This window comes from Mesorhizobium sp. P2_E10, from assembly GCF_056404235.1.
Genome location: NZ_JBFUEK010000002.1, coordinates 328834 through 443172, shown reverse-complemented (window position 1 = coordinate 443172; position 114339 = coordinate 328834). Strand labels below are relative to the sequence as shown.

At 62.4% G+C, this 114339-nt stretch carries 103 protein-coding genes and 1 pseudogene (1 of these 104 only partly in view); 46 read left to right on the top strand and 58 right to left on the bottom strand.

Features of this window, described 5'->3' with window-relative positions; translation table 11 throughout:
- A protein-coding gene (locus AC1D0N_RS06875) for a LacI family DNA-binding transcriptional regulator (RefSeq protein ID WP_477242680.1) crosses the window boundary here: on the bottom strand, window positions 1–1021 show its 5' portion. Its footprint begins 17 nt before the window's first position; only the first 1021 of its 1038 coding nucleotides appear in the window; its start codon is at window positions 1019–1021; its stop codon lies beyond the left edge, outside the window.
- Window positions 1022–1236: 215 nt separating this feature from the next.
- On the opposite strand from AC1D0N_RS06875, the gene AC1D0N_RS06870 reads away from it, so the two are divergent.
- The 6 genes from AC1D0N_RS06870 to AC1D0N_RS06845 all read left to right on the top strand — a co-directional run bounded on the left by AC1D0N_RS06870 (window position 1237) and on the right by AC1D0N_RS06845 (window position 15498).
- Window positions 1237–6420 carry an NACHT domain-containing protein gene (locus AC1D0N_RS06870; RefSeq protein ID WP_477242679.1) on the top strand — a complete coding sequence of 1728 codons (5184 nt, stop codon included), beginning with the start codon at window positions 1237–1239 and terminating at the stop codon, window positions 6418–6420.
- Window positions 6421–6827: 407 nt separating this feature from the next.
- Window positions 6828–10910 carry a Pls/PosA family non-ribosomal peptide synthetase gene (locus tag AC1D0N_RS06865; RefSeq protein WP_477242678.1) on the top strand — a complete coding sequence of 1361 codons (4083 nt, stop codon included), beginning with the start codon at window positions 6828–6830 and terminating at the stop codon, window positions 10908–10910.
- Window positions 10911–10957: 47 nt separating this feature from the next.
- Window positions 10958–11386, top strand: coding sequence for a GNAT family N-acetyltransferase (locus tag AC1D0N_RS06860; RefSeq protein ID WP_477242677.1), 429 nt, complete (start codon window positions 10958–10960; stop codon window positions 11384–11386).
- The gene (locus AC1D0N_RS06855) at window positions 11364–12065 is read left to right on the top strand and encodes a 4'-phosphopantetheinyl transferase family protein (protein ID WP_477242676.1); all 702 of its coding nucleotides are present in this window, start codon (window positions 11364–11366) and stop codon (window positions 12063–12065) included. Before AC1D0N_RS06860 ends, AC1D0N_RS06855 begins: the two co-directional genes overlap by 23 nt.
- Window positions 12066–12138: 73 nt before the next feature.
- Entirely contained in the window at window positions 12139–13179 is a 1041-nt protein-coding gene (locus tag AC1D0N_RS06850) for a class I SAM-dependent methyltransferase (protein ID WP_477242675.1), read from the top strand.
- 324 nt (window positions 13180–13503) lie between these two features.
- Window positions 13504–15498, top strand: a complete 1995-nt coding sequence (locus AC1D0N_RS06845; protein WP_477242674.1) for a putative bifunctional diguanylate cyclase/phosphodiesterase — start codon at window positions 13504–13506, stop codon at window positions 15496–15498.
- A gap of 44 nt (window positions 15499–15542) precedes the next feature.
- Here the strand turns inward: AC1D0N_RS06845 and AC1D0N_RS06840 are convergent, their stop codons facing one another.
- The 3 genes from AC1D0N_RS06840 to AC1D0N_RS06830 all read right to left on the bottom strand — a co-directional run bounded on the left by AC1D0N_RS06840 (window position 15543) and on the right by AC1D0N_RS06830 (window position 17305).
- On the bottom strand, window positions 15543–15803 hold the full coding sequence (locus AC1D0N_RS06840) for a hypothetical protein (protein ID WP_477242673.1): 261 nt from the start codon (window positions 15801–15803) through the stop codon (window positions 15543–15545).
- 73 nt (window positions 15804–15876) lie between these two features.
- A complete protein-coding gene (locus tag AC1D0N_RS06835) occupies window positions 15877–16659 on the bottom strand; it encodes a DUF899 domain-containing protein (protein WP_477242672.1) in 783 nt (260 codons plus the stop codon).
- A gap of 82 nt (window positions 16660–16741) precedes the next feature.
- Window positions 16742–17305 (bottom strand): autotransporter, encoded by a 564-nt coding sequence (locus AC1D0N_RS06830; RefSeq protein WP_477242671.1) that lies wholly within the window; start codon window positions 17303–17305, stop codon window positions 16742–16744.
- 101 nt (window positions 17306–17406) lie between these two features.
- Here AC1D0N_RS06830 and AC1D0N_RS06825 point away from each other — a divergent pair, with 101 nt between their 5' ends.
- On the top strand, window positions 17407–18117 hold the full coding sequence (locus tag AC1D0N_RS06825) for a GntR family transcriptional regulator (RefSeq protein ID WP_477242670.1): 711 nt from the start codon (window positions 17407–17409) through the stop codon (window positions 18115–18117).
- Between the two features lie 66 nt (window positions 18118–18183).
- Here AC1D0N_RS06825 and AC1D0N_RS06820 read toward each other — a convergent pair whose 3' ends face one another.
- The 6 genes from AC1D0N_RS06820 to AC1D0N_RS06795 form a co-directional block, all read right to left on the bottom strand.
- Window positions 18184–19602, bottom strand: a complete 1419-nt coding sequence (locus tag AC1D0N_RS06820) for a coiled-coil domain-containing protein (RefSeq protein ID WP_477242669.1) — start codon at window positions 19600–19602, stop codon at window positions 18184–18186.
- Window positions 19603–19849: 247 nt separating this feature from the next.
- The gene (locus AC1D0N_RS06815; RefSeq protein ID WP_477242668.1) at window positions 19850–20719 is read right to left on the bottom strand and encodes a patatin-like phospholipase family protein; all 870 of its coding nucleotides are present in this window, start codon (window positions 20717–20719) and stop codon (window positions 19850–19852) included.
- Window positions 20716–22068: a M16 family metallopeptidase gene (locus tag AC1D0N_RS06810; protein ID WP_477242667.1), complete on the bottom strand. Its 1353-nt coding sequence runs from the start codon at window positions 22066–22068 to the stop codon at window positions 20716–20718. The genes AC1D0N_RS06815 and AC1D0N_RS06810 overlap by 4 nt, the downstream gene beginning before the upstream one ends.
- Window positions 22069–22072: 4 nt before the next feature.
- Window positions 22073–23425, bottom strand: a complete 1353-nt coding sequence (locus tag AC1D0N_RS06805) for a M16 family metallopeptidase (protein WP_477242666.1) — start codon at window positions 23423–23425, stop codon at window positions 22073–22075.
- Window positions 23426–23559: 134 nt separating this feature from the next.
- Window positions 23560–24114 (bottom strand): 16S rRNA (guanine(966)-N(2))-methyltransferase RsmD, encoded by a 555-nt coding sequence (gene rsmD, locus AC1D0N_RS06800; RefSeq protein WP_477242665.1) that lies wholly within the window; start codon window positions 24112–24114, stop codon window positions 23560–23562.
- Window positions 24114–26192, bottom strand: coding sequence for a pseudouridine synthase (locus AC1D0N_RS06795; RefSeq protein ID WP_477242664.1), 2079 nt, complete (start codon window positions 26190–26192; stop codon window positions 24114–24116). The genes rsmD and AC1D0N_RS06795 overlap by 1 nt, the downstream gene beginning before the upstream one ends.
- Before the next feature lie 182 nt (window positions 26193–26374).
- On the opposite strand from AC1D0N_RS06795, the gene AC1D0N_RS06790 reads away from it, so the two are divergent.
- Window positions 26375–26827 (top strand): nucleoside deaminase, encoded by a 453-nt coding sequence (locus AC1D0N_RS06790; protein WP_477243108.1) that lies wholly within the window; start codon window positions 26375–26377, stop codon window positions 26825–26827.
- 67 nt (window positions 26828–26894) lie between these two features.
- Here AC1D0N_RS06790 and AC1D0N_RS06785 read toward each other — a convergent pair whose 3' ends face one another.
- The 3 genes from AC1D0N_RS06785 to AC1D0N_RS06775 all read right to left on the bottom strand — a co-directional run bounded on the left by AC1D0N_RS06785 (window position 26895) and on the right by AC1D0N_RS06775 (window position 31812).
- Entirely contained in the window at window positions 26895–27575 is a 681-nt protein-coding gene (locus AC1D0N_RS06785) for a hypothetical protein (protein WP_477242663.1), read from the bottom strand.
- A gap of 191 nt (window positions 27576–27766) precedes the next feature.
- Window positions 27767–30730: an isoleucine--tRNA ligase gene (gene ileS, locus AC1D0N_RS06780; RefSeq protein WP_477242662.1), complete on the bottom strand. Its 2964-nt coding sequence runs from the start codon at window positions 30728–30730 to the stop codon at window positions 27767–27769.
- Window positions 30731–31023: 293 nt separating this feature from the next.
- A complete protein-coding gene (locus tag AC1D0N_RS06775) occupies window positions 31024–31812 on the bottom strand; it encodes a MipA/OmpV family protein (RefSeq protein ID WP_477242661.1) in 789 nt (262 codons plus the stop codon).
- Between the two features lie 232 nt (window positions 31813–32044).
- Between AC1D0N_RS06775 and AC1D0N_RS06770 the strand changes: the two genes are divergently transcribed.
- Window positions 32045–32599, top strand: a complete 555-nt coding sequence (locus AC1D0N_RS06770) for an HdeD family acid-resistance protein (RefSeq protein ID WP_477242660.1) — start codon at window positions 32045–32047, stop codon at window positions 32597–32599.
- 12 nt (window positions 32600–32611) lie between these two features.
- On the opposite strand, the gene AC1D0N_RS06765 is transcribed toward AC1D0N_RS06770, so the two are convergent.
- Complete coding sequence (locus AC1D0N_RS06765; protein WP_477242659.1) at window positions 32612–33586, bottom strand: bifunctional riboflavin kinase/FAD synthetase; 975 nt, start codon at window positions 33584–33586, stop codon at window positions 32612–32614.
- Window positions 33587–33612: 26 nt separating this feature from the next.
- Window positions 33613–34473, bottom strand: a complete 861-nt coding sequence (locus tag AC1D0N_RS06760; RefSeq protein ID WP_477242658.1) for a TIGR01459 family HAD-type hydrolase — start codon at window positions 34471–34473, stop codon at window positions 33613–33615.
- 273 nt (window positions 34474–34746) lie between these two features.
- On the opposite strand from AC1D0N_RS06760, the gene AC1D0N_RS06755 reads away from it, so the two are divergent.
- The 3 genes from AC1D0N_RS06755 to AC1D0N_RS06745 all read left to right on the top strand — a co-directional run bounded on the left by AC1D0N_RS06755 (window position 34747) and on the right by AC1D0N_RS06745 (window position 39518).
- Window positions 34747–36627, top strand: a complete 1881-nt coding sequence (locus AC1D0N_RS06755) for a pilus assembly protein TadG-related protein (RefSeq protein WP_477242657.1) — start codon at window positions 34747–34749, stop codon at window positions 36625–36627.
- Between the two features lie 201 nt (window positions 36628–36828).
- Window positions 36829–38790: a TadE/TadG family type IV pilus assembly protein gene (locus tag AC1D0N_RS06750; protein ID WP_477242656.1), complete on the top strand. Its 1962-nt coding sequence runs from the start codon at window positions 36829–36831 to the stop codon at window positions 38788–38790.
- Between the two features lie 95 nt (window positions 38791–38885).
- Window positions 38886–39518 carry a LysE family translocator gene (locus AC1D0N_RS06745; RefSeq protein WP_477242655.1) on the top strand — a complete coding sequence of 211 codons (633 nt, stop codon included), beginning with the start codon at window positions 38886–38888 and terminating at the stop codon, window positions 39516–39518.
- A 44-nt stretch (window positions 39519–39562) separates the two neighbouring features.
- On the opposite strand, the gene AC1D0N_RS06740 is transcribed toward AC1D0N_RS06745, so the two are convergent.
- Window positions 39563–39961: a VOC family protein gene (locus tag AC1D0N_RS06740; protein WP_477242654.1), complete on the bottom strand. Its 399-nt coding sequence runs from the start codon at window positions 39959–39961 to the stop codon at window positions 39563–39565.
- 96 nt (window positions 39962–40057) lie between these two features.
- Between AC1D0N_RS06740 and AC1D0N_RS06735 the strand changes: the two genes are divergently transcribed.
- Complete coding sequence (locus tag AC1D0N_RS06735; RefSeq protein ID WP_477242653.1) at window positions 40058–40576, top strand: CAP domain-containing protein; 519 nt, start codon at window positions 40058–40060, stop codon at window positions 40574–40576.
- Window positions 40577–40648: 72 nt separating this feature from the next.
- Here AC1D0N_RS06735 and AC1D0N_RS06730 read toward each other — a convergent pair whose 3' ends face one another.
- From AC1D0N_RS06730 to AC1D0N_RS06715, 4 genes are all read right to left on the bottom strand, one after another.
- The gene (locus AC1D0N_RS06730; protein ID WP_477242652.1) at window positions 40649–43330 is read right to left on the bottom strand and encodes an EAL domain-containing protein; all 2682 of its coding nucleotides are present in this window, start codon (window positions 43328–43330) and stop codon (window positions 40649–40651) included.
- A gap of 297 nt (window positions 43331–43627) precedes the next feature.
- The gene (locus AC1D0N_RS06725) at window positions 43628–45163 is read right to left on the bottom strand and encodes a DHA2 family efflux MFS transporter permease subunit (RefSeq protein ID WP_477242651.1); all 1536 of its coding nucleotides are present in this window, start codon (window positions 45161–45163) and stop codon (window positions 43628–43630) included.
- A 372-nt stretch (window positions 45164–45535) separates the two neighbouring features.
- Window positions 45536–46738 carry an HlyD family secretion protein gene (locus AC1D0N_RS06720; protein ID WP_477242650.1) on the bottom strand — a complete coding sequence of 401 codons (1203 nt, stop codon included), beginning with the start codon at window positions 46736–46738 and terminating at the stop codon, window positions 45536–45538.
- On the bottom strand, window positions 46735–47214 hold the full coding sequence (locus AC1D0N_RS06715) for a MarR family winged helix-turn-helix transcriptional regulator (protein WP_477242649.1): 480 nt from the start codon (window positions 47212–47214) through the stop codon (window positions 46735–46737). Before AC1D0N_RS06715 ends, AC1D0N_RS06720 begins: the two co-directional genes overlap by 4 nt.
- A gap of 316 nt (window positions 47215–47530) precedes the next feature.
- Here AC1D0N_RS06715 and AC1D0N_RS06710 point away from each other — a divergent pair, with 316 nt between their 5' ends.
- Complete coding sequence (locus AC1D0N_RS06710) at window positions 47531–48412, top strand: hypothetical protein (RefSeq protein WP_477242648.1); 882 nt, start codon at window positions 47531–47533, stop codon at window positions 48410–48412.
- Window positions 48413–48447: 35 nt separating this feature from the next.
- Here the strand turns inward: AC1D0N_RS06710 and AC1D0N_RS06705 are convergent, their stop codons facing one another.
- A complete protein-coding gene (locus tag AC1D0N_RS06705) occupies window positions 48448–49062 on the bottom strand; it encodes a class I SAM-dependent methyltransferase (RefSeq protein ID WP_477242647.1) in 615 nt (204 codons plus the stop codon).
- Window positions 49063–49574: 512 nt separating this feature from the next.
- Between AC1D0N_RS06705 and AC1D0N_RS06700 the strand changes: the two genes are divergently transcribed.
- Window positions 49575–51752: a tetratricopeptide repeat protein gene (locus AC1D0N_RS06700; RefSeq protein ID WP_477242646.1), complete on the top strand. Its 2178-nt coding sequence runs from the start codon at window positions 49575–49577 to the stop codon at window positions 51750–51752.
- A 124-nt stretch (window positions 51753–51876) separates the two neighbouring features.
- Window positions 51877–54066, top strand: coding sequence for an adenylate/guanylate cyclase domain-containing protein (locus AC1D0N_RS06695; protein ID WP_477242645.1), 2190 nt, complete (start codon window positions 51877–51879; stop codon window positions 54064–54066).
- 12 nt (window positions 54067–54078) lie between these two features.
- Here the strand turns inward: AC1D0N_RS06695 and AC1D0N_RS06690 are convergent, their stop codons facing one another.
- Window positions 54079–54582, bottom strand: a complete 504-nt coding sequence (locus AC1D0N_RS06690) for a YHS domain-containing (seleno)protein (protein WP_477242644.1) — start codon at window positions 54580–54582, stop codon at window positions 54079–54081.
- Between the two features lie 12 nt (window positions 54583–54594).
- Entirely contained in the window at window positions 54595–55185 is a 591-nt protein-coding gene (locus tag AC1D0N_RS06685) for an ankyrin repeat domain-containing protein (protein WP_477242643.1), read from the bottom strand.
- 376 nt (window positions 55186–55561) lie between these two features.
- Here AC1D0N_RS06685 and AC1D0N_RS06680 point away from each other — a divergent pair, with 376 nt between their 5' ends.
- Window positions 55562–56629 carry an aminopeptidase gene (locus AC1D0N_RS06680; protein ID WP_477243107.1) on the top strand — a complete coding sequence of 356 codons (1068 nt, stop codon included), beginning with the start codon at window positions 55562–55564 and terminating at the stop codon, window positions 56627–56629.
- Window positions 56630–56789: 160 nt separating this feature from the next.
- On the opposite strand, the gene AC1D0N_RS06675 is transcribed toward AC1D0N_RS06680, so the two are convergent.
- A complete protein-coding gene (locus AC1D0N_RS06675) occupies window positions 56790–57680 on the bottom strand; it encodes a LysR family transcriptional regulator (protein ID WP_477242642.1) in 891 nt (296 codons plus the stop codon).
- Window positions 57681–57890: 210 nt separating this feature from the next.
- On the opposite strand from AC1D0N_RS06675, the pseudogene AC1D0N_RS06670 reads away from it, so the two are divergent.
- Both AC1D0N_RS06670 and AC1D0N_RS06665 read left to right on the top strand, forming a co-directional pair.
- Window positions 57891–58763, top strand: a pseudogene (locus AC1D0N_RS06670) (DMT family transporter); the annotation flags it as partial.
- 149 nt (window positions 58764–58912) lie between these two features.
- Window positions 58913–59668, top strand: a complete 756-nt coding sequence (locus tag AC1D0N_RS06665; protein WP_477242641.1) for a haloacid dehalogenase type II — start codon at window positions 58913–58915, stop codon at window positions 59666–59668.
- A gap of 340 nt (window positions 59669–60008) precedes the next feature.
- Here AC1D0N_RS06665 and AC1D0N_RS06660 read toward each other — a convergent pair whose 3' ends face one another.
- The 3 genes from AC1D0N_RS06660 to gloA2 form a co-directional block, all read right to left on the bottom strand.
- Window positions 60009–60296 (bottom strand): hypothetical protein, encoded by a 288-nt coding sequence (locus AC1D0N_RS06660; protein WP_477242640.1) that lies wholly within the window; start codon window positions 60294–60296, stop codon window positions 60009–60011.
- A 314-nt stretch (window positions 60297–60610) separates the two neighbouring features.
- A complete protein-coding gene (locus tag AC1D0N_RS06655) occupies window positions 60611–60844 on the bottom strand; it encodes a hypothetical protein (RefSeq protein WP_477242639.1) in 234 nt (77 codons plus the stop codon).
- A 272-nt stretch (window positions 60845–61116) separates the two neighbouring features.
- Window positions 61117–61500 (bottom strand): SMU1112c/YaeR family gloxylase I-like metalloprotein, encoded by a 384-nt coding sequence (gloA2, locus tag AC1D0N_RS06650; protein ID WP_477242638.1) that lies wholly within the window; start codon window positions 61498–61500, stop codon window positions 61117–61119.
- Window positions 61501–61893: 393 nt separating this feature from the next.
- Here gloA2 and AC1D0N_RS06645 point away from each other — a divergent pair, with 393 nt between their 5' ends.
- Both AC1D0N_RS06645 and AC1D0N_RS06640 read left to right on the top strand, forming a co-directional pair.
- Entirely contained in the window at window positions 61894–62433 is a 540-nt protein-coding gene (locus AC1D0N_RS06645) for a flavodoxin domain-containing protein (protein ID WP_477242637.1), read from the top strand.
- A 62-nt stretch (window positions 62434–62495) separates the two neighbouring features.
- A complete protein-coding gene (locus AC1D0N_RS06640) occupies window positions 62496–62945 on the top strand; it encodes a pyridoxamine 5'-phosphate oxidase family protein (RefSeq protein ID WP_477242635.1) in 450 nt (149 codons plus the stop codon).
- On the opposite strand, the gene AC1D0N_RS06635 is transcribed toward AC1D0N_RS06640, so the two are convergent.
- Window positions 62920–64227 carry a mechanosensitive ion channel family protein gene (locus AC1D0N_RS06635; protein ID WP_477242633.1) on the bottom strand — a complete coding sequence of 436 codons (1308 nt, stop codon included), beginning with the start codon at window positions 64225–64227 and terminating at the stop codon, window positions 62920–62922. The genes AC1D0N_RS06640 and AC1D0N_RS06635 overlap by 26 nt on opposite strands.
- Before the next feature lie 579 nt (window positions 64228–64806).
- On the opposite strand from AC1D0N_RS06635, the gene AC1D0N_RS06630 reads away from it, so the two are divergent.
- The 6 genes from AC1D0N_RS06630 to AC1D0N_RS06605 all read left to right on the top strand — a co-directional run bounded on the left by AC1D0N_RS06630 (window position 64807) and on the right by AC1D0N_RS06605 (window position 71227).
- Window positions 64807–66108: an ABC transporter substrate-binding protein gene (locus AC1D0N_RS06630; RefSeq protein WP_477242631.1), complete on the top strand. Its 1302-nt coding sequence runs from the start codon at window positions 64807–64809 to the stop codon at window positions 66106–66108.
- Window positions 66109–66264: 156 nt separating this feature from the next.
- A complete protein-coding gene (locus AC1D0N_RS06625; RefSeq protein WP_477242629.1) occupies window positions 66265–67191 on the top strand; it encodes a carbohydrate ABC transporter permease in 927 nt (308 codons plus the stop codon).
- A complete protein-coding gene (locus tag AC1D0N_RS06620) occupies window positions 67184–68050 on the top strand; it encodes a carbohydrate ABC transporter permease (RefSeq protein ID WP_477242627.1) in 867 nt (288 codons plus the stop codon). Before AC1D0N_RS06625 ends, AC1D0N_RS06620 begins: the two co-directional genes overlap by 8 nt.
- 34 nt (window positions 68051–68084) lie before the next feature.
- Complete coding sequence (locus AC1D0N_RS06615) at window positions 68085–69194, top strand: ABC transporter ATP-binding protein (RefSeq protein WP_477242625.1); 1110 nt, start codon at window positions 68085–68087, stop codon at window positions 69192–69194.
- 69 nt (window positions 69195–69263) lie between these two features.
- Window positions 69264–70283, top strand: coding sequence for a LacI family DNA-binding transcriptional regulator (locus AC1D0N_RS06610; RefSeq protein WP_477242623.1), 1020 nt, complete (start codon window positions 69264–69266; stop codon window positions 70281–70283).
- Window positions 70284–70393: 110 nt separating this feature from the next.
- Window positions 70394–71227, top strand: coding sequence for a GyrI-like domain-containing protein (locus AC1D0N_RS06605; RefSeq protein WP_477242621.1), 834 nt, complete (start codon window positions 70394–70396; stop codon window positions 71225–71227).
- Between the two features lie 90 nt (window positions 71228–71317).
- Here AC1D0N_RS06605 and AC1D0N_RS06600 read toward each other — a convergent pair whose 3' ends face one another.
- From AC1D0N_RS06600 to AC1D0N_RS06585, 4 genes are all read right to left on the bottom strand, one after another.
- A complete protein-coding gene (locus AC1D0N_RS06600; RefSeq protein ID WP_477242619.1) occupies window positions 71318–72253 on the bottom strand; it encodes a bifunctional helix-turn-helix transcriptional regulator/GNAT family N-acetyltransferase in 936 nt (311 codons plus the stop codon).
- Between the two features lie 69 nt (window positions 72254–72322).
- Window positions 72323–73462: an alanine racemase gene (locus tag AC1D0N_RS06595; RefSeq protein WP_477242617.1), complete on the bottom strand. Its 1140-nt coding sequence runs from the start codon at window positions 73460–73462 to the stop codon at window positions 72323–72325.
- Window positions 73459–74739: a D-arabinono-1,4-lactone oxidase gene (locus AC1D0N_RS06590; RefSeq protein ID WP_477242615.1), complete on the bottom strand. Its 1281-nt coding sequence runs from the start codon at window positions 74737–74739 to the stop codon at window positions 73459–73461. Before AC1D0N_RS06590 ends, AC1D0N_RS06595 begins: the two co-directional genes overlap by 4 nt.
- 13 nt (window positions 74740–74752) lie before the next feature.
- Window positions 74753–75934 (bottom strand): MFS transporter, encoded by a 1182-nt coding sequence (locus AC1D0N_RS06585; RefSeq protein WP_477242613.1) that lies wholly within the window; start codon window positions 75932–75934, stop codon window positions 74753–74755.
- Between the two features lie 127 nt (window positions 75935–76061).
- Between AC1D0N_RS06585 and AC1D0N_RS06580 the strand changes: the two genes are divergently transcribed.
- From AC1D0N_RS06580 to groL, 3 genes are all read left to right on the top strand, one after another.
- The gene (locus AC1D0N_RS06580) at window positions 76062–76688 is read left to right on the top strand and encodes a TetR/AcrR family transcriptional regulator (protein WP_477242611.1); all 627 of its coding nucleotides are present in this window, start codon (window positions 76062–76064) and stop codon (window positions 76686–76688) included.
- A 177-nt stretch (window positions 76689–76865) separates the two neighbouring features.
- Window positions 76866–77162 (top strand): co-chaperone GroES, encoded by a 297-nt coding sequence (gene groES / locus AC1D0N_RS06575; RefSeq protein WP_006203049.1) that lies wholly within the window; start codon window positions 76866–76868, stop codon window positions 77160–77162.
- A gap of 64 nt (window positions 77163–77226) precedes the next feature.
- Window positions 77227–78882, top strand: a complete 1656-nt coding sequence (groL, locus tag AC1D0N_RS06570) for a chaperonin GroEL (protein WP_477242609.1) — start codon at window positions 77227–77229, stop codon at window positions 78880–78882.
- Between the two features lie 76 nt (window positions 78883–78958).
- Here groL and AC1D0N_RS06565 read toward each other — a convergent pair whose 3' ends face one another.
- Window positions 78959–79570: a TetR/AcrR family transcriptional regulator gene (locus AC1D0N_RS06565; protein WP_477242607.1), complete on the bottom strand. Its 612-nt coding sequence runs from the start codon at window positions 79568–79570 to the stop codon at window positions 78959–78961.
- A 101-nt stretch (window positions 79571–79671) separates the two neighbouring features.
- Between AC1D0N_RS06565 and AC1D0N_RS06560 the strand changes: the two genes are divergently transcribed.
- Genes AC1D0N_RS06560 through AC1D0N_RS06550 form a run of 3 tightly spaced genes read left to right on the top strand, consistent with a single transcriptional unit; the run spans window position 79672 to window position 81568 of the window.
- Window positions 79672–80682 (top strand): zinc-dependent alcohol dehydrogenase family protein, encoded by a 1011-nt coding sequence (locus AC1D0N_RS06560; RefSeq protein ID WP_477242605.1) that lies wholly within the window; start codon window positions 79672–79674, stop codon window positions 80680–80682.
- Window positions 80683–80714: 32 nt separating this feature from the next.
- Window positions 80715–81164, top strand: coding sequence for an OsmC family protein (locus AC1D0N_RS06555; protein ID WP_477242603.1), 450 nt, complete (start codon window positions 80715–80717; stop codon window positions 81162–81164).
- 17 nt (window positions 81165–81181) lie between these two features.
- Entirely contained in the window at window positions 81182–81568 is a 387-nt protein-coding gene (locus AC1D0N_RS06550; RefSeq protein WP_477242601.1) for a nuclear transport factor 2 family protein, read from the top strand.
- 113 nt (window positions 81569–81681) lie between these two features.
- On the opposite strand, the gene AC1D0N_RS06545 is transcribed toward AC1D0N_RS06550, so the two are convergent.
- From AC1D0N_RS06545 to AC1D0N_RS06505, 9 genes are all read right to left on the bottom strand, one after another.
- Window positions 81682–82293 (bottom strand): LysE family translocator, encoded by a 612-nt coding sequence (locus tag AC1D0N_RS06545; protein ID WP_477242599.1) that lies wholly within the window; start codon window positions 82291–82293, stop codon window positions 81682–81684.
- Window positions 82294–82373: 80 nt separating this feature from the next.
- Window positions 82374–82694: a YkgJ family cysteine cluster protein gene (locus tag AC1D0N_RS06540; RefSeq protein WP_477243106.1), complete on the bottom strand. Its 321-nt coding sequence runs from the start codon at window positions 82692–82694 to the stop codon at window positions 82374–82376.
- A gap of 47 nt (window positions 82695–82741) precedes the next feature.
- Entirely contained in the window at window positions 82742–82906 is a 165-nt protein-coding gene (locus tag AC1D0N_RS06535; protein ID WP_477242597.1) for a hypothetical protein, read from the bottom strand.
- 1 nt (window position 82907) lies between these two features.
- Complete coding sequence (locus AC1D0N_RS06530; protein WP_477242595.1) at window positions 82908–83315, bottom strand: hypothetical protein; 408 nt, start codon at window positions 83313–83315, stop codon at window positions 82908–82910.
- The gene (locus tag AC1D0N_RS06525) at window positions 83315–83542 is read right to left on the bottom strand and encodes a hypothetical protein (RefSeq protein ID WP_477242593.1); all 228 of its coding nucleotides are present in this window, start codon (window positions 83540–83542) and stop codon (window positions 83315–83317) included. The genes AC1D0N_RS06530 and AC1D0N_RS06525 overlap by 1 nt, the downstream gene beginning before the upstream one ends.
- A 290-nt stretch (window positions 83543–83832) precedes the next feature.
- Window positions 83833–84042 carry a cold-shock protein gene (locus AC1D0N_RS06520; protein ID WP_010915421.1) on the bottom strand — a complete coding sequence of 70 codons (210 nt, stop codon included), beginning with the start codon at window positions 84040–84042 and terminating at the stop codon, window positions 83833–83835.
- 443 nt (window positions 84043–84485) lie between these two features.
- Entirely contained in the window at window positions 84486–84815 is a 330-nt protein-coding gene (locus tag AC1D0N_RS06515; protein WP_477242591.1) for a YciI family protein, read from the bottom strand.
- A gap of 8 nt (window positions 84816–84823) precedes the next feature.
- Complete coding sequence (locus AC1D0N_RS06510) at window positions 84824–85477, bottom strand: glutathione S-transferase family protein (protein WP_477242589.1); 654 nt, start codon at window positions 85475–85477, stop codon at window positions 84824–84826.
- Between the two features lie 96 nt (window positions 85478–85573).
- Window positions 85574–87013 (bottom strand): patatin-like phospholipase family protein, encoded by a 1440-nt coding sequence (locus AC1D0N_RS06505; RefSeq protein ID WP_477242587.1) that lies wholly within the window; start codon window positions 87011–87013, stop codon window positions 85574–85576.
- 170 nt (window positions 87014–87183) lie between these two features.
- Here AC1D0N_RS06505 and AC1D0N_RS06500 point away from each other — a divergent pair, with 170 nt between their 5' ends.
- Entirely contained in the window at window positions 87184–87363 is a 180-nt protein-coding gene (locus tag AC1D0N_RS06500; RefSeq protein ID WP_477242585.1) for a CsbD family protein, read from the top strand.
- Between the two features lie 57 nt (window positions 87364–87420).
- Here AC1D0N_RS06500 and AC1D0N_RS06495 read toward each other — a convergent pair whose 3' ends face one another.
- Window positions 87421–88554: a metallophosphoesterase gene (locus tag AC1D0N_RS06495; RefSeq protein ID WP_477242583.1), complete on the bottom strand. Its 1134-nt coding sequence runs from the start codon at window positions 88552–88554 to the stop codon at window positions 87421–87423.
- Between the two features lie 134 nt (window positions 88555–88688).
- On the opposite strand from AC1D0N_RS06495, the gene AC1D0N_RS06490 reads away from it, so the two are divergent.
- Window positions 88689–89282 carry a hypothetical protein gene (locus AC1D0N_RS06490; RefSeq protein WP_477242581.1) on the top strand — a complete coding sequence of 198 codons (594 nt, stop codon included), beginning with the start codon at window positions 88689–88691 and terminating at the stop codon, window positions 89280–89282.
- A gap of 78 nt (window positions 89283–89360) precedes the next feature.
- On the opposite strand, the gene AC1D0N_RS06485 is transcribed toward AC1D0N_RS06490, so the two are convergent.
- From AC1D0N_RS06485 to AC1D0N_RS06475, 3 genes are all read right to left on the bottom strand, one after another.
- On the bottom strand, window positions 89361–89726 hold the full coding sequence (locus tag AC1D0N_RS06485) for a DUF1048 domain-containing protein (RefSeq protein ID WP_477242579.1): 366 nt from the start codon (window positions 89724–89726) through the stop codon (window positions 89361–89363).
- 2 nt (window positions 89727–89728) lie between these two features.
- A complete protein-coding gene (locus AC1D0N_RS06480; RefSeq protein WP_477242577.1) occupies window positions 89729–90058 on the bottom strand; it encodes a PadR family transcriptional regulator in 330 nt (109 codons plus the stop codon).
- Window positions 90059–90250: 192 nt separating this feature from the next.
- On the bottom strand, window positions 90251–90946 hold the full coding sequence (locus AC1D0N_RS06475) for a TetR/AcrR family transcriptional regulator (protein WP_477242575.1): 696 nt from the start codon (window positions 90944–90946) through the stop codon (window positions 90251–90253).
- Window positions 90947–91029: 83 nt separating this feature from the next.
- Here AC1D0N_RS06475 and AC1D0N_RS06470 point away from each other — a divergent pair, with 83 nt between their 5' ends.
- Entirely contained in the window at window positions 91030–91830 is an 801-nt protein-coding gene (locus tag AC1D0N_RS06470) for an NIPSNAP family protein (protein ID WP_477242573.1), read from the top strand.
- Window positions 91831–91839: 9 nt separating this feature from the next.
- On the opposite strand, the gene AC1D0N_RS06465 is transcribed toward AC1D0N_RS06470, so the two are convergent.
- Window positions 91840–92667 (bottom strand): alpha/beta fold hydrolase, encoded by an 828-nt coding sequence (locus AC1D0N_RS06465; protein WP_477242571.1) that lies wholly within the window; start codon window positions 92665–92667, stop codon window positions 91840–91842.
- Entirely contained in the window at window positions 92664–93602 is a 939-nt protein-coding gene (gene choX, locus AC1D0N_RS06460) for a choline ABC transporter substrate-binding protein (protein WP_477242569.1), read from the bottom strand. The genes AC1D0N_RS06465 and choX overlap by 4 nt, the downstream gene beginning before the upstream one ends.
- An 82-nt stretch (window positions 93603–93684) precedes the next feature.
- Between choX and betI the strand changes: the two genes are divergently transcribed.
- Both betI and AC1D0N_RS06450 read left to right on the top strand, forming a co-directional pair.
- Window positions 93685–94371: a choline-binding transcriptional repressor BetI gene (gene betI, locus AC1D0N_RS06455; protein ID WP_477242567.1), complete on the top strand. Its 687-nt coding sequence runs from the start codon at window positions 93685–93687 to the stop codon at window positions 94369–94371.
- Window positions 94372–94448: 77 nt separating this feature from the next.
- A complete protein-coding gene (locus AC1D0N_RS06450) occupies window positions 94449–95210 on the top strand; it encodes an SDR family NAD(P)-dependent oxidoreductase (RefSeq protein WP_477242565.1) in 762 nt (253 codons plus the stop codon).
- 14 nt (window positions 95211–95224) lie between these two features.
- Here AC1D0N_RS06450 and AC1D0N_RS06445 read toward each other — a convergent pair whose 3' ends face one another.
- Window positions 95225–96175 (bottom strand): LysR family transcriptional regulator, encoded by a 951-nt coding sequence (locus AC1D0N_RS06445; RefSeq protein WP_477242563.1) that lies wholly within the window; start codon window positions 96173–96175, stop codon window positions 95225–95227.
- Window positions 96176–96291: 116 nt separating this feature from the next.
- Between AC1D0N_RS06445 and AC1D0N_RS06440 the strand changes: the two genes are divergently transcribed.
- The 4 genes from AC1D0N_RS06440 (at window position 96292) to AC1D0N_RS06425 (ending at window position 99546) form a co-directional block, all read left to right on the top strand.
- Window positions 96292–96765 (top strand): cupin domain-containing protein, encoded by a 474-nt coding sequence (locus AC1D0N_RS06440; RefSeq protein WP_477242561.1) that lies wholly within the window; start codon window positions 96292–96294, stop codon window positions 96763–96765.
- 264 nt (window positions 96766–97029) lie between these two features.
- The gene (fumC, locus tag AC1D0N_RS06435; protein ID WP_477242559.1) at window positions 97030–98427 is read left to right on the top strand and encodes a class II fumarate hydratase; all 1398 of its coding nucleotides are present in this window, start codon (window positions 97030–97032) and stop codon (window positions 98425–98427) included.
- A gap of 121 nt (window positions 98428–98548) precedes the next feature.
- Window positions 98549–98971 (top strand): DoxX family protein, encoded by a 423-nt coding sequence (locus AC1D0N_RS06430; RefSeq protein ID WP_477242557.1) that lies wholly within the window; start codon window positions 98549–98551, stop codon window positions 98969–98971.
- A 152-nt stretch (window positions 98972–99123) separates the two neighbouring features.
- Window positions 99124–99546 carry a DoxX family protein gene (locus AC1D0N_RS06425; protein WP_477242555.1) on the top strand — a complete coding sequence of 141 codons (423 nt, stop codon included), beginning with the start codon at window positions 99124–99126 and terminating at the stop codon, window positions 99544–99546.
- Here the strand turns inward: AC1D0N_RS06425 and ppx are convergent.
- Both ppx and AC1D0N_RS06415 read right to left on the bottom strand, forming a co-directional pair.
- Window positions 99539–101071, bottom strand: a complete 1533-nt coding sequence (gene ppx / locus AC1D0N_RS06420; protein WP_477242553.1) for an exopolyphosphatase — start codon at window positions 101069–101071, stop codon at window positions 99539–99541. The two genes, AC1D0N_RS06425 and ppx, sit on opposite strands and share 8 nt — an antisense overlap.
- Complete coding sequence (locus AC1D0N_RS06415) at window positions 101071–103272, bottom strand: RNA degradosome polyphosphate kinase (RefSeq protein WP_477242551.1); 2202 nt, start codon at window positions 103270–103272, stop codon at window positions 101071–101073. Before AC1D0N_RS06415 ends, ppx begins: the two co-directional genes overlap by 1 nt.
- A gap of 147 nt (window positions 103273–103419) precedes the next feature.
- Here AC1D0N_RS06415 and AC1D0N_RS06410 point away from each other — a divergent pair, with 147 nt between their 5' ends.
- Both AC1D0N_RS06410 and AC1D0N_RS06405 read left to right on the top strand, forming a co-directional pair.
- Entirely contained in the window at window positions 103420–103665 is a 246-nt protein-coding gene (locus AC1D0N_RS06410) for a zinc-finger domain-containing protein (RefSeq protein ID WP_477242549.1), read from the top strand.
- A 19-nt stretch (window positions 103666–103684) separates the two neighbouring features.
- Window positions 103685–104914: an FAD-dependent monooxygenase gene (locus tag AC1D0N_RS06405; protein ID WP_477242547.1), complete on the top strand. Its 1230-nt coding sequence runs from the start codon at window positions 103685–103687 to the stop codon at window positions 104912–104914.
- Here AC1D0N_RS06405 and AC1D0N_RS06400 read toward each other — a convergent pair whose 3' ends face one another.
- The 7 genes from AC1D0N_RS06400 to AC1D0N_RS06370 all read right to left on the bottom strand — a co-directional run bounded on the left by AC1D0N_RS06400 (window position 104915) and on the right by AC1D0N_RS06370 (window position 111853).
- Window positions 104915–105583, bottom strand: a complete 669-nt coding sequence (locus AC1D0N_RS06400; protein ID WP_477242545.1) for a TIGR02117 family protein — start codon at window positions 105581–105583, stop codon at window positions 104915–104917.
- A 112-nt stretch (window positions 105584–105695) separates the two neighbouring features.
- Window positions 105696–106499, bottom strand: coding sequence for an amino acid ABC transporter ATP-binding protein (locus tag AC1D0N_RS06395; RefSeq protein WP_477242543.1), 804 nt, complete (start codon window positions 106497–106499; stop codon window positions 105696–105698).
- Window positions 106500–106519: 20 nt separating this feature from the next.
- Window positions 106520–107683 carry an amino acid ABC transporter permease gene (locus AC1D0N_RS06390; protein WP_477242541.1) on the bottom strand — a complete coding sequence of 388 codons (1164 nt, stop codon included), beginning with the start codon at window positions 107681–107683 and terminating at the stop codon, window positions 106520–106522.
- Window positions 107684–107687: 4 nt separating this feature from the next.
- Complete coding sequence (locus AC1D0N_RS06385; protein WP_477242539.1) at window positions 107688–108875, bottom strand: amino acid ABC transporter permease; 1188 nt, start codon at window positions 108873–108875, stop codon at window positions 107688–107690.
- A gap of 63 nt (window positions 108876–108938) precedes the next feature.
- A complete protein-coding gene (locus AC1D0N_RS06380; RefSeq protein ID WP_477242537.1) occupies window positions 108939–109967 on the bottom strand; it encodes an amino acid ABC transporter substrate-binding protein in 1029 nt (342 codons plus the stop codon).
- Between the two features lie 380 nt (window positions 109968–110347).
- Window positions 110348–111208 carry a DUF2182 domain-containing protein gene (locus AC1D0N_RS06375; RefSeq protein WP_477242535.1) on the bottom strand — a complete coding sequence of 287 codons (861 nt, stop codon included), beginning with the start codon at window positions 111206–111208 and terminating at the stop codon, window positions 110348–110350.
- 9 nt (window positions 111209–111217) lie between these two features.
- Window positions 111218–111853 carry a DUF1326 domain-containing protein gene (locus tag AC1D0N_RS06370; RefSeq protein WP_477242533.1) on the bottom strand — a complete coding sequence of 212 codons (636 nt, stop codon included), beginning with the start codon at window positions 111851–111853 and terminating at the stop codon, window positions 111218–111220.
- Window positions 111854–112209: 356 nt separating this feature from the next.
- Here AC1D0N_RS06370 and AC1D0N_RS06365 point away from each other — a divergent pair, with 356 nt between their 5' ends.
- Both AC1D0N_RS06365 and AC1D0N_RS06360 read left to right on the top strand, forming a co-directional pair.
- A complete protein-coding gene (locus AC1D0N_RS06365) occupies window positions 112210–113379 on the top strand; it encodes a cystathionine beta-lyase (RefSeq protein ID WP_477242531.1) in 1170 nt (389 codons plus the stop codon).
- A gap of 258 nt (window positions 113380–113637) precedes the next feature.
- The gene (locus AC1D0N_RS06360; RefSeq protein WP_477242529.1) at window positions 113638–114309 is read left to right on the top strand and encodes an RNA polymerase sigma factor; all 672 of its coding nucleotides are present in this window, start codon (window positions 113638–113640) and stop codon (window positions 114307–114309) included.
- The last annotated feature ends 30 nt before the right edge of the window (window positions 114310–114339 follow it).

The window sequence follows — 114339 nt, the reverse complement described above, 5'->3', positions numbered from 1 at the left end:
GGCCGCATGACTGACGCACCACCAGCCGGCACGGCAGTTTTCGAATGCCCGGCGCGGCGGGTTGGCCGCCGACGAGCGAAAGCAGAGTCAGGCCGGCCTCGCGGCCGAGCGCTGCCAGGTTCATGTCGACCGAGGTCAGCGGCGGGCGGGTTGCCTCGGCCACGATCTCCCAATTGTCGAAGCCGATGACGCCGACATCGCCAGGCACGCCAAGGCCACGCTCGCGCAGCGCATCGATGACGCCGCGCGCGATCTGGTCGTTGCCGCAGAAGACGGCGTCGGGTTTCTCGCCCTTGCCGTCGAACAGTTTTCCAACGGCGTCATGCCCCCAGGCTTCCGACCACGAGCCGAGCAACGGCTCGGTCACTGGGAGACCGTGCTCGGTCAGTACGTCGCGAAAAGCCTGCGCCCGCTCATGCACCACGGCAAAACTCGCGGGACCGGTGACATGGGCAATGCGCCGCCGCCCGAGTTGGCAAAAATGCTCGACCGCCAGCCGCGCGCCGCCGGCATCGTCCGAGACAAAGGCGATGGCGCCGGGATCGGGCTGGCTGAAGGCGTAAATCACGGGAACGCCGAGATTGGCGAGGTCGACCGGCAGATGGCGGTCGATGCGCTTGCCGCTGGCGATGATGCCGTCGATGCGCTTGTCCAGCATCGCCTCGACATGCAGCTGCGCCAGCCGCGGATCGTCCTCGACATTGCACATGAACACCGAGACGCCGGCATCGACCAGCGCATCCGAAATGCCCGACATGACCGGCAGCGAAAAGCGGCCATAGGTGTCGTTGGTCAACAGGCCGACGGTAAAGGAGCGCCGCCGCAGCAGGCTCTGCGCCAGGCTGTTGGGGCGAAAGCCAAGCCGCTGCGCCGTCTCGCGAATGCGCTGCCGCGTCTCGGCCGTCATCCGCCCCTGCCCGTTCAGCGCCTTCGAGGCCGTGGCCACGCTGACGCCAGCCATCGCCGCGACTTCACGCAGGGTGACGGGTTGTTTGGCGGGTGTTGGCGTGTCGGAGGGCATGGTTGGTGGCGAATCTCTCAGTTGGGAAAAGGTTTTCTCTTACTGGGCTGTGGCGTGTCGAGGTGGGGGATCGATGGGTGCCGTAGATTTGGGAAAACGTTTTCTCAGGAGGAGACTAGGATGAGAATTTGGGAATGGCAAGGGGCGAATGGACTCTTCCACTTCGTCGAACACCATCCCCTTGCAAGCCGAACAGATCGGGAACACAATGAGTTGTGTCTGATGAAAAAACAGAGTCGCGAGTTGCTCCTCCTGCTGCCAGCGCCAACGCTGGCGGGCAATTTGAGGTGCGCGTGGGAGCCTATTTCACTTTGTGCATGTTGGCAGATGCTGAGCCGCGCGGCCTTGTCGGCGCGTCGATACAGTCTGTTGCCCTGCAGCAGAGAATCGCAGGACATCCGCTCGACGACATCGTGATACACGCAACGAATGCGGATGGTTCGCAGGCAACGCTGGAAATCCAGGCCAAGCGAACGCTGACGTTCACGGCGAGCGACAGCGAATTTGCAGACGTCGTTGGACAGCTGTGGCAAGTCGCACAGAAGCCCGAGTTCGAGACCCGACGCTATGAGACGGCGGTGGCCATCGCGCGCACGACGACGCGAATTGAGCAGGCGGTCCAGGAGGTCCTGCACTGGGCACGGCAACGGCCTGACGCCGCCTCGTTTATGGCCAATATCAGACGGAAGGGCTTCGCATCCGACCCGATGCGCAGCTTCGTCAAAGTCTTCACCGACAATCTCCAAGGACATGGCGCGCCAACTAACGATGAAACGGTGTGGCGTTTGCTGCGGCGGCTTCAGGTGCTCGTGTTCGATTTTGAGGCCGTCGGGTCTGACTATGAGCACAGGGCTCGGGAACGGTGCCGGTTCGTGCTGGCATCTGACCAGGCCAGCCGCGCAGGTGACCTTTGGTCCCGCCTGATCGTCAACGCAGAAGAGTCGGCCAGGGGAAGCGGTTCCCAAACGCGAACCGACGTCATCAACGAACTGTCAGCCGAAGAAGGCTTCAGGTTTGGCGAGGCTGCCGATTTAAAGGGGACGATGGCCCTGTTGGCCGATAGCGCCCAGTTGGCGCTAGGCGAAATCGGCAATGAGGTCGGCGGCGTGCGGCTCGCCCGGGCGGCACTGATCGAAGAAGCCTGTGAGGCGCTGGGACGGACGCGCGTTCTGAACATTGTAGGTGCTCCCGGCGCCGGTAAGTCGTCTGTTTTGAAGCACTTGGCCGAGCTTCTGATCCCAGAGGGACGCATCATCGTCCTGCGCAACGGCCGCATCGTACCGGGTGGTTGGCCCCGTATGGCCCACGAAATCGGCTGTACCGTTCCTTCTGACCAATTTTTCAATGAACTTGCAGCGGGTGGTGGCACCACCCTGTTCATCGACAATATCGACCAGGTCGACGACGGGAAGGACCGGTCGACCGTCACCGACCTGCTGGCGGCCGTCGCGAAATACCCAGGCTGGCACGCGGTTGTAACCAGCAATGAAGCCGGTTCGGATTGGAAAACATGGCTTCCGCCGGGGCTGCTGCCGGATATGGCGGTACTTAAAGTCCCGGATATCTCGGACGACGAGGCCGAGCAACTGTCCGAGCAGAACGCGGCCCTCGCGGTGCTCTTGGAGAAGGACCATCCGGCCAAGAGCATTGCCAGAAACCTGTTCTACCTCTCGCGAATGGTTGCGTTGACCACAGGACAGCAAGCCGAAGTTTCTTCTGAAATTGATCTGGCCCGTCTCTGGTGGGATTACGGCGGCGGTCGCGGTGAAGATGGCGGCCGGTGGGGGCGCTTGAGAGCGTTGCGCGCGATGGGCGCTGATCTTTTGGCGCAGCCGACACTGGTCGCCTCGAAGGCTGACAGCCTCGATTCCGCAGTGGTGGCGGAACTGCTGCGCCTCGATGCCATTCGCGAAGAAATCCGCGGCGCGGAAGTCGCGTTCCGGCACGATGTCCTACGGGATTGGACCCTAGGCTTCATGCTGGACGAGGATTCAAAACGGATTGAGGCGCTGGCGAAGGATGCGCCTTTGCCTGCTGCCTTGTCCCGTGGCCTCGAAATGGCGGCCAGCGTTGCTTTGGAGAGCGATGAGACCGGAGGTCGGTGGCACAACCTTCTTCAATTGGTGTCAGCTGACACGGCGCACGGCAGTTGGCGGCGTCCAGTCCTCCTTGCCCTGCCGCGTTCAGAGCGTTTTGCGCAGTATTTGCAGTCAATGAATAAGGTACTGCTGGCGCAAGATGGCCGCGTGCTGCGTGAGGTGGTCCGGCTGATGATGATTGCCGAGACAGAGACTTACGCCGAAGTTTTTGCAAAGGTGCGGCCTGGTCAGCCAGTTCCGCCCGGAGCCGGGGAGTTCGTGTATCCGACGGGCCGTGGATGGGCAGCCCTGATCGCGTGGCTTGGGCTCAATGCCCGATCGCTTCCGCAGCCGACGATTCCGGAAGTCGCCACCGCGTTTAGAGCCTGGCTGATGGCGACCCATGTGCTTCAGCTTCCCAAAAATGCCGAGATTGTTGCGATCCTGTTCGAATGGCTGGCGCTGATCGACGAGGCCGTGCGGCCGCGCATGTTTCATGAGGGAGACGACAAACCGCCGCTTGTCACAATCCCGCACATCACCGATGTGCATGCGCTCGTTCGGATGACGGCTTGTGCCTTTGCACTGGTCAATCCGGCAGCCGCCAAACAATACCTTGCGACCGTGAATACCGGCGAGACAAGGCATGGAGAGTTCGAGGCCCTCCTGAAGGGCCGTGGCGCCCTTGCGAAGGCTGCGCCGGCCGAGTTCGTGGACTTCTTCCTCGGCGGCGTGATCGAGAAGGCAAAACGGCGGGACCTTTACAGCAGTTCTCAGGATTTGACGCCATTTGGTATTCATGAACACCTGTTTATGCCAGCCTCGCCAAGCCAAGGTCCGTTCCTCGAAATCCTCGAACAGGTGCCCGACGAAGGTTTGCGTTTGGTGCGCCGCATTGTCGAACATGCGACCGACTGGCTTCGCAGGCATTACGCCAAGGACCGCGTGCCGTTCCCCCGGATTATGATCGCGTTTCCGGAAGGTTCAAAATCGTTCGAGGGCGATGCCAGCGTTTATGGCTGGCCACGCGTCCCTGTTCCGAGCAACATGATCACGTCGGCTTTGATGGCTTTGGAGGCGTGGGGCCATAGCCGGATCGAGACGGGCGTGGCGCCGACCCAAATACTCGATGATGTTTTGGGGCCGGATGGTTCGAGCGTTGCCTTCCTGGCGGTCGCCGTCGACCTTGTTTTGTCGCACGAGGCGGTTTTCCGCGACGTGGCCTGGCCGCTGGCAGCAGCCCCCGAACTTCTCAAGCTCGATGAGCATCGCCACGTTCGGGATATCACAGGTGTCGACCGCTTCCTCGCTTCAGAGCGAGAGCCGGCGACCGCGAAAGTGAAACGTACCGATCTTGACGCGCGCCCCTCCCGCAGAACCCGGCTAGTGATGGGGTTCCCCTATTACGTGTTCATTGCCAAACCCGAATTGGCCGAGGCGCTTCTCAAGTCGCTTGAGCAGGCCAGGAACGAGATCTGGCAGCGTCCGCCGGACGGCGAGGATCCGATCCAAGGGTTGCATGCGTTGGCAAATCGCGCCTTGCGCATGATGGACCCAGCCAACTGGCAATCCGGAATCTATGAGAATGAAGACGGTTCGACGGGAGAGTTTCTCCAATATGTGCCGGAGCCGGACGAACAGCGGCTGATGGACGAAAAAGCCGCAGAAGTGGCGGCAAGCACCCGACACTTCAACATTCGCGTCACTATTGAGCACGCGTTGACCGATCCGGGACGCTCCACCCCGGAGGTCGTTGCAGAAGGGATTGCCTGGGCGAAGCAACAACCCGACGACCTCGCAACGGTTTCCGAAGACACCGACCGCGATGAGTTTGACGCCGAGTGGGACCGCCGCGCCGTTGTCATGGCCGCAGCGCTCGCAGCCCGTGATTACCAGGGAGGCGATCGTGCCGAAACCCTTGCCTGGGCGGAGGATGTTCTGGATCGAGCCGCCAAAGGTTCAGGCCGCGAGAGCTATGGAAACAACCAGATCATCTACGACAAGGTCGCAATCGCCGCTCTCGGATTGATCGCCATCTATCGCTCGGATCCAACTGTCGCTGTGCGGGACAAGCTGCTGGCCTTGGCCGCCAATCCCAGCCTCCCGGTCACGAATGCGCTTGGCAGCGCGTTTGTGGATTGGAGAGCTGACAGGATCTTGCCAGCAATCATCCGTATCATGCTGGCCAGCTCGAGCTATCCGCGTCGCCGCGATACGGAGTCGGAGAAGCGTGCTGCTGAGCAGGTGCATGCGAGGAGGATTGAAGCGGCTGTTGCCGCCGAGATTGCTTGGCTTTCCGGCCAAGGTGAGGAGCCAGGTTGGCCCACGCTCCCTCCTTGGCTCACTCGTCCCAAACGTTATCTCCAATTGCCCGGGTTTACGGCGGAGAAGCCCCGAAAACCGCGTGCGGAACCGCCGGACCTCTACGCCAGCGAGCAGAGATTGGCCGAAATCGTATCCCACTTGATTCCGTTCACCGTTGGCAGGTTTCCGGATTGGCTTGTGCCGCTAACCGAGCACCTGATGGCATGGACCCTCGGAGCCAACGCTTCGGGTGACGAGGAGCGCGAGCCTGAGGGCAGACCATTTACCTGGAACGGTATGTTCTACGACTATCTTGGATTCCTGTGCGCGGCTCTGCCGAATGAGCAGGCGATGAAAAGCTTCGTCCAGCCCATGACCGAACTCGGCGATGAGGCGTTCCATGATGGAATGGCCAGCCTCCTCAGAGGTTTCGACCGCGCCGTATTGTCCTCCAATGCGACAAAGCCAGCCTATCCAGCGGCCATGCGCATCGCGTTGGCCGAGCGGTTGAAGACCACGCGGAATTACCAACACCTGAATCGGAGGAAGGAGTTTACCACCGAGATCCATGCCGCCGATGCGTTCACGGCTATGTTCTTCCAGCGATCCGGCATCCTTCCGTCACTTCGCCCCAGCATTCCAGACAACTGGGATGGTCTCGAAGCGGTCATGCCGACGCTTACGGGTCTGGTCACGGGCGCTGCCAGTTCAGGCTATTTGGCCGTTTTGTTTCTCGACCTCATCGAGACATCGCGGCATCCCGCTCTGTTGCCGCATATGGTTGACGCCCTGGGAGCGTGGTGCTCCGCCTATGGTCCTGACACGAGTTTCTGGGGTCGCGATATTGGAGGCCGTGCTTGCGGCTGGTTGAAGGATGTACTTTCCGATGGGGCAACGGGCCGGCCTGATGCCGGTCAGGTAAAAGCTTTGGTGGATAGTCTCGACGTGTTGGTTCAGGCAGGGGTGACTTCGGCGCGCGAGGTCGAAGAACTGTTGGCCGCGAGTAGCCTCGGCTAGATCACCAAGCACGGCTACCCCTCCCAATTGCATATATTACGCCGAAATCAGCCGTTGAGAGCGTGAAGCCCGCTCCCCACAATTACCTTTGGCTGCACTGCGCTGCGCCGCAAGCGCCGATCTTGGCCAATTGCCGCCGTTTCGACGCCAACGAGCAAGTATGGCGCTCCCCGCAAGAACCAACAAGCGGCGCGCCAGATCCCCGCCCAGACACACTCCAGAAACAAAATTCAACAGTTCGGAAAAACTGGCGAAAAGATCGGGTGGCATAAGCTGCCGCGGTCGGGATTCCGGGGTGTTCCTTTTTGGCAGCGTCGGTCCTCCACCAACAATCGCAGCGGCGGCAGGGCTGAAAAGGCCTGCTCGAGCGGGAACAGCCGGGCGTTGCCCGGCCAGGACGAAAGAGTATGGAAATGGACTTCGATATCGCCGGACTGGACAGCGACGCGGCAACGCCGATCGACGGCCTCGCACTGGCAAGGATCGCTCCGTCAAAGGCCGCGCCCGGCCAGGTCCTGACGGGCGCCGACTTTGCCCGGCAGCCGGGTGAGCGGCTCGATACGGTGTTCGAGCAGCTCGCCGTCACCTTCGCCGCGTTGCCGGCGGTGATCTCCGACGGGCGTGTCTGGACGTATCAGGAGCTGAACAGCCGCGCCAACCAGTTCGCCCGCATGCTGATCAAGCATGGCGTGCGGCCGGGTCACCGGGTGGGGCTCATTCTCGACCGGTCGGCGGAGACCTATGTCGCGTTGCTGGCGGTGATGAAGGCGGGCGCTGCCTTCGTGCCGCTGGCCACCGCGTTTCCGCAGGAGCGGATGGCGCTCATCATCGAAGACGCCGGCGTCAGCATGATCGTCACCATCGCCGCCTATGCGTCGCGCGCCGGTCAACTGCCGGTTCCCCATGTGCTGATCGACAGCGCCGCCGCCGAGATCTCCGCCCAGTCGCCCGCGCCGCTGAAGCCGCAGGCGAAGATGGCCGACGACATTTGCTACATCCTGTATACCTCGGGCACCACCGGCAAGCCCAAGGGCGTGGTCATCAAGCACCAGAGTTTCGTCAACTTCATCCACGTCGCCGCCGCCTCCTACGGCTATCGGCCGGGCGACCGGGTCTATCAGGGCATGACCATTGCCTTCGACTTTTCCTCCGAGGAGATCTGGGTGCCGTTCGTCGCCGGCGCGACGGTGGTGCCCGCGCCTGGCCAGATGCCGCTGGTGGGCGAGGAACTGGCGGATTTCCTGCGCCTTCATGACATCACCTGCATGGCCTGCAGCCCGACCTTGCTGTCGTCGATGACGTCGGACGTGCCCAGCCTGCGCACGCTTCTGGTGGGCGGCGAGGCCTGCCCGCACAATCTGGTGGTGCGCTGGTCAAAGCCGGGCCGGCAGATCCTCAACACCTATGGCCCGACCGAGGCGACCGTCACCGCGACGATGGGGGCGCTGACGCCGGATAAGTCCGTGACCATAGGCGCACCGTTGCCGACCTACTCGATCGTCATTCTCGACGCTTCGCTGCCGCAGCTTGCCGAGCCCGGCGAACTGGGCGAGATCGGCATTGCCGGCATCGGACTCGCCGTCGGCTATCTCAACCGCCCCGACCTAACCGACCAGAAATTCATTGCCGATTTCCTCGGCCTGCCGAACAACCCGTCGCAGCGCATCTACCGCACCGGCGACCTTGGCCGCATCAACGACAACGGCGAGATCGAATATGCCGGGCGCATCGACACGCAGGTGAAGATCCGGGGCTATCGCATCGAACTCGGCGAGATCGAGGCGGTGCTGCTCGACCAGCCGGAGATCGCGCAAGCTGCCGTCACCACCTGGGAGATCGAGCCCGGCCGCGTCGAGCTCGTTGCCTATTACGCGCTTAAAACCGGCGTAGCGGCGATTTCCCGAGGGGATCTCGCCCAGACGATGAAGCGACGACTGCCGGATTACATGGTGCCCGCCTATCTGGAGGAACTGCCGGCCATCCCGATGACGGTCTCCAACAAGGTGGATTTGCGCCAGTTGCCGAAGCCGACGAGCGTCCGACTTTCGGCCGATCGCGCGATGGTGGCGCCCACCAATGAGGACGAGCGTTTCCTGGCGGAAGCATTGGCCACGGTGCTGAAATTCGACGCGGTGTCGGTCGAGGACCACTTCTTCGACGATCTCGGCGCAAACTCGCTGCTGATGGCGCATTTCTGCGCGCGCGTGCGCACCCGTAAGAAATGGGCGACGACGTCGATGCGCGACATCTATCTCTTTCCGACCGTCGCCCGCCTGGCGCAGCATCTGGGCGTTGCGGAAGAGATGACGACGGCGACCAACGAGCCGGTTCTCACCCGCCGGGCCTCGAACCTCGCCTACTGGACCTGCGGCGCGGCGCAGCTTTTGTTCTACTGCCTCTACAGCTACGTGGCGTTGTGGGCGATCAATGACGGCCTCAACTGGATGTATGACGCGCTCGACGAACCGCTGCAGCTCTATTTCAGGTGCGTGGCGCTTTCGGCCGCCGTGTTCTTCGGCATGTCGGGCTTCGCCGTCCTGGCCAAATGGGCGCTCATCGGCCGCTGGAAGGCGGAAGTGTTTCCCATCTGGGGCCAGCGCTACTTCCGCTTCTGGGTGGTCAAGACGCTGATCCGCACCGCGCCCGTCGTGCTGTTCCGCGGCAGCCCGCTCTACAGCCTCTATCTGCAGCTGCTCGGCACCAAGCTCGGCAAAAACGCCGTCATCGAATCGAAATCCGTGCCCGTCTGCACGGATCTCATTTCCATCGGCGCCAACACCATCCTGCGCAAGGAATCGATGATCCTCGGCTTCAGGGCCCAGTCCGGCTATATCCACACCGGGCCGCTGACCATCGGCCGCGATGCCTTCGTCGGCGTCGGTTCCACGCTCGACATCGACACCAGGATCGGCGACGGCGCCCAGCTCGGCCATTCGTCGTCGCTGCACCGCGGTCAAAGCATCCCGGACGGCGAGCGCTGGCATGGATCGCCGGCGGTGCCGACCACGGCGGACTATTGCAAGGTGCGCAACGTCAATCCTTACCAGGTCCGGCGCTTCCTCTATGAAGCCCTCCAGCTGGTCGGCCTGTTTGGCCTTGTCACGCCGCTGCCGCTCCTGTTCCACAGCTACTGGGAATATGTCGGCGACGACTATCAGGAGACGATCGGTCTTGTCGCGATCGGCACCACGGTCACGCTTTTCGGCTACATCGCGGTGGCCTTCCTGGCGGCGACGCTGGTGCCGCGCCTGACAAGCCTGCTGCTTAAGCCAGGCCGCACCTACACGCTCTATGGCTTCCGCTACTGGCTGCAGACCGTCGCCGAATTCACCAGCAATTCCCGCGTGCTCGGGCTGCTGTTCGGCGACAGCTCGGCCATCGTGCACTATATCAGCGCCATCGGCTGGAACCTCAACAGGGTGGTGCAGACCGGTTCCAACTTCGGCAGCAACCAGCAGCACGAAAACCCGCTTCTGTGCGAGATCGGCACCGAGACCATGGTGTCGGACGGGCTGTTCATGATCAACATGCACAAGTCGGCTTCCGCCTTCCGGCTCGAGCCGACGCGCATCGGCGAGCGCAACTATCTCGGCAACAACATCTACTATCCGCCGGACGGACGCACGGGCGACAACGTCCTGCTCGGCACCAAGGTGATGATCCCGATCGACGGGCCGGTGCGCGAGAATGTCGGCCTCCTCGGTTCGCCTGCCTTTGAGATCCCCCGCATGGTCAACCGCGACAAGGAGCTTATCGCCGGCGTCGACGAGGCAGACCGGCGCCAACGCATCCCGTTCAAGAACCGCCACAATCTGGTGACGATCCTGCTGTTCGTGGCGACGCAATGGGTCATGCTGTTCGCCACGCTGGCGATCTGGGACCGGGCGCTGAACTACTATACCGAATGGGCTGAGGTCGCCCTGTTCGTCGCCGTGATCTTGACCTCGGCGATCACCATTCCGTTCTACATCCTGGTCGAGCGGGCAAGCCTTGGTTTCCGCCGCCTGAAGCCGCAGATGACGACGATCTACGATGTCGCCTTCTGGCGCCACGAACGCCACTGGAAGCTGGCGGATTCGCCGATCGTGCGCCTGTTTGCCGGCACGCCGTTCCGGCCGATGATCCTGCGCCTGCTCGGCGTCAAGGTCGGCGCCCGAGTCTATGACGGCGGCAGCAATTTGACCGAGCGTTCGCTGGTCGAGATCGGCGATGACGTGACGCTTAATGAGGGCTGCGTCATCCAGGCCCATTCGCTGGAAGAAGGCGCGTTCAAGTCGGATTTCATCCGCATCGGCGATGGCTGCACGCTCGGACCTTCCGCCTTTGTCCACTATGGCGTGGTGATGGGCAAAGGCTCGATGGTCGATGCGGACTCCTTCGTGATGAAGGGCGAAGAGCTGGAACCCAACTCGATCTGGCGGGGCAACCCGGCCAAGCTGCATCGGTTCGTCGAGCCGGTGACGGGAGATGGTTCCAGGGCATCGGCTTGACGACCGCAGACATCCGTCTCGTTTCGGTGACCGGGGCCAACCGGGCCTTGGTCGCGGCCCTGCAACTGGCTCCGGATCAGATGGATTTCGTCGCCAGCAATGCGGAGTCGCTGGACGAAGCCGAAACGGACGCGGACGCACGGCCGCGCGTCGTCATGGCAGGGGATCGCATCGTCGGTTTCCTGATGTACGAGGCAGACGACGATGAGGCGCGCATCTACCGCTTCATGATCGATCGCGCCCATCAGGGCCGAGGCTACGGCAAGGCCGCGTTGCGCGAAGTGCTGGATGAGATCATGGGGCTCGGCCACATCAGCCACGTTTCGATCTGCTACGAACCTGGGAATGAAGCGGCACGCCACCTCTATCGCGCTGCCGGTTTCGTGGAAGAAGGGCTCGACGAGGACGGGGAAATGATCGCCGACCTCACTTTGCCGGTCGGATCGACCAGCCATGACACGGCCGCTCGACGTTGACGCGAGCCTGTCGGCGCAGACATCGCTGCTGGCGGCGATGGTCGCCATGGCGCCGAACGGGGTTCGCATCGGGTGCCGCACGATCCGCGAAGGCGACGAGAGCCACCTGCTGCCCGAGGAGGCACGCTCCATCCCGTCACGCCAACCGCCGATGCGGCGGGCGAGCGGCGCAGCGCGGTGGATCGCGCGCGGGCTGCTGGCCGATATGGGCTTGAACGATGTCGCTGTTTTGCGCGGCTCATCCGGTGCGCCGGTATGGCCCCAGGGGATAACGGGGTCGCTGGCTCATGACGACGAGATGGCCGTGGCGGCAGTCGCGCCCATTGGCAATATCGCCGCGCTCGGCATCGACGTCGAGCCTGCCCTGCCCTTGCCCGACGAAATCTTCCCGCTCGTTGCAACCCCCGCCGACCGGACCGACGCAACCGACCGGCGTCTTGCTGGTCGCATCCTCTTTGCCGCCAAGGAGGCCGTCTACAAGGCCGCCTACCCGCTTGATCGCGAGGTGCTGGGCTATGAGGACATCACCGTCGATCTCGACGCAGGCACCGCGATGACGAAGACAGGCCGCAGAGCGAGACTGGTCTACTGCGCTGCTCCACGTGTAGTCGTTCTGGCGTTCGTTGACGGTGGCTGGGGCGCAAGAATTGGCCGGCCGGGTCCGGATCAAATTAGCTAAACTTTTATTAAACTATATGGGATCACCCTTGGCGCGCCTACAGTCGCAGACGGCGGATCACAGGTGATGTCGCATGGCGCGAAAGCCGGAAACGAAACTCGACGATCACAGCCTGATAACGTCGATATTGGTCAAGAAGCATCGAGCGGAAGCGCCCGATATTGTCGACGCCGACGAACTGAAGGAGCGGACGGCAGAGCTCGCACTTGTCCTAGATCTCGCTCACCAGGCATTCGCAAAGAAAGCGCCGGCAGGACCGATCGTCGACCGTCTGGCAGGCCGACTCCACGAGCTTCGCAGGCAGTCTGCTCCCGCGGTCTGGCAGGCACTCATTCCCCTGGCCCAGCAACATCGCGTTGCCGAATATTTGCTGCAAGATCCGTTCACGCGCTGGTCCTTCGAAAAGCCGCGCGGCTATTCGGGCGATGCAAGCCTGCTGGACATTTACTACAAGCACCCCAGCGCCGACGAGATGGTGGCTTCTTCGACCCCGCTTGGCCAGGAGATCTACGCCTATACGAGCGAGGCGGCGAGTTCTGCTGCCGGACGGGAACGGCGCAACATCCTCGCCAAAACGGTGGACGAGACTGCTTGCCGGGTCGGGAATGCCGAGGTGCTGGCGATCGCCTGCGGTCATCTGCGCGAAGCCGAACTCTCCGAGGCGCTCTCTCAGGGGAAATTGAAACGCTGGATTGGACTGGACCAGGATCCTGTCAGCGTCGGCATCGTGAACCGCGATTTTGCCGGCACGGTGGTTAAGGCTGTGGAAGGCTCGGTGCGGGGCCTTCTTCGCCGCGCCTACCCTCTTGGCGCATTCGACCTCGTCTATGCCTCGGGTCTCTACGACTACTTGGCGCCCGCCATCGGCATCCGCCTGTTTCAGAGAGCCATGGAAATGGTCAAGCCCGGTGGCGAACTGCTTTTTGCCAATTTCAGCGACGAGATCACGACCGATGGCTACATGGAAACCTTCATGGATTGGCCGCTGATCCTGCGTTCGGCCGACGATATGTGGGACATCATCAATGCCGCCGTCGACAGGAATCGCGTCGAAGCTGAAGTGTTCTATGGATCGAACCGAAACATCGTTTACGGCAAGGTCCGCAAAGCGTGATCCCAGGATGTGGACGGCGGTGACATTCCGGGTCGGCGGTTGATACCAGGCACCAAGTCCGCGCGCCTTGGGTTCTTTGGTCGAAGGTCTCAGCCATGACGTCGAGAATTTCGGGTTGAACGCCGGGCAACCGCCGCCATCCAGCTGTCAATCAAACAAATTTAAGAAAAATGTCCGGGTCGCGCGAAACATTCCGTAAGGCCGGCTCCTTATGATTGTGATTTTCGTGAGGCTAGGCGCGACCGCAACGCGGAACATCAGCGCTATCTTATGAAACGGGGCGTAGAATCCTGTCCAGCCGGAGCGAATCATTAGGATCTGTGCATGACCCAAACGTTGGCCGATGTGGTTGAAGACGAAGTCCTTCCGCAGCGGCAAGAGCCACTTCCGGGAGACCTGCGCAAGCTTTACCGAATGGAGGGCGAGAGTGCCTGCAGAAAGGCTGCCCGGCAGGGGCTCTGGCTCGCGGTTGCGTGCTATCTCTCGTTTTCCGTCACCGATATACTGCTGATCCCGGATGTCGCGGCTTACACGATCGGCGCGCGTTTTGCGGTCAGCGCAATCGCGCTCGTCGTCCTCGAAACACAGTATCGCCTGGGGTTCAAAACGGAAGGGCTTGATCTCACCTGCGCGGTCGCCCTGGTCTCAGGCTATATAGGTTGGTTGATTCCGGCGATAACGACCGGATACACCCAGAATTTCTCTTACTTCATGATTTTTGGCTCCATCTTCATGATGGGCGCCAACCTGTTCTTTCGATTCCAGTTTGTCCTTTCGATTGTGTCGTCTGGCGTGGTCCTCGCCGCGTTCTTCGTCGCTCTGTATTTGTTTCCCGCAACCTTGTCTTACCAAATCGCCCTCGGGACATTTTACATCTCGTGCTTCACGTTTACCTCCTACGTGAACTGGAAGCTGAATGAGGAGCGCTACAACGTCTTCCTGAATGCGCTGGAAGCCAAAATCCAGCACAAGGAGGCCACCGAACGCGGACAGGCGCTGCTCAATCTGTCGAGAACTGATCCCCTTACAGGTCTCCAGAACCGGCGGGCGATTGACGAGAAACTGCGGGACTACTGGAGTGGCTGGCAGAGGTTCGGCAACAGTTTTGTGGCGATTCTCATCGACGTCGACTTCTTCAAGAAGTTCAACGACTGTTACGGCCACCAAGAGGGCGACCGCTGCCTGATCCTTGTCGCCAACGCCCTTAGCGAAATGATCAAGGGGTACAGTGGCTCAATCGGCCGCTACGGTGGCGAGGAATTCATTGTCCTGGCTCGCCTGGAAGAGAAAGAGCAGGTCGCGGACCTTGCCGAAGCCATTCGCCGCACGGTGGAGGATCTCGGCCTTACCCACGAACTGCGGCGGGACGGTATCTCGGTTGTGACGGTGAGCGTTGGGGCTGCGTTCACCCGGCTGCAGACCGGCGCCAAGCTGGAGAAGATCATCCACGAGGCTGATCGCGCGCTTTACCTGGCAAAAGCCGGCGGTCGAAATTGCGCCCGGCTGTTCGATCCATCCGACCCCCAGAGCAGCGACGAGAGCGAGAACATTGCCGCTTTGCTGAAGATCGCGATCGGCCAGGATCTCGTTTCACTCGTTTATCAACCTATCCAGGATGTCGCATCGGGCCGGGTCGAGGCGGTGGAGGCGCTGATGCGCCTCAAAATGCTGGACGGCACATCGGTCCCGCCGAGCCTGTTCATTCCGGTCGCGGAACGAACCGGCGCGATCCTGGAACTCGGCCGCTGGGCAATACGGACAGTGTGCGCCGAGCTCCTGGCGGACGATCACATCAGCGTCGTCAGTGTCAATGTCTCTCCGATCCAGCTCAAGACACCCGGCTTTGCCACCTCGGTTGCGGCCATTCTGGGCGAGACCGGCGTGGGCGGCAGCCGGCTGGCCTTCGAACTCACCGAGGGGCTGGAGATCGAGATGCACTCGGACATTCTGCGCTGCATCAGCGACCTCAAGCTGCTCGGGGTCAGGATATGGCTCGACGATTTTGGGACGGGCTTCGCAGGCCTGTCATGGCTTCGTCTGATCGATTTCGATACGGTGAAGATCGACCGCTCGTTTCTTCACGACTGCGCCGCCCCCAGGGGCAAGGCGATGCTCCAGGACATTATTGCCCTGGTCCGGAATCGCGGCCACAAGATCCTGGTCGAAGGGGTGGAAACCGACGAGCAGATGGCGCTCATGCGCGATTTCGGCATAGACAAGATCCAGGGCTTTCGCGTCGGCCGCCCCGCTCTGGCCAAAAGTTTCCAGACGAAACAGACCCCCTACAAACGCACACTCACTGTCGTCAAGTCCGCATGACAGCGGTGCCGGCGGCGACCCGGCGGTGCCTGTCGCGCGACAAGCTATCGAGACTGGCGGGCGCCACTTTGCCGGATCCGCTTCAGCCAGGGCGCCAGGTGGAAGCCGCTCATCAGCAGGTACATCGGCACCATTCCGCTGAGTGGTGAAACACCCTGCCCGCCCATGCAGAGCATGGCGGCATCGCCACTGAGAATGCAGGTCAGCAGCGCCATGACCGCGAAAGTCGGCGCCGCTGCGAGGGATATGAGATCAGCTGCGCCGAGCGCGGCCTCGCCGGCGCCGTCTGCATGAGGCTCGCTCATGGTCTGTTTCCCTTGATACCACGGAGGCAGCAGAAGCCCCGCTAATCCACGGAGCTGGGCTCGCGCAGGCCAATTACTCGGCGCGGTCGCGGAATGCCGCCTCGCCGGCGTCCGACACCTCTTCCCATTTCTTGTCGGGCGCCGCGTCATAGCTGTCGTGCCAGTTCCACCATTTGTAGGTCGGGGTCTGCGGATAGCCTTCGGGCGAGTCCTCCCAGACCTCCTGGCGACCGAGCGGCGTGGCGTCGAGGTAGTTCCAGACGGTGCCCATCGCCTCGTCGCCGCGGCTGTTGATGAAGTAGGTGCGAAACACCCTGTCACCGTCATGGATGAACACGTTGTGGCCGTGCCATTCGGCGACGCCAAAATCGGCGTCAAAGCTGTCGGTGATGGTGTACCAGGGCATCTTCCAGTCCATCCGCTGCTTCAGCCGCGCAATGTCGGTCTGCGGGGCGCGCGAGGCATAGACCAGCGTGGTGTCGCGGGCGTTGAGATGGGTGAGATTGCCGACCTGATCGGCGCCCATGGAACAGCCGCGGCAGGCGTGATCGGGCCAGCCATGGACGCCGGGCTCGAAGAAGGCGCGGTAGACGATCAGCTGGCGGCGGCCGTCGAACAGGTCGAGCAGGCTGGCCTTTCCGTCAGGCCCTTCGAAGACATATTTTTTCTCGACTTCCATCCACGGCATCCGCCGCCGCTCGGCGGCCAACGCATCGCGAGCGCGGGCCTGCGCCTTTTCCTTCACCAGCAAGGCTTCACGCGCGGCCTCCCACGCCTCCTGCAAGACGATCGGCGGTGTCTTCATGGCGAGCCGCGCCGAGCCTCCCTCGCCTGTGCCATTCGTGTGACTGGTCATCGTTCTTCTCCTCTCTGCCGTTGCGTGCGGGTCGTGAGTTAGGGCGCGCGTGCCAATTGGCGATAAAGGCGATGGTATCTCGCTATTTTCCGGGCTCCGAAGCCACCTGCCCGATGGGGCGCGCACCGGCCATATAGCGATCATTATCAAAGGGTTCGGCCTGGTTGCTTTCGAGGTCCCACAGATGCCGGTGGGTGGCCGGCAGGTTGCCGAGATATACATGCAGCGCGCCCGAGCGCGCATTGCCGGTGTTGGCCACCGAATGCACGATGTGCGGCGGCATATGCATCACGGCGGGCGCGGCGATGTCCTGCCTCTCCGGCACGTCGATCTCGCTGCCGATAATGGGATAGATGAAGTTGGTCTCGCTGCCCTTGTAGATGCCGATCAGCGCATCCATCAGATGGTTGTGCGGGGGATACTGCAGGCCGGGCGACAGCGTGATGTGGTAGATCGTCAGATTCGGGCTGGCGTGCAGAAGCACTTCGTCGTCGTCTTCCTCATGCGCGAGCACGCCCGTCGCGTGAAAACGCCTGGTATGGTCGTGCAGCACCGTCCTGACGCGTTCGAACGGATCGGGGCCTTGCGCGGCGTTGACGATATCATTGGTTACGGCGTAGAGAGGCGAGCTGGGGGAAAGAGACATTGTCAGTTATCCCTTCTGAGATGCTCAGTGCAAATATCTGAGAAGCTCACGCTAGCGAATGCCGATACCGGCGTCAACTGGGGCCCAAACGGAAGACCAACATGACTCCTCCGAAAGCCGCGGCGGCATCGACCGCCGACATACTGCGCAGCGAAGAGGCCTATGAGCAGGTCAAGACCGATATCGTCGCCTGCGTGCTGCGCCCCGGCGAAAGCCTGACCGAAAAGCAGATCGGCGACCGCTACCAGATCAAGAAGGCGACGATCCGCTCGGCGCTGGCCCGTCTGACGCAGGAAGGGCTGATCAAGAGCGAGCCCAGGCGCGGCTATGTCATCGCGCCGCTCAGCCTGCGCGACGTCAACGAAATCTTCGATGTGCGCAGCCTGATCGAGCCGGAGGTGTTCCGTGTCGCTGCATCGGGCCTCACCGCGCGCGGGCTGGAAGATGTGAGACTAGCGGCGAAGAAGGTGCTGAAGCCGGAGACGCTGCGCAGCCACGTTGCGTTCCTCGCCGCCGATCGCGCCTTTCGCCTGGCGCTGGCGGAGCTGTCGGGAAATCTGCGGCTGGCGCGCCTGCTCGATCAGATACTCGACCAGTCGGAGCGCGTTCTCCATCTCGGCTTCAAATCGCGCGACCTGACGCAACTGATCATCAGCCAGCAGCAGGAATTGGTGCTGGCCTGCGAGGTGGCGGAGGTTTCCGGCATCGTCAAACTGGCGCGTTCGCAGTGCCTGCTGCTCAAGAAACAGGTGCTCGAAGCCTTGCTTGCCAGCGCCAAGCTGCAGGAAGCCAATCTGCAGACCTTCGCATAGAGCCTATTCCCATCCCGATGAAAGATCGGGATGGGGCTCTATCTTCCCTCACTGTGTAGGCGCCTGCTAGGACGTCGCACGCAGGTTGCGGCGGGCGCGCCGCCTGTGTGTTGCGCGCGCCGCCTCGGCCACCGCGCCGTTGATTTCGACCACGACGCCTTCGCGCGGCTTGGCGTTGGTGACCCTGTGCAGGCGCTCATAAGGCAAGAGCTCCTTGATCCGGGCATTGAGCGACGCGACTTCAGCTCGCAAATCCTCGCATTCCTGCCTCTGGACATCGTACTGCATTTGTTCAGATGCCTGCTGCAGGGAAAGCTGCGAATAATTTGCGTTCACCGCCGAAAGGTTCATCTTGTCGCTTTCGCTCTCCTTCATGAGCGCAGACAGTTTTTCATCCGCAACCTGCTTTTCGGCCACGGCGTCGCTCCACTGAGCCCTAAGCGTGGCCATCTCGGCAGCGGCTGCGCTGCTCTCATTCGAGGCCAGCTCCAGCCGCGACTGGAGGTTCTGAATTTCAGAGCGCAAGCCGTCCATCTCCAGGTGATTGCGTGTGAGCTCGGCTTGCGTGTCACTTTCCATGAAACGGGCCGCTTCCGTCATTTCCGACAGCTTCGTTTGCGCCATCTCGAACGATTTCTGAAGCCGCATTTCCTCCTTCTCGCTCTTGCCAAGCGCAGCCAGCAGTTCCGAAAGTCGCACCGCCTCGCTGGCATGAATCGTCGAGAGCTCGTCGAGCCTATGGCGCGTCTCGGTTTCCCGCTTGTGCGCCTTGTCGAGATCAATCTGCAGGCTGACATGCTTTTCCCGCAGCATCTTGTTCTCACGCAAGCGTCTATTGGCCTCGACCGTCTTGGCCGCTAGCGTCTTGACGACGTCGCCGAATTCCGCTTCGCGTTTTGCGCTTGCATTGGCTGCCTCGACCAGTTCCAGCCTCACTGCAGCCAGCGCGCCTCGAAGCGCCTCCTTGTCCTGAACCAGGCCTGCCTCATGCTGCTGCAAGACTTCGACGGCGCCTTCGCGCTCGCGCAGCTTTCTGGCCGCATCGTGGAGCTGTTCCGACAGACCTCTTTGGTGTGCGGTCAGGCCGGTATTTGCCAGTTCCAGTTCGTTGGCGCGAAGAACATCGCCGTGGAGGATGTTCAGGAATTCGCGTGTCAGATGGTGCGAAGTCGCGATCTCCGACAGTTTCGTGTTGATCTCCTCCAGATAGTCCTGGGCATCGTGAAAGAGCCCATCAACCGCACTCAATGCAGCCAGCCGGGTTTGCGTGTGTGAAGTCAGCAGCCGTGCGGTCTCTGGACGATCCGCACCGTTCTCTGGCTGGGCGTTGTCGTTGTTTGTCGCGAGATTCTCGTCCGCGTTCTCCGGCGGCGACTGGTCGTCTAGTTTGAGACACTCATCGAACGCGTCCGCCAACTCGGCTTCGAGCTTCTCAAATGCTCTGTCGGAATTAGCGGCACGCTTCATCAACCCCTTGAAACTCATGGCCTAACACTCCTTACACTCCCTCCATTTTTTTACTTAAGGATTTGCTAACATTCCTTTTTACATCCTCTTCTTCCGTTGGGGAAGCCCCGCCGAGCCCTGAGCAGCCTTGGTCGATCGATATGCTCTTGGGCGCCTGCGCAGCAGCCGCAGCGTCGGCCCGCGGTTCACGTGTTTGCGTTTGGCCTTGGCGCCGCCGCCCGTAAGGCAGATATCCGGTCACCCAAGCGCAGGGGCGCCAAGCGCCTCACCCGGCGGCGCGCTTGCCGCGTTTGCTCTTGCCGGCCCGCGCTTCTAGCGTCTTCTCGATCTGCCGCTTCAGCTCGTCCTTGATGTCGACGGTTTCGGCCAGCAAGGCGTCGATCTTCATGAAGTCGAGAACGCGGTATTTCGACACCGCCGGCCGGATCAGGATGTCGGGCTGGCACTGCTTCAGCTTGTTGGCGATGATCGACTGCATCATCAGCTGCGTGGCGCCGAACATCAGGTCGACGGAGGTCGGGTTCTTGCGCTCGGCCTCGGTCGGAGCGCCGACGACATCGACGGCGATGATGATGTCGGCGTCGTGCTCGATCAGGTCGAACGGCACCGGGTTGTAGATGCCGCCGTCGATCAGCAGCCGGCCGTCGCGCATCACCGGGCGAAACACCGCGGGAATGGCCGCCGAAGCCGCAAGCGCCGAATGCAGGTCGCCGTCGGCGAAGACGGCCAGCTTGTGGCCAAAATAGTCCGTCGCCGTCACCTTCAGCGGTATCTTCAGCTCGGCGAAGGTTTCGGGAATAGCGTCGGGCAGGAAGGCTTTCAGGATGCGCTCGACATTGAACTGGCTGACCCGCAATCCACCCTGCATCGCCTCGGCAAACGTGCCCGGCCGCGCCCGCCACATGCGCGTCGCCACCTCGGCGCGGCGCATCAGGATTGAACGCGTATAGTCCTGGATGTCCCGGCCCGCCATGCCCGACGCCATGCCGGCGCCCATGATGGCGCCGATCGACGAGCCGGAAATTGCGACCGGCCTGATGCCCAGTTCGTCCAGCGCCTCGATGACGTGGACATGCGCCAGCCCGCGCGCGCCGCCGCCGCCAAAGGCGATGCCGAAGCTCGGGCCAGCACTCATCCCTTGCCGCCCAGCGCCAGTTTGGGTCCGACGACCATGATGGCCGGCTCGGCGGAAAGCAGTTTCTTCGCCGCCGCCTTGACCTGGTCCAGCGTCACCCCGTTGATCAGGGCGCCGCGGCGCTGCATGTAGTCAATGCCGAGCTTGTCGAGCTGCAGTTCGACCAGGGTCGCTGCAATCGCGCTCGAGGAATCCAGATTGTTGATGGCATAGGCGCCGACCATGTATTTCTTGGTCGCTTCAAGTTCTTCCTCGGTCGGCCCCACCTCGGCCATGCGCTTGACCACCTCACGCACGACGCCCAGCGTCTCGGCCGCCCTGTCGGAGCGGGTCGCCGTGGTGACGAGCAGCGCATCGGCGTGTTTCTGGTCGATCAGGTCGGAACTGACGCTATAGGCCAGGCCGCGCTTTTCGCGCACTTCGTCGAACAGGCGCGAGGTAAAGGTGCCGCCGCCAAGGATCTCGTTCATCAGCACCGCGGCGAAAAAGTCCGGCGCGTCGCGTTTCACGCCGGGATAGGCCAGTTGCAGCGAGGTCTGCGGCAGGTCGTAGTTGACCTCGAGCTGCTGGCCGAGCTTCGGCTCGATATCGGCGACGGGGTTCAGCGTCTGCTTTTCCGGCAGGTCGCCGAACAGCGCGTCGAGCTTCTCTTTCAGCGTCCCGGCGTCGATGTCGCCGACCACCGCGACATGCAGGCCGTCGCGGGCGAAATTGGCCTTGTGGAAAGCTTTCAGATCATCCGGCGTGATGGTGGCGAGGCTTTGCTTGGTGCCCTCGTCGGACCTGGAATAGGGATGGGTGCCGTAGATCGCTTCCGCCCATTTGGTCTGGGCGATGGTGCCCGGGTCGTTCTCGCCGGCGATGATGCCGGACAGGATCTGCGAACGAATGCGGTCGATCGGCGCCTGGTCGAAGCGCGGTTTGGTGACCGCCAGCCGCAACAGGTCGAACGCCGCGTCGTTGCGTTCGGCCAGCATACGCATCGAGCCATAGGTGCCGTCGCGCCCGGCCTCGAAGCCCATTTCAGCGCCGACATCATCGAGCTTTATCTGGAAGGCCTCGCTGTCGAGATCGCCGGCGCCCTCGTCGAACAGGCCGGTCATCAGATTGACCAGCCCTTCCTTGCCAGCAGGGTCCTGCGTCGAGCCACCGTCGAAGACGAAGCGGATGGCGATGATCGGCACCGTATGATCTTCCACCAGCCAGGCGGTGATGCCCTTCGGCGATTTTACTTCCTGGATGTCCATGGCGCGAGCGGCGAGCGCCGGCAGGATAAGGAAGACGACGGAAAGGAACAGGGTCGCCAGCGGCGTGGCGGTGCGGCGGGGCAGGATCGCGAGTCTGTTCATCGGATCAGTTTCCCGCCTGGGTTTGCGGCAAGAGATAGCCGGTCGTCGAATGATCCAGCACCAGATACCGCACGGCGACGGCCTTGACCTCGTCGGCGGTGACCTTGCGGATGCGGTCAGGCCATTCCTCGATATCTCTGACGTTGCCGCCGACGGCCAGCGTCGAGCCATAGATGTTGGCCATGGAATCCTGCTTGTCGCGGGCGAAGATCATCGAGCGGACGTAGCGGGCCTTGGCCTTCTCCAACTCCTCGCCAGTGACCCCGTCCTTGGCAATGCGAAGGATTTCGGCATCGACCGCCGCCTCGACATCGGCGAGCTTGGCGTCACCGCGCGGCGCGCCATAGACGGTGAAATTGGTGGCGTCGTGCATGGTGCCCTGGAAGAAGGCCCCGGCGCTGGCGGCTATGCCTTGCTTGACCACTAGCTCCTGGTAGAGCCGGCTGCGGCTGCCGCCGCCGAGGATTTCAGCCAGTATGTCGAGCGCTTCGGCTTCACCCGGTTTTGCCGTGCGATAGGACGGAACCACCCATTGCGTCGAAAAACTCGGGACGCTGACGCGCGCATCGGTGAGCGTCACCGTGCGCCTGGTGTTCTGCTCCGGCTCGACCGGACGGATGCGCGGCGGCAGATCCGGACCGCGCGCGACCTTGCCAAAGGTCTTTTCGGCCAGCGCCTTGACCGCGCCGGACTCGACGTCGCCGGCCACCACCAGCACGGCGTTGTTGGGGGTATAATATTTGTCGTAGAAGGCCGTGGCGTCGGTGCGGTTCAGCTGCTCCATCTCCTGCATCCAACCGATCACCGGAATGCGGTAGGGCTGGTTCTGCCACAGCGTGGCGTCGACTTCCTCGTCGAGAACCGCCTCGGGATTGCTGTCGATGCGCGCGCGGCGCTCCTCGAGGATGACGTCGCGCTCGGTCTTGATGACGTCGTCGGTGAGGATGAGGTTACGCATCCGGTCGGCCTCGAAGCTCATCATGTCGCCGAGTGCCGAGGGCGCCACCGTCTCGTGGAAGGCGGTGTAGTCATAGGAGGTGAAGGCGTTGTTGGAACCGCCTATGGCCGAGATGGCGCGGTCGAACTCGCCGGCTGGATGGTTCTTGGTTGCCTTGAACATCAGATGTTCGAAGAAATGGGCAATGCCGGATTTGCCCGGCGGCTCATCGGCACTGCCGATCTTGTACCACACCATATGGGTGACGATCGGCGCCCGGTGATCCGGGATGACGACCACCTCCATGCCGTTGTCGAGCAGGAAGTCCGTCACCTTGCCATCGTCCGATACGGCCAGAACCGGGCCGGTCGTGACCAGGGCCAGCGCGGTCGTCAGCAGCATTCTGCGCAGAGATGTCATCAATGGCTCCGGATTTCATGCCGCGACGATAGGCAAGGTCTTGTGGACAAGCAAAGTGAATTGTTGGTCATGTTGCCGGCAAAGGCGGCGGCAAAGAGGCCGCCCCCAGGGCGTGCAAGGGATGCCGCAAGCAATCAGCCGGCTTCGATGAAGCGAATGACGGTCTCGCCATAGCCGCGCTCGTCGACCACCGCAAAGCCGGGGCCAAGCTCGAACGGGGCCGCCGCCGCTTCCTCGACGACGCAGAGCGCACCGGGCGAGAGCCAGCCACCGGCCTTGGCCGAACGCAGGGCGAGTTCGCCAAGACCCTTGCCGTAGGGTGGATCGGCAAACACCAGTCCGAAGGCAGCGATGGTGCCGGCCTCGCCAAGTGCTGAGGCATCGCGGCGAAAAATCTTGGTGCGCCCGGTCAGGCCGAAGGCTTCGACATTGGTGCGGATCAGGCCGCGTCCTTCCGCCGATTCCTCGATGAAGACGCCATAGGACGCGCCACGCGACAGCGCTTCGAGGCCGAGCGCGCCGGTGCCGGCGAACAGGTCGAGCACGCGCGCGCCGTCCAGTTTCTCGGGATAGCGATGCGCCAGCACGTTGAAGACAGCCTCGCGGGTGCGGTCGGTCGTCGGGCGGATGCCATTGCTGCGCGGCGTCGCCAGCGGACGCCCGCGAAACTCACCGCCGACGATCCGCATTACTTGCCCTTGGGGCCGTTACGCGGCCGGTCACTGCCGGGACGATCGCCCCGCGGCTTGCCGAACGGTTTTGCACCGGCGGGCTTGCCATAGGCGGGCTTGAACGAAGCCTTGCGCGCCTTGGCATCGCTGGCTTTGGCCGCGTCGGCTTCCGCCCTGCCCTTGCCGATCGGCCGCGCGCCAGGCGCCATCCAGACATTGGCCTTGCGCTGGCCCGGCGGCTCGATCGGCCGCTGCTCGCGTTCCGGCCTTTTCCCGCCCGGCTTGCCGCCAAAGCCACCACGCGGCTTGTCGCCGAAGCCCCCGCGCGGTTTCTCGCCGAAGCTGCGCTCGGGCCTCGGGCCACGCTCGCCAAAGCTCTTTTCCGGCCCAGCACTTCTGTCGGGACTTGTCGACAGCTTGCCCAGCGCCTCGTCGCGGCTGCCTTCGCGGCGCTTGCGGTTCTTGATCAGCCCGCCCTCGCCGATCGGACGGCGCTCGCCGTCGCGGGTGAATTTCGGCCGCTCGGGTTCCTCTTCGCGCACGGTTTCGCGCCGCACCGGCTTGTTGGAAAACGGCTTGGTGATCTCGGCGTCGAAATTGGCGCCGGATTCCTCGACCAGGCGCTCGCCAAGCTGGTCGCGCAGCACGCGGCCCTTAATCTCGAGAACATGGCCTTCCTTCAGATCATCCAGCTGGAATGGGCCGTAGGAAATGCGGATCAGCCGCGTGACGTCGAGGCCGAGCGAGCCAAGGATGTTCCTGACCTCGCGGTTCTTGCCCTCTCGCAGGCCAAGCGTCAGCCAGGCATTGGTGCCCTGCTCTCGGTCGAGCGTCGCTTCGATGGCGCCATAGAAGACGCCGTCGACGGCAATGCCTTCGCGCAGGCCGGCGAGCGCGCTTTCCTCGACCTTGCCGTGGACGCGCACGCGGTAGCGCCTGAGCCAGCCGGTGGCCGGCAGTTCGAGCACGCGCGACAGCCCGCCATCATTGGTGAGCAGCAAAAGGCCTTCGGTGTTGATATCGAGGCGACCGATGGTCATCAGCCGCGGCAGGTCGGCCGGCAGCACGTCGAACACGGTTTTGCGGCCCTCGGGATCGCGGTTGGTGGTGACGACGCCGGCCGGCTTGTGGAACAGGAACAGCCTCGTGCGCTCGATCGGCGGTATCTCCATGCCGTCGAGATGGATGATGTCGCCTGGCATGACATTGAAGGCCGGCGTGGTCAGAGCGCGACCATTGACCTTGACGCGGCCGGCCGCAATCAGCTCCTCGGCGTCGCGGCGCGAGGCGAGACCGGCGCGCGCCAGCCGCTTGGCGATGCGCTCGCCAGCCTCTTCCGTCACTTCCGCGGCACGCGGGCGCGGCCTGAAACCACCGCCTGACGCGCCCTGGGGCCTATCGCCAAAGTCGCGCTTGGGGCGATCAGCAAAGTCACGCTTAGGCCGGTCGTCGCGCGGTTTGAAGTCACGCTTCGGACGTTCGCCTTCGGCGGCCATCGGCCGATCGCCGCGCGGTGCATAGGGTTTGCGCGGACCTTCGCGCTTCTCATAAGGCTTGCGCTCGCCTTCAGCGGCCCTTGGTCGGTCGCCGCGTGGCGCATATGGTTTGCGCGGTCCTTCGCGCTTCTCGTAAGGCTTGCGCTCGCCCTCGGCGGCCATCGGACGATCACCACGCGGGGCATAGGGCTTGCGCGGGCCTTCGCGTTTTTCATATGGCTTGCCCTCGGGGCGCGGACCCTTGCTGAATGGCCGATCGCCGCTCTTGAAGTCGCGCTTCGGCCGCTCGCCGTCGGTGGCCATCGGCCGGTCGCCACGCGGGGCATAGGGCTTGCGCGGGCCTTCGCGCTTTTCAAAAGGCTTGCCTTCGGGGCGCGGGCCCTTGCTGAATGGCCGGTCGCCGCTCTTGAAATCGCGCTTCGGGCGCTCGCCCTCAGCGGCTATCGGCCTGTCACCGCGCGGTGCGTAGGGTTTCTTGGCGCCGAAGGATGGCTTGCCGCCTTTGCCGGCGGCGCCATCGCGGCTGCGCGGTCCCGCAGCTTTCGGGCCGCCTCTGGCCGGACCCTTTTTGGGCCGGAATTTCTTGTCGTTGTCGTCCATGTGGCCTTTGCCTGTTTGCGCTGCTACAGCGTGGCGCATCCTTTCGGGCGCGCAAAGAACGCTGTAGCACTTTTGATTTGGCGCATGATCATTTCCGAAAACCGAGTCCGATTTTCGAGGTTATGCGCTCAATAACAGGATCACGCCTGAGTGGCGAGGAGATAATCGGGATGGAAACCCGCGTGAAGCGGCCGGATTTCATGGCGCTGGCGTTGCAAGAAGCCGAAGCCGCCGCCTTGCGCGGCGAAGTGCCGGTCGGCGCCGTCATTGCCAGCGGCAGCACGGTGGTGGCAAAAGCCGGCAATCGCACCCGCGAGTTTGCCGATCCGACCGCACATGCCGAGATGCTGGCGATCCGCGAGGCTTGCCAGAAGCTCTCAGCCGAGCGGCTGACCGGGCACGACCTCTATGTGACGCTGGAGCCCTGCGCCATGTGCGCCGGTGCCATTTCCTTCGCCAGGCTGCGCCGGCTCTATTTCGGCGCCGCCGACGAGAAGGGCGGCGCGGTGGTCAACGGCGTGCGCTTCTTCACGTCACCCACGTGCCATCACGCACCCGACATCTATCCGGGCATGGCCGAGCATGATGCGGCCCTGCTGCTGAAGGATTTTTTCCGGGAGCGACGCGAACCTTAGCTAGATATCAAAGGGTTACGGCGTTCTTTGCATGTCTTAGGGAACATGCGGCGCGGAGATGGGCTGCTTACCAGGGCAGCCAGTCGAACATGCCGCCGCTCTTGCTCTTGGCGGCTGCCTCCTTCTTGAGGCGGCGTTCCTTCTTGTATTCGTCCTCGCCGAGCTGGTCCTGCGGCGCCGTGTCGGCGGCGACACGGTACTGCACCGGCGGCTCGCTCAGATATTTGCGCTTGGTCGGATCGCCCTGCTTGCTTTCTATCATGCGGCGCTGGATTTCGGCGGCGCGACCCTTGTCCGAGTCAGCCGGCGACCAGCGTGGCGGATGGCTCGAACCCGAATCCGCCATCGCCTTCTTGATCGATTCCGGGTCGGTCTGCACATCATCGACGATCTGCGACTGGTAGGCAGGATCGTCCTGATGCGCGGTGGCGTCGGCACGCAGGCGGGCGCGGCGTTGCTCGGGCGATTCGGGCCATTCGGCGCTCGCCGTCTCGATGCTGTCCTGCGGCGGCGGCAGCACTTCCTTCTGTCCCAGCGCCGGCTTCACCAGTTCGGGACGCGGCTTGTAGTCGATCCGTTCCTTGTGCTTCGGCGCGATCGAAAAGGCGCTGGAGAGATCGCCCGCCAACTGTTCACCGGCGGTCTTGTCGGTGCCGTAGGTGGGCGAGCCCATGCAGCCGGACAGAGCGAGCCCTGATGCGACAAGCGGCGCCAGCAGCGCAACGCGCGCGTAAGTTCTCTCGGTCATGCCAAAAAGTCCCACTCTAGACAGCCTCTCGATCGCCACCGGCCAAAGGTCCGGTCCCCATCGCCCATGCTCTTGCGACGGAAATCCGGCGACAATTTGTCGTCCGGAGTTTCGCGTGTTTACCTCAACCACTCGTTAAGGGCAACGCGCGGGAGATTGTCAGCCCCTCGCCGTGGCACTTGTGCACCGTTTCAAAGCCGCCCGAGCGCCTTCAACTCGTGCAGGACAGCGGCATCCCGGGCCGAAACATCGGGAAATTCCATGTCCTGTCCGACATCGGCTGTGTAGCGCCACGAGCGCGCGCATTTCGCCAGGCCCCGGTCCTGCGCCTTCTTGATCACGACCGCTATGCCCTTGACGTCGTCCAGGGTGAAGGCGCCGGCAGGCGCGTTGCCGTGGGCGATGACCAGATCACTGGTGATCGCCATCTCGGCCATGTCGACATCCGAGATCGCTGCTTCGAGCGCGGCATCGTCCAGCGTGACCACCGGCACGGCTTCCAGCGACGAGCCGATCACCTTCTGGGCGCGGGCGATCTCGAGCGCGCCGGTGACGACACGGCGAACCTGCCGCACCTTGCGCCATTTTTCCGCCAGCGCCTCGTTCTTCCAGTCCGCCGGGATTTCCGGAAACTGGTCGAGATGCAGCGACACAGCGTCCGGGTGACGGTCGAGCCAGGCCTCTTCCATGGTAAAGGGCAGCATCGGCGCCAGCCACTTCACCAGGCAGTCGAACAGATGGCGCACCACCTGCACCGAGGCCTTGCGCTTCACGCTCGACGGTGCGTCGCAGTAGAGTGCGTCCTTGCGGATGTCGAAATAGAAGGCCGACAGTTCGACCACCATGAAGTCGAGCAGGGTGCGGGTGACGCGCTTGAACTCGAAGGCATCGTAGCCCGATCGCACGATCTCATCGAGCTCGGCCAGCCGGTGCAGCATCAGCCGCTCCAGCTCCGGCATCTTGTCCAGCGGCACCTCCTCGCCATCGTCATGGGCGAGCGTGCCCAGCATCCAGCGGATGGTGTTCCTGAGCTTGCGGTAGGCGTCGATATTGGTCTGCAGCACGTTCTTGCCGAGCCGCTGGTCTTCCCAATAGTCGGTCGTCACCACCCACAGGCGCAGGATATCGGCGCCGGACTGCTTGATGACGTCCTGCGGCACGACGGTGTTGCCGAGCGACTTCGACATCTTTCGTCCCTCTTCATCCATGGTGAAGCCATGGGTGACGACGGTTTCGTAGGGCGCCCTGCCCCTGGTGCCGCAGCTTTCGAGCAGCGAGGAGTGGAACCAGCCACGATGCTGGTCGGAACCTTCCATATAGACGTCAGCCGGCCATTTCAGGTCGGGACGGTCCTCCAGCGTGAAGACATGGGTCGAGCCCGAATCGAACCAGACGTCGAGGATGTCCATCACCTGCTTCCATTTGGAGGCGTCGTGATTGCCGAGGAAACGCTCCTTGGCGCCGGCCGCGAACCAGGCGTCGGCGCCTTCTTTCTCAAAAGCGTCCATGATGCGCTGGTTGACCGCCTCGTCCTTCAGCACATTGCCGTCGGCATCGGCGAAGACGGCGATCGGCACGCCCCAGGCGCGCTGGCGCGACAGCACCCAGTCGGGGCGCTCCTCGATCATGGCGCGGATACGGTTCTGGCCCGCCGCCGGCACGAAGCGGGTGTCATCGATCGCCTTCAGCGCGCGGCTGCGCAACGTCGTGCCGTCGCCGAGATCCTTGTCCATATAGACGAACCACTGCGGCGTGTTGCGGAAGATGATCGGCTTTTTCGAGCGCCACGAATGCGGATAGGAATGCTTCAGCCGGCCACGCGCGAACAGCGCATTGCGCTTGATCAATTCGTCGATGACCGCCTGGTTGGCATTGCCCTTCTTGCCATTGTCGTCGATGACGCGCGCTGGCCCACCCTCGCGGTCCGGGCCGAAACCCGGCGCGTCCTTGGTGAAGAAGCCGCCATCGTCGACCGGAAACGGGATCGCTGTGTCGATGCCGCGCTGGCGAAGCTCGTTGGCGGCATCCGTCCAGGCATCGAAATCCTCGCGACCGTGGCTGGGCGCGGTGTGAACGAAGCCGGTGCCGGCATCGTCGGTGACATGATCACCGGCAACCATCGGCACCGGGAATTCATAGCCGCCGCCGAAGCCTTTGAACGGATGCGAAAGCGTAAGACTTGCAAGCTGTTCGGCCGAAACGCTGTGAAGACGATTCAAGGTGACCTTGGCCTTGGCCGAAGAGTCTTCCGCCAGCGCATCGGCGAAGATCAGCTTCTCGCCCGGCTGCGGCCCGAAGGCGTTCTCGACCGCGGTGACCTCATAAAGACCATAGCCGATACGCGGCGAATAGCTGACCGCGCGGTTGCCGGGGATGGTCCAGGGCGTCGTCGTCCAGATGACGACATGAGCTTCCAGCAGGTCCAGCGACGTCTCGGTCAGCTTTGGATCCCGTGCCGGCTGCCCAGCCTCAAGGCTGGCAACCGGAAACTTCACCCAGATCGTGTCACTCTCATAGTCCTGGTACTCGACCTCGGCCTCGGCCAGCGCGGTGCGCTCGACGACACTCCACATCACCGGCTTGGAGCCGCGATAGAGCTGGCCCGACATGGCGAATTTCAGCAATTCGCCAGCGATGCGCGCCTCGGCATGAAAAGCCATCGTCGTATAGGGGTTCTTGAAGTCGCCGACTACGCCGAGCCGCTGGAACTCGCCGCCCTGCACCGAGATCCAGTGGGCAGCGAATTCGCGGCATTCCTGGCGGAACTCGTTGACCGGCACCTCGTCCTTGTTCTTGCCCTTGGCGCGGTATTGTTCCTCGATCTTCCATTCGATCGGCAGGCCGTGGCAGTCCCAGCCGGGCACATAGTTGGAATCGTAGCCGCGCATCTGGAACGAGCGGGTGATAACGTCCTTGAGGATCTTGTTCAGCGCATGGCCGATATGGATGTTGCCATTGGCGTAGGGCGGGCCGTCATGCAGCACGTATTTTTCACGGCCGGCCGAGCTTTCGCGCAGCTTGCGGTAAAGGTCCATGTCCTGCCAGCGCTTGACCAGCAGCGGTTCCTTTTCCGGCAAGCCGGCGCGCATCGGGAAATCCGTCTGCGGCAGATAAAGCGTCTTGGAATAGTCGATCGTATCGGTTGTGTCGGTCATTGGTCTGCCATGTGCATTGCCCGGCGGGCGTAGAAGCTCGGGCGTTGAAATCTTCGCTTTGACGCATATCGGCTTCCCAAAACCGGACCCACTTTTGGGCGATAGGCGTCGATCATTTGGAAAAAGCGCGAGAGGCACGCGCAAGATCCCCGGCGGCTCCAGCGGCGCTCAGGCCGCCCGGAACACCGGGCTCGTAATTCGTATCGTCAGCGCGCAAAGGCGCGAAAAGCTCGTCATGGCAGGGCTTTTAGCGGAGAAAGCCGCAGGAATAAAGCGTCTCTCGTTTGATTCAGCTACATCGTGAAGTCGAAGCGATAGGTGGTCGACACACCGATCATGAACTGGTTGCGGCCGCCGCGCTCCTTGACCAGGCTTGAATCGGCGGCCGGGCCCATCAGGCGGGAATATTCGCCAAACAGGCTGGCCGTCATCGGTTCGGTTACCTTCCAGGTTATGGCGCCGCCAAGGCCTGTCGATTTCAGGCCGCCACCGGGATGGTATTCGCTGAGGCCCGAGGCCACCGCCTCCTGCGCATTGACGCCATAATAGGCGTCGAAATAGCCTGAAGAGGCGAAGGAAACGCGCGGGCCGCCCGAAATCCTGACATTTGGCGTCACATCATAGAAGGCGTCGGCGGCGATGTCGGCGACGAAACCGTTGTGGGCACGGATGCCGTGGCGCAGTTCGGCGCGAGCGCGCAGCCAGTCCGTCGGATAGAATTCGAAGAAGCCACCGACCTCGCCGCCCCAGCGCACCGGGTCGAGGCCCTTCAGCTCATCGTCGCTGCTGCGGGAAAACAGGAATTTGCCGGTCAGGCCGGCGCGGACACCGCCATCGTCGACCAGCGCCAGCGAGATGTTGTCGTTGCGCGAGACAAAGCGTGCGGTGGGACCGGCCTTGCCAAGCGAGATGATCGGCGAGGCACTGAGCATATACTGCTTGCCGCCCTCGAAATTCGGCGCGACGAGGCCGGTGGCGCCAACCGTTAGATACCAGTCGCCGGACAGCCAGCCGAAGGTGCCCTCACCGGCCTCGGCGGCAGCGGGCGCGCCCAGCATGACGGCCGCCAAGACCGCAGACATTTTTCCGACCGGACTCATGGTCACTCCACTAACACAACACAGCCGCGCAACGGCCACAGCTTTGACGGCCGTTTGGTAAAATTTGATTTAAATCCGTGACAGGGGAGCACGGTTTGTTGTCCTTGCAGGGTGTCGCCCTCGGCTGGACGCGCGCCACCACCGGTACTAACCTCGTGGCCGGCAAATGCCAGACGTTCTTCTATGCTAAAGCGAGACTGGAGGAGATGCGGCAATGACCCTGCGCGGCGATGCATTGAAGGACGCGATCGGCCAGACACGAGACAAATGGGGGTGGTTCGTTGCGCTCGGCGTGCTGCTGCTCATTTTCGGCGGCATTGCCTTCGGCAATCTGTTCATCGCCACAGTCGCCTCGGTCTATGTCGTCGGCTGGCTGATGCTGATGGCCGGCATCATCGAGATTATTCATGCCTTCGGCGTCAAGACCTGGGGCCGCTTCTTCTACTGGCTGCTCAGCGGCCTGCTCTATGCCGTCGCAGGGTTCTTCGCCTTCGACAATCCGCTGCTGGCGTCAGCGGTGCTGACCTTCCTGCTGGCGGTGGCGCTTGTCGCATCAGGCGCGCTCCGAGCCTGGGTCGGCTACAGCCACCGGCCGGCCAATGGTTGGAGCTGGGTCGTCGCGGCCGGCCTGATCAGCGTGCTGGCGGGCCTGACCATCGCCATGGGCTGGCCGGTCAACAGCCTGTGGGTGCTCGGGCTGTTCCTGGCCGTCGATCTGATCTTCCAGGGCTGGACTTTCATCGCCGTTGGACTGGCCTTGAAGAGGTAGGCGGCCGGAAGCTCAGAAAGCGATAGCGCGATCCAGCTCCGACAGCGGGCTGACACCGGCGAGCAGCGCCCTCGCCTCGGCCTCGTCACGCTTCATCTGCGCGACCAGCGCATCCAGCCCGTCGAACTTCACCTCCGAGCGCAGGAAACCGAAGAACGACACCGCGCAAATCTCGCCATAGAGATCGCCGGAAAAGTCGAAGACGAAGGTTTCCAGCAGCGGCGCGCCATTGTCGTCGACGGTTGGACGGCGGCCAAAACTGGCAACGCCGTCATACAGCGTGCCGTCGGCGCGGCGGAAGCGGACGGCATAAATCCCTTCCTTCAGAGTCGCTTCCGGCGAAAGTCTCATGTTGGCGGTGGGAAAGCCCAGCGTCCGGCCCAGCTGCTGGCCGCCGATCACCTCGCCCTCGACGGTGAAGCGGTAGCCAAGCAGGCCGGCGGCCTCGGCCACCTCTCCCGCGCAAAGCAGCGCGCGGATGCGGCTCGACGACACCACTTCGGCCCCCTCGTCGCGAAAGGCGTCGACAAGGGTGACGCCAAAACCGTGGCGCTCGCCTGCCGCCATCAGAAAAGCCGGACCGCCCTGCCTGTCCTTGCCGAAATGGAAATCGAAACCGGTGACGGCATGCGTGATGCCGAGGTTTTTTTCCAGCACGTCGGTGACGAAAGCCTCTGCCGACAGGGAAGCGAAGTCGCGCGTGAACGGCTGTTCGACCAGGGCTGCAAAACCCAGCTGCGACAACAGCCGCGCCTTCATCGGCGGCGGCGTCAGCACGAACAGCGGCATATCGGGTCTGAACACCTTGCGCGGGTGCGGCTCGAAGCTCAGCACCAGCGCGGGTGCGCCGCGCCGCGCCGCCTCAGTGAGCGCGCGTTCGAGCACGGCCTGATGGCCGCGATGAACGCCGTCGAAATTGCCAATCGCGACAACGCCGCCACGCAGTTGGGCGGGCAGCGGCGAGATTGCGGAAATGCGGTCCGTCATTTCGAGGCTTCCGTCATGGCGCGACCCTATCGCAGTCTCGGAATAACCGCGACCGGCCGGTAGCCGTGCTTTTCCAGAAAGGCCTGGAGTCGCGCCGGATCCGGCTGCAGCGGGTCGCCATAGTCGCGGGCATGGACGCCGCCCGACACGTAGAGCACGTCGAAGCCATTGTCGGCGGCGCCCTTGACGTCGGTCATCATGCCGTCGCCGATGGCCAGCACTCGGCCGCGCTCGACCGTGCGGCCGAGAAGGCCGGCGACCTCTTTCAGCGCGACGTCATAGACCGGTGCATAAGGTTTTCCGGCGATCAGCGTGCGCCCGCCAAGCCGGGCATAGTCGCGGGCCAAGGCCCCCGCGCACCAGATCATCCGCTCGCCGCGCTCCACCATGATATCGGGATTGGCACAGATGAAAGGCAGGTTCCTGGCCCGCAGCCGCCGCAGAAGCTCGGCGTAGTCCTCCGGTTTTTCCACCTCGTCATCGAACAGCCCGGTGCAGACGATGCCGGATGCCTCGAACTCCTCGACGAGTTCGACGTCAAGACCGTCATAGAGCGTGAAATCGCGGTCGGCACCGATATGGAAAATCTGGCGCGGACCCTCGGCAATCAGATCGCGAGTGACGTCGCCGGAGGTGACGACCCGGTCATAGGCCGCAGGCGGAACGCCGATGGCGTTCATCTGCGCCACCACGTCTGCGCTGCGGCGCGGCGAATTGGTGATCAGCACGACAGGCAGTTTGGCCGCGCGCGCGGTTTCCAAGGCCAGGGCCGCCGCCGGAAAATGCCGTTCGCCATTGTGAACCACGCCCCAGACATCGCAGAGGATGGCACTATAGGAATCCGACAGATCCGCGAGCGAGCCGATGATGTCGGGCGTATGCGCCATGCCGTTTCCCAAAAAGATGATCGTTGCAGGAGCCGCCGCCGACGGTCCGCCGCAGCCGGTCCGCATTAGCCGAAGCGCCTCATCCTGTCACCAGCTTTTGCCAGGCGATGTGACGACCCTTGCACTGGGCAGCAATATTCGCCGCCGCCGACCGCGTGGTTAATGAGCGTTGAATGGATGGCGTGATCTTGAAAGCATTTCAGAAACTCGAAATTTAACGATTTGTGGCATCGTCCTGCCGACAACTGGGGTTTGGGCAGGGGTTCTGACGACATGATCCGGAAATTCGGAAGTGACAGGCGTGGCAACTACGCATTGATGACCGTAATCGCCATGGTGCCGCTGATGGGTGCCGTGGCGCTCGCCGTCGACTATTCGGAGTTGCTGCGGCAAAAGCAGGATACGTTGAACGCACTGGATGCCGCAGGCATCGCCACCGCACAGCAGATCGTCGCGGGCAAGAGCGACACCGTCGTCAAGGCCTTCGCCAAGACTTTCTTCGAGGTCAATCTCGGGCATGTCAAGCCGGCGAATACCCTGCTGACCGTCACGCTGCCCAGCAGCAACACAGGTGGCGGCACGCTGAAGCTGTGCGCCGCTTTGCAGTACCACCCCTATTTCCTGCCGGCGGCCGCCATGCTGATCGGAAGGACTGCCGAGAATGTCAACCTGTCGGCTTGTTCGGAGGTCCGCCTCAAGAACACGCTGGAAGTCTCTCTCGTACTCGACAATTCCGGCTCGATGAGCACCAACGGCTCCGGTACCGGCCAACCGCGAATAGACCTGCTCAAGCAGGCCGCGACCGAACTTGTCAATACGATGGCGCTCCAGGCCGCACAGATGAAGCAGGTCACCAAGCCGATGCAGTTTTCCCTGGTGCCGTTTTCGGCGTCAGTCAATGTCGGCGCAGCCAACAAGGACGCGACCTGGATGGACACGACCGGCATTTCGCCGGTCCATCATGAGAACTTCGATTGGTCGACGATGACAGCGGCAGCCAATGCAACCAAATACATCGAAAAAGTGGGCACCATGTACTACCAGCGGGGCACGGGCTGGGGCACGGACAAAGACAAGCCGATGACCCGCTTCAGCCTTTACAAGGATATGCTGGCCACGACCTGTACGAAAAAGCAAGGCAACACTTGCAAGACCTCTGTAACCGCCGCGTATGAAGCCTGGAAGGGCTGTGTGGAGGCAAGGCCGTATCCCTACAATGACGACGATACATCGCCGACCACAGGCACACCCGCCACCATGTTCGTGCCGATGTTCGCGCCGGACGAAGCCGGCAATTTCTGGACCGATAGCACTCGCACCGCCACCACGTCGTGGGGTTACACCAACAATTGGTGGATCGATTCTCTAGACACGCTGACCGTGCCCAAGCGCCAGGCGGACATGCGAAAGTATTTCCTGACAAAGCCTTGGGACGCAGCGGCCGCTGCCAGCGATGATGGACCCAATGCAGCATGCACGACCGCCGCGATCACGCCGTTGCAGGACGTAACGACCACGGCAGGCAAGACAACCATCACGAACGCCATCGCCGCGATGGCGCCGACCGGCAACACCAACGTGCCGGAAGGGCTGGCCTGGGGCTGGCGGACGGTGTCGAGCAACGAGCCTTTCACGGAAGGCCGACCGAACACCGAAAAGGGCAACGACAAAGTGGTCATCGTGCTGACCGACGGCGCCAACACCTACAGCATCGGCCCCAGCAACGACATGACCAGCTATGCCAAGGACGGATCGACTTACGCCGCTTACGGTTATACCGGTCCGAATTTTCCGAAGGTGGCGGAGCCTGCGACCCGCATGTTCGTGAATACAACCGTTCCCAAGACAACTTATACGGACGCCAACTACACAGCCGCACTTGACCAGCAAATGCAAACGCTTTGTGCCAATGCGAAGAATGCGAACATTCTCTTGATGACCGTCTCGCTCGACCTGGTTACCACCAAGCCGGCGGAAAAGACTGCCATCGACGCGCTCAAGAAATGCTCCTCGGATTCGCGCTTCCGCAAGGATCCGACAGATCCGACCGGCAAGACACCTGCGAAACTCTACTGGAACGCGACCGGCGCCACCTTGTCGCAGAGTTTCAAGGAAATCGCCGACGAACTGTCGAACCTTCGCATCGTCAGCTGATCTTTTGAACTTTTCGAAACGACACGCCCCGCCTTCGGCGGGGCGCTTTGTTTGGGGCGTCTGTTCAAGGCGTGCCGACGCGCTTGGTTAGCTTTTGATGAAATGCCGATCGCGCAATCGACAGGTTTCCCAAACCCGTCCTTCAGCGTTTTGTGAGACTCTGGCCGGATTGAGAATACGCAGGCGGGGCCGCTTACAGACATGCGTGAATTCTGGCGTCAATTCTTCCGTGACCGGCGCGGCAACTATGCACTCGTGACCGCATTTGCCATGGTGCCGCTGATGGGCGCCGTGGCGATGGCCGTCGACTACACGGAAATGTCCAACCAGAAGCAGTCGGTGGTGAACGCGCTCGACGCTGCCAATTTCGCCACAGCGCGTCGCCTGGTCCAGGGTGCCACCGAGGATCAGTTGAAAGCCTACGCGCTCGACTTCTTCAGAGCCAATCTCGACAAAGTCGATCCTGCCAAAACCACGCTCAGCGTCACGCTGCCGACCACCACCACTGGCGGTGGCATTCTCAAGCTGTGCGCCGCCCTGGTGTATGATCCCTATTTCCTGCCGGCAGCGGCGATGCTGGTCGGCAAATCCTCCGGCGAGATCGACTATTCCGTTTGCTCGCAAGTCCGGCTGAAGAACACCCTGGAAGTCGCCATGGTGCTGGACAATTCGGGCTCGATGACGACGCCTGGCACCGGTTCGGGACAAAAGCGCATCGACCTTCTCAAGCAGGCCGCCAAGCAATTGGTCGACACGCTGGCCGTGCAGGCGGCGATGATCAAGCAGATCGACAAGCCGGTCCAGTTCAGCCTGGTGCCCTTCGCTGCCTCGGTCAATGTCGGGCCGGCGAACGACAACGCGTCCTGGATCGACGCCTATGGGCTGTCGCCAATCCACAACGAGAATTTCGACTGGTCGACGCTGAACGCCGCCAACAAATATGCCCAGAAAATCAATGGCATCTGGTACAAGAAGGGCACTGGCTGGGGCACCGAGGAAGGCCAGATGCTGACCCGGTTCTCGCTCTATCGCGACATGAAGGTCGTCACCAGCCACGAGCGGATCGCCGGCAGCGAGCGCGTCGTCTGCGACGTCTACCGTTCCAACCACACCTGCAAGACCAGTCACAAGGAATACGACTACACCGACACGTATGGCCCATTCGCCAGCTGGCAGGGCTGCGTCGAGGACCGGCCTTATCCCTACAATGTCAACGACGCGCCGGCATCCGGCGGGCCCAACAACGGCGGCATCGGCGTCGGCGATCCGGCAACGATGTTCGTGCCTATGTTCGCACCCGACGAGCCCGGCAATCACTGGAAGCTGACCCAGGATCCGGACGAGGCGAACCCTGTAACCTATGGCGCGGCAAACAGCTGGTGGAACGACGACCCGACAAGCACCACCGGCAAGACGCGGCAATCCAACATGGCCAAATATTTCCAGCCGCGGCCGATCGATGCGCCGGTGCTGGCCAAGGGCGCCGGCCCCAATTACAGCTGCACCACCACGCCGATCACTCCGCTGACCGACGTCACCGATGCCGCAGGGCTGACCAAGATCAAGGCCGCAATCGACCTGATGACGCCCAACGGCAACACCAATGTGCCGGAAGGTCTGGCCTGGGGGTGGCGCACCGTCTCCAGCACCGAGCCCTTCACCGAGGGACGTCCGGAGACGGAACGCGGCAACGACAAGGTGGTCATCGTGCTCACCGATGGCGAGAACACCTATTCGACGGTGAGCAGTGACCCGGCCGGCAACAAGTCGACCTATGCCGCCTACGGCTATACCGGCCTCGGCTACAATGGCGGCGCGGTCACCCGCCTGTTCGGCGGCACGTCGAGCGCCGTCGGCCAGTTCAACTATTCGTCCAGCAACTACACTACCGCGCTCAACGACCAGATGGCGACGCTGTGCAACAACGCCAAGGCAGCCAACATCATGGTGATGACCGTGGCGCTGGACCTGTCGACCACGGATGCCAGCGACAAGAAGGCGATCGACGCGCTGAAGACGTGCTCGTCGGACTCGCGCTTCCGCAAGGACCCGACCGACCCGAGCAAGCCGGCCAAGCTGTTCTGGAACGCAACGGGTGCAACGCTGTCGGACAATTTCAAGGAAATCGCCAACGAGTTGTCGAACCTTCGCGTGGTGAGCTGAGGCAATTTTCGACACTGGCGCAACGGTCGGCCCGGCCAAGCTCTTGTGCGTCGGTGTCGCGCGAGGCAAAGATCGAACGCTTCCCGGAGACCACCATGCCTGAAACCGCCAACCATCTCGCCTTCGCGCTGGTCTGCCTCGGCATGGTGCTGACGCCTGGTCCCAACATGATCTACCTGATCTCACGCTCGCTGTCGCAGGGACCGAAGGCCGGCCTGATCTCGCTCAGCGGCGTGGCGCTCGGTTTTCTCTTCTACGTGCTGTCGGCGGCATTCGGCATCACCGCGCTGCTGCTCGCCGTGCCCTTCGCCTATGACGCGCTGCGCTTTGCCGGTGCGCTCTATTTGCTGTGGCTCGCCTGGCAAGCGGTGAGGCCGGGCGGACGCTCGCCGTTCCAGGTGCGCGAGCTGCCGAAGGACAGGCCGCGCAAGCTGTTTGCCATGGGCCTGATGACCAACCTGCTCAACCCGAAAGTGGCGGTGCTCTATCTGTCGCTGCTGCCGCAGTTCATCAGCCTCGACAAGGGCCATGTGCTGTCGCAATTGCTGGTGCTCGGCGCCACGCAGATCACGATCAGCCTCACCGTCAACGCCATCATCGCGGTGACGGCCGGCTCTATCGCCACCTTCCTGGCGGGACGGCCGCTGTGGCTGGTGATCCAGCGCTGGATGATGGGCACGGTGCTTACCGCACTTGCGCTCAAGATGGCGACCGACGCGCAGCGCTGACCCAGGAAGCCGATCTCGACACGGCTGCCTAGTCGTAACCACGACTACTCCGGCAAATTGAAAACCGCCTCGATGTGATGGCCGTCCGGGTCGACAACGAAGGCGGCATAGTAATGCGGACCGTAGTCGGGCCGCAGGCCGGGTGCACCGTTGTCGCGACCGCCATGGGCAAGCGCGGCGACATGGAATTGCGCGATGCTTCCACGGTCAGGGGCGGCGAAGGCCAGGTGAAAACCGGGACCGGGCGGACGCTGGCCTTTCGGGCGCAATTTGATCGCCAGCTTGTCGCCGCCGCCGGGAGGCCCGTAACCGACGGCCTGGTCGGGTTCGCCAGGTTCGAGGTCTTCCCAGACCCTGATATAGCCGAGCGGCGCAAGAGCCGCGTCGTAGAAGGCTGCCGCGCGCCCGATATGGGAAACGCCGAAGGAGACGTGATGCAGCACTTTTTGACCTCATGGTGTTTTTCGAATCGGCCTGGATGTGGCGATTTTCGCTGCCCTGCCCGGCAAAAGCCATGATCGCCATTATCTCAGGCGGGCATGACCCTTGCGAAAATCGACAATCACCAAGCCCCATCGAACTTGAACAGGCGCATGCTGCTGAAAGGCGCCGGCCTTGCCGCACTGGCCGGGCTTGCCGCTTGCAGCACCGTTTCGCTGCCCACCGGCGAAGGCGCCGGCGCCTCGTCGTCGGCCGCCGGCACGCTGGCCAGCATCCGCGCTTCCGCAGGGCTCGGACCGCTTGTCCCCGATCACCAGCTCGAACAGGCGGCGCTGCAGCAGGCCAGCTTCATGGCGCGGCGGCGGCGCATGAGCCACACCACCGGCTGGGGCAAGGACTTTGCCTCGCGTGTCAAAGACAATGGCATTTCCGGCGCAGCTGCCGAAAACATCGCCGAGGGCCGCTTCGACCAGCAAAAGCTATTCGACATCTGGATGCATTCGGCCGGCCACCGCCGCAATATGCTCGACCCGCGCTTCACCCGCTTTGGCCTCGCCTATGTCAGGGACGGCCGCGACAGTGCCATCCGCTATTGGAGCCTTGTGCTGGGAAAATAGCAGCAAGCAAGCGGCGGCGATGTTCGTCGCGTTGCGCGGCAGATCGTCGGCGACCGCCGGTTGGCCAGTCCGTCAATCCCGGCGCTGGAGCAATTTCTCGATGCCCTGCGCCGGGACCGGTTTGCTGAAAAGATGGCCTTGCATTTCGTCGCAATTGTTCCGGCGCAGGAAGGCGACCTGCTCATCCGTTTCAACGCCTTCGGCAAGGACTCTCAGATTGAGCTTCTGACCCAATGAGATCACGGCGCTGGTGACAGCCTGGTCGTCCTCGTCGGTGGCGAGATCGTTTATGAAAGACTTGTCGATCTTCAGCCGTTGCACCGGAAAGGTCTTGAGCGCACTGAGGCTGGAATAACCAGTGCCGAAATCGTCGATCGAAATCTGAACGCCCAGCCTTTGCAGCCCGTTCATGGTGGCGACCGCCACGTCGAAATCCTGCATGATAAGGCTTTCGGTCACTTCCAGTTCGAGATATCTGGCCTCCAGACCGCTTTCCTTCAAAGCGTTGACGACACGGCTGATCAGGTTCTTCTCCCGGAACTGTCTCGCCGACACATTCACGCAGACGGTCACGGGCGGCAGGCCAGCGTGCTGCCATGCCTTGTTCTGCCGACAGGCCTCGTGAAGAACCCAGTCGCCGATCGGCACAATCAAGCCTGTCTCCTCGGCAGTCGGAATGAACGTCAGCGGCGCTACCATGCCGCGCGTCGGATGGTTCCAGCGTATCAACGCTTCGACGGCGACGACCCGCCCTGATCGGAGATCGACTTGCGGCTGATAGTGCAGGGTAAATTCCGAACGCGCGAGCGCGTTTCGCAATTCATCCTGGAGCAGGAGTTTTTCATGAGCCCTCGAGTTGAATTCGGGAGCGTAAAACTGGAAATTATCGCGGCCGATTTCTTTCGCGCGATACATGGCTGCATCGGCATTGGCGAGCAGCGTGTCCGGGCTCGACCCATCCTTGGGATAGTTTGCGATGCCGATACTGGCCGTCGTTCTCAGGCGATGCTCTCCGATATGAACCGGCTCGGCAATCGCGTCCCGTATCGTTTGCAGCGCCTCCGAAACAAGATCGATGTTGGCGGGCTGGTCGAACAGAACTATGACAAATTCGTCGCCGCCAAGCCGCACCACGGTATCGGTCACCTTTACGCATTCAACCATGCGACTGGCGAGGGTCTTCAGCAGTTCGTCGCCGGCATTGTGGCCAAGCGTGTCGTTCACCAGTTTGAAATTGTCCAGATCGATGAACACCACCGTCACCCAGCGGTCGTATCGTTGCGCATACAGGACCGCTTGCGAGAGCCGGTCCTCCAGCAAGCCGCGGTTGGGAAGCCCGGTCAGCACGTCATGGTTGGCCATGAAGTGGATTTGATCTTCAGCCAGTTTGCGCTCGATCGCGATCCCGGCGATGTGCGTCGTGAATTCTATCAGGCGGGTCTCGGCCTCGACCGGTTCACGCACAGTCTTCGAATACATGGCAAAGGCGCCCAGGACGACGCCCTGGTGGGACAGGATCGGGGTCGACCAGCACGAACGATAGCCGTGGGGCGCCACCAGTTCACGGTAGTCCTCCCAGAGCGGATCTTGCTGGATATCGGTGACAATGACTGGCTCCCGCCGGTAGATGGCGGTTCCACAGGATCCCACCTTGGGACCGATAGCGACCCCGTCAATGACGCTCGTATAGGCTTTCGCCAGGCTCGGCGCCGCACCGTGGCGCAAATGGATGCCGTCCTTGTCGAGCAGCAGGACGGAACCGAATATCCCCTTTAGCTGGGCCTCGACGAAGCGCATGAGACGGTCGAGCACGTCCTCCAGCGGGGCGCTCGTGGCGATCATTTCGAGGATGTTTGCCTGCCCGTTGCGAAGGACATCCGCCTGCTTGCGGGCCGTGATGTCATGGGCGATGCCAACCAGGCCGAAGATCTCATTTTGACGATTGCGCAACGGCACCTTCGTCGACGAAAGCCACTTGCCGGCGCCCGACGCATCGACGACAAACTCTTCCGCGTCGATCATCGGTTGGCCGCTGCGCAGGACCCTCTCCTCGATCTGGCGAAATTTCTCCGCAACCTCCGCAGGATGGAGGTCAAAATCGGTCAACCCGATCATGTCGCTGGTCTTGTCGTGGCCACTGTCGGTGGCAAGGGCGCTGTTGACCACGACGAAACGGCTTTCGGTGTCCTTGACCCAAAGATAGTCGGGCACCCAGTCGATCAGCGCCTGGAGCGAGATGCGCTCGTCGACGATCTGGCGATTGAGGGTGAGTTCGGTAATGTCCTCATGCGTGGCCACCCAACTGCCGTCAGGCATCGGCTGGTTGCGGATCTGGATTGTCCGCCCATCGGCAAGTTTGGCGGTCCAGAGCCGCGAAGCCTTGCCCGAATTGTGCGACCGGGCCGTTGCGAGATAGGTGTCGGCATCCAGCGCCGCGGTGCCGGCGACGACGCGGCGTTCGACGATTTCGCTCAGCGTCACGCCGGGCCGTAATTCCTCGGGCGCAATGCGGTAGATTTCCGCATAGCGACGGTTGCTCAGGATCAGCCGTTCATTGGCATCGAAAAAACAGATGCCTTGCGAAATATTGTCGACCACCGTCTCGAATCGCAGCGCCTGTCCTTCGAGCGTTGCGATCGCAGCCCGAAGCTCACGCTCGAGTGTGTCGTTGGAGGCAGCCGCGAGTTTCGCCAGGGTGGCCAGACTGGCGGGCTGCGGCGCATCGGCGGGTTTCCTGGATGACTTGGTGACCAAACAGACCTCCTCCAGTTTGGCGCCTGGAACAAAGCAAAATTCCCTCTCCTGCCATCCGACAGTCGGTTCATAGTGTTACTTATGTACTAATAGCAGATAAACTGGATCGAAGTCAGAAGCGACGGCAGCTGGTTGACTCCAGCAAAAGCCGTCTTCAATCTGCTATTGGCGTAACAGAATCGATATTCTTCGACATCTGGAGAGTTTGGCGATCATCCCAGCAAGCGCCTCGGCCTTACATGTCTGCAGGCGCGTCCGCGATAGCGTCATCTGCTACCGACAAATATCGGCGCTCGTTCAATCCATATGCGCGGCAGGTGCTCCGCCGGCGGCCGGACCAGCCTTTGGCTTGCGCAGCAGGAACACGAACGGCACAGCAAGCAGTGTCATCATCATCAACAGCTTGAAGTCATTGACGTAGGAAATCATCATCGCCTGGATATTGACCAGCCCGTCCACCTGGGAAAGCGCCATTGGGTCGCCGCCTGCGGCTGCCGGCGAAGCCACCCAAAGGTTAGGGTTGAACGGGTTGATGAAGGCCGAAAGCTCGGCATGATTGATCTGCGTGTTGCGCACCAGCAGAACCGTCACGACCGATACGCCGATGGATGAGCCGAGATTGCGCACCAGGCTGAACAAGGCGGTTGCATCGGTGCGGTAGCGCGGGTCAAGCGTGGCGAAGGCCACGGTCGACAGCGGCACGAACACCATACCCATTCCCAGGCCCTGGATGATGCCGGAGCTGAGGATCAGCCAGTTGTCCATCTGCGGCGTGAAGCTGGCCATGGTGTAGAGCGACTGCGCGGTGAGCAGAAAGCCGATGACGACGAGAATCCTGGCATCGACCTTGCTCATCAGCCGCCCGACGACGAGCATCGAAATCATCGTGCCGACGCCGCGGGGGCCAATGACGACACCGATGGTCATGGTCGGATAGCCGAAGATGGTCGCCAGCATTGGCGGCAGCAGCGACATCGAGGCCAGGATGAGCACACCCATGACGAAGATGAACGCCAGCCCGGTCACGAAATTGCGGTCGACGAATATCTTGGGGTCGATGAACGGGCGCTCCGCCGTCACCGTGTGAATGATGAAAACCCAGAAGCCGGTTATCGCAAGACCGAGCTCGATCCAGATCTCGACCGAGGAAAACCAGTCGACCTCGCCGCCGCGATCCAGCATCAGCTGCAGCGCGCCGACACCGAGCGAAAGCATTGCGAAGCCGAAGAAATCGAAGTTGCGCACCCGCCGGGCAACGGCCGGCAGATAGGCGGCCATGCCGAGGAAGGCCGCAATGCCGACCGGCAGGTTGATGAAGAAGACCCAACGCCAGTTGAAATTCTCGGTCAGCCAGCCACCGAGCGTCGGGCCCAGGATCGGCCCCAGCATGATACCGGCACCCCAGATGGCCATCGCCTGGCCGTGGCGTTCCCTGGGATTGATGTCGAGCAGGAAGGTCTGCGACAGCGGCACGATCGCGGCGCCGAAAACGCCTTGCATCAACCGGAACAGCACTATGCTTTCAAGGCTCCACGCCAGACCGCACAGCATGGAGAAGATGGTGAAGCCGACCACCGCCGTCAGGAACAGTTCCTTGCGGCCGTACCGATCGGCCAGCCAGCCGGTCACCGGTGTCATGATGGCAGCGGCAACGATGTAGGACGTCAGCACCCAGTTGATGTTGTCGGGAGAGGCGCCGAGATCGCCGGTCATGGTCGGCAGCGCGACATTGGCAATCGTGGTGTCGAGCGCCTGCATGACCGTCGCCAGCATGAGCGCAACCGTGATCAGGCCTCGGTGCGGCACTTCCTTGAAGGGTTCTGGCGTGCTCATGATGCAAAACTTCCGACAGGTAACAAAACCGTGTACACTAGGTTTCCGGGCGGCGAGGCCTTCCTAGTGGAAGACACTCATCGCGGTGGGACGCGACTATCGATGTGGGGGTTACATCGACCGAACGTCTCGACACATCAGGCGCTTGCCGCCCGGAAACCTGAGGACCGAAGAGCCCTGCGTCGAGTCGTTCAGGTTTCGGTCAGGCCGCAATGTGGCCCGGTCCAACCCCAACCCCTCGCACACCTCCCATCGGACCAATCCTGTCATCTGCATTCACCCGCCTGCACGGCGAGCGCTGGTGTTCGTCCTTGACCATGAATTTTGCCGAACACCGATTTTCACTTTTCGGTATCACGGTCCATTCACGGTCTATTGAGCCTCGCCAGCCGTGGCGTGGCCAAAGATACTCGGAAGCCCGCGCGAAACGCCGGTGTCGACGGTGACTGAGACGCTCATGCCGGTGCGCAGCGCCATTTTGGCGTCGGCATCGGTCAGTTCCAGGCGCACCGGAATGCGTTGCGTGACCTTGACCCAGTTGCCGGTGGCATTCTGGGCCGGCAGCAGCGAGAACTCGGCCCCGGTGCCGGCGCCAATGGCCTTGACCGTGGCCTCGAAGGTCCTGCCCGGATAGGTGTCGACGACGATCTCGGCCTTCTGGCCGGGCTTCATATGGGTGAGCTGGGTTTCCTTGAAATTGGCATCGATCCAGGTGTCGCCGGTCTCGACCAGCGCAAACAGCGGCGTGCCGGAACCGACATATTGGCCGACCTTGAACGAGGAGGCCTGGCTGACGACGCCGTCGGCCGGCGCCTTGACCGTGGTCTGCGCCAGATCGTAGGCGGCCTTGTCGCGCGCGGCGAGTGCTGCCATCACGGTCGGATGCTTGTCGGTCTCTATGTCGGGGTTGCCGGCAAGTGCTGCCTTGGCGCTGATGATGCCCTGCTGTGCCACAGCCAGCTGCTGCTTGGCCTTGTCGAGGTCGTTCTTGGCCTGATCCAGCGCCGACTTGGTGTTGATGCCCTTCTGGGCAAGGTCGGCGGCGCGGTCATATTGCGACTGGGCATAGTCGACTTCACTGGTGGCGGACTTTTCCTGCGCCGTCGCCTGGCTGTAGGAAGCGCGCAACTGCTCGATGCCGACCCGTGCGACCGCAACCGCCGCGTCGGCCTGGGCCAGCGCGATCCGGTAAGGTTCCGGGTCGATGGCAAACAGCACGTCGCCCTGCTTGACCAATTGGTTGTCGGCGATATCGACCTGAACGATGCGGCCCGCCGTATCCGAGGCGATCGACACCTTGGCCTGCTGCAGATTGGCGTTCTCGGTCTCCTGGTAGCGGCCGCCGGTCACCCAGACGTAGGCGCCGCCGGCGATCAACGCCGCGGGCAGCGCAAACATCAAAAGGAAACGACCGGCGGGGCGCTTCCTCTTCGGCGCCACCGACGCCGGCTGAACCGGAGGAGCAATCGCCACCGGCGCAGCCGCCGGCTGCGATGGCGCCTCGGCGACCGGCTGCGCCGGCGCCTGCATTTCCAGCCTGGTCACGTTCTCTTCTATCTTGGCTGCCGCGTTCATGCTGCTGCGCCTTCCGTACTCTTCACTTTTTCCAAGGACGACGTCTCGCCATCTGCAAGATTCTGCACGATCATATCCAACGCCCTGATCAGGACACGGCGATCTTCCGGCGAGACGCCAACGAGCGATTCCTCATAGACCTCTCCGGCAAGGCTCTTGACGTGGGCATAGGCCGCGCTCGCCTTGGCGGTCGGGAAGATCATGCGCACGCGGCGGTCGGTCGCGTCGGGGCGGCGTTCGATCCAGCCGCCCTCCTCCATGCGATCGACCAAGCGCGAGACACTGATCGGCTCGATTTCGAGAAGTTCGGCGAGCCGTGCTTGCGCGACTCCAGCCTCCTTGGCGACGCGGACCAAAAGCCGCCATTGTGCCGACGAAAGGCCGAAGCCGCTGGCACGCGCCTCGAACCGCTTGCGCATCAAACGCTGCACGTCGTGGATCAAAAAGCCCAATCTGTCGATGCCATCGGAAACCATGAGCGGGATATATAATGAGCGTGCTTACCATTCAAGATGCTGCATTGCACCAGAGGTTCAAATAATTGTGTGGCAGCCATGGACGGCGGGTCATGGTTAGCGATTTCTGAAGACACATGTGCGCCATGCCCGGAACCACGCATTGCCATCGGCGTCTGCCCGTGGCTATGGACGAATCCCATCATGCGCAATAAGGATGGGTATCTGCCGTGGCGCTTTCGCGCTGAGGCAGGCGACGTTCGTTCAATGACGCTGCGCCGGGCGCCTTTCGATGTGTCGCCGCCCTGCAAAAGTGTCGATACCGGGGGACCTGGTCATGACCGACAACAAGCCGACCACAGACGTTACCAAGGATTGGCAGGCATCGCAGGGGCAGAAGTCCGGCGCCACGCGCCTCCGCCTTTTCGCCGCGCTGTCGTGGGTCGTTGCCATTGGCGGCGAGATCGCCGGGGTTGTTTTGCTCCGCCAGCACAAGTTCGACCACGGAAACCTGCCACTGCTGATCGGCATTCTGGTCGGGATCGCGATTTTCGCCATCGCCGGCAACTTGCTTTGGAAGGCGGCCAACAGGCAGGATCCGGCCCGCGCATCCGAGACATTCAGGTTCTTCGTCCAGAACCAGCTCGGCGCAATCATCACGCTGATTGCCTTCCTGCCGCTGGTTCTCCTGATCTTCACCGACAAAAACATGGATCCGCAGAGCAAGAAAGTTGCCGGCGGCGTCGGCGCTGTGCTGGCCGTGCTGGCGACGGTGATCGGGGTCAGCTTCCAACCCCCATCGGTCGAGCAGTACACGCAGGACATGAACACGTGCGCGTCCCAGATCAAGGCGGGGCAGCCGACCACAGCCTGTTCGCCCGAGGTCGCCGCCCAGGCACAGGCGATCGCCACCGACTCCACCACCGTGGCTGAGGCGACGAAGGACGCGGCACACCCCAATGGCCAGGATATCGTCTACTGGATCGCGCCGGAAAACGGCGCCGCGAAGTCCGACACCGAGCACGTCTTCCACCTCTGCGCGGCCGTCAGCCCGCTTAAGGACAAGACCGTCAACAGCGGCTCGGTGACGGAAGCCTACGCCCAGAACGCCATCCGCATCACCAAGCAGATCGACATGGAACAGAAGCAGTGCGGGTTCACGGCGGCACCGGCGGCAGCGCCCGTGGCACCCGCACCGGCGCCGGCGCCGGCGCCGTAATCCTCCTGCGTGCAGGCACGCTCAGCCGGGCGCGCCTATAGCTTTCTGAAAAAGCCGGACAGAATATTCGGACCGGCCTCGCCCGGCCGCAGCCTGATCCCGTCCTCGAAGCCATTCAGCGTCACGCACTCAAAACCGTTGTCAGCCAGCAGCGCCACCAGCGATTGACGGTCGAAATGGTGCAAATGCTCGTTGGGCAGACGCATGCGCCACGTCTCGAACCACGCGTCGCCATCGGCGCCGAGCTCACGCCAGCGGCAGTAAGGAACGGCGATGGCCATATGGCGGGCTTGAAGACGGGCGAGAAAACTCAGGTCAGGGATGTGCTCGAGCACGTCGAACATGGCCACAAGATCCCACGAGCCGGCGAGCGCCTCCTCCCAATCGACAAAGCGCACACCCTTGGGCAGCGGAAACCGGGTGATGTCGCAGCCGGCGCAGTCGGCAACCCCGGTAATCTTCGCGGCTTCGATGAATGTGCCGGTGCCATAGCCAATCTCCAGCACCGACCGCGGTATCTCACCGGTTATTCCCAGCACCCAGCCAAGCCGCTGATATCCGAGCTTGATGGTCCGGTCGCTCAGATCCTCGTAGTAGGAAATGTACTGCTTGTCGTATGTGATCGGTGTGACGTCGATCTGGTGGATCACGCCAAACCGGTCGAGCTCATAATTGTCCAACATTGGCGTGCGCCCCCGGATTTCGGATCCTTACATGGCGGAGCTAAACGCAAGGTAAGCGGCAGGGGCTGGCAATCCTGGTCAGGAGCACGCTGCCCCGGTACTGCACCGTCCTCGTACCTGGTCGTTGAGCGAGAACGGTGACAGACTTCACGAATGGCCGCGACGGACAGCATGCCTGCCGGATGTCAGTTTTCGCCACGGGCGGACCTCTCGGAACCGCGAACTGGATGCCGCATTTGGGCCGGGAGCAGTAGGTCCGCTTGTGGCGAGGGAAGAACGATAGCGGACCTTCAACCTCAAAGGTCCGATGTCGTTACCAGGCCTCAGGGCATCCATTCGGCAGCATCCGCTTTTGGCTGGCCGCAAAAACGACGTGGTTGCATTATCGCTGCCCAGTGTGCCGAGCACGCTCGCATTCGAAATGCCAGTCGACTACGCTCGTCGGCGAAGCTTGGGTGGACGAGGCAGGACACCATCACATGGAGCGACGGCTTACCGCGATACTTGCTGCCGATGTGGTCGGATACAGCACGCTCATGGGCGAGGATGAGGTCGGTACGCTCGAGCGGTTGAAAAGTTGCCGTCGAGAACTGGTCGACCCTGCAATCAAGGAGTTCCACGGCCGCATGGTCAAGCTCATGGGCGACGGCGCGCTCGTCGAGTTCGCGAGTGTCGTCGATGCCGTCCAGTGCGCTGCCGTGATCCAGCGCCGAATGGCGGAGCGCGATCGGGGCACCACTGATGCCCGGCAGATCCGGTTTCGCATCGGCGTCAATCTCGGCGACGTCATCGTCGAAGGCGATGACATCTATGGCGACGGCGTGAACATTGCCGCGCGCCTGGAGGCAATGGCGGAGCCCGGGGGTATTTGCATCTCAGGCACGGCGTTCGACCACGCCGTGCACAAGGTGGATGTCGGCTTTGCCAGTCTTGGCGAGCAGCGCCTTAAGAACATCGCCGATCCTGTTCGCGCCTATCGGCTGCTGCTGGATCCCGCAGCCTCGGGCAAGGTCACGGCCGCCCCCCACCGGCCGGGCCTGCGCGTCATGATCCTGGCAGGCGCCGCCGCCCTGGCGATTGCCGCGATTGCCGGCATTTTCGCATGGCAGAAGTTCTCGGTGCCATCGCGGCCATCGGTTGCGGTGCTGCCGTTTGCAAACCTCGGCGGCGATCCAGGCCAGGACTATTTCGCTGACGGCATCACCGAAGATCTGATCACCGACCTCACCAAGCTTTCCGGTCTGGACGTCATCGCGCGCAACTCGGTGTTTGCCTACAAGGACAAGCCTGCAGCGCTGGCGGACGTCGCGCGCGACCTTGGCGTCCGCTTCGTCGTGACGGGGAGCGTCCGCCGCACCGGCGAGCAGATCCGCCTCAATGCCCAGCTCATCGATACGGCAACGGGCGACAATCTGTGGGCCAACCGGTTCGACCGCGGCATGGCCGGCGTGTTTGCCGTCCAGCACGAGATGAGCGGGGAGATCGCCAATGCGCTTGGCATGCAACCTTCGGCAGCGGAAAGCGAGCGCATGGCGCGCCCGCCGACCGTAAACCTCGAAGCCTACGACTACTACCTTCGGGCCGAGCAGACAGCGCGGACCGGCCGGCGCGACGGGCTGCGGGAGGCGCTCACGCTCTACGATAAGGCGGAGGAGCTCGACCCTGCCTTTGCCGAAGCCTTCGCGGCGGACGCAAGCATGACAGTCTATATCTGGCGCGAATCGTTCAACGACATCATGCAGAGCGCGCCCGCGCGCAAGCGCGCCTATGAAAGGGCAAGCCGTGCGCTGCAACTCGACCCGGATCTTTCGTCGCCTTATGCGATTCTTGGCATCATGCAGGTCGTGGATCGCCGCTACGAGGAAGCCATCGCTTCGGCCGAGCGAGCCGTCGCACTCGGCCCCGGCGATGCGGAGACGCAGATAGCTCTAGGATACGTGCAACTGTTCGCTGGCAATCATGCCGAGGCAGCCGCAGCGGTCGAGACAGCGCTCAGGCTCGATCCCAACCTTTCACCCATCAACCGGCAAATTGCCGGTCTGGTCTTTCTCATTCAAGGTAGCAACGACAAGGCGATCGAGGCGCTCGAACGCACGCGCGACGATGCGCCGTCAGTCGGAGATTTCAGAATTACGCTTGGTGCCGCATACGCCCGCGCCGGCCGCCTGCAGGATGCGAGGGCGGCGGTCGTCGAGGGACTAGGTTCCATGTCGACACCGGGGTTCGATTCATTGTCCGCATACCGGCTCAACGGTGCCCAATACCGTAACCCCCAGGATTTGGCTCTCATCATCGACGCGTTGCAGCAGGCGGGCTTGCCCGAATGGCCGTTCGGCTTCACCGGCGACGAGCACAACCGCTTGAAGGGCGAGGAGATCGCCTCGTTGGTGCTGGGCCATACGCTGAAGGGCCAGCTTGAACCCGGTCTCCAACCAGCCTTCCTCCAGATCGGGAGCGACGGCAAGGCAGCCTTCCGCTCCACGACGCGGCTGGTCACCGAGACCATCCGTCTCGATGGCGACCGATTGTGCGAGCTGAGCGAGAATATGTTCGGGCGCCCCGACTGCGGACCTGTCTACAAACGCCGCGACGATGGAGGCGGCGGCTATTCCTTCGTCAACTCAAGCAAGGTGTTCCACTTCACGGTGGTTCAGTAGACGCACACGCGCGTCTCAGTGATATTTGTCGAGCTCCATAGCGGTGGCACACACTCGCGTCCGACGCGGGACTAGAATAGGCTGCACCGAAGCCGCTTGATCGACCGGGAGGGCGCAGGCAGGTATGGAGCGAAGGCTTACCGCGATACTTGCTGCCGATGTGGTCGGATACAGCACGCTCATGGGCGAGGATGAGGTCGGTACACTCGAGCGGTTGAAAAGTTGCCGTCGCGAACTGGTCGACCCCGCGATCAAGGAATTCCACGGGCGCATTATCAAGCTCATGGGCGACGGCGCGCTGGTCGAGTTCGCCAGCGTCGTCGATGCCGTCCAGTGCGCGGCCATGATCCAACGCCGGATGGCCGATCGCAATAAAGGCACCGCCGATGCCCGGCAGATCCGGTTTCGCATCGGCGTCAATCTCGGCGACGTCATCGTCGAGGAAAATGACATCTACGGCGATGGCGTCAACATCGCCGCGCGACTGGAGTCGATGGCCGAGCCGGGAGGTGTATGTATCTCGGGCACGGCGTTCGATCACGCGCTGCACAAGGTTGATGTCGGCTTTGCCAGTCTTGGCGAGCAGCGCCTGAAGAACATCGCCGATCCGGTTCGCGCGTATCGGCTGCTGCTGGATCCTGCAGCCGCAGGGAAAATCAAGGTGGCGGTTCGCCGACCGGTATCCCCCCGGGCGATCGTGATGGCAGGAATCGCGGTCCTGCTCGTCGTGCTCCTTGCAGGATTGTTTGCGTGGCAATCGGGGACATCTTCCCTGGCCGAGCGACCATCGGTTGCCGTGCTGCCGTTTACAAACCTCGGGGGTGATCCGAGCCAGGACTATTTTGTGGACGGCATCACCGAGGATTTGATCACCGACCTCACCAAGCTTTCCGGTCTGGACGTCATCGCGCGCAACTCGGTGTTCGCCTACAAGAACAAGCCTGCAGCGCTGGCCGATGTCGCGCGCGACCTTGGTGTCCGCTACGTCGTCGAGGGGAGCGTCCGCCGCACCGGCGAGCAGATCCGCCTCAACGCCCAGCTTATCGATACGGCAACGGGCGACAATCTGTGGGCCAACCGGTTCGACCGCGGCATGGCTGGCGTGTTTGCCGTCCAGGAAGAGATGAGCGGGGAGATCGCCAAAGCGCTTGGCATGCAACCTTCGGCAGCGGAAAGCGAGCGCATGGCACGCCCGCCGACGAACAATCTCGAGGCCTACGACTATTATCTCCAAGCCGAGACGGCGTCACGCAACGTCCTGCTGGCCGGGCTGCGGGAGGCGCTTGCGCTCTATGAAAAGGCGGAGGGGCTCGACCCAGCGTTCGCGGAAGCCTTTGCGGCCGACGCGCGCACGACAGTCTATATCTGGCGCGAGGCCTTCAACGACATCATGCAGAGCGCGCCCGCGCGCAAGCGAGCCTATGAGAAGGCTAGCCGAGCTTTGGAACTCGAACCGGACCTTTCATCGCCCTATGCCATTCTCGGTATCATGCAGGTCGTGAATCGCCGCTACGAAGATGCGATTGCCTCTGCCAAGAAGGCTGTTTCAATCGGTCCGGGCGATGCAGAGGCGCAAGCAGCCCTTGGATATGTTCAGTTATGCGCCGGCAATTATGCCGAGGCAGCCGCAGCGGTCGAGACAGCGCTCAGGCTCGACCCCAACCTTTCACCCATCAACAGGGAAACTGCAGGGCTGGTTTTTCTTCTTCAGGGGAATGTCGATAAAGCGATCGAGACTCTCGAACGCACCCGCGACGATGCGTCCACGGTTGGCAACTTTCGGTTTACACTCGCTGCGGCGTATGTCCGCGGCGGCCGTCTGCCGGATGCGAAAGCCGAAATCGCAGCTGGGCTCCACCTCGTAGCAGGGTCCAGCTACGTGGACTCTTTGGCTGGGTGGCAGATGACTCATGCACACTTCCGGAACCCGCAGGATCTGGCGATCCTCGTCAACGCACTGCGCCAGGCAGGCCTACCCCAATGGCGCTATGGCTTTACCCCGGACGAGCATGACCAGTTGAAGGGTGCTGAGATCGCGTCCCTCGTCACTGGCCATACATTGCAAGGCCAGATCGAACCCGGTCTGCAACCAGCCTTCCTTCAGATCGGGAGCGACGGCAAGGCAGCCTTCCGCACGACGACGCGGCTGGTCACCGAGACCGTCTACGTCGATGGCGATCTCTTGTGCGAGCAGAGCGAGAACCTGTTCGGGCGCCCCGACTGCGGTCCCGTCTACAGACGCAATGACGAAGCCGGCAAAGGCTACTCCTATGCCAATACAAGCAAGGTGTTTCACTTCACGGTCGTCCAGTAGGCGAACCTGGTCTCAGTGATACTTGTCGAGCTCCAAATTGGCCGCGACCTTCGGCCAGTTGGCATCGGCTTTCGGTATTTCTTCAGCTGCATGCGCGGCGAAACTGTCCGCATTGCCGACATCGTAGATCAGGTAGAGCTTGCCATCGATAATCTTGAATGCTTCCGGATCGACGTTGATCGTGACCCCACCGCCCACGACTTCGCCGGCACAGTAGCCGCCATATTGAGGAGCGTACTTGACCGGTTCGCTCATGAACATTTCCTGGTGTTTCTTGCTGGCGAAATGCCAGGGTGTCCCCAGCCAGTCATAGGTGAACTCTTCGGAGCCCTTCACAGCCTTGCCGTCAGTGAAGTAAGCGACCGTGTCGTAGCCCATGATCGCCACACCTCCGAAATAGCCGGTGTTTACCGAATCGTCCGCCCAGGCCGATCCCGCGCCGGCGACCGCAGCGACCGCGACCAGGGCGGCCGCCCCCAAATTCCGAACCAGTCGTGACTTGATCATCGTGCTCATCTGCATCCTCCTTCAATCGTGGATTTCTGCGCACTTCGCCGCGTTCGCCTCGCCAAGGATTTTGGCTTGGCAGGTACCGCCATGGCGTTTGAACAGTCGTAAGATTTCCGTGTTGCCCTTCCAGAATGCGCGCGTTGTCGGCATGTAGCCATGACCCTCGGGATGGTTCACATCCGCACCTTTCGCGATAAGAAATTCGGCCAGTTCAAGGTGGTTTTCCTCGCCGGCCACCAACAACGGCGTAGCGCCCGCCTTGTTGGCGGCATCGTCGAGCACCGCGCCTTTTTCCAGCAGCAGCTTGGCGACCGGCAGGCTGCCCGAGAAGGCCGCCGCATGAAGCGGGGTAAAGCCGCCCGAGTTACGCGCCATGACGTCGGCGCCCTTGCCCAACAGGAATTCGGCGATTTCGGGCTGGTTGTCGAGCGCTGCAGCGATAAGGAGGGTTGCCTGGTCGCGTGCCCGGCTGTCGACGTCGGCACCGCCTGCCAGGGCTTGCTCGACGGCACCCTTGTCGCCGGCGGCGATGGAGTCGAACAATTGCTCACCTGCGGCTGCAGTTGTAGCCGCCAATACCAGCATTCCAAGTGCCAGCAGTCCGCGCATGACGCAGGGGTAGCATATATTAGCCTGGAATCATACAAGCTGCGTGGGGCTTATCGGGGCAGATGCTGGCGGAGGCGCGGCCGGACATTGCGAACGCGGCCTAGGGCGGGAAAGGCACTATGGCGACTGACTTCGTTCGCAAGCACAGGTCCAGTTCGGATTTTTAAAGAGCGCCGATTACGGAGGGCCTCCCAAAGCTTGGATGCGCTGGGTGGCCTCGCGCATGATCGCCTAGCTTGCCAAAGGCGAAAATCCGACCCGCTGCCCCGCAGACCTTGACGAAAATCGATGCGCCTGTTTGAGACACGCGGCAAATGGGGCATCTGCTCCGTGGGGAGATGAGCAAGCGGTGGGCAAACTGAAGCGCGTTCTTCGAATGCTTGCCGCGATGATCGTGGCCTCCGCTGTGACCGGCTGCACCAGCGTTTCCTACTACGCGCAGTCGCTGGAGGGTCATGTGCAGATCATGGCCGCTCGCAGAAATGTCGGGAAGCTCATCCATGATCCTTCCACGCCTAAGGCATTGCGCGCCAAGTTGACGTCGGCGAGCGCCATACGTCGGTTTGCGACAGATGAACTGGCGCTGCCCGAAAACAACAGCTACCGCAGCTATGTCGACATCCATCGGGACGCCGTGACCTGGGCCGTTTTTGCCGCGCCGCAATTCTCGCTCGCGCCAATAACATGGTGCTTTCCGGTCTTCGGCTGCGTTCCATACCGGGGCTACTTCTCTCGGAAATCCGCGGCTGAAAGCGCGGCCGAGCTTCAGAGACAGGGGCTGGACGTCTATGTCTCAGGCGTCACCGCATATTCCACACTGGGCTGGTCCAGTGACCCGCTGCTAAGCACCATGCTGCGTCAGGACGACACCTATCTCGCAAGCCTTGTTTTTCATGAACTGGCGCATCAGCGCCTCTATGTGGATGACGATTCCGCATTCAATGAGGCTTTCGCGGTTGCCGTCGAAACCACCGGCGTCAGGAAATGGCTGCGCGCCGCTGGCGACAAGGCCGGATTGCGCCGCTACGAAGCTGATCGCAAGCGCGGCGCCGATTTTCTCGGACTGGTTTCGAAAACCCGAGAGGAGTTGAGGCAGGTCTATGAAAGTTCCCGTACCCCGGAGCAGATGGCGGTCGCCAAGGCAGCCACGATCGACAGGCTGCGGATGCGCTACCGGCAGATGCGCGACAGACGCTGGGCCGGATACCGGAGATACGATGCCTGGTTCGATGCCCCGATCAACAACGCAAAGCTCGCCGCGACTGCTGTCTACGGCGAACAGGTTCCGGCCTTTCTCCGCTTGTTCGATTTGTGTTCCGGCGATTATCCAAGGTTTTACGCTGCTGTTCGACGGATCGCGGATTTGCCCAAACCTTCGCGTGCCGAAGCACTCAAGGCTGCGGATACGTGCAGACTTGAACAAGCACGAGGGCCTGGCCTCTGAATGCTCCGATGTCAGATGGGCCGAAAAACTAGCCAGAATGAAGCCGTTCCGCTGGCGACCCCATCGTGGCCGCAACTTCCTCGTCGACTTCGCTGTCTATGGACGAACTGCCGGCGAGCAGCCGAAGGGTTGGCGTGCCAGCTTTCGCGGCGCGACGCGCTCAGACGGCGATTTGAAGCGCCCCGTAACGCTTTACTTCAGCCTCGATCTCCCTGACCAACGTCTCTAGCGCGGGATTTCGGGAGTTGCGGGCGCGTCTGATTACATAAGCAAGGTCTGGAGGCTTGGGAAATATGTTGTCGGCAATCTCCATATCGGGCTGCAGGTACCGCTGACTTAAGAGTGCGACGCCGAGCCCCGCCATTACGCCTGCAGTGATGCCGGCTGCGCTGGAGCATTCGAACACGGTCTCGAACACCGTATCCTCGTCCTGCCCTACGTCGATGCCCCAGCGCCGGTAAAAGCAATTCTCATCGAAGGAAAGAAATGGGACCGGCTTCCCGTTCGGCAGAACCAGGTCGCGAGATTTCACCCAATGCAGCGTCTCGCGGAACAGAAGGATGTCGGCGGGGCGGACCTCGTGCTGGAATACTTGGATGATGGCGGCATCAATCGCTCCTTGGCCCAGCAGCTCCTGCAACACGAGGCTCATGCGAACTTGCGTGCGTACGCTCACCTCCGGGTAGAGCCGGCGAAACCGGCCAAGAATGCGCGAAAGATCCGTGCAGGTCGTATCCTCGGTCATTCCCAGCGCGATCTTGCCTTGCAAAGGGCTTTTCGACAGGCTCAGGACCGCCTCGTCATGGATGCCCAGAATGCGCCGCGCATAGACAAGCAGATCCTGTCCGGCCGTGGTGAACATCTGCGCGTTTGCTTTCCGGGTGAGGATTTCGCAGTCGAGACTCGTTTCGAGTCTCTTGATCTTGTGGCTGACTGCCGATTGCGACAAGCCGAGAATTTCGGCCGCGCGCGTGACGCCGCCGTGCTTCTCGATCGCGACCAGTGCGCGTAAGGCGTCGACATCCAGGCGGCGGCTCATCACTCCGGCCATGACATTCCTCGCTCGATACAAAAGCAATGCGCCGATTTCTGATCCACCGACGCTCTTTAAGGCAACAGTATATGCTGATTTTAGTGGCTATTTCCATGAACGTATCGAAATTTGTCATGTGCAAATTTGCGTTGGTGTCGCCAATAGTCTGGCCAACATCGGCCGTGCTCCGCTTCGGGGGCCACGGGCAGGCCTGAATAAAGAGATCCCATGACGCTCCGGCGAACCAAAACCCACCGTCTCGTATGGCCAATAATGGCAACGGTCCTGGTCATAAGCTGGAGTTCTGGTTTCGTCGGCATCCGCTACGCCAGCGAGAATGCCGATGTCATGCTGGTGCTGTTCTGGCGGACCTTGATGTCCGGATTGATCCTCTTGCCATTTGCTCTCCTGATCGGATCGCGCATAAGCGGGCGTGCCTTGATCCAGCAGATGGCCTTCGGCATGGCGATGATGTTCCTCTATCTAGGCGGATTCGCGCTTGCCATCGGTCAGCGCGTGCCGACTGGCCTTGTCGCGCTGATTTCCGATCTTGTGCCTCTCGCCATCGCGGCCTTGTCGCAGCCCGTTCTGGGACAACGATTGACCGGGAGACAATGGATCGGAACGGCTCTTGGAGTGGCCGGCGTGCTTATCGTCTCGCTGGACAACCTGACCGTCGGGACGGCCCCGGCCTGGGCATATGTGTTGACAGCCGCTTCCATGACGGTTTTGGCGCTGACAACCGTAGTGCAGAAGCGGATGGGGACGATCAATATGCCCATCCATCAGAGCCTGTGCATTCAATGCTTGACGGCGGCGATCCTTTTCGCCGCTTGCGCCGAATGGAATGGCGGGCTGATGCCGCCCCTCGATGCCCGCTTCGGGTGCGGCATCGCCTGGCTGGTGCTGTTTTCGACCTTCTTCTGCTACGGCACGTACTATGTAAGCCTGCGCCTTTACACGGCATCACAGGTCAGCAGTGTGATCTATCTCAGCCCGCCGGTGACGATGCTCTGGGGCTGGTCGATGTTCGGAGAGCCGCTTTCGACGGCGATGTTCCTGGGCCTTGCGGTGACACTGTTCGGTGTTTGGTACATGTCGTCGAACAACTCACCGTCGAAGGACGCGGCAGTTTTCAGTTCAGTCAGCAGGAACGCCGGCTCTTTTATCGCCGAGGGCGGATTCGATCTCATGGTTGACCGCGATCTACGCCAGCGTTGGTTCAACCATGGACATCAAGGAGGTAACCCATGAAGCTCACAGATTTCAAAGCCCTCACCTTCGACTGCTACGGCACCCTTATAGATTGGGAATCCGGAATGATCGACGGCCTGAGGCCGCTGACCGAAAGGGCTGCCCGGAGCTTAGGCCGGAATGACATTCTGGAGGCGCACGCTCGGCACGAATCTGGCCAGCAGAAATGGACTCCGGAGAAACGCTACTGCGACCTTCTGCCGATCGTTTACAAGCGACTTGCGGAGGAATGGGGTGTCATCGTCACTCAAGAGGAATGCGTGGCGTATGGCGAAAGCGTGAAGAATTGGCCGGCTTTTGCCGACTCCGTGGAAGCCTTGCAGTATCTCAAAAAGCACTACAAGCTGATCATCCTCTCCAACGTCGACAACAAAAGCTTCTCGTTTAGCAACAAGAAGCTCGGCGTAGATTTCGACGCGATCTATACGGCGGAGGATGTCGGCTCCTACAAACCTTCCGACCGGAACTTCAACTATATGCTCGAAAATCTCGGGACGATCGGAGTCGAGAAGCGACAAATCCTACACACCGCGGAAAGCATGTTCCACGATCACACTCCTGCCAAACGCTTCGGTCTAACATCGTGCTGGATCTATCGCAGGCATGCGGACCAGGGCTTCGGCGCCACGATGAATCCCGGCGACATACCGACGGTGGATTTCCGCTTCGACTGCATGGCCGACCTCGTCAAGGCGCACGCTGAAGAATTGCGGGCGGCTGATACCCGAGCCGCCAGGCCGCCTACTGCGTGACAGCAGGCGGAGATCGGTTCGTCTCGCCGCCCCACAGCTTTCCAAAAAAGCCGGACAGAATGTTCGGACCCGCTTCGCCCGGCCGCGGTCTGATCCCGTCCTCGAATCCGTTCAGCGTCACGCACTCGAAACCGTGATGTGCAAGGCGTCACACCCCGTTATCAAAAGACGCAGAGGTGGCGTCCCACCCTCCACGACGTGGTCGCGAAAGAGGCGAACCGTTCCTTGTTGGGCAGTGGTCCTGAAGGCCGCACCAGCCGCTCACGCTGTAGCAAGCGGCGACGAGCCCGACACGATGCCAAAAGCGTCTTCGCGACGGCGCCAGGGGCCGTACCAGACTCTATGTTCCCTTGACGATTCTCGGCTTCATCGGTCGGCGGGATTGAGCCACGCTCTCGATGGTCAAGGCCAACCGCTTCTCGTCTTCGATGGCGCGATCGACTGCCTCGATTTCCTCTTGGAGATCCTTCAGCTCGGCTCCGTAGCTGGCACCGTCGCTGTCGCCAATCTGAAAGCCACTTGCCCGCATGGCGTCGCGAGTATGGTGCACGTTACGGACTCCTTCGCGTCGAGTCGCGACCAGAATTTCCCTGAACTCTCTAAGACGTTCAACGTGATTGCGAGGCATTTGCGTTCTCCTATTTCGTCGTCATCGTCGCCGACGGCGATTCAGCCCCCGCAAAAACCCTACGGCGCAGAAGGTTTAAGCGCCTCTAAGAGATACGCTCGACAGAGCATGAATGCGGAAGCTCAAATTTGAACGTCTTGCAAATTTGGAGACGGCAGCTGGAACTGGGTTGGGACTGCGCGCCTCGCTGCTCGGCGCTGCTCGGCGCTCTTGCTGGTCCATCCGGCTGCCGATTTGGATCGCGAGGGCTCGTCTATGAGCGCACAACTCGGATCGGCCGGGCACGGCACGCTTGAGATCGCCAGCGGGCGGCTCTACTGGTCCGAAAACTTCACGCTCACGCCGCGCTGCCGAAAATAGGCCTGCATCAACTTGCGGCCCTGGCGGTTGTTCTGCGCCAGCTTGGTCGGATCGAACATCGCCTGTTTCATCCCCTCTCGTACCAGCGCCGCCTTGAGCGTCGCGATATGTGCGTCGATGTCGGCATTGTCCGCCCGCAGCGAGGCATAGATCGTTTCGGTCGCCTCGGCCACGGTCGGTTCGCTCATAGGTGTCGTCCTTTGGTTGATTGGGCGGCGGCTTAGCACAGATTCGTGGCACGCCGATACCGATGAGACCCTCAGTACGCAGCGCCCGGGTTTTGGCAAGCGACAACAGGGGCGCTGCGAACTTGCAAGGGTAGATGTCAACCAATTTGCGACAATGGTAACCGGCGCCGAAGCTCGATGCATTCTCATCTCGTGACCATCGCAACCTTGCCGTTGGCGATGGAAGTGGCGTTCCCACATCCGATGACGTGGTCGCGAAAGCTAACTGTTCCTTATGGGGCTTCGTAGAGTTCCAGCGGCAGTCCATCTGGGTCTCTGAAAAAGGTAAACCGTTGGTCTGTATAGGGGTCGATCCGGATTGGCTCAACGGCAACGCCGGCGGCTTCCAGGCGCATGATTACGGGATCAAGATCAGCCACGGCAAATGCCAGATGTCTCAGGCCTGTCGCCTCTGGATGGGACGGCCGCATCACTGGTGCAGGGAAGGAGAACAATTCCAGTTGGACGGACCCGATCCGCAGATCCGCCTTCCATGACTGCCGCTCTTCCCGAAAGACCTCCCGGATCAGTTCGAGGCCGAGGAGTTCGACGTAGAACCGTCGCGACCGGTCGTAGTCGGTGCAGATGAGCGCGACGTGGTGAATGGCGTTCAGCATGCTACGAACTCTAGCCAAGCCGGGATTTCAGGCCAAGGTCACCATCGGGTACGCGGGGCACTTTGTTGATGTCGCCATTCGCGAGGGTAGCCTTGTCCGGATTGGGCACAGCGTCGGATGGTCGGCCTGCCCGTTGTCTGTCAGTGCCCCGCCCAGGCCCCGACGCAATAGAGCGCCTCAATCGCAGCGCGCCCGCCCCCGTGGCGGATGTCATAATCGGATGGCTTATGGTGCCGATCATGGCTCTGATCGGGTTCTTCGTGCCGCTGAGAAAAGCAGTTCGTGCAGCCCGTTCCATGGGCTATAATGCGCGCAGCATTGAGGTACCGGGATGCCGGGCTGGCTCGTATCAACCGTCCCTACGAATGTCTCGTCCGCTATCGGAGGGACATCGTGAATGTCCTGATTGTCTATGGAACGACTGAAGGGCAGACGGGGAAAATTGCCGCACGGGCGGCAACGCGTATTCGCGAGCGCGGGCACCAGGTCGAGCTGCTGGATAGCGCAGCGCTCGCATCCGATTTGAAGCTCGGACACTTCGACGCGTTCGTCATTGCCGCGTCGGTCCACCAGGAGCACCACCAGGAAACCGTCACGAACTTCGTATTTGCGCATCACGAGGCGCTGAGCACCAAGCCCTCGGCCCTCATATCCGTCAGTCTGTCGGCGGCGCTGGAAGACCAAAAGACGGAGGCTCAAAAGTATGTGGATCGCTTCGTCGCCGTGACAGGGTGGCAACCACGCCTGACCCTTCTTCTCGGGGGCGCATTGCGCTTCACCAAGTACGATTACTTTCAGGAGCAGTTCGTCAAATTCGTCGTCATGAAGAGCGGCGGCCCGAGCCCCGAGCGCGATCACGAATTCACTGACTGGAACGCACTCGCCGACTTCGTCGATCGATTTCTCGAGACGGCCAAACAAGGAGGTGCCTGAGTCCGGCGCAGCCTGCATCGAGATGCACAAAGTGAAGCTGGCCCTTTCACCTGGGGAGTCCCGTGATCGTCACTGAGATGACCGCCCAAGAATGCAGGATGCACCTGGCCGACAGCAGGGTCGGGCACCTCGCGTGCTTAAGGGACGGGATGCCGTACGTCGTACCGATCAGCTTCGTTTACGAGAACGGCCACATCTACAGCTTCTCCCTGATCGGCCAGAAGGTCCGGGCGATGCGCGAACATCCTCAGGTCTGCTTCGAAGTCGACGAGATTGCCAACCCTCGCAGCTGGTGGAGTGTCGTTGCTTTCGGCCTCTACGAAGAACTGGCCGAAGCGGGCCCTCGGCAGAATGAGCGCGACCATGCCTGGTCGCTGTTGCAGAAAGCGCGCCCCAACTGGTGGGAACCTGGCAGCGAGACACCTCACGCCGAGGACAAGGTGGCCAGTCCGCCTCACCTCTTCTTCCGCATCAACATCGAGAAGATCACCGGTCGTCGTGCCCTGGTCTGACCGGCCCAGCCTGTTTCATGATGATCTCGCGATGCGGATAAGGGATGCTTATGCCGTTTGCCTTGAACGTGTCCCACAGCGCCAGCAGCACTTTGCCGCGCACATTGGTCAGGCCTTGCTGCGGGTCTCGGATCCAGAAGCGCAGGACGAAGTTCAGTGAGGAGTCACCGAAGTCGGTCAGCCAGCAGACCGGTCGCCGGTCGGCCTCGACCCGGCCGACGCTGATCGCGGCCTCTATCGCCAGTTCGCTGACCTTGTGCGGATCGGCGTCGTAGGAGACGCCGAAGTTCACGTCGAGGCGCACGAGGTTGTCACTGAACGACCAGTTGATGACCCTCTGGGTGATGAAGTCCTCGTTGGGGATCAGGAATTCGCGGCCGTCGCGCGTCACCACCGAGACAAAGCGCGCCCGCAATTCGCGTATCCAGCCGAAGGTGCCTTCGAGCGAAATCGTGTCGCCCGGCTTGATCGACTTGTCGAGCAGGATGATCACGCCGGAGACGAAATTCGAGACGACCTTCTGCAGTCCGAAAGCGAGACCGACGCCAACGGCGCCGGAAAACACCGTCAGCGCCGTCAGGTCGAGACCGACGGCGGAAAGTGCCACGGCGCCGGCCACCAGCACGAGGCCGATCTTGGCGACCTTGCCGACGAGGACGCGGATCGACGGTGTCAGTTCCTCGGAGAGGCGGACGCGCTCATCGATGTAATTGCCGGCGACCACCGCAAGCCAGACCGTTGCGATCAGGAGCAGCGCCGCCTTCAGCACCATGAGGGCCGAAAGGCGAACCGCGCCTAGAGGGATTGCCAGGCCGTCGAGGAAGGCGGCCGCTTCGTCACTGACGCCCAGTATGACAAGGGCCGCGTAGATCCAGGCCAGCCAACCCAGCGTGCGCGCGACGAGGCGGTTGCGGATGATGCGCGACAGCACGGTCGCGAACAGCCACGCCAGCGAGAGCAACAGCGCGACGAGCAGGAGATGGGTGCGGCTCGGCCAGGTGATGACGAGCAACAAGTTGAGCGCGGCAAACAGGAAGATAATGAACAGGATCCAGTCGGTGCGCCGCAACAGCGCGATGACGACCCTTAAGAGTCCGGGATGGCCCTTGATCTGGCGTGCCTGGTTCTCGACGAGAGGCTCGACCCGCAGCGCCGCCAGCTTCGCCACGACAAAGAGCGAGGCGATGATGCCGACCTGATAGACGAACCATGGCGTGGCGGCATAGTCGAACCATCCACCGGCCCAGGCCAGCGCTCTATCGATGGCGTCGCGAAAATCCATTGCCATACGACCACTTGGCTAACGAACTGCAACTCGCGGTCCACAATGTCGTCGGCCTTGTGATTGGTCAAGTTGAGCTTGAGGATGGCTTTGTGAGCGGCAGCGGCGGAACAAATGCAGCAGGGCCCCCGCGAGGGGGCCTTGCCACTGATTCTTGCAAGATGATCGCCAGCCCTACTTCCCCATCACCTGCTTGGCGTTTTCTGCAGAGATCGCTGTCGTCTCCACCGTCACCGTCGGCTCCGCCGAAGTCGCGCAGTTGAGCAGGATCTTTTTCGACATCTCGATCGCTTCCTTGGCACCAGTCGGACAGGTGAAGGTCGCGACCCAGTCGACAATGCGGATTTCGCCTGCCCAATTTAAGAAACCTCAGAAAAAGCCAAAAATTGATCATCGAAGCGCTTGCGCAAGCGCTTCGATTGGATTAATTCAATCTCCGTGACGAATTTGGCGCCGTAGAGCCGCACCCCAAATTCGCCTTCGGAGGGTCAGCAACAGTCACTGCCGACACACGTCGCGCTCGCGCTTCGTGACGGCCTGGTGCTGCCTGCAAATTGTCAAACGGAACGGGAGGAATTGATGAACATCAAGCAGAACGGACTGTCTCGCCGCACCTTCGTAAAGGCCTCGGCAGCACTTGGCGCGACCGCCGTGGCGGCTGCCTCGGGAATCAAGATAGCGCGGGCCGCGCCGGCCGAACTCAGATATTTCTATCGGGCGCCATGGCCGTCTTCGGAGGTCTACGCCAACTGGCTGATCGACGAGTGGAACAAGAAGAACGGCGATCGGGTCCATGTCACCGGCGCCAGTGTCGACGGCGAGACCTACAAGACCAAGCAGACCATCGAGCTGTCTTCGAGCAATCCCCCGGATCTTTTCTATTCCTGGGAAGGCGGGCGCGGCAAGGAAATCGTCGACAACGGGTTCTCCGCCGATCTGACGCCCTACTACGAGAAATATGGCTGGGACAAGAAACTCAACCCGGCCGGCGTGACGCTGTCCGTCTACAACGGCAAGAAGCATTTCGTGCCGACCGAGATGTGCGCCTCCGTGGTCTGGTACCGCAAGGACATCTACGAGAAGCTTGGCCTCAAGGTTCCGACCACATGGGACGAGCTCATGGCCAACGCGCAGAAGGGCAAGGAGGCCGGCCTCGCCGCATTCATGCTGGCCAATCAGAAGAAATGGCCCTCGCAGTTCATGTGGTCGGCGATCCTGGTCAACAAGCACGGCCTGGACGTCTATGACGGGCTGATCAACGGCACCATTCCGTGGACCGACCCGCGTGCGGTCGATGTCACCGCCATGATGCAGAAGCTCGCCCAGGACGGCATGTTCGAGCCGTCGTTCAACTCGATCGACCTCGGGCCTGCCATGGTGCCGTGGACGCAGGGCCACGGCCTGCACTGGTATCAGGGCTCGTTCAATCTCGGCCGCTTCCGTGGCGACCAGCCGCAATGCTGCGTCGTGCCCATGGACTTCTTCCCGATGCCGGCCTTCCCGGGCAAGAAGCCGATCATGTCGGTGTTCGCCGAGGACACGATCATGATCCATGCGAACAGCCCGAACAAGGACGCCGCGGCGGAGTTCCTGGACTGGATGGTGTCTGACGAAGCGATGAGCAAGAAGCTCGAGATCGACAAGCCTTATCCGTCGAACGTCAATTCAGACCTGTCGCGGCTGAGCGAGATGGAGCAGCGCCTTGGCAAGGCAATGGCCGAGTCCGGCTCGTTCACCTTCATGCATGTCGACCATGCCACGCCGCCGGCGATCTCGGACAAGTTCCTCGACGGCGTCCAGGGTGTGCTGGCCGGCGCCATGTCGCCTGAAGACGCGATGAAGCTGACCGAGGACGAGGCGGCGCGCGTCAAGAAGTCCTAAGCGATGACCGAGCGGGAGAGGCGCAGCGCCCTTTTCCCGCATCCTCCCCGGCGGCGGTGCACTTCGGCGCATCGCCGCTTGGCGGGAGCCGCGTGCTGGTGAGCCCGACGCTGGCGCACACAGCCATTTCCCCGATCAATCGAAAGGCGCAACACCATGGCCAGCAGCGCAAGGCGCTTCGATGATGGCACCTTCGTCGGCTTCGCCCGCCAGCATGTGTTCGTAACCGTGTTCGGCGTCGCCGTGCCGTTGCTGGTGTTCGCCTGCTTCATCGGCTACCCGATCCTCTACACGATCTACCTCAGTTTCTTCGAATGGAACGGCATGGCGCCGCAGAAGAAATTCGTCGGCTTCGCCAACTACGCCTACCTGTTCCATGACAATTATTTCTACATAGCGCTGGTCAACAACGCCAAGTGGCTGGTCGTTTCGCTGGTCTTTCCGGTCTCGCTCGGTTTCCTGATCGCCTATGTGATGAAGGCGCGCCTGGTGTTTGCGCCATCGCTGTTGCGCACGATCGTGTTCTTTCCGGTGACGATGTCGCTGATCGCCGTCGGGCTGATGTTCCTGCTGATCCTCAATCCAGTATTCGGCGCCTTCGACACCTTGCTGCGGTCGGTCGGCCTCGGCTTCCTGGTGCATGAATGGTTCGGCGACTACCGCATCGCGCTCTACACGTTGGCGGTCATTTCCGGCTGGGCCTTCACCGGCATGCCGATGATCTTCTACTTCGCCGGCCTCGGCGACGTTCCGAAGGAGACATTCGACGCCGCGCGCATCGAGGGCGCGGGACATTGGCGCATGATCCGGAGCGTCGCCCTGCCCCAGCTGCGCCCCGTCACCGCGATCATCGTCATGCTGACGCTGTTCGAATCGCTGCGCGCGTTCGACCTGATCGCGGTGCTGACCAAGGGCGCGCCTTTCGGCATGACCAACGTGCTCGGCTATCTCGTCTACATGGAGAGCTTCTGGAATTCCCGCTTCGGCTACGGCGCTGCACTCAGCGTCGTCATCCTGGTGATTGCCGGGTCGCTGGCGGCTGTCCTGCTCGGCAAGGTCCTGAAGGGTGCTTTCGATGTCTGACACGACCATGATCGCCACTGGCCGCAGCCCCCTACTTGCGGTTCTGCCCAAACTTGCCGCAACCGCCCTCATGCTGGTGCTGGCGGCAGTATGGCTCGGGCCCCTGCTTTTGATCGTGATGACGTCGATCAAGTCGAACGCCGAATTTCTGGCGGGGCCTTTCGCCTTGCCGAAATCGCCGACCATCCAGCCCTATATCGACGTCTGGTTCGGGCTGGGGTTCGGCACGCTTTTGAGAAACAGCCTGATCTATGCGACGGCAGGCTCGGCGCTCGCGGTGACGCTGGCGCTGGTCCCCGCCTTTGCGCTCAGCCGCATGAACGTTCCGGGGCGCAAATGGATCTTCGGCCTTCTGCTGACCGGTCTCATGCTGCCGCAGCAGACGGTGCTGATCCCGCTCTACGACACGCTGCGCACATTCCACCTGCTGGACACCAAGATCGGCCTGATCATCGTCCACGGCGTTTACGGGATGCCGTTGCAGGTGCTGATCCTGCGCGGCTTCATGACGACAATTCCGCCGGAAATCGAAAAGGCCGCCTATGTCGAGGGCGCGACCGATTTCCAGGTTTTCTGCAAGGTGATCCTGCCGCTGTCGGTTCCCGGCATTCTCGTCGGCTACACGCTGAACTTCATCGCCATCTGGAAGGAATTCGTGTTCGGGCTGGTGTTCCTCAACAGCGAGGACAATTTTCCGGTGACGGTCGGCATGCTGAAACTGAACAGCGACCGCTACCTCGCCGTCTTCAACCTGCCGGCCGCGGGTCTCGTCATCTCGCAATTGCCGATCGTGCTGCTGTTCATCCTGACGTACCGTCAGATCTCGGGCGGCAACCTCTCGGGCGCGGTGAAGGGCTGATGTTCGGTGGCCTCTTTGCAACAAGGAATTTGTAATGGCTGATGTGTCCCTGAAGGACGTCGAGAAGCGCTATGCGATGGTGCCGGTTCTGTCCGGGCTGAACCTTGACATAGCCGACGGCGAATTCACCGTGCTGGTGGGTCCGTCCGGCTGCGGCAAGACAACGACGCTGAACATGATCGCTGGGCTGGAATCGATCACCGGCGGCACGCTGCGGATCGGCGGGCGCGACGTTACCACGCTGCCGCCGAAGGACCGCGACATCGCCATGGTGTTCCAATCCTATGCGCTGTTTCCGCACATGACGGTTCGCGACAACATCGCCTTTGGCATGAAGATCCGCAAAACCCCGAAGGCCGATATCGAAGCGCAGATACGGCAAGTCTCGCAGCGGCTGCATATCGATGACCTGCTCGACAGACTGCCCAAGGCGCTGTCCGGCGGCCAGCGTCAGCGCGTTGCGCTTGGCCGCGCGCTGGTCCGCCGTCCCGGCGTGTTCCTCATGGACGAACCTTTGTCCAACCTCGACGCGAAGATGCGCATCGAGGCGCGCAGTTTCCTGACCAAGATGCATCAGGAGATCGGAACAACCACAGTCTACGTTACGCACGACCAGGCGGAAGCCATGACCATGGGCAGCAAGATCGTGGTCATGAATGGCGGCAAGATCCAGCAGGCGGCGGCGCCGCTCGAAGTCTACAACCAGCCGGCCAACCAGTTTGTCGCCGGTTTCATCGGATCGCCTGCCATGAACTTCCTGCGCCTCGCATACGACGGCAGCTCGCTGTCGGACCAGGCCTGCGGGCTGCGGATCTTGGTCCCGGAGTGCCGGCGCGCGGCACTTGCCGGTCAGGTGGGAAAGGTGGTTACGCTGGGCGTGCGGCCGGAGCATTTCAGCATCCTGCCGCCCGGGGCAGCCTCAAGGGCCGATTCGATCGCCTTCAGTGTCGATGTGGTCCAGCATCTCGGTCATGAGATTCTTCTCGACCTCAGCATCGGCGATCACAGGTGCATCGCGCGGCTGCCGCCCAGCGACCGTTCCAAGCTTGGGGAAAGCCGGCTGTTTTCCATCGATATGGACCACGTCCATTACTTCCACGGCGACAGCGGTGAAAACCTCATTGATTATGCCCGGCAACAATGAATAGTCGGCGGCGGATCGGCGACTGGGGGCCGTTCTCCGGCAGGCGGGTGCCGCATCGAGGGTAAAGGGATGGCGAGAGCGACTGCAACGATCAGCGACGTCGCCCGCCGCGCCGGAGTGTCTACATCCACCGTGTCGCACGTCATCAACGGCACGCGGCTCGTCAGTCCGGAGAAAACCGCTCTCGTCAACGAGGCGATCGCCGCGACGGGGTATCAGCCGAACGCGCTAGCACGGTCGCTGGCGCGCAAGGTCAGCAACTATGTCGGCATCGCCGTATCCGCGATTACCAATCCCTATTTCAGCGACATCATCTGCGCCATCGAGAATGAGTGCGCCCGCCTCGGCCTACTGGTCTTCCTCGCCGATACGCGCGACGAGCCTGGCCATGAACTGGCCGTCGTTCAGGCGCTGCAGGAGCGGAGGGTCGACGGCATCATCCTGGCGCCGTGCGGCGACCCTGACAACGCAACCGTGCGCTATCTGGAAAGGAGCGGCATCCCGACCGTGCTCGTCGACCGGTTCACGGCGTCGGCCTTCGATCATGTCGGCGTCGAGAACAAGCAGTCCGTCGCCAACCTGGTTTCGCACCTGGCCGAATTCGGCCACAGGCGGATCGGCATGATCGGCGGCCATGCCGGTTTCAGCACCACGACGGAGCGCATAGAAGGCTACAGGCTTGGCCTGAAGCGCCACGGGATCGCCTTCGATCCGGAGTTGATACAGTCATCGAACCAGACTTTTGAATCTGCCCAAAACTCGACCACGGCGCTGCTGAACCTGACAAAACGGCCAACCGGTATCATTGCCGGAAACAACCAGACGACGATCGGCGCCGTGGCCGCCATCCGCAATGCGGGCCTCAGAATACCGCAAGACATATCGCTTGCAGGCTTCGACGACTTCGAGTGGGCGAACTATTTCGAACCACGGCTGACCCTTTTGGCGCAGCCCTGCGATGAGATTGGCCGCAAGGCCGCGCAGATGCTCGTCGAACGGATCGGCGGTTTGCACGCAGCACCTCGTTCGGTCAGGTTGAAATCGACCCTTGTTGTCAGGAACTCTTGCGCGGCTCCGGCGATTTCCTGAGCCTCTTGACGGATCGCGTCGGGATGCGAGCCGTCCTGATTTTGCGCCATGCGCAATTTCGATCAAACTGGTTTCGCGGAAAGACGGCAGCATGGTCCGCGAGGAGACACATGAACCCGACCGAGAAAGCCCTGTGGTTCGTCGAAAGCCACCTGCCGGAAGCGGTCTCGCTCGACGATGTCGCGCAAAGCAGCGGCGTGTCGCGCTTTCATGTGACCCGGGCCTTTGGCGCCGCTACCGGCCGTTCGGTGATGGGCTACATGCGCGCGCGCCGGTTGAGCGAAGCGGCGCGCAAGCTGGCGGGCGGCGCGCCCGACATCCTCTCGGTCGCGCTCGATGCCGGCTATGCTTCGCATGAGGCTTTCACCCGCGCCTTCCGCGACCAGTTCGGCACCACGCCGGAACTGGTGCGCGCGCAGGGCACGCTCAAAAACCTCGATCTCGTGGAGCCGATCCTGATGGACCAGTCCTTCCTCACCACGCTCGAGCCGCCGCGTTTCGAGACCAGCCGGCCGTTCCTCATCGCCGGGCTCGGTGAACGCTACAGCTGCGAAACCAGCGCCGGCATTCCGATGCAGTGGCAGCGTTTTGGTCCCTATATCGGCAACATTCCGGGCGATACCGGCGACGTCGCCTATGGCGTCTGCGTCAATGGCGACGACGCCGGCAATTTCGACTATATCGCCGGCGTCGAAGTGTCGGATTTTTCCGACCTGCCCAAGCAATTTTCGCGCGTTCGGGTGCCGGCGCAGAAATACGCGGTGTTCGCCCATCGCGAGCACATCTCGACCATCCGCCGCACGGTCAACACGATCTGGAACAAATGGCTGCCGGTCTCCGGCCATGAAATCGCCTATGCACCGGAGTTCGAGCGCTACGGCCCGGAATTCGATCCGCGCAGCGGCAATGGCGGGCTGGAGATCTGGATTCCGGTGAAGGGGTGAGGAGCGGTCGGCCTTAGGCCGATCAATCGACAACGATTTGTCGATTGAAGCGACGAACGCCCGAAGCCATAGCGAACGGCCGTAGCAACGCTACAAGTCGAGGTTCCAGTTCTGGCCGACCAGATCCTTGCCGAAGGAATGGTGGCGCTCCTCCTCGACGAGCTTGAAGCCCGCCGCTTCATAGATGCGTCGCGCCGAGACGAGGATGTCGTTGGTCCACAGCGTCAGCGTCTTGTAACCCCTGGCGCGGGCAAAACCAATGCATTCATCGACCAGCCGCTTGCCGATGCCCAATCCACGTGCCGAAGGCTCGACATAGAGCAGGCGCAGCTTCGCCACTTCCTCGGACTTGCGAACGAGAAAGACCGAGCCGACGACTTCCCCTTCCCGCTCCGCAATCCAGCTGCGTTCCCATTTCGGGTCGAAGGACTTGACGAACGCGCCGAGAATCTCGGCGACCAGCGCCTCATAGGTTTCGTCCCAGCCATAGTCCTGCGCGTAGAGCATGCCCTGGCGGCGCACGATCCAGCCGATGTCGCCGACCTGCAGGGGCCGCAGAATATAGGGGATTTTAGGCTCGAACCCCTCGCCCAGCAGGCGCTGCACGGTCTGCATGGCCTTGACCAGCCGATCCTGTTCCAGAGCGGGAAGCCGATCGAGCAGGGCCGCGACCTGGTCGTGAGAATCCCGGTTCAGCGGTGCGAAGGCCTGCCGCCCTGCCAGCGTCAGCACGATCGACGAGCGCCGCGCATCCGCTTCGGTCGCGGCGCGCTCGACCAGGCCGCGCTCCTCGAATTTCTTCAGCAAGCGGCTGAGATAACCTGCATCAAGGCCGAGATCGCGGGTAAGATCAGTGGCGCTTAGGCCATCGCGATTTGCCAATTCGTAGAGCACCCGCGCCTCGGTCAGCGAGAAGGCGCTTTTCAACAGCCCCTCGTCGAGCAGCCCGATCTGTCGGGTGTAGAAACGGTTGAAGGCGCGCACCGCGTCGATGCGCTCCTTGCCGGCTTGATGATGAATCGTCATGGCAGTCTCCTGCCCATACGATCGATCATTTACTTGACAGAGTCAACTAATCGATGAGCCGATACCGCATCACGCCATCGGCAGTGCCGGCCAGCGATCGACAATCCTGCCGCCGGAAAGCACCGCGATCGATCCGAACTGCTGCAGCACCGCCTCGCTCTGCGTCGGGCGCAGGAAAGCGTAGTCGCCGGGTTTGACCGTCGCGTCGTTCGGCAAGGCCATGAATTGCTGGTTGGAAGACAGGCCGAGCAGACTGTTGGTCGCCATGCCCTCCGGAAATACCGGTTCGGCCATCCATTTGCCGCCATAGAGATAGCAGCCCTTGCGCGGAAACCTGCCGAACGCCTGCAGCAGGCGGAAAACGGCGGGGGGACCCGGCAGCATCGGCTCGACCACTTTCAGGATCGGCGTGGCAATGAAGGCAGCTGGCTGAAACCCATCGAGGCCAGGCGTGTCGAAATCGCTGGGCAGCACGAAGGCCGACCCCATCGACACTTCGTTGGCCGCCCCGCCATGGTGGAGCAGCGCGGTCTTGCTGCCGCCGATGTTGAGGATGCGGCGCTGGTCCTCGCCGAGGCAAGCGACGAACGCCGTTGCCAGCGCCGACGCCTTCGCCAATGCTCTTGCCGGCCCGCCGAACAGGCCGGGAATGTGCGGCGCATGGGCCTCGTAGGCCATGACGCCTTCGCAACGCAGCCGGGCCAGCAGCAACTTCAAAGCTTTCGACAAGGCCTCCGGGCTGGCAAAGCCGCCGCGATGCAGCCCGACATCGATCTCGAAAGCGATGTGCAGCTCGGTGCCGAGTTCGGCTGCCAGCGCGCCATATTCCGCCAATCGCTCTTGCGTGTCGATCAGCCAACAGATGCGTGACCAGTCGGCGCTGCCTTTCGAAAGCTCAGCACGCGCCGCGTCGACCGGCATTGGCTTGCCGTACAACAGGTCGGCATCGGGGAACGCCTTCAGCACAGCTGCCGTGATCGGCGGATGGAAGGTCATGAAGCGGCTCGTGCCGAGCGCCTTGCCGATATGCGAAAGCAGCGGCAGGCAAGCCAGCGACTTGTCGACCAGCCGCACGGCAAGGCCTGGCGCCAGCCTTTCCCGGACCAGCGCAATGTTGTTGTCCAGCCGGTCGAGGTCGAGCAGCAGGCAAGGCTGGAAGATGCCGGCGGACCTCAGCGCATCCGACAATGCGGTGAAATAGGCGCTCATGGTTCGATGCCGAACAGCTCGGCCATATAGGGCGAAACAAAACGGTTTTCCGGATCGATGTCGCGGCGCACCGCCATGGCGTCGTCCCAGCGCGGATAGAGTTTTTTCAGCGCCGCCGCTTTCAGGCTGTGCATCTTGCCCCAGTGCGGCCTGCCGCCATATTTCAAGAAGATCGGCTCGGCCGCCCGCATGAAAGGCAGCGGATCGCTCGCCGCGTCATGGTGGATGGCGATCGAACAGGTCAGCCTGTTATAGAATGGCGAGAGCCAGAAATCGTCGGGTGCGACCGTGCGCACTTCCATCGGGAAATAGACCTGGGGAAAGCGCTTCTCCGTCAGTTCGATGATCTCGGCCAGCGCCTTTGGACCCTCCTCGAACGGCAAATGATATTCCATCTCGTTGAACTTCGTCTGCCGGTCACTGGCATAGACGTTGAGCCAGTCCTGCACATAGTCCTCCGCCGGCAGCTTGGCGATGGCGCCCAGGATCAGCCGGCGGCGCAGCGACGGCAGCCAGGCCAGCGCCGTGCGCAAGCGGCGCAGCGTCCTCAAGCCGGCCTCGTCCTCCTCCGGGGGCCGCTGTGTCGGTGCTGCATCGCTCAGATCACTGGCGATGAACTGGGCATAACCGGAAAACGGAATGTAGTAGAACTCGGCCGAGCGGTGCGCGGCCATCATCGTCTCGAAATCGCGCAGCATGTCGGCGATCGGCAACACCCATTTGCGGCGGCGCAGCCGGTAGGTGGCAATGTTGTTCAGCGTCACCTCGGTCAGCACGCCGAAGGCGCCGAGCGCGACGCCAATGGCGTGGATCGTCTCCTGATCGCTAGCCCCGGTGAAGTCGCGGACCTTGCCGAGCCCATCGACGATCTGAACCGTCTGCAACTGCGTGTGATAGGCGCCGAGCGTTGGGCCTGAGCCGTGGGTGGCGGTGCCGAGCGCGCCGCCGATGGCTTGCCGGTCGATGTCGCCCATATTGGGCAGCCCCTGGCCGATGCCTTGCAGGAGGTGCATCAGCGAGCCGAGCCGTGTCCCTGCCCTCACTCGTGCTTGATTTAGCTGAACGTCGTGCGACACCAGGCCCTCGAGCTTTTCCAGCGACAGGATCGTGCCTTCGGACTTCACCAGCGGCGTGAAGGAATGGCCGGCGCCGACGACCCGCACCGGGCTAGGCGCGGTACGCACCAGATCGCCAAGTTCGCCGGCGTCGGCGGGACTGGCGATCAGTTTTGGTTCAGCACGGACAAAACCGGACCAGTTGCTCCAGCTGTTCGACATGCTGCCTCCTCACCTAGGCAATTGCGCGGCGACGCCGCACCACGAGGACGAACAGGCCGAGCAGCGCCACGCTGGCAACGGCGCTGGCGGCGGCGAATTCCGGCACCGGCCTAAAATCCTTGCCATCGATCAGCAGCGACGCCGCGATCGGCCCGATTGCCAGACCGAAGAGCTGGGCGGCCGGCACCAACAGCACTGATGTCCGCGTCTCGTCGGCGGTGATCGCCAGCCGGATCTGATAGGGCACAATGAACAAGAGGATGAAGCCCATGACCAGCGCAGCGGCCCAGAACACCGTCAGGCCCGGGCCGCTGGCGAGCACCACGGAGCTGGCAAAAGCGATCACGCCGATCGCCACGATGGCAAGGCGGTAGTCGATGCGCGCCTCGAAGGCAGTCGCCGTCATCGCGCCGAGAACCTGCACCGCGAGGCTCGCCGAGACGATCAGGCCGACGGTGCGGCCGTCGATGCCGTATTGCGCGCCGAGCGGTTCCAGAAAGGCCCAGACTGAGCCGAAGAACATGAAGTAGCAGAAGACGGACAACAGAGCGGTGAGCGAAGGGACGGTCAGCACATTGGCCAGATTCTCGTCCTTGGGCAGCTCGGCATAGTCATCAGGCACAATGAAGGCGACCGCCAGCGAGGCGACGCAAACGACGGCAAGGACGATGAAGCCACCGACCGACCCGGCGGCCGGGATGACATAGAGCGCCAGCAACAATGCAAGCGCGCATTGCGCCAGGGTCTGCATGGTGACGAAATAGCCGCCGATGCGCTCGGCCCGACGCGAACGGGCGATCAGTTCGGTGGCGACCGCCACCAGCCCACCTTCGGCCAGCCCGGCGACAGCGCGCACTGATATCAGCAGGCCGGTGCTGACCGCATAGGCCGTCCACAAATTCGCCAGCGCCAGCAGGATCAAAAGCGCTGCACTTTTCCAGCGCATATTGTGCGCCGAGAGCAGCATCGCCACCACAGCCGAACCAATGGCAATGGCGATCATCTCCGCCGTGGCGACCAAAGCCAGTTCGTCGCCGCTGACATGTCCCTCGGTATAAAGCGCGCCGAGCAGCACCGGCTGCAGCCCGAGGATGAGCAGACCAACCGAACCGATCCACAGCGCCGAGGCAAGCTGGCCGCCGGTCGGGTTGCCGACCAGCCAATCGGCATTGTGCTCTGCCTTTGCTAACGTCACAGGTCCCTCCCCAGCGTCCTTGCCGTGCTTCAAAAAATCTGACAATCTGTCAGCATTTCTCAAAACTGATACTTGATCATATTTTTTGTCAAGCATGAAATTAGGACTGCCGCGGGAGATCTGGCGCATGAAAGAAGCAAGCCGGACGATGACCGAGCCGAGGCGCATGCCGAAGCAGGAGCGCAGCCGCGACCGCATCGACGCCATCCTGGCAACGACCATGCGGCTGATCGGCGAAAAGGGCATCGATGCCGTCACCATGAAGGAAGTCGGCATGCTGGCGGGCGGGCCGATCGCCACCGTCTATCATTACTTCCCCAACAAGTCGGCGATCCTGGCGATGCTCTATGAGCGGTTCTCAGAGGAAAGCCGCGCACGCTTCGGTGCCATCATCGCCGAGATTCACGGGCTGGACGATGTGACAGCAGCAGCGGACCGTCTGCTCGAAGACTACTATCGGCGCGTTGCCGAAGACCCCGCCATCCAGGATCTGCAGAATGCGATCCAGGCCGACAAGGCGCTGCAACATCTCGACATCGCCGAGACCCGGCAGCAGGCGAAGCTGTTCTGCGATCATGTCGGCCCTCTCCTGCAGCCGGAGAAGCGCGACCAGTTCGCCCGCGTGGTATTCCTGTTCTTTCAGCTTGCCGGCGGCGTCGTGCGTCTGGCACTGACCCAGGACGAAAGGGAAGGCCGCCGGACCCTCGAAGACTACCGGTCGATCATCCACACCCAGTTGCGGCTGTTTCTTTAGCCAGCGGAAGAACGCGAAAATTCCCGCGCATCGAAGGCGCCGCGCGCCTTGACTCTCGCCGGCCGCGCGCCTATTTCACGGCCACGTTAGCACTCGCCTTTGGTGAGTGCTAACTCATACGTCCGGCGCCGCCGGATGGAGGAACTGTTCTCACCGTTCTCATTCGAGGAAGAAAAAATGGCAAAGTCGAAGTTCCGCCCGCTTCATGACCGCGTGGTCGTTCGCCGGGTCGAATCCGAATCCAAGACGGCCGGCGGGATCATCATCCCGGATACGGCGAAGGAAAAGCCGCAGGAAGGCGAGATCATCGCCGTTGGTTCCGGCGCCCGCGACGAAGCCGGCAAGCTGGTCCCGCTGGACGTCAAGGCTGGCGACCGCATCCTGTTCGGCAAGTGGTCGGGCACCGAAGTCAAGCTCAATGGCGAAGACCTTCTGATCATGAAGGAATCCGACATCATGGGCATCATCGGCTGATTATCGGCCTCACCSTCAACTGAATTTTCGGGCTTGATCCCAAGCCCCTGCCAGGAGCTAAAACATGGCTGCCAAAGACGTAAAATTCTCCCGCGACGCCCGTGAGCGCATGCTGCGCGGCGTCAACATCCTCGCCGACGCGGTGAAGGTCACGCTCGGCCCCAAGGGTCGTAACGTCGTCATCGACAAGTCGTTCGGCGCGCCGCGCATCACCAAGGACGGCGTCACCGTCGCCAAGGAAATCGAGCTTGAAGACAAGTTCGARAACATGGGCGCGCAGATGGTCCGCGAAGTTGCTTCGAAGACCAACGACATCGCCGGCGACGGCACCACGACCGCGACCGTTCTGGCGCAGTCGATCGTCCAGGAAGGCCACAAGGCGGTTGCCGCCGGCATGAACCCRATGGACCTGAAGCGCGGCATCGACCTCGCCGTKGCCGACGTCGTCGCGACGCTGATCAAGAACGCCAAGAAGATCAAGACCTCGGAAGARGTTGCCCAGGTCGGCACCATCGCCGGCAATGGCGAYGCTTCGGTCGGCTCGATGATCGCGGAAGCGATGCAGAAGGTCGGCAATGAAGGCGTCATCACGGTCGAGGAAGCCAAGACCGCCGAGACCGAACTCGAAGTCGTCGAAGGCATGCAGTTCGACCGCGGCTACCTCTCGCCCTACTTCGTCACCAACGCCGACAAGATGGTTGCGGATCTGGAAGACGCTTACATTCTCCTCCACGAGAAGAAGCTCTCCAACCTGCAGGCCATGCTGCCGATCCTCGAGGCTGTCGTGCAGACCTCGAAGCCGCTGGTCATCATCTCGGAAGACGTCGAAGGCGAGGCTCTGGCCACGCTCGTCGTCAACAAGCTGCGTGGCGGCCTGAAGATCGCCGCCGTCAAGGCGCCGGGCTTCGGTGATCGCCGCAAGGCCATGCTGGAAGACATCGCCATCCTCACCGGTGGCCAGGTCATCTCGGAAGACCTCGGCATCAAGCTCGAGAACGTCGGCCTCAACATGCTCGGCCGCGCCAAGAAGGTGTCGATCTCCAAGGAGAACACCACCATCGTCGACGGCGCCGGCAAGAAGGCCGAGATCCAGGGCCGCGTTGCCCAGATCAAGCAGCAGATCGAGGAGACCACCTCGGACTACGACAAGGAGAAGCTGCAGGAACGTCTGGCCAAGCTGGCCGGCGGCGTTGCCGTCATCCGCGTCGGCGGTGCGACCGAGATCGAAGTCAAGGAAAAGAAGGACCGCGTCGATGACGCCCTCAACGCGACCCGTGCGGCCGTCGAAGAAGGCATCGTTCCCGGCGGCGGCGTCGCCCTGCTGCGCGCTTCGCTGACCATCAAGGCAACCGGCGCCAACTCCGACCAGACCGCCGGCATCAACATCGTGCGTCGCGCACTGCAGGCTCCGGCCCGCCAGATCGCTGCCAACGCCGGTGCGGAAGCATCGATCGTTGCCGGCAAGATCCTTGAGAACAAGGGCGCGACCTTCGGCTACAACGCCCAGACCGGCGAATATGGCGACATGATCGCCATGGGTATCGTCGATCCGGTCAAGGTCGTTCGCACGGCTCTCCAGGACGCGGCCTCGGTCGCCGGCCTGCTGGTCACCACCGAAGCCATGATCGCCGAAGCTCCGAAGAAGGAAGCGGCTGGCGGCGGCATGCCTGGCGGCATGGGCGGCGGCGGCATGGGCGGTATGGGCGGCATGGATTTCTAATCCAGCCCTATCAGCCTTCAGATACGGAAGGGCGCCGAAAGGCGCCCTTTTTGTTTTGAGGTCGAGTTGTTAGGCCTCAGACGGCGGCATCGGCGCGTCGCCGCACTTCTCCTGCAGCCAGCACTGCGGTTTCGATCAGGGCTGCGACCTCATCAGCCACGGCCTGCAGCGGGGCGCGGTCGCGGGTGGCGCGGGCGATTACCATCAGCCCTTCCAGCGATGATTCGACCAGCAAAGCCAAAGCGTGCGCGCGGCGCTCGGGCACCCCTGCCCTGACGAAGGCCTGTTGCAGCAGACCTATCCATTGCTCGAAAGCCGAGCGGCACAATTCGGCCAGTTCCGGCACATCCGTCGGCGAATCCAGCACCACCGGCGCGATCGGACAGCCGAGCGAAAACTGGTTGTCTTCCAGCATGCGGCCGACCGCCTGGTAGATGTGGTGGACGGCGACCGCCGGATCGATCTCCGCGGCCAGCGCCTCACCGAGCCTCTGCGTCACCCCGGCGACGCTGTCGCGCGTCACCTCGATGACCAACTGGTCCTTGCCGCCGGGAAAATGAAAGTAGAGCGAGCCTCGAGGGGCACCGCTGGCGCTCAGAATGTCATTGAGCGAGGTGCCGTGATAGCCGCGCTGTCTGAGCAGCAGCGCCGTCGTCTCGAGTATGCGGGTGCGGGTATCGTTCGCCATGTCAACCTCTGTCAGCACTCAGCATTATAGGTCTTGCGTCGAATATGACAATCGGTCTACATAATATGTAGATCAGTCTATATATTCCAGAGGAGATCGACATGCGCAGCTACCGTCTTGAAGGGTCCGGCGGGACCGAATGCCTGATGATGCGCGACGAGGTGCAGCCGGAGCCGAAGCCGCATGAGATCGTGGTGAGCGTGCGCGCTACCTCGCTCAACCGGCGCGACACGATGATCCTCAACGGCACCTATCCGCTGCCGCCGTGCCAGGGCATCGTTCCCCTGAGCGACGGCGCCGGTGAAGTCGTCGCCATCGGCGATGCCGTCACCCGCTTTGCCGTCGGCGATCGCGTCACCGGCAGCTATTTCGCCCGCTGGATCGACGGCCGCATCAATGCCGGGTTGATCGACCAGCTCGGCTGCACGCTGGACGGCATGCTGGCCGAATACGCCGTCCTCGATGAGCAATGGGCGGCGCGGCTGCCCGACCATCTCGACTGGCATGAGGCGGCAACGCTGACCTGCGCCGGTCTGACCGCCTGGAATGCGGTGACCGGCGCAGGGATTCCTAAGCCTGGCCAATGGGTTCTGGTCATCGGTTCGGGTGGCGTCTCGCTGTTCGCGCTGCAGTTCGCCAAGCTGCTCGGCTGCCGCGTCGTGGCCGTCACCTCGCGCGCCGAGAAGGCCGACAGGCTGCGGGCGCGGGGCGCCGACCTCGTCATCTCCAGCACGGACACACCGGAATGGGGTTCCAGTGTCCGCGAGCAGACCGGCGGCATCGACCTCGCCGTCGAAACCGGCGGCCCGGCGACCTTCGCACAGTCGCTGATCGCAAGCACACTTTACGGGCACATCGTGCTGCTCACGCTGCAGGACGCGAAAGGCGGGTCGATCCAGCTGCCGGCAGCGCTCTACCAGCGCAGCCTCGCCACCATCAGCCGCCTCTTCGTCGGCAGCCGGACCAACCTCGAAGCCATGCTGCGCGCCGTCGCGCAGCATCGCCTGAAGCCCGTCATCGACAAGGTCTTCCCCTTCACCGAGGCCGGCGATGCCTACCGCTATTTCCAGCAGGGCGACGTCTTCGGGAAAGTGGTCATCGCAGGCGCCTGATTTCCCGTCCCTCAAACAACGGAGAGCAGAAAATGACAATTCGTGAAGCCTCGGCCCAGTGGCAAGGCACACTGAAAGAGGGTTCGGGCCGCTTGCGGCTCGGCAGCGGCGTCTTCGAAGGCGCCTATTCCTTCCCGTCGCGGTTCGAGAACGGACCGGGCACCAATCCGGAAGAACTGATCGCGGCCGCACACGCCGGCTGCTTTTCGATGGCGCTGAGCGCCATCCTGGGCAGGGAAGGATTTGCGCCCGCGCGCATTCGCACCGTCGCCAAGGTGCATCTCGGCGCCACTGCCGCCGGACCGACGCTCACCCGCATCGAGCTTGAAACGCAAGCCGAGATCCCTGGCCTTGAGCCCGGGGAATTCCAGCGCCTTGCCGAGACGGCGAAGACGACCTGCCTCGTCTCGCGTGCCCTGACCGGCGTGGCGAGCATCGCGCTCAGGGCGGAGCTTGTCGCACCCGCTGGCGCGGAAGCATGAAACCAGGAGATATCGAGATGAAACAGGAGAGCACCATGGACATCCATCCCGACGACCGCTCCAGGCAGACGGCCGAGATCATGCGGCGCTTTAACGACGTGTTCCAGCTGCACGATCCGTCGGCGCTCGCCGAATTGGTCGCCGAAGACTGCGTCATCGAAAACACCGTGCCGGCGCCGGACGGCGCCCGCCATGCCGGCCGCGACGCCTGCATTGGGCTGTGGTCGGTGATCGCCACCCAGCCGGGCACGCGTTTCGACCTCGAAGAGACGTTCGTCGCCGGCGAGCGGGCAACGATCCGCTGGCGCTATTTTCAGGCCGACCGCAACTCCATCCGCGGCGTCAATTTGATGCGCGTCGCGGATGAGCGCATCGTCGAGGCGATGGGTTATGTCAAGGGGTAGCGCCTAGAGCCTGTTCCATCCCGACAGAATCGGGATGAGGCTCTATCTTCTTGTTTGAGCATGATCTTTTCCGAAAACCGGATTCCATTTTTCGGGATCATGCTCTTGGAGCGCTACCTGTCGGCCAGCGCCAGCTTGGCGCCGAGCATGACGAAGGCGCCGGCGAAGGTGCGGCGCATCCAGGTAAGCACCATCGGCCGCGACACGACATGGCTGCGGATCGAGGCGGCGAAGATGCCGTAGCCGACAAAGACGACGAAGGTCAGGAGCATGAAGACGCTCGAGAGCTCCAGCATCTTGGACAGGGCATGCGGTTCGGTGGTGCTGACGAATTGCGGCAGGAAGGCAAAGAAGAAGATCGACAGCTTCGGGTTGAGGATGTTGATGAGGATGCCGGAGGTGATCACCTTGCCGGCCGAGCGCGGCGCGACATTGTCCTCGACGCTCAAGCCGCCCCTCTCCTTCAGCGTGTTCCAGGCCATGTAGAGCAGATAGGCGACGCCGAGATATTTCAGCGTCTCGAAGGCGACAGCACTTGTGTGCAGCAGTGCCGCCAGGCCGGTGATGGCGGCGGCCATATGCGGGATGATGCCGAGCGTGCAGCCGAAAGCGGCGATGATCGAGGCCCGCACCCCGCGCGACAGGCCGGCGCTCAGCGTGTAGAGAACGCCGGTGCCGGGCGAAGCCACGACGATCAGCGACGTCAACAGAAATTCGATGCTCACGGATGATTCCTCCGACGCGCCCTGCCCGAGGGGAAGGTATCGGGCCGGACGGTGGCGCACAAGACGGGGGCGATTGGCCGTTAGACTGGCAGCCCGTGCGCCTGGCGCGCCATCAGGCAATCGTCGTCGCCGGGCATGCAGGCGCGGCAGACATCGGGGCGAATATCGTAAATGCCGCAAGCGGTTCGTTTGCCGACCTCGCCGGTGAGCGCGGAACAACGCACGCCGTCGCAGCGCATGCCGGATTCGTTGGCGGACACGTGTTTTGCCGGAATCAGGTCGAGCTGCGCGTCATCCTCGGTGGAGAAGCGCGGCCATTCGGCCGAATAGGAACAGCAGGCGCCACAGCTCTGGCAGTCAAACAGGGCGACCGGGCCGGCACCCGAAAAGTCTCCAGCCAGGGCAAGCAGCCCTGACCGGATACGATCGGCGTCTCGCGGCAAGGCTGTTATTTCTTTTTGGTCTTGCGCGACGGCGTTTCCGCCGGCGACTTGAACAGATCGGTCGCGGTCTCAGTGGGGCTGCCCGCCTTCGGCGCAGCCGCGGGCTTGGCCGGCTTCATGGCAGCGCCAGGCGCCGTCGGCTGGTCCTTGGCGGAAAACTTGATGGCCATGTCAATCCTCGTCAGAAAAACGCGATGATGGCGCATTCGGGTTGCGCAAGCGGCCGATCAGCGCCGAGACCGCCGTGATGTTCATTTCCTCGGGCGACCAGTTCCTGGCCTCCGCAATGTGATGCGGTGCCAGCTCGCGGTGCGTGCTGCCGCTGTAGGCGGCGTCCTGATGGGTGACGCGCTCATGGGTCTTTTTGTCCTCGCGGATATATTCGATCAGGTAGTTCGGCGCTTCGGCGCGGCCGCGCACGCCGACGCGCACCTGGGCATCGCCATGCGCACGCTTGCAGCGCTCGAGCTTTTCCAGCACCCGGCGGACATATTCGACCGGCTTGTCCATGCCTGGGACCATGGATGCAATGGTCGCATCGGCATCGATCGGCGTTGGCGGCACGCGTTTGGTCGCCATCAGCGTTTGCCCGCCCGTTTCGGCAGGGCCGCGAGCGCGGCGGCAGCGGCCAAATCGTCGGCTTCCTTTTCCAGGCGCAGTTCGCGCAGCCGCGCGGTCTTTGCTTCCCGGGCCTGGCTGACGGCATCCTGTTCGGAGGTGATGCGGTTGAGCGACATCGATTGGGTCTGGGCCTTGCTGAAGATGGATTCGGCCTGGTCGCGGGATCTCTTTGAAGTGGCGGTCAAGGTCTTTCTCCCGTTCGGAGCATGATGCCGAAAAGTGGCGAGATCGGTCTTTCGGCCAGGACCACGCACAAAGCAAGACGGCAGTCGGATTCAGATTGCTGGAGCGTCCTTAGCACGTTCCGATGAACGCGGGGCTCTTTTGAACTTTTGCAGCGTCGAAAAATGAAAAAGGCCAGGCATTGCCTGACCTTCCATCATAGCCGCGCCTTCCCTGGGGAGACGCAGGCCTCAGAATTCGCCATTCACCGGTGCCAGTACATCCGTGGTCACCGGGAAGGCTGAATTCCGTATTAGGCCGCCTTCAACTGATCGGCGGACATCTTGCCCGACTTGTTGTCGCGGACCATCTCGTAGCCGAGCTTCTGGCCTTCGACGATGTCGCGCATTCCGGCGCGCTCGACGGCCGAGATGTGAACGAAAACGTCGGCCGAGCCGTCGTCAGGCTGAATAAAACCAAAACCTTTGGTGGCGTTGAACCATTTAACTGTGCCGGTGCTCATGACGAACCCTTTCCATGGCAATATTCGTTAATCGCGGTGCGAATGCACAACGATTTTTGTCTCGATTTTTGATGGGGAAGTTCGTCAAAGGCGCGCATGTGTGCGCGGATAACAAAAGTCGGTCAAACAAATATCGACGAATTTCTTCTACGCTTCTTTTGAAGCCGTGTCAATTTTTGGTTTAGGCAACGGCAAGATTCGACGCAAAGTTGTCCGGTGCCAGGATCTCAAAAGTACCTGAGACAGCGCGGTGCGCGGGCGTCAGGCCCTCCCCAAAAAAAATTCTACACACGAGGGAACCAACCCCGCGCCTGTGCATTTTATGGGTGCCGTCAGCAATTCATGAGAGCAATCGAATGAAAGGCTACCGGCAACAGGACGCCCCCCGCGCGATAAAAGGCACGAGGGGCGTTCTTGTATTTGGCGCCATGCAGTGGTGCCCCTCAGATGATTGCGCTCATCAGCGGCAGGATTTCATAGCGGAAGCCCTTCCCCGAGCGGACGACCGGGTCGGCATCGGTCACCGCCCTGGCCTCAGTCTCGCTCCCGACGCGCAGGATCAGTAGCCCCCAAGGACCGGCCGGGTCTGCGACCGGGCCGGCCAGGATCATGGTGCCATCGCGAAGTTTGCCGCGCAGGTAGTCGGCATGCCGGCCCATCAGTTCCCTCTCCTCCTCCGTCATGGTGAAGGCGAAGTCAGGCCGAGGCGGGATCAGCCGGCAGTGGAAGATCGATGGCACTGCCGCCTCGCCCGGTCCGTCGTTGCTGGCCATACCTCCTCCTATTCGTCCGGACCGGGCTCCGGCCAGGTTTCTTTCGCTGCCTCCGCATACCAGTGGCGCATCGCCGGCGTCGCCAGCACAGCGTCGACATAGGCCCGGGTATCCGGCGCGAGCTCGCCGCCATAGGTGTCGAAGCGGGTGACGATCGGCGCGTACATGGCGTCGGCCGCGGTGAAATGGCCGAACAGGAACGGGCCGCCCTTGCCGTGGTTTTCCCGACATTGCCGCCAGATCGCCTCGATGCGAGCCCGCTGCACTTCTCCATCGACGTCGAGCGGCTTGTGACCCTTGGGACGGCGCAGGTTCATCGGCCAGCCATAGCGCACCTCGCGAAAGCCGGAATGCATCTCGGTCGCAACTGAGCGAGCTAAGGCACGAGCGCCGATGTCTGAAGGCCACAGCTTCTTCTGAGGAAACAAGTCGGCGAGATATTCAAGGATGGCAAGGGTTTCCCAGACGATCCTGCCATTGTGATTCAACACCGGCACCAGCCCGGTCGGCGACACTTTGGCCAGATTGGCAAAGGTCTGCGGCGTGCGCAGGCGCACGAAACCTTCCTCGAACGGGATCTCCAGATGCTTCATCGCCACCCATGGCCTGAGCGACCACGAGGAGAAGCATTTGTTGCCGATGTAGAGCTTGAATTCAGCCAAGATTGTCTCCCCAATTTTTCGCCACACTAACCAGCGGATGTGAGGCCAGCAAAGCGTTTTGGCCGCCATGCACTGGTCCAGTCTGCACCCCTGATATCAATGGGCCTGTGCCGTCAATTGCGCCCCAGGCGAGACACCTGCATGCGCGCGGATGGCGGCGACCGCGCTGGCGATCTCCGCATTGACCAGCAGTGCCTCGCGGCCGGCGGCGATGGTGAGATCGACCTGTTCGGCCGGCAGTTTCAGGCGCGTCGGGATCAGGTTCAGCTTGACCTGCCTTGCCGGATCGAGATCGGCGAAGGACAGATGCTCGACGATGAGCTGGACATCGCGGCAGTTCCAACTGCCCGCCGAGCCGCGATAGGCGGCCACCGTCGCGACCGGCAGACTGCAGCGATAGCGCACCAGCTCGTCCTGCCATTGTGAGACGGCCAGCGTCAGCGCATCGAATTCGTCACGCACCGAGGCCGCCAGTGTGGTGCCGGTCACGGCGCCGAACAGCTGGCTGAGCTTCGGCCCGTGGATCTTCTTGGCCCAGGTCACATCGCGGTCGCTGCCGGCGTCGGCGACGATGAATAGCAGCGTCCTCAACCTGACGGCTGCGGACGGTGACAGCGGACCGTAAGGCGTGCCGGCGGCGGAGCGCTCCAGTGTGAAGCCGGTCACGCCGATATTGTCGGTCAGGCCACCGTCGAGCAGCTTCACAAAGTCGAGTGGATCCTCCTTCTGGTAGGAATCGAGCGCCCTGGCATGGGCCCTGAGCCGGGTCGACGCGTTGCGATCGGCCAGCGCCCGCTCCAGCCATTGCGGCCGGTGATAGTCGCAATGCGGACTGGTGGCGGAGATCACGATCGGCGCGAAGACGACAGGCACGGCGGCGGAGGCGGCAACCGCATCGGCCAGCCGCACCTTGTCGAGATCGCTGCACAGGGCCGCGAAGGTGTCGTAGCTGAACAGGAACGGCGTGCGGTTGTAGATATCGGACGCATTGACCCAGACGATGGGCCGGTCCGGCTTGCGGAAGGCCTCGAACGTCGCGCCGTCGAAGAGATGGTCGTTCAGCCATTTGGCAAAGCCGCTGCGGTCGTTGACGCCGCCATTGTAGGCGCGCACCAGATTGAGCGGCGACAGCGATGTCCTGAGATCGGCTTCCGCATCCTGGATGAGGAAGCGCTCGCGAAAATCCTGATAGCCGTCCTTGCCCCTGTAGCCGAAATAGGCTGCGGCGATGGCGCCGCCGGACGCACCGGAAATCATCCTGATGTCGTCAACGAGCGTGCGGCGGTACGGCCGCTCGTCGATGACGATCTCGTCCAGCGCCCGCAGCACCCCATAGGAGAAGGCAGCCGCCCTGGTGCCGCCGCCGGAAAAGGCGAGGCCGACCACGGTCGAGCCGTCGTCGCCCGGATCGGGTAGGAAGGTCGGCGACGGGTGGCCAACCTTGGAGACCTCGACGTTGATCGGCCCGACATCGTCGGCGACGCAGCCGGCCATCAGCATGGCAGCAGCCAAGGCAAGGTCTGGACGAAAACGCATCCGACACCCCCGGGCCAACTTCACCTTGCGGCCCGAGCGGAGCCTATCCGGATTGACCCGCCGGGCGCAACCGGCGCGGTCGGCATGGCAGGTGTGGAACCAGAAGCACGCCGGCCCGTTTGCCTCTCGCGAATGAAGCACCGGAATTCAAAATCCCAGGAGATGCAAAAATGGTGAACAAGGATCAGGTCGCGGGCGTGGCCAAGCAGGTCAAGGGCTCGATCAAGCAAGCCGCCGGCAAAGCCACCGGCAATCGGCAGACCCAGGCCGAAGGCACGGCCGACAAGATCGCCGGCAAGGTGCAGAAGACCTATGGCGACATGAAGGACAAGATCAAGAAAGCGCTCTAACACAGCACCGCGGAACGCTTTGACGATCGAGGAAAGGCGGCCTCTCAGGCCGCCTTTTCATGTGTTCCAGCCTTTGCTGAAGGCATTGGTGAAAGTCACGGCGCCATGGTCGTCGCTGGCCTCGCCCAGCACCACATCCATGCCGTCACTGGTCACCCGCGCGACAGCGAAACCGCCCATATAGGCTGCCTTCGGCTTGAACAAATCGAGCCCGTCGCGGCGGTAGATCAGCGGCGTGTCGTGCTGGTGGCCGTGGAAGATGGCGATGACATTGTAACCCTTCAGCGCCGAAAGCAGCGCCTGGCGGTCGGCCTCGCTCCACCAGTGCGGCGCGCCGGTGCCGTCATCGTCGTAGGTTCGTTTGGCGGCATCCCAGCGTTCGGTCGAAAACGTATCCCAGCCATAGTGCTGGAACAGGATGACAGGGCGGCCGTCCGCTGCGTAGGTCGCCAGATCCTGCTTCAGCCATGGCAGGCTGGAGATGGCGCCGTGGCCGGTGTCGCCGGCGAAACGGTGCGTCTGGACGAGATGCAGGCCGCCCCAATCCCATGAATAGCAGTCGGTATCGACATCATAGTCGGTCGCCGGCACCGGCGGCTTGAAGAACACGCCGGCGCGGTGATTGACCTCGACATAGTCGCGCATTTCGCGGCGGTACCAGTCGACATGGTGCGGCGGGCCGTTCTGGTCGAGGTCGTGGTTGCCGAGCCCGACATAGACCGGCATGTGGACACGATCGGGGCCAACGCCTTGGCTGTAACGCTGGCTGAACTGCAGCAACTGCGTGCCTTCGCTGGGCTGGGTGATCTGGCCGCCGCCATCATCGGTGATGTCGCCGCCGACGACGAGGCCGAGCGGCGTGCCGATACGGCTGCCGGCCGAACGCAGGCCGGTGGCGACGCCATTGATGTCCGCCGGCCAGTCCTTGTCACCGAGGCCGTTCAGCGCGGCGACGCCGCGCAGCAAGGCGGCGTCGGTCTTGCCTTCCTGCTGGCAGTTGGGGCTCAAGCCGCTGGCCATGCGGCAGGCGTGGATATCGGCGACGAACAGAAAGGTGGCGTCGATGGGCGCAATGCGCTGCCCGGTCTGGCTGAGCGCCGGGCGCGCGACAGCGCCGGCCACGGCAAACCCCGCTGCCTGGGCCAGGAAGCCGCGCCGGGAGACCAATTTTTGCGAAAGGCGATTCATCATGGCGCGAAATTCAGCACAGCTGGCAACGGTTCGTCCAGTTTTGCGCGCGGGTCACAAGACCTGCTGGCCATCGACAGCGTGTTGCGGGTCTGTCATTTCTACGCGCGCTAACGTTCAGCTTGTACGGGGACGCCATGAAAGCTGCACCTATCGGCATGATACTGGCCGCATTGCTGTCGGCGGGTGTCGCCGATGCCGCCGGTTGCATCGACGCGAAATCCGCCAAGGACGGCTTCGTGCTGGAAATGCCCGGCATCCGCAGCGAGTTCCGGCCGGCAGCGGGCGGTATGGTTTCCGTCGCCAACACATACCAATCCGAATCGCCGCAGACACAGTTCCTGTTCGGCGGCTTGATCGAGGTGTTTCGCGACAGTGATACCGGCCGGCTGGCGATGATCCCGTTTTCAGATCTCAGAAAACTGTTTCCGTTGAAGACGGGGGCGAAGAGCACGATCGAATTTGTCGAGCTGTCGCCGAACAAGCAGCCGAAGAGCACCAAGACGCTGACTTTGACCGTCAAAGGCAAGGAGGCGTTCAGCCTCGGCGACTGCAAATACAATGTTCTTGCCGTCAAAGAGACCTTCAAGAACGGGGCCGGCGAGATGCTGGATACGTTCACCGCGCTCTATTCACCCGATCTGCAAGCAGCGCTCGCCCGGCGCTACGATGAAGGCACCAGCGCGGAATCGGTGAACGGTTATACGAAGATCAAACCGCTACCTAATTAGTGGATTGAATCGTACGCTTGGCACGGCGCCGCAGAATTGGCTGCCTGGCCGCCGTCTGGATATCCGTTCCTTCGGTTGTCACCGCTGGCTGTCCGCGACGCGATCAATGGCGTCGGTCAGTCGTTTCCGCTCCTTGTTGATCCACTGACCCTCCGAGTAGTTCTGGAGAAACGTCTCAGCGAACTCCACAGGGTTCTCCCCGACGACGGCGCGGATCGGGGTTCCATTCACGACGCTCTGCTCGAAGAGGTCGGCGAGATCCTCCAGCATCGACACCAAGGTGTCGCCTTTCGTTATCGCCCCGAAGTACATCAGGTACCGATCCAGCGCATCGATCGCGGCGCGATAGTTAGCGGGAAGCTGTTGCGTGCGCGCTTTGTACTGCCGGTAGCGCTTCTTCTGCTCGAGCGCCCCTGTGATCTGCTCGATCCATGCTGTGGCCATGTCTATTTCCTTTCTGCGTGGAGCTGTTCGAGCCGTTCTGCGAGGAAGCTCCACGTCCTCCAGAACTCTTCGAGATAGTCCCGTCCCTGAGCGTTGAGCGAATAGACCTTGCGCGGCGGCCCCATCTGGGACGGGATCTTGTGCACGTCGACGAGGCCCTTTTGCTCGTTCCTGACGAGCAGGGCGTAGACGGTGCCTTCGGCGATGTCGGAGAAGCCCTGCTCTCGCAACCGTGCCGTGATCTCGTAGCCGTACGCCGGCTGCGCGGACAGAATCGCGAGGATGATGCCCTCGAGCGTGCCCTTGAGCATCTCTGTCATCTGCTTGCCCACGCAACCTCCTCTGGCTATTCAGTGTTACTGACTACCGGTATATAGCGTCACTGAATAGCGGTCGTCAAGTGCGACGTTGCCTGATTGTCAAGGATGGCGTGGCCGTCTTGCCAGGCGGGGCCTCGCGCTCGACAGCGTTGAGGAAGCGGATGAATCGATAGAGCCGGCGGGCCAGCGCCGTTCGTCTGGCCGCTAAGGCCCTGGTCGCGGCAGTACCCTGCGAGGTCGTCTGGCTCTCGCTCCGTCCTGGACCGATGGAGCCGAGCTGGTCACGCGCTGCAATTCCTCCAGGCAGTCGCGCAGCACCTTGGCATCCTGCGCCGTCTTGGCCATCGACATGGCGCCGGAGTAGGTGGCGACGGTCAGTGCTGCAAAGCGCTGCGCATCGGTGCCTTGCTCCCTGCCCGCTTGCTGGTCGGCCCTGACCTTGTCGGCGATCGCCTGGCGCCATGCGGAAAAGATGTGAGCCAAGGCCACGCGAAAATCCGGATCGGCCAACGACAGTTCATGCGCCAGATTGTTGAGCGGACAGCCGCGCACGAAGCCTTGCTGTTCCAGCTCCGTCGCCACCGCTTCGAACACCTTGCGTACGCCTTCGCGAGCCGAGCCTGCAGCGTGCACCGGCGCGATCCAGGTTTCTTCGACGGCTGCGGCAACGCGCTCCTCGATCACGGCAAGCGCCAGCGCCTTCTTGGTCGGGAAATGGTGGTGCAGCGCGCCGCCGGTAACACCTGCCGCCGCCATCAGGTCGCCCATGCTGGAGGCATTGTAGCCGCGCGCCTGAAACGACGCTTCGGCGACGTCCAGAACCTTGTTGCGCACGCCTTCGGGGTCGTTGGTGCGTTTGGATGACCGCCCTTTCGGACGCCCGGCAATCTCTGCTGACATCTGCGCACGATAGCAGATTGACAAAACAGGACAATCGGTCTGTTTTATAAACCGGATGATCATCCTGTTTTGGAGGCGACGCAATGAACTTGCCCTTAGCTGCCCCTACGAGATCCGCCCTGCACGCTTCGCCAGTCGTCGAACTCCGGCAATACACGCTGAAGCCCGGCAAGCGCGATACGCTGATCGATATCTTCGACACCCACCTGATCGAAGGCCAGGAAGATGCGGGGATGACCATCATCGGTCAGTTCCGCGACCTTGACCGGCCTGACATGTTCGTCTGGATGCGTGGTTTCGACGGCATGGAGGCGCGGAAAGACGCACTGACTGCTTTCTATGAAGGGCCGGTGTGGGGTGCCTACAGCAATGCCGCCAATGCCACGATGATCGATTCCGACGATGTGCTGCAGCTGAAGCCGGCATGGCCGGGCGCCGGCTTCGACCTGTCGGGGTTGCAACGGCCAGTACCGGCATCGGCAGCCCATCAAGACGCCGACGTCGAAAAATTGAACGGTGACAGTCGCTTGAAGGGTATCGTTGTCATGCAGATTCATCATTTGCGGGAGGGCGCGCAGGCCGGCTTTGCCGAAAACTTCGAGGCCTTGGCCGTCCCAACGCTCAAGGCGCTCGGCGCAAAGCTGCTCGCCGCCTTCGTCACCGAACGCGCCGAAAACAGTTTCCCCCGCTTGCCGGTGCGAACATCCGAAAACGTCTTCATCAGCGTCACCGGTTTCGACAACATCGAGGCGCACGCCCGCCATGAAGCGGCCTTGGCGAACGCGCCGAAGTGGCAGGCATTTCTGCAAGCAGCGCAGTCGGCCATCGCCAAACCAACCGAAACCTTGCGCCTGTCGGCGACCTCGCAATCGCTGCTGAGGTAGCCCCTCGTATCAGGCCCCTGCCCTGAATTTGCCGGTGATGGCGGCGGCGGCGAGTGCCGGATCCTCCCAGTGCGGATTGTGGCCGCAGCCTTCAAGGCGGACGAAGTCGGAACCTGGAAGCGCGCGCAGCAGCGCTCGCTGATGCGCCTCACCGAACAGCGGATCGACTGCGCCGCCAATGATCAGCGTCTTCTGCCGCACGGCCGACGCCGCACCGGCCAGATCAGCGCTGCGAAGCTGTTCTAGGATCAGCCGCCAGCGCTCAGCCGGCATTGCAGAGGCCTCCTGCGCCATCAATGCCAGGAAGGCCTGCGGCACGCCGGGCCCGCAGGCATGCCACCACGCATAGAACGGGTCGGCAGGCGAGATCGGGTCGCGCAAGGCCCGGACGCCGCTCACCATTTGATGGTCCTGCGAGATGCCGGGCTTCAGCGTTCCCGCCACCAGCACCAGCCCACCGATCAGCTCGCCATACTTGGCTGCCGCCTCGACGGCGATCATGGCGCCAAGCGAATGGCCGACGAGAACCGGCCGTTCGAGCCGCAACCGCCCGATCAGCCCGGCAATGTCGTCGGCGAAGTCCGCAGGCCGGAAAGCGCGCGATCCGGCCTCTGAAGCGCCATGGCCGCGCAGGTCCGGGATGACCAGCCTGCGGCCTGCCAGATGCGGCACCAGCAGCGAAAAGCTGCGGCTGGTATCGGTGAAGCCATGGATCAGCAGCAGGGCCGGCTCGGCGCCGGGGATTTCGATGCAAGCCATGGCGAGGCCACCGACATCGACCATGTGCTTGCGGCCGGCCCACTCTTCCTGCCCGGCCTCCAGTCCAGAGGAATTCACAGGCCGAGCTTTTCCTTCACCGCGGCCAGGCCAGGCTTGCCGTCGAAACTGGTGACCCCGGCCAACCAGGCGTCGAGACGGCCCTTGTTCAGGGTGATTGCCTTCAGTGCGGCCTCTTCAGGCTTCATGCCGTCATTGATCAGATAGCCCATGCCGACATTCTCGAAGTCGACGTCGAAGACGAGATTCTTCAAGAGTTGCGCGACGTTCGGGCATTCCTGCAGATAGCCCTTGCGCACCTGCGTCGACACTGTTGCTGCGCCGAAATTCGGGCCGTAGAACTTGTCGCCGCCGGTCAGATACTTGAAGTCGTACATTGTGTTCATCGGATGCGGCGCCCAGGCCTGGAAGACGATGAACTGCTTTTCCTTGATCTCGTAGCCGACCTCCGACAGCATGCCGGCTTCGCTCGACTCGACCACCTGCCAGCCATCGAGGCCGAGCGAAGGATCGGCGATGGCATCCATCATCAGCTGGTTCGATCCGGGCTCGATGCCGTACATCTTCTTGCCGAACTTGTCGGCGAATTTGTGCAGGTCGGAGAAGTCCTTGACGCCAGCCTCCCAGACATAGGTGGGCACCGCGAAAGTGTATTTGGCACCTTCGAGATTGACGCGCACATTCTCGATCGAGCCGTCCTTCTTGTAAGGCGCATAGTAAACGACGGTGGCGGGATCCCAATAGCCAAGGAACGCGTCCAGGTCCTTGTTCTTCATGCCCTCATAGATGACGTTCATGCCGAGCACATCGCTTTTCGCCTGATAGCCGAGCGCGTCAAGCAGGACGCTGGCGATCCCCGTGGTGAAGGCGAGATCGTTCCAGCCGGGTTCGGCCATGCGTACCGTCTTGCACTGCTCGGTCTCGCCCGCCTGGGCGGCGTGAGATGCCAGCGCCAGCGCTGCCAGACAGACGCCAGTTGCAAAGATGCGTTGCATTTCGGTTCTCCTCATTGTGCTATGTTGACCATTTGGTCTAATTATTGTCCCACCGGTCAATTGTTGATCTAGATGGACGAAAATGTCAACTTGGATTCGTGATGCATGGATCGAACCCGTGAAACTGACTCGTCTTAGCGACATACGCCGCAAGGAACTGCGGCAGGCGGCTTTCGCTGTCCTGCAGCGCGAAGGCATTGCCGGAGCGACCTTGGAAAAGGTCGCCTCCCAGGCCGGTGCATCGAAGGGCATCGTGCTGCATTATTTCCGCAACAAGCAGGAATTGTTCGAGCACGCGATGCGCGAGGCCAACGTCGTCCTGCGTGATGCGGTGATCGCACGGCTTCGCCGGGCACGGACTCCGATGGAGCGCCTGGAGGCGGTGATCGAAGGCAATTTCGAGCCGCATTTGTTTCAGCCTCCACTCTGCCATGCGTGGCTTTCGCTCTGCGCCGAGGTGCCGCGCGACGAGAACCTGGCCCGTATCCAGAAGGTGATCCACGCCCGCATGCGCTCTAACCTTTTGTCCGGCCTGCGCGGTCTTGCCCCGCCCAGGGAGGCCAAGGACATCGCGCTTGGCGTCTCCGCGCTGATCGACGGGCTCTGGCTGCGGCTCGCCCTGCGGCCGGGAAGTGTGTCGCGCGAACAGGCGATCCGCCAGGTCAAGGATCATGTCGCCGCGCGGCTGGTCTTCCGGGAAGCCTTGCCTGGCGACGGAGCAGCAGTAGCCTCTGGCCGGCGGTCTGGCGAAGTTCATACTGTGCGATAGGCCGATGACTTGACCGCGACTGCCGGCAGCGGTGCTCTGACCGTGCGGCGGGTGGCGAGAGCGCGCAGGAGTATTCGATGAGATTGGGCGGCAAACGGGCGCTGGTCACCGGCGGTTCCGACGGCATCGGCCTGGCCATCGCCGAGGCCTTTTTGCGCGAGGGTGCTGAGGTTCTGATCGTCGGCCGCGACGCCGGAAAACTCGGCGCCGCTCGCGAAAAACTCGGCGCCGGCGTCGAAACGCTGTCGGCAGACCTTGCCACATCAGCCGGTATCGACGCCGTGGTCGATCAGGTGAAAAAGTCCGGCCGGTCGCTGGATATCCTGGTCAACAATGCCGGCGTGGCGTTCCTGGTGCCCTTCGAGACGGTCAGCGAAGAGCAGTTCCAACAATCCTTCGCGCTGAACGTGACGGCGGCGTTCTTCCTCACCCAGCGCCTGCTGCCGCATCTCACGCCAAGCGGTGCCTCGGTGATCAACATCTCGTCCTATTTCGCCAACAAGATGATCCCGAAGCGGCCGTCGAGCCTCTATTCGCTGTCGAAGGGCGCGCTGAATTCGCTGACCAAATCGCTGGCCTTTGAGCTCGGCCCGCGCGGCATCAGGGTAAATGCCATCGCACCCGGCACCGTCGACACCGCCATGCGGCGCAAATCGATCGAGAACCTGCCGGCGGAAGCACAAGCCGAACTGAAAGCCTATGTCGAGCGCAGTTATCCGCTCGGCCGCATCGGCCAGACAAAGGACCTCGCCGGCATTGCCGTGTATCTGGCCAGCGACGAGGCGGCGTGGACCAGCGGTGGCATTTTCGCCATCGACGGGGGGTACACTGCAGGGTGAGAAGCGGTCGGCTGCTATGAGCCGCCAGAGTCCCGGAAACCAAGCACTCCAACAGCTTCGAGTATCTGCTCGCGAACCCAGCGGTGCGGCGGCTCGTCGTCGTGGCGCGCGTGCCAGTACATCCTGACTTCAGGAACGGAAATGGGGAGCGGCGGTTCAAAGATGGCGAGCGGCAGGCTCTTCGCCGCCCAAACCGCGAACTGCATGGGAACCGCGGCAAGATAGTTTCCGTTTGCCACCGCCAGCGCGACAGCCTGAAAGTGCGGCAACGCCAGGCTCACACGACGCGTTCGCCCGATCCTGCCGAGCGCCTCGTCGGTGGAGCCCGACATCGAACCGTCGATGGAGCGAAGAACGTGGGGCAGTTCGCAGAAAAGGTCGATCGGCAGCCGCTCGCTGTCCGCAATCCCGCTCTGCCTGATTGCGGCGTTGTCCCTCGCCGCAATGATTGCGAATGGCGAATGGAATAGCGGCGTGCTGGAGACCCAGTCGGAAACCTCCAGCGGGCGTTCGAGTGCCGCGTCGATTTCATCCTCCTGGAGCAGCCTCGAAACGTCGCCCCGCGCGCTGTCCAGAAAGCGGAACGACACGCGGGGCGCCATTTCGGCGATACGTGCCGCAAGGAACGGCATCAGCATCATGGAGAAGAAGTCCGCGCCCATCAGCGTGAAGGTTCGGTCAAGCTCCGCCGGATCGAAGCTTTTCGTGGACTGGAAGACACGTTCGATTTCGCGAAGCGCCACGCGCAACGGCTCCGCCAGGCTCTCGGCCCGCGGCGTCGGCACCATCTCATTGCCGCGCCGCACGAACAGCTGGTCGTTGAGGACATGCCGCAGGCGATTGAGCGCAGCGCTGACCGCAGGCTGGCTGAGGCCGATCTGCTCGCCGGCACGTGTAACGCTTCTTTCCCGCAAAAGCGCGTCGAACACCCGGACAAGATTGAGGTCGAGCGCGTTCAAATTCATCGCATCAATTCATCCCATACGATCATTCGATTTCCGTTGCGGGCATGTCCTTGGTTAGGTCGTCGTCAGCGCCACCCAGTCGGCACAGGCGACAAAAGGAGCAGAAAGCCATGACAATGACCCCCGGGACGATCACAGGCAAGGAACTCTTCTGGTTCAACAACACGCTCATCGCGATCCACATCCCGTCGGCCGCGGGAGAGGACGGCATCTGCGTCGTCGAGCATTGCATGCCGTATGGCGACTCTGCGCCGCTGCATGTGCATCGCCAGGAAGATGAGGTGTTTCATGTTCTGGAGGGGCGGATGCGCTTTCAGATCGACGGCCAGGAACGGCTTGCTGGCCCCGGCGATACAGTCATCGCACCGAAAGGCCTGCCGCACACCTACCGGGTCGAGTCGCGCGAAGGCGCGCGCACACTCACCGTCACGCGCGGTGCGGATTTCGAAACGCTGCTGCGCCAGGCGGGTCGCCCTGCCGAGCGGCCGGAATTGCCACCCCAGACGGAACCGACGCCGGAAATCATCGCGGCTCTGGTGCAGCTCTGCGCAAAGAACGGCATCGATATTGTCGGGCCGCCGCTGGGGTGAGCTGCTTGTCTCCCCCCTTGAGGGGGAGATGGCCGGCAGGCCAGAGGGGGTCGCTGCGCGTGATGCGCCAGCTTCCTGTGGCGGCGACAGGGGCCGCGTCAAGACGTACCGACCCCCTCTGTCGCCTTCGGCGACATCTCCCCCTCGAGGGGGGAGATTACCTGCGCCTTCAACCGATTTGCATCCTCGGCCATCGCAATCTCCGCTTGAAGCGATTTGTGCAACGCGATACGCCGTTGCCGAATTCGTCATTCGGAGAGAGCCGTGAGCGCGCCAAAGACCAGAACCGAAACCGACACGTTCGGTCCCATCGAGGTCGCCGCCGACCGCTACTGGGGCGCGCAGGCGCAACGTTCCCTCGGCAATTTTAGGATCGGCTGGGAAAAGCAGCCGGCCTCGATCGTCCGCGCCTTGGGCATCGTCAAGCGCGCGGCGGCCGAAGCCAATATGGAGCTGAAGCGGCTCGACCCGGCACTCGGCAAGGCGATCGTCGAAGCCTCCCAGGAGGTCATCGACGGCAAGCTCAACGAGCATTTCCCGCTGGTCGTCTGGCAGACCGGCTCGGGCACGCAGTCCAACATGAACGCCAATGAGGTGATCTCCAACCGGGCGATCGAGATGCTGGGCGGCGTCATGGGCTCGAAGAAGCCGGTGCACCCCAACGACCACGTCAATATGAGCCAGTCGTCGAACGACACCTACCCGACGGCCATGCACATCGCCTGCGCCGAGCGCATCGTGCACGACCTGCTGCCGGCGCTGAAGCATCTGCATGCAGCACTCGAAGCCAAGACGAAGGCGTTCGCCCATATCATCAAGATCGGCCGCACCCACACGCAGGACGCGACGCCCCTGACGCTTGGCCAGGAATTTTCCGGCTATGCGGCGCAGGTCGCCTCGTCGATCAAGCGCATCGAGCTGACGCTGCCCGGCCTGCAGGAACTGGCGCAGGGCGGCACTGCCGTCGGCACAGGCCTCAATGCGCCGGTCGGTTTTGCCGAAAAAGTGGCGGCGCGCATTGCCGATATCACCGGCATCGGCTTCGTCACCGCCCCGAACAAGTTCGAGGCACTGGCGGCGCACGATTCCATGGTGTTTTCGCATGGCGCCATCAACGCGTGCGCCGCCGCCCTGTTCAAGATCGCCAACGACATCCGCTTCCTCGGCTCCGGCCCGCGCTCCGGCCTTGGCGAACTCTCGCTACCGGAAAACGAGCCGGGCTCGTCGATCATGCCCGGCAAGGTCAACCCGACGCAGTGCGAGGCTCTGACGCAGGTCTGCGTCCAGGTGTTCGGCAACAATGCGGCGTTGACCTTCGCCGGCAGCCAGGGCCATTTCGAGCTCAACGTCTACAATCCGCTGATGGCCTATAACTTCCTGCAGTCGGTGCAACTGCTGGCCGACGCCTCGGTGTCCTTCACCGACAATTGCGTCGTCGGCATCGAGGCGCGGGAAGACAACATCAAGGCGGCACTCGACCGCTCGCTGATGCTGGTGACGGCACTGGCGCCGACCATTGGCTACGACAATGCGGCCAAGATCGCCAAGACCGCGCACAAGAAGGGCACGACCCTGCGCGAGGAAGCGCTGGCAACCGGACTGGTCAGCGAGGCCGACTACGACCGGCTGGTGCGGCCCGAAGACATGACGCATCCGGGCTGAAGTCACACTCGATCACAAAAGCGTTATCCCGGTGAACGAACTGTCGCCGGATAGGCATCTTTGGTGAACAGTCGGCCTGAACTATCTGGAGGAGGTATTCGCAACCTCCCGGAGAGTCACCATGTCCATCAACAGTTCAGTCGCCGGTTCCGGCGCCGCTTCCAATGCCTCAACCACAATCCTGCTCGGCCGCATCCTGCTCGCGGTCATCTTCCTGCTTTCCGGTTTCGGCAAGCTGACCGCGATTGCCGGTACCGCCGGCTACTTCGGTAGCCTCGGCCTGCCGCTGCCGACCGTGACGGCAATCGTCGTTGGTCTGATCGAGCTTGTCGGCGGTCTCGCCATCCTCGTCGGTTTCCAGACCCGTATCGCCGCCTGGGTGCTCGCCATCTTCACCGTCGCCACCGGGCTGGTCGCCCACACTGGCTGGGCCGACCAGATGCAGATGATCCAGTTTCTCAAGAATCTCGCCATTACGGGCGGGTTCATCCTGCTGGCCTCCTCGGGCGCCGGTGCCTATTCGATCGACGCCAAGCGCGGCTGAACCCCGTTCTTAGAAACGACCAAAAGGGGCTCGGAATTTTCCGGGTCCCTTTTTCGTTGTCTGGGCATGCGTCCCGGCTAGCCGATTCCTGCTAGGATCGCGGCGTCGGGATAAGGAACGGGCCAGCCGGCCCGACCGACACGGAGGTGACCATGCCCCGCAACGCACTGCTGCTGCTTTCCCGTTTGCTGCTTGCCGCTCTGTTTGTTCCCTCGGGCTTCCATGCACTTGCCGACATTGCCGGCACGACGGGCTATTTCGCCAGCCTCGGCCTGCCGCTGCCGACGCTAGCGGCCTGGGGAACCGGGCTGTTCGAGCTGATCGCCGGACTGCTCATCCTGGTCGGCTTCAAGACGCCGATCGTGGCGCTGCTGCTGGCCGCGTTCTGCGTCGTTGCCGGCTTCATCGGCCATTACGGACAAGGCGCCGACGACCCGATGCTGAGCTTCCTGCATTCACAGATGCTGATGAAGGACATCGCCATAGCAGGCGGTTTCCTGGCATTGGCGATGGCCGGCGCGGGTGCCTATTCCATCGACGGCCGAACATTCGGGATCGGGTCTGAGGCTACTTGACCGAAATGCTCGGCCCGCCCTCGACGGCCAGCACCAGCCGACGGTTGGTGATCCTTGCCAGCTGCGCCAGCCGGCCCGCCGGCCGCTCGCCGTAGAGATCGGCCAGCGACGCCGGCAGCACCAGCGCCAGTGCGCCATTGGGGCGGGGTTCCCACTTCAGCCTGGGCATGACGCCCGGCATTGCCGCCGTCAGCAAGTAGACGACGCGCAGCATCGCCGCCAGCACGCGGGCCCGCTCGAGATAACGCGGCGTCGCCAATCCACGAATCTCGGGGACGGCCTCGTTGAAGACCCCCTCGTGGCGAAACAGGCCGACAAGCGCCAGGAAGGCGCGGCCAGGGTGATCGACGCCGATGAAGGAGGCGTGGGCGATGATGTTGAGCGACTGCTTCCCGCGGTATTCCGGGTGCGCGCGCCAGCCGATGTCGGCAAGCAGGCAGGCCGCTTGACGATAACGCGCCTCGTCCTCGGTCTCGTCGATGCCGAAGGCAGCGAAGGCCTTGCCCGTCCATTCGACAAGCTCATGCGCATGGGTGACCGAGCGCGAGCGCAGCTGGGCCAGTTCCTCCGCCGCGGAAATCAGTGGATCGGCCTTCTGCTCGGCTTCACCCAGCAGCGAATAAAGAAAGCCCTCGCGTACGCCGAGCGCCGAGACGATGATCTTCGACGGCTGCATCGCCGCCATGATCTCCTGCAGCACGATCGCGCCATAGGGCAGCAACGAGCGACGATTCTTGGAGACGCCTTCGATGCCCCTCACCTTCTCGATCTCGCCCTTGGCCACTTGCTTCAGGAAGTTCGCAGCACTGTCGGCGCTGATTTCGTAGTGGTGCATGACGCCGAGCGGATAGTTGCTCATTTCCATGTGCAGCCGGGCAAGATTTCGCCAGGTGCCGCCGACCGAATAGAAGGTCCTGCCCTGCCCGCCCTTCAACAGCTTTGCCCGCGCCAGTTCCTCGCGCGCAATCTTTGCCGCCTGGGCGAGCGAGTTCTTGGCCATATCCTGCAGACGCAGGCCGCCCAGCGGCAGTGTGATGCCGTCGCCGATCGCCTCGCCATTGACGTCGATCAGTTCCAGGCTGCCGCCACCAAGGTCGCCGGCAATGCCGTTGGCCGGATGAAAACCGGAGATAACGCCGAGCGCCGAATAATGCGCCTCCTCGCGGCCGCTCAGCACCCGGATCTCGGTCTTGAGCACATCTTCGGCGCGATGGATGAAGTCGGGACCGTTGACCGCCTCGCGGGCGGCGGCGGTCGCCAGCACATACATGTGCTCGGCGCCGACCTGGTCGGAAAGGGCGCGGAAACGCCGGAATTCTTCCATCGAGCGCGTTACCGCCTCGGGATCAAGCTTTCCGGTCGAAACGATGCCGCGGCCGAGGCCGGCCAGCATCTTTTCGTTGAACAGCGTGGTCGGAGAACGCGCCAGCCCCTCATAGATGACAAGGCGGATCGAATTCGATCCGATGTCGATGATGGACAGCGGTCGGCGGTCCTGAAGCCGGCCCTGGGACGTTGCAATCATCAGCCGGACGCTGCGGCGTTTTTCTTGCGGCGCTTGAACTGCGCGATGCGCTTGGGCGCATGCGACTTCAGCGCATCGCCCCGTCCCGACAGGCTCGGATTGGTCATGAAATATTCCTGCGCGTTGAACGGTTCCTCACCCTCCTCCAGCATCACGCGCCGGGAGGTTCCGTCTGCCAATACGTCGAAACTTTGCTGGTTGTCCATGATGTTGCCCAGCATGATCTGGCCAAGGATCTGTTCATGCACAGTTGGATTGGTGATCGGCACCATGGTCTCGACGCGGCGGTCGAGATTGCGCGGCATCAGGTCGGCCGAGGCGATGTAGACGATCGCCTCGTCGGACGGCAGGCCATGGCCGTTGCCAAAGCAAAAGATGCGGCTGTGTTCAAGGAAACGGCCAACGATCGACTTGACCCTGATGTTTTCCGACAGGCCCGGCACCTGTGGCCGCAGGCAGCAGATGCCGCGCACGACGAGGTCGATCTCGACGCCGGCACGGCTGGCGTCATAGAGCGCGTCGATGATGATAGGGTCGACGAGCGCGTTCATCTTCATCCAGATGCGCGCTGGCCTGCCCTCGAGCGCATGGCCAACCTCGTCGGCGATGTGCTTCAAGATGCGGCTTCTGAGCGTAAACGGCGAAATGGCCAGCCGCATCTCATCGGTCGGCTCGGCATAGCCGGTGATGAAGTTGAACAGCTGGGCGACATCGCGCGCAATGGTCGGATCGGTGGTGAAGAAGGACAGGTCGGTGTAGATGCGCGCGGTGACCGGATGGTAGTTGCCGGTGCCGAGATGCACGTAGTTGCGCAGCTTGCCGTCCTCGCGCCGCACCACAAGCGACATTTTGGCGTGGGTCTTCAGTTCGAGGAAACCGAACACGACCTGGACGCCGGCGCGCTCGAGGTCGCGCGCCCAGCGGATGTTGGCCTCCTCGTCGAAGCGCGCCTTGAGCTCGACCAGCGCTGTCACCGACTTGCCGGCCTCGGCGGCGTCGACCAGCGCCCGCACGATCGGGCTGTCGTTTGAGGTGCGATACAGCGTCTGCTTGATCGCCACCACTTCCGGGTCGGCCATCGCCTGGCGAAGGAACTGCACCACCACGTCGAAGGATTCGTAAGGGTGGTGAACGACGATGTCCTTCTCGCGGATGGCGGCGAAACAGTCGCCGCCATGCTCGCGGATGCGTTCGGGAAAGCGCGGATTGTAGGGCGTGAACTTGAGGTCGTCGCGGGCCACGGCGACGATTTCGGAGATCTGGCTGAGCGCCAGCGGACCGGTCAGAACGCTGATGCGGCTCGACGACACGCCAAGCTCGCCGGCGACGAAGTCGCGCAACTCGCTGGGCATCAGCCTGTCGAACTCGATGCGGATGACCGAGCCGCGGCGGCGGCGCTTCAGCGCCGTCTCGAACAGGCGCACGAGATCCTCGGACTCTTCCTCGACCTCGATATCACTGTCGCGGATGATGCGGAATGTGCCGGAGCCCTTGACCTCGTAGCCGGGGAACAGCTTGCCGATATAGAGGCCGACCGCCTCTTCGAGCGGGATGAAGCGGACATGATGCTTGCGGTCGGGCAGACGGATAAAGCGCTTCAATGCAACCGGCAGGCGCAACAGCGCGCTCATCTCCTCGCCATTCTTGCGATGACGCAGTTGCAGCGCCATCGAGAAACCGAGATTGGGAATGAACGGGAACGGGTGCGCTGGGTCGATCGATAGCGGGGTCAGCACCGGAAACACCTGCTCCTGGAAATGGTCTTCCAGCCAGACCTTCTCGTCCTTGGTCAGGGCGTCGCGGGCGATGCTCTCTATGCCTTCCTTGTTGAGCAGCAGCATCAGCGCCGAAAGGCTCTTCTGCTGGTCCTCCTGCAGGCGCTCGACCTCACGCAGCAATTGTTCGAGCTGCTGCTCCGGCGTGCGGCCGTCCGGGCTCTTGAGCGTGATGCCCTCGCGCACCTGGCCGGCGAGACCGGCGACGCGGACCATGAAGAACTCATCGAGATTGGCTGCCGAGATCGACAGGAAGCGGACGCGTTCGAGCAGCGGATGATTGAGGTTCAGCGATTCTTCGAGAACGCGGCGGTTGAATTGCAGCCAGGAAAACTCGCGGTTGACGAAACGGTCGGGGTTGCCGCCTTCGGAGCTGGCCTTCTCCACGGTGGTGAATTCGCTCTGTACCGGCTTCAGTTCGTTCATGGTTCCTGCTCTTCTCGACTGCTCAGCCGGTTAACCGGCTTAACTTATCCTGTGACAGGCTTTTGCGACAGTTTCATTTCATCGATCTTGCAAAGAGACGGGTTATGATCCAGATGCAATTCTAAACGAGAGAGCAAGGAGACGACGATGGCAGGCGGTTCCATTCCCCATTTCCAGAACGATGCGGGCCACGCGGCGATCGACATCGGCGTTAGGGAATTCATGTGCACCGGCGCCAATCCGCCTTTCGACCATCCGCATGTGTTTCTCGACATGGGCGACGACGATGAAAAAGTCTGCCCCTATTGCTCGACGCTCTATCGCTATTCGTCAAAGCTGAAGGCAACGGAAACGGCGCCGGCCGGGTGCCTGTATATCGACCAGGCCGCCTGATTCTTTCGCGACGATCCCAATGAGCGACATGCAGTCCCGGCAGATCGTTATCGCCGGGGCGGGTGTTGCGGGGCTGACCGCTGCCCTAGCGTTCGCCGAGCGCGGCTATCCGATAAAGCTGTTCGAACAAGCGCCGCGCCTCGAAGCGGCTGGCGCCGGCATCCAGCTTTCCCCCAACGCAACGCGCATCCTTCGCCAGCTCGGCGTGCTCGACCGGCTGTCGCCGGCAGCGGTGCGGCCGGAGGCGGTCGTGCTTAGGGATGCAGGAACATTGCGCGAATTGGCGCGCGTCCCGCTTGGCGACTTGGCCGAAAAGCGCTGGCAGGCCCCCTACCTCGTCGCTCACCGCGCCGATCTGCAAAACGCGCTGATGGCGCGCGTGGCGGAATTGCCTGGCATCAAGCTTGTCACCGGCGCGCGCGTCAGCGGCGTCGCCAAGGGGCCGCATGGCCTCATCGCAACGACTGAGATTGGCGACAAGAGCGTCGAGGCCGAGGGGTTCCTGCTGATCGGCGCCGATGGTGTCTGGTCGGCGACCCGTGCTGCTGCCGGGTTTTCGTCCAGAAACCGGTTTTCGGGCGAACTCGCCTGGCGCGCCACGGTCAGCGCCGACAGCGCCGCCGGAAAAGCCTTCGCGGCGATCGCTGCAACCGACTGCGTCACCACCTTCCTGCATCCCGGCTTCCACCTCGTCGCCTACCCCGTCAGCAAAGGCACCGCCTTCAACCTTGCTGCGTTCACCAAGGGTGAGATCATCGCCGAGGGTTGGTCCGGCAATGCCGACGTCAAGATCCTCACCAGCGCCATGCGCGGCACGGCGCCGGCACTGGCCCGGCTGGTCGAAGAAGCCGGGCCGTGGACGGCGTGGCCGATCCATACAGTGGACCAGCGCCAGCCCTGGACGACGTCGGATGGCATCGCGCTGATCGGCGATGCGGCGCATGCGATGACGCCGTTTGCCGCACAGGGCGCGGCGATGGCGATCGAGGATGCCGCAACGCTTGCCGGCTTCGTCGCCGCCTTGCCTGCCGATCTCCAGGGTGCGCTTGCCGCGTGGGAACAGGAACGGCGTCCGCGTGTAGCAAAAGTTGCCCGCCGTGGCGCCGTCAACCGGCTCGCCTGGCATGCTGCGGGGCCGGTGGCGATGGCCCGCAATCTGTTCCTGGCGACGCGCTCGTCCGAAAAGCTCGCCTCAGACCTGGACTGGCTCTATGGCTGGCGGGTGCCCGAAACCGTCGGACGTCGATAGCTAATCATAAAGCCGCATCGACAGGCCGAGCGAGACCGGCAACGGGTTCCACCAGCCGGTGCGCAGGCCGGCTGTGCGCAAGGCCGCCGCCGTCCAGGTGTTGCAGCCGACCAGTGCATTGAAATGGCCATTGGCTTCATAAAAGCCGTCATATCTGGAATAGGCCGCATCCGGGACAAGGATCGGTCCGTTCGGCCCTTGCTGGAAGCTCGCTTCGATGAAATCGAGCAGCGCAGCAAAACGCTCCTCGCCGATGTCGAAGCCGGTGACGTCGGGACGCGGTTCGGCGATGTCGCCGACGATATCGACATGCATGACCGAGGCATCCAGCGTCAACGCCTTTAGCACCGGCACCGCTTTCAGTTCGGACCAGGTCGGCGTCTCCAGATAGAAAGCGCGGCCGCCCCAGCCGAAGACGATGTAGCGAACTTCAGCACCATCGGCCGGAATGCCGGCATCGACAAGGAAATGGAAGCGCTGACGCACGCGGTCATCGACCGGAATGGCGATATCGGTGTGGATCGGGTTTTTCAGCACGAGGATATGCCGCGTCGCGGCGGCGCTGGCATTGGCCGTCCGCCACAGCGGGCGCGGCACCAGTGTACCCAGCGCCATGGCAAGCGCTGCCAGGACGATGAACAGGCCAAGGATGCGCCCGAGCTTCTTCATCGATGGCGTCCTTGCGCCCTGCCGCTACACAACGAACACTGCCTCAGCCGATCCATACGAAAAAGAGCCCGGCCGGGTTTCCGGCCGGGCTCTTCGTTTCGCATTGAAATCGTCAGTGCAGGATCTGCGACAGGAACAGCTTCGTCCGCTCATGGCGCGGGTGATCGAAGAACTCGGCCGGCGTGTTCTGTTCGACGATCTGGCCCTGGTCCATGAAGATCACCCGGTTGGCAACCTTGCGGGCAAAGCCCATTTCGTGGGTGACGCACAGCATGGTCATGCCCTCTTCGGCGAGGCCCACCATCGTCTCCAGCACTTCCTTGATCATTTCCGGGTCGAGTGCCGAGGTCGGCTCGTCGAACAGCATGATGCGCGGGTTCATGCACAGTGAACGGGCAATCGCCACGCGCTGCTGCTGGCCGCCTGAGAGCTGACCTGGATATTTGTTGGCCTGCTCCGGGATTTTCACACGCTTGAGGAAGTGCATGGCGATTTCCTCGGCCTGCTTCTTCGGTGTCTTGCGCACCCAGATCGGCGCCAGCGTGCAGTTCTCCAGGATGGTCAGATGCGGGAACAGGTTGAAGTGCTGGAACACCATGCCGACCTCGCGGCGCACCTCGTCGATCTTCTTCAGATCGTTGGTCAGCTCCTTGCCGTCGACGATGATCTTGCCCTTCTGGTGTTCTTCCAGCCGGTTGATGCAGCGGATCATCGTCGATTTGCCGGAGCCCGAAGGACCGCAGATGACGATGCGCTCGCCGCGCATGACCTTCAGGTTGATGTCCTTCAGCACATGGAATTCGCCGTACCATTTGTGCATGGCGATGATGTCGATGGCGACATCGGTGGTCGAGATGTGCATCTTCTTGGCATCGACCTTGATCTCTTCCGCGCTGACCGCATTTTCTATGACCATGGCAGGGTCCCCTTTTGTTTTTAGCGTTTGTGGCCGGTGTCGAGCCGGCGTTCCGTGTACATTGAATAGCGCGACATGCCGAAGCAGAACAGCCAGAAGACGAAGGCCGCGAACACCAGGCCGGACTTCGCCGTTACCGGCGTTGCCCAGTTGGGGTCGGAGAAGTTCTGTTTGACGATGCCGAGCAGGTCGAACATCGAAATGATCGAGACCAGGCTGGAGTCCTTGAACATGCCGATGAAGGTGTTGACGATGCCTGGAATGACCAGCTTCAGCGCCTGCGGCATGACGACGAAATACATTTTCTGCCAGTAGCCGAGGCCGAGCGAATCGGCGCCTTCATACTGGCCTTTCGGAATGGCCTGCAGGCCACCGCGTACCACCTCGGCCATGTAGGCGGCCGAGAACAGCGACACGCCGATCAGCGCGCGCAGGAACTTGTCGAAGGTGACGCCGGCCGGCAGGAAAAGCGGCAGCATGACGCTGGCCATGAACAGGACGGTGATCAGCGGTACGCCGCGCACGGTCTCGATGAAGATCACGCATAGCGTTTTGACGATGGGCATCTTCGAACGCCGACCGAGCGCCAGCACGATGCCGAGCGGCAGCGAAACGACGATCGCGACGAAGGAGAGCGACAGCGTCACCATGAGCCCGCCCCAGCGCGAGGTCTCGACCAGAGGCAGCCCGAACACTCCGCCCGAAAGCAGGATGAAGGATACGATCGGCAGCACGAGGAGCAGAAGGATGGCGTTGAGGCCCTTGCGCGGCGCCTTGGGCATCAGCATCGGCACGAGCAGCGCGACCAGCAATATGCCGACCAGGATCGGCCGCCAGCGCTCCTCGACCGGATAGGTGCCGAACAGGATCTGGCCGAACTTGGCATTGACAAAGGCCCAGCAGGCGCCGGACCAGCCGTCGGGCTGGATACCGCCCTGCGCCTGCGCAGCCGTGAGACAGACGGTGCGGTCGGCGCCGGTCCATTGGGCGTTGATGAAAGCCCAATTGATGATTTGCGGCAGGATTAGCGCCACCAGAGCGATACCGATGATGGTCAGGACTGTATCGCTGACCGAACCGATCAGGTTCTTGCGAACCCAGGCACCCATACCGGTTACCCCGGCCGGTGCAGGCTGCGCCAGCACCATTTCCGTCCGGACCCAGGACATGTCGTGTTCTTGCATGGCCCTACCTCTCCACCAGCGCCATCTTGGCGTTGAACCAGTTCATGAACAGCGAGGTGAGCAGGCTGATCGACAGGTAGACCGTCATCATGATCAGCACGCACTCGATCGCCTGGCCGGTCTGGTTGAGCACGGTGCCGGCGGTTGCCGTCAGATCGGGATAGCCGATGGCGATGGCCAGTGAGGAGTTCTTGGTCAGGTTGAGGTATTGGCTCGCCAACGGCGGGATGACGATGCGCATCGCCTGCGGCACCACGACCAGACGCAGCGCCTGTCCCGACCGCAGGCCGAGCGCCTCCGAGGCCTCGCTTTGGCCCCTTGCCACGCCGCGAATGCCGGCGCGCACGATCTCGGCAATGAATGCGGCGGTATAGAACGACAGGGCGAGATAAAGCGAAAGGAACTCCGGCTTGACGACGAAGCCGCCGGTCAGGTTGAAGGTCGATTGTTTTGGAAAATCAAAGCTCAGCGGGAAGCCGCTCAGCGCGAAAGCAAGCAGTGGCAGTCCGACGATCAACGCCAGCGACGTCCAGAACACCGGGAATTGCTGGCCAGTCGCCATCTGCCGCTGGTGTGCCTTACGGGCGACGAACCACGCCATGGCGATGCCGACAAGAAAGGCGACGAAGATCAGCCAGGAGCCGTCGCCCCACACGGCGCGCGGAAAGTAGACGCCGCGCTGATTTAGAAGGGAACCGAACGGCAGATGAATGCTTTCCTTCGGCGTCGGCAGCACGGCCAGCACGCCGGAGTACCAGAAGAAGATGACCAGCAGCGGCGGGATGTTGCGGAAAGTCTCGACATAGACCGTGCAGATCTTCTGGATCAGCCAGTTACGCGACAGCCGGCCAATACCGACAAAGAAGCCGACGATGCTTGCTGTGACAATGCCGACAGCGGCGACAATCAGCGTGTTGATGATGCCGACGATGATGGCGCGACCGTAGGTCGAATCCGACGTGTAGGCGATGGCGCTGTCAGAGATGTCGAAGCCGGCGCGCCCCCTGAGGAAGCCGAACCCCGATGCGATGTGAAGGCGCGTAAGATTGTCGATGACGTTGTTGACGATCCACCAGACGCCCCCCACCAGCAGAACGACGACCACCGCCTGGAAGACAAAACTGCGGACTTTCGGATCGTTGATGAAGGAACCGCGGCTCGGCTCCTCGCGAAGAACTTCCTGCGATGCCATTTGACCGTCCCCTGGAAAGAGAAACCGGAAGGCAGAGGATCTGCCTTCCGGATCACATTTCGATCAGCGGATCGGCGGAGCGTATTGCAGGCCGCCCTTGGTCCACAGTGCGTTGATGCCGCGCGCGATCTTCAGCGGGCTGCCCGAGCCGACATTGCGTTCGAACATTTCGCCATAGTTGCCGACCGCCTTGACGATGTTGATGACCCAGTCATTGGAGACGCCGAGATCGGTGCCGATCTTGGTGTCGGCTTCCTGGCCGAGCACGCGCTTGATCTCTGGGCTTTCCGAGGCCTTCATCTCGTCGACATTGGCCTTGGTGATGCCGAGTTCTTCGGCGTCGAGCAGCGCGAAATAGGTCCATTTGACGATGTGGTACCACTGGTCATCGCCCTGGCGCACGGCCGGTCCAAGTGGTTCCTTGGAGATGATCTCGGGCAGCACGACATGGTCGGCCGGCGCACCCAGCGTCAGACGGATGCCATAGAGGCCCGACTGGTCGGTCGTGTAGACGTCGCAACGGCCGGCGTCATAGGCGGCGTTGACCTCTTCCAGCTTTTCGAAGACGACCGGATTGTACTCCATCTTGTTGGCTTTGAAGTAGTCGGCCAGATTGAGCTCGGTCGTGGTGCCGCTCTGCACGCAGACGGCGGCGCCCGAAAGCTGCAGTGCGGAATTCACGCCCGGCAACTTCTTGGCGTTGATCATGAAGCCCTGGCCGTCATAGTAGGTGACGCCGATGAAGTTCAGGCCAAGTGCCGTGTCGCGGTTGATGGTCCAGGTGGTGTTGCGCGACAGGATGTCGACTTCGCCAGACTGCAGTGCGGTGAACCGCTCCTTGGCGCTGAGCGGCGTGAACTTGACCTTGGTGCCGTCGCCGAAGACGGCGGCCGCCACAGCGCGGCAGAAATCCGCATCGATGCCTTGCCATTCACCCTTGTCGTCGGGCGCCGAGAAACCGGCCAGACCGGTCGAGACGCCGCATTGAATGAAGCCCTTCGCCTTGACTGTGTCCAGCGTGCCTGCCGAAGCGGCCGAAGCCATCAATCCGAGCGCGGCGGCTCCAAAAATGCCAATTGCAATATGTTTCATAACCCACAGACCCTTCTTCTGTTTTTCAGGCAAACCCTGATCATTGTTCCCGTGCGTGAACGTAGCCCCCTTCCGATCTATTCCCGAAACCCGCATCGTAATCGACGCGCTGCCTCCCATTCACGAACTGCATCGAAGGCGATTATTCCTGTGAGGTCAAGGGAAATGACCGAAACCCAATGCGTTTGAAAACCAATTGCCGGAAATGCCTGAATTGCAGACAAGAGCGTCAGGAAATTTGCAAGCCGCGCAAACAAAATTGGCAAAGTCCTATCCGCGCAAATTCGCGCGGCGCCTGTGGAACTTGTCCTCCGGCATTGCTCTGCACGACTGCCTTTTGTCGCGATCAATTGGCATGGTCTGCCCTTGCGCTGGCGCGCTCAAACCGCTCCGGCAAGGAGCCAGAGACCGGCACCCGCCATCAGCACCCCGGAGATGCGGGGAATCAGTTGGCCGGCCGGAACTGTCTTCTCCAGAAGAATGAGGATGGCGATGCCGGCGATCCACAGGACGTTCATGACACCGCCGACGAACAGCAGCGCCATCAGCGCCCAGCAGCAGCCAAGGCAATAGGCGCCATGCTCGGCCCCGAACCGCAGGGCACCAAGCGGATCGGACCGGAACCCGCCGTGACTGGCCAGGAACGCGATCGGCGCCTGGCATTGTCGCAGGCACACCGCCTTCAACGGCGTCCATTGATAGAGGCCGGCGGCGACCAGAACGAGGCCGGCCAGTATCCTGCTGTTGGTTGCCATCGTCGGACTCAGCAAGGTGAGACCAGCCAGCAGCCATTGCGCGCCGGTCGCCACAACGCTGAAGGCAACCCAGACCAGCAAATAGCCGGTGAAAAACCATGCCGTCGATGCGATCGGCCGGCCGCTCGCGCGCGCCTGGCGGCCAACGCCGGCATAGAGTAGCAGCATCGGCGCAACCGATGGCGTCATCATGCCGACCATCATCACCGCCCACATGGCGAAGATGAAAGCGAAATCGGCCGGTTCCCAGACCCGGAAACCGGGCGTCGCCGTGGCGCCCATATCCATGCCGCCCATATTCATACCCGACATGTCCATGCCCGCCATGTCACCGGCTGCGGCGCCCGGCGCGGCGACATCGGGCGCCGTCATGTTGGCAGCGAGCCACAGCACATAGGCCCAGGCGAGCACGGCAATGATGACAAGCGCAACCGTCACGACCGCGCGGTCGCGCCGCAACACCGCCTCGAGGGCCGAGTCGCTCATTGGATCAGATCAATGCACGACGCCGCTTTGCGTGAGATGCATAATGGCGAAATGGCTATGGGAGTCGGCCAGCTCGAACTTGATCGGGCTGGACGCCTTGGTCCAGCCGCGCCCGGCCTCGGCGAGCGCGTATTCAAAGCCGTGCGGGAGATCGATGCGCGCCCGATGCTCGGCTCCGGTGACCGGATTCTTGATCGGCTCGCCATGGCCCTCGGTTACGCCCGGCACATGCAGCGTGGCCTTACGCGCGTCGATGTCGATCTTGAAATCGATCGCGGCGAAGATCGGATCGTGGACCTTTTCCAATGTGGTCGAGAAAACCTGGAATATGGTCGCGCCGGGTTCAGTGTCCTGGCCGCTGAGAATGCGCAGCAGCGCTCCGCGCTGCGCCTCGGTCGCCCGTTCGTCGATGACCACCGCGGCCTCGCCCTTGCCTTCATGGATCGGGCCCGGCCAGCGAAAGATCCCGGCAAACCGCAAGCCGTCAAGCTTGGTCTCGCCATGATAGCCGTGCTCGATCTCCATGCCGGCGACCGCCTGGCAGAATCCGTGCGTCGGCAATGCGTTGAACTGGCACGGACAGCCATAGGCACAGTTGCAGTTGGTGAATTCGCGCGCCTTTATCATCCACTTGACGTCGGTCATGGCATTCCTCCCCTTTGCCTCGCTCATGCTCTGTGAGCGAGATACCCGGATCGGAGGGATCTGGACGTCAACCGGCAACAACCGTCCGGCGGCATCTGATCGAGGCAATCCGGCGATAAGTATTAGTATTCAATTATATATCTTTCGCAGCCACCCACAAGGCCGATCGGCGGGGGACCAGCGGGGCGCCCGGCCAGGCATTGCCGGTGATCACGCCAGCGCGGGGCGGATCAGCGTTACCGACTTCTGCTGGCATGAATTGGCATATCCAAAGACCGTTGCCTGGCGGGCGCCGGGCTGTTGCGCGACCAGTGCCGCCGCACTATGGCTAGCGCCTCACCACAAGGCGAACAGCAATGGCAAAAGACGGCAACGAGATGGGCATCAACACGCGGCTTGCCCATTCAGGCAACAATCCGCACGACTATTTCGGCTTCGTCAATCCGCCGGTCGTGCACGCATCGACCGTGCTTTATCGCGACGCGGCCTCAATGGCGGCGCGCAGCCAGAAATACACTTATGGCACGCGCGGCACGCCAACCACGGATGCGCTTGCCCAGGCCATCGATGCGCTGGAAGGCTCGGCCGGCACCATCCTGGTGCCCTCGGGGCTGGCGGCGGTGACGATCCCGTTGCTGGCCTTCGTTTCGGCGGGCGATCATCTGCTGATCGTCGATTCCGTCTATCATCCGACGCGCAACTTCGCCGACACGATGCTGAAGCGGCTCGGTGTCGACGTCGAGTACTACGATCCGCATGTCGGCGCCGGCATCGCCAAGCTGATCAAGCCCAACACCAGGGTCGTGTTCACCGAATCGCCGGCCTCCAACAGCTTCGAGGTGCAGGACATACCGGCCATTGCCAAGGCGGCGCATGCCGCAGGCGCGCTGATCATGATGGACAACACCTGGGCGACGCCGCTCTATTTCCGCCCGCTCGACCATGGCGTCGACATCTCGATCCACGCGGCGACGAAATATCCGGCCGGCCATTCCGACGTGCTGCTCGGCACCGTGTCGGCCAACGATGCCTGCTGGAAACAGCTCTATGAGAGCTTCTGCACGATGGGCTGCTGCGCCGGGCCAGACGATGTCTACCAGGTGCTGCGGGGCCTCCGCACCATGGGCGTGCGGCTGGAGCGCCATCAGAAAAGCGCGCTTGATATAGCCGGCTGGCTCGAAGGGCAGCCGGGCGTCGCAAGGGTGCTGCACCCGGCGCTTCCCAGCCACCCCGATCATGCTCTATGGAAGCGCGATTTCTGCGGCTCGAGCGGCATTTTTTCCGTCGTGCTCAAAGGCGGCGCCCAGAAGCAGCAGCACGCCTTCCTCGACGCGTTGAAAATCTTCGGCCTCGGCTATTCCTGGGGCGGTTATGAGAGCCTCGCCGTGCCGGTCTGGCTCGGCGACCGCGTCGTCGCCAAGGGTCCCTATGACGGGCCGCTGCTGCGCCTGCAGATCGGGCTCGAGGATGTCGAGGATCTGAAAGCCGATCTGTCGCGCGGCCTCGCTGCGGCCGCTGCTGTCTGACGAGGCCGAGCCTGCCGCACCGAATCGGGAAGCCGGCGTAACGTATTAAAAATGCATATTAAAAGCCGGGTGGATCGCACTGACCGATCTGCTTGCGGTGACAGCGCGCGCGCAAACTGCAGACACCCTCCTTTGGAGGCGGTACGATAGTCGCGGCGGCCCCAGTCAAAATATCGGGAACCTTTTCCCGGCAGCGCCATCCAATGTTTCGATCGGAAGTTCTATTCAAGAGATTGGGTCGTGATGAGGAAACTGGCCATGCCTGCTGTCCTGACGGTCATGCCCGCTGCCTCCAGTGAGATGCAGCTGGTTCGCCGTGCACTGGCGCGTGAGGGCAATGCCTTCCGCACCATCATGAAGACCCACAATCAACGGCTCTACCGCATCGCCCGCGGCGTGGTGCGCAACGATGCCGAGGCCGAGGACATCGTCCAGGAGGCCTATGTCAGGGCGTTTGCTCATCTCGATGCCTTTCGCGGCGACTCCTCGCTGGCCACCTGGCTGTCGCGCATCGTCATCAACGAGGCGCTCGGCCGTCTGCGCAAAAGACGACGGACGGTGGCGATTCCGGCAAACTCGCAAGCCGAAATCATCCAGTTTCCCCTCAATCCCAGCGACGATCCGGAGCGGACGATGGCGCAACGGCAGATCCTCGACCTTGTCGAACGGGCCACCGACAGCCTGCCCGATGTCTACCGGACGGTGTTCGTGGCGCGGGTGGTCGAAGGGCTCAGCATCGAGGAGACCGCCGAGCTTCTCGGCGTGCGGCCAGAAACCGTCAAGACGAGGCTGCACCGAGCCCGCGCCCTGGTGCGCAAGGCACTGGACGACCAGATCGGCCCGGTACTGCTCGATGCCTTCCCCTTCGCCGGCCGGCGCTGCGAGCGGCTGACCAGCGCGGTGATGCGGCGGCTCGGCCTGGAAAGCTGACCATCGGCTAGTCTTGCTGACTTTCGCGGG

Coding starts and splice junctions, on each gene's coding strand:
- AC1D0N_RS06865 (WP_477242678.1), top strand. CDS start 6,828: ATGGAAATGGACTTCGATATCGCCGGACTGGACAGCGACGCGGCAACG.
- AC1D0N_RS06855 (WP_477242676.1), top strand. CDS start 11,364: ATGACACGGCCGCTCGACGTTGACGCGAGCCTGTCGGCGCAGACATCG.
- AC1D0N_RS06850 (WP_477242675.1), top strand. CDS start 12,139: ATGGCGCGAAAGCCGGAAACGAAACTCGACGATCACAGCCTGATAACG.
- AC1D0N_RS06845 (WP_477242674.1), top strand. CDS start 13,504: ATGACCCAAACGTTGGCCGATGTGGTTGAAGACGAAGTCCTTCCGCAG.
- AC1D0N_RS06840 (WP_477242673.1), bottom strand. CDS start 15,803: ATGAGCGAGCCTCATGCAGACGGCGCCGGCGAGGCCGCGCTCGGCGCA.
- AC1D0N_RS06835 (WP_477242672.1), bottom strand. CDS start 16,659: ATGACCAGTCACACGAATGGCACAGGCGAGGGAGGCTCGGCGCGGCTC.
- AC1D0N_RS06830 (WP_477242671.1), bottom strand. CDS start 17,305: ATGTCTCTTTCCCCCAGCTCGCCTCTCTACGCCGTAACCAATGATATC.
- AC1D0N_RS06825 (WP_477242670.1), top strand. CDS start 17,407: ATGACTCCTCCGAAAGCCGCGGCGGCATCGACCGCCGACATACTGCGC.
- AC1D0N_RS06820 (WP_477242669.1), bottom strand. CDS start 19,602: ATGAGTTTCAAGGGGTTGATGAAGCGTGCCGCTAATTCCGACAGAGCA.
- AC1D0N_RS06815 (WP_477242668.1), bottom strand. CDS start 20,719: ATGAGTGCTGGCCCGAGCTTCGGCATCGCCTTTGGCGGCGGCGGCGCG.
- AC1D0N_RS06810 (WP_477242667.1), bottom strand. CDS start 22,068: ATGAACAGACTCGCGATCCTGCCCCGCCGCACCGCCACGCCGCTGGCG.
- AC1D0N_RS06805 (WP_477242666.1), bottom strand. CDS start 23,425: ATGACATCTCTGCGCAGAATGCTGCTGACGACCGCGCTGGCCCTGGTC.
- rsmD (WP_477242665.1), bottom strand. CDS start 24,114: ATGCGGATCGTCGGCGGTGAGTTTCGCGGGCGTCCGCTGGCGACGCCG.
- AC1D0N_RS06795 (WP_477242664.1), bottom strand. CDS start 26,192: ATGGACGACAACGACAAGAAATTCCGGCCCAAAAAGGGTCCGGCCAGA.
- AC1D0N_RS06785 (WP_477242663.1), bottom strand. CDS start 27,575: ATGACCGAGAGAACTTACGCGCGCGTTGCGCTGCTGGCGCCGCTTGTC.
- ileS (WP_477242662.1), bottom strand. CDS start 30,730: ATGACCGACACAACCGATACGATCGACTATTCCAAGACGCTTTATCTG.
- AC1D0N_RS06775 (WP_477242661.1), bottom strand. CDS start 31,812: ATGTCTGCGGTCTTGGCGGCCGTCATGCTGGGCGCGCCCGCTGCCGCC.
- AC1D0N_RS06770 (WP_477242660.1), top strand. CDS start 32,045: ATGACCCTGCGCGGCGATGCATTGAAGGACGCGATCGGCCAGACACGA.
- AC1D0N_RS06765 (WP_477242659.1), bottom strand. CDS start 33,586: ATGACGGACCGCATTTCCGCAATCTCGCCGCTGCCCGCCCAACTGCGT.
- AC1D0N_RS06760 (WP_477242658.1), bottom strand. CDS start 34,473: ATGGCGCATACGCCCGACATCATCGGCTCGCTCGCGGATCTGTCGGAT.
- AC1D0N_RS06755 (WP_477242657.1), top strand. CDS start 34,747: ATGATCCGGAAATTCGGAAGTGACAGGCGTGGCAACTACGCATTGATG.
- AC1D0N_RS06750 (WP_477242656.1), top strand. CDS start 36,829: ATGCGTGAATTCTGGCGTCAATTCTTCCGTGACCGGCGCGGCAACTAT.
- AC1D0N_RS06745 (WP_477242655.1), top strand. CDS start 38,886: ATGCCTGAAACCGCCAACCATCTCGCCTTCGCGCTGGTCTGCCTCGGC.
- AC1D0N_RS06735 (WP_477242653.1), top strand. CDS start 40,058: ATGACCCTTGCGAAAATCGACAATCACCAAGCCCCATCGAACTTGAAC.
- AC1D0N_RS06725 (WP_477242651.1), bottom strand. CDS start 45,163: ATGAGCACGCCAGAACCCTTCAAGGAAGTGCCGCACCGAGGCCTGATC.
- AC1D0N_RS06720 (WP_477242650.1), bottom strand. CDS start 46,738: ATGAACGCGGCAGCCAAGATAGAAGAGAACGTGACCAGGCTGGAAATG.
- AC1D0N_RS06715 (WP_477242649.1), bottom strand. CDS start 47,214: ATGGTTTCCGATGGCATCGACAGATTGGGCTTTTTGATCCACGACGTG.
- AC1D0N_RS06710 (WP_477242648.1), top strand. CDS start 47,531: ATGACCGACAACAAGCCGACCACAGACGTTACCAAGGATTGGCAGGCA.
- AC1D0N_RS06700 (WP_477242646.1), top strand. CDS start 49,575: ATGGAGCGACGGCTTACCGCGATACTTGCTGCCGATGTGGTCGGATAC.
- AC1D0N_RS06695 (WP_477242645.1), top strand. CDS start 51,877: ATGGAGCGAAGGCTTACCGCGATACTTGCTGCCGATGTGGTCGGATAC.
- AC1D0N_RS06690 (WP_477242644.1), bottom strand. CDS start 54,582: ATGAGCACGATGATCAAGTCACGACTGGTTCGGAATTTGGGGGCGGCC.
- AC1D0N_RS06685 (WP_477242643.1), bottom strand. CDS start 55,185: ATGCGCGGACTGCTGGCACTTGGAATGCTGGTATTGGCGGCTACAACT.
- AC1D0N_RS06680 (WP_477243107.1), top strand. CDS start 55,562: ATGCTTGCCGCGATGATCGTGGCCTCCGCTGTGACCGGCTGCACCAGC.
- AC1D0N_RS06675 (WP_477242642.1), bottom strand. CDS start 57,680: ATGGCCGGAGTGATGAGCCGCCGCCTGGATGTCGACGCCTTACGCGCA.
- AC1D0N_RS06665 (WP_477242641.1), top strand. CDS start 58,913: ATGAAGCTCACAGATTTCAAAGCCCTCACCTTCGACTGCTACGGCACC.
- AC1D0N_RS06660 (WP_477242640.1), bottom strand. CDS start 60,296: ATGCCTCGCAATCACGTTGAACGTCTTAGAGAGTTCAGGGAAATTCTG.
- AC1D0N_RS06655 (WP_477242639.1), bottom strand. CDS start 60,844: ATGAGCGAACCGACCGTGGCCGAGGCGACCGAAACGATCTATGCCTCG.
- gloA2 (WP_477242638.1), bottom strand. CDS start 61,500: ATGCTGAACGCCATTCACCACGTCGCGCTCATCTGCACCGACTACGAC.
- AC1D0N_RS06635 (WP_477242633.1), bottom strand. CDS start 64,227: ATGGATTTTCGCGACGCCATCGATAGAGCGCTGGCCTGGGCCGGTGGA.
- AC1D0N_RS06630 (WP_477242631.1), top strand. CDS start 64,807: ATGAACATCAAGCAGAACGGACTGTCTCGCCGCACCTTCGTAAAGGCC.
- AC1D0N_RS06625 (WP_477242629.1), top strand. CDS start 66,265: ATGGCCAGCAGCGCAAGGCGCTTCGATGATGGCACCTTCGTCGGCTTC.
- AC1D0N_RS06620 (WP_477242627.1), top strand. CDS start 67,184: ATGTCTGACACGACCATGATCGCCACTGGCCGCAGCCCCCTACTTGCG.
- AC1D0N_RS06615 (WP_477242625.1), top strand. CDS start 68,085: ATGGCTGATGTGTCCCTGAAGGACGTCGAGAAGCGCTATGCGATGGTG.
- AC1D0N_RS06610 (WP_477242623.1), top strand. CDS start 69,264: ATGGCGAGAGCGACTGCAACGATCAGCGACGTCGCCCGCCGCGCCGGA.
- AC1D0N_RS06605 (WP_477242621.1), top strand. CDS start 70,394: ATGAACCCGACCGAGAAAGCCCTGTGGTTCGTCGAAAGCCACCTGCCG.
- AC1D0N_RS06600 (WP_477242619.1), bottom strand. CDS start 72,253: ATGACGATTCATCATCAAGCCGGCAAGGAGCGCATCGACGCGGTGCGC.
- AC1D0N_RS06595 (WP_477242617.1), bottom strand. CDS start 73,462: ATGAGCGCCTATTTCACCGCATTGTCGGATGCGCTGAGGTCCGCCGGC.
- AC1D0N_RS06590 (WP_477242615.1), bottom strand. CDS start 74,739: ATGTCGAACAGCTGGAGCAACTGGTCCGGTTTTGTCCGTGCTGAACCA.
- AC1D0N_RS06580 (WP_477242611.1), top strand. CDS start 76,062: ATGAAAGAAGCAAGCCGGACGATGACCGAGCCGAGGCGCATGCCGAAG.
- groES (WP_006203049.1), top strand. CDS start 76,866: ATGGCAAAGTCGAAGTTCCGCCCGCTTCATGACCGCGTGGTCGTTCGC.
- AC1D0N_RS06565 (WP_477242607.1), bottom strand. CDS start 79,570: ATGGCGAACGATACCCGCACCCGCATACTCGAGACGACGGCGCTGCTG.
- AC1D0N_RS06560 (WP_477242605.1), top strand. CDS start 79,672: ATGCGCAGCTACCGTCTTGAAGGGTCCGGCGGGACCGAATGCCTGATG.
- AC1D0N_RS06555 (WP_477242603.1), top strand. CDS start 80,715: ATGACAATTCGTGAAGCCTCGGCCCAGTGGCAAGGCACACTGAAAGAG.
- AC1D0N_RS06550 (WP_477242601.1), top strand. CDS start 81,182: ATGAAACAGGAGAGCACCATGGACATCCATCCCGACGACCGCTCCAGG.
- AC1D0N_RS06535 (WP_477242597.1), bottom strand. CDS start 82,906: ATGGCCATCAAGTTTTCCGCCAAGGACCAGCCGACGGCGCCTGGCGCT.
- AC1D0N_RS06530 (WP_477242595.1), bottom strand. CDS start 83,315: ATGGCGACCAAACGCGTGCCGCCAACGCCGATCGATGCCGATGCGACC.
- AC1D0N_RS06520 (WP_010915421.1), bottom strand. CDS start 84,042: ATGAGCACCGGCACAGTTAAATGGTTCAACGCCACCAAAGGTTTTGGT.
- AC1D0N_RS06515 (WP_477242591.1), bottom strand. CDS start 84,815: ATGGCCAGCAACGACGGACCGGGCGAGGCGGCAGTGCCATCGATCTTC.
- AC1D0N_RS06505 (WP_477242587.1), bottom strand. CDS start 87,013: ATGCGTTTTCGTCCAGACCTTGCCTTGGCTGCTGCCATGCTGATGGCC.
- AC1D0N_RS06500 (WP_477242585.1), top strand. CDS start 87,184: ATGGTGAACAAGGATCAGGTCGCGGGCGTGGCCAAGCAGGTCAAGGGC.
- AC1D0N_RS06495 (WP_477242583.1), bottom strand. CDS start 88,554: ATGATGAATCGCCTTTCGCAAAAATTGGTCTCCCGGCGCGGCTTCCTG.
- AC1D0N_RS06490 (WP_477242581.1), top strand. CDS start 88,689: ATGAAAGCTGCACCTATCGGCATGATACTGGCCGCATTGCTGTCGGCG.
- AC1D0N_RS06485 (WP_477242579.1), bottom strand. CDS start 89,726: ATGGCCACAGCATGGATCGAGCAGATCACAGGGGCGCTCGAGCAGAAG.
- AC1D0N_RS06475 (WP_477242575.1), bottom strand. CDS start 90,946: ATGTCAGCAGAGATTGCCGGGCGTCCGAAAGGGCGGTCATCCAAACGC.
- AC1D0N_RS06470 (WP_477242573.1), top strand. CDS start 91,030: ATGAACTTGCCCTTAGCTGCCCCTACGAGATCCGCCCTGCACGCTTCG.
- choX (WP_477242569.1), bottom strand. CDS start 93,602: ATGCAACGCATCTTTGCAACTGGCGTCTGTCTGGCAGCGCTGGCGCTG.
- betI (WP_477242567.1), top strand. CDS start 93,685: ATGTCAACTTGGATTCGTGATGCATGGATCGAACCCGTGAAACTGACT.
- AC1D0N_RS06450 (WP_477242565.1), top strand. CDS start 94,449: ATGAGATTGGGCGGCAAACGGGCGCTGGTCACCGGCGGTTCCGACGGC.
- AC1D0N_RS06445 (WP_477242563.1), bottom strand. CDS start 96,175: ATGAATTTGAACGCGCTCGACCTCAATCTTGTCCGGGTGTTCGACGCG.
- AC1D0N_RS06440 (WP_477242561.1), top strand. CDS start 96,292: ATGACCCCCGGGACGATCACAGGCAAGGAACTCTTCTGGTTCAACAAC.
- AC1D0N_RS06430 (WP_477242557.1), top strand. CDS start 98,549: ATGTCCATCAACAGTTCAGTCGCCGGTTCCGGCGCCGCTTCCAATGCC.
- AC1D0N_RS06425 (WP_477242555.1), top strand. CDS start 99,124: ATGCCCCGCAACGCACTGCTGCTGCTTTCCCGTTTGCTGCTTGCCGCT.
- ppx (WP_477242553.1), bottom strand. CDS start 101,071: ATGATTGCAACGTCCCAGGGCCGGCTTCAGGACCGCCGACCGCTGTCC.
- AC1D0N_RS06415 (WP_477242551.1), bottom strand. CDS start 103,272: ATGAACGAACTGAAGCCGGTACAGAGCGAATTCACCACCGTGGAGAAG.
- AC1D0N_RS06410 (WP_477242549.1), top strand. CDS start 103,420: ATGGCAGGCGGTTCCATTCCCCATTTCCAGAACGATGCGGGCCACGCG.
- AC1D0N_RS06405 (WP_477242547.1), top strand. CDS start 103,685: ATGAGCGACATGCAGTCCCGGCAGATCGTTATCGCCGGGGCGGGTGTT.
- AC1D0N_RS06400 (WP_477242545.1), bottom strand. CDS start 105,583: ATGAAGAAGCTCGGGCGCATCCTTGGCCTGTTCATCGTCCTGGCAGCG.
- AC1D0N_RS06395 (WP_477242543.1), bottom strand. CDS start 106,499: ATGGTCATAGAAAATGCGGTCAGCGCGGAAGAGATCAAGGTCGATGCC.
- AC1D0N_RS06390 (WP_477242541.1), bottom strand. CDS start 107,683: ATGCAAGAACACGACATGTCCTGGGTCCGGACGGAAATGGTGCTGGCG.
- AC1D0N_RS06385 (WP_477242539.1), bottom strand. CDS start 108,875: ATGGCATCGCAGGAAGTTCTTCGCGAGGAGCCGAGCCGCGGTTCCTTC.
- AC1D0N_RS06380 (WP_477242537.1), bottom strand. CDS start 109,967: ATGAAACATATTGCAATTGGCATTTTTGGAGCCGCCGCGCTCGGATTG.
- AC1D0N_RS06375 (WP_477242535.1), bottom strand. CDS start 111,208: ATGAGCGACTCGGCCCTCGAGGCGGTGTTGCGGCGCGACCGCGCGGTC.
- AC1D0N_RS06370 (WP_477242533.1), bottom strand. CDS start 111,853: ATGACCGACGTCAAGTGGATGATAAAGGCGCGCGAATTCACCAACTGC.
- AC1D0N_RS06365 (WP_477242531.1), top strand. CDS start 112,210: ATGGCAAAAGACGGCAACGAGATGGGCATCAACACGCGGCTTGCCCAT.
- AC1D0N_RS06360 (WP_477242529.1), top strand. CDS start 113,638: ATGCCTGCTGTCCTGACGGTCATGCCCGCTGCCTCCAGTGAGATGCAG.